Raw genomic sequence first — 112,790 nt, 5'->3', positions numbered from 1 at the left:
TCGTGCGCGTGGAAGAAGGTACCCACGCGCCGCAGCCCGACGCGGTGATCCATGTGCTGCCGCGCCCGGACCGCCTGCATGCGTTCGATGCCACCACGGGCAAACGCATTCCCGGCTGAGCCTGTGCAGCCGGGTGAAGCCGTCCGCACCGCGCAAGGCATTCTGGCCACCGTGCCGGTGCTGGCCTCGCTGCACCTGGCGGAAACCCGGCAGTTCTACGTCGAACGGCTGGGCTTCACCGCGCTGCTGGAGATGGACAACTACCTGATCCTGCAGCGCGACGGGTGCGAACTGCACTTCTGGCACTGCACCGAGCGCTACATTGCAGAAAACACCTCGTGCTACGTGCGTGCAGACACTGACTTGCTGCACGCGGATTTCACGGCACGGGGCCTGCAACTGGCGCCCCCTACCGTCCAGCCCTGGGGCATGAAGGAGATGTTCGTCATCGACCCCCACGGCAATCTGCTGAAATTTGGTGAACCTGCATGAGCGCACCCTCTTCCCCCCTCGCCCCCTGGCCCTACCCCCGCTGGATCGCCCACCGTGGCGCAGGCAAGCTGGCCCCTGAAAACACCCTGGCCGCGTTCCGGCTGGGCGCCCAGTACGGCTACCGCATGTTCGAGTGCGACGCCAAGCTGAGCAGCGATGGCGTGCCTTTTCTGATGCACGACGCCACGCTGGAGCGCACGACCAACGGCCACGGCACCGGCGGTGATCTGCCCTGGGCCGAGCTCGCCCAGTTGGACGCCGGCGGCTGGCACTCTCGCAGCCACGCGGGCGAGCCCCTGCCCACCCTGGAGAACCTGGCGCGCTACTGCATCGCCAACGGTTTTTTGCTGAACATCGAGATCAAGCCCACGCCGGGGCAGGAAGAAGTGACTGGCCGCGTGGTGGGTGAATACGCCGCGCGGCTGTGGCAAGGCCAGGCTGTGCCGCCCCTGTTCTCGTCATTCAAGCCCGAGGCACTGGCCGGTGCCATGGCCACCGCCCCCCAACTGCCCCGCGCGCTGCTCATCGACGCGCTGTGGGACGGGTGTTTGGACAAGGCCCAGGCGCTTGGCTGCGTGGCCATCGTGTGCAACCACGCGCTGTGGGACCAGGCCCTGGTGGCCCAAGTGCACGGCCTGGGCATGCGTACGCTGAGCTACACGGTGAATGACGACTGGGCAGCGCAGCGCCTCATCGCGCTGGGGACTGACGGCATCATCACCGACCGGGTGGATTTTTTCTCGCCTGCCAAGCCATAGGGCACCACTTCACCAAAACACCCCCCATCCCAATCCAGCGGCCACCGTGGGCCGGCCTCACCGGGCCACTGGTGGCGTCCCCCTTCAGGGGGAAGGCGCGTAGCGCCTCAGGGGGTCAATCCATCTTTGCGCCGGACTTCTTGACGGCATCCGCCCAGCGCGGCATCTCGGCAGCCAGGAACTTGGCAAAGTCGTCCGCGCCCAGAAACGCCGGGTCTGCGCCCTGGCTCACCATGCGGTTGCGCACGTCGGGCATCTGCAGCACCTGGCCAAAGGCGTCACTGAGCTTGTTGACCACGTCCTTGGGGGTGCCTGCGGGCGCCAGAAAGCCGTAGAAGCCCACCACCTCAAAGCCCTTGATGCCGCTCTCGATCACCGTGGGCACCTCGGGCAGCGCGGGGTTGCGCTCCTTGCTGGTCACGGCCAGGGCGCGCACCTTGCCTTGCTTGTGGTACGACGCAGCCTGCGGAATGCTCTCGGCCATGAACTGCACCTGCCCGCCCATGAGGTCGGTGAACGCGGGGGCGCTGCCCCGGTAGGGGATGTGCACCATGAACAGGCCCGTGGCCGTCTTGAACATCTCGGGCACCAGGTGGCTGATGCCGCCATTGCCCGCCGAGCCAAAGTTGACCTGGCCGGGCCGCGACTTGGCATAGGCCATGAACTCCTGCAGGTTCTTGGCGGGCACGCTGGGGTTGACCAGCAGGGCCAGCGGCTGCATGGCCGTGCGCGCCACGGGCACAAAGTCCTTCAGGGTCGCGTAGGGCAGGCGGCTGTACAGCGCGGGGTTGATGACCATCACCCCCGTGTTGGCCAGCATGATGGTGTGGCCGTCCGGGGGCGCTCTCATGACCTCCTGCGCGCCCACGGTGCCACCGGCACCGGCCTTGTAATCCATCACCACGGGTTGGCCCAGCACGGTCTGCAGCTTGTCGGACAGCAGGCGCGCATGCTGGTCCAGCGGCCCGCCGGCGGGGAAACCCACCACGATACGAACGGGCTTGGACGGAAACGCCTGCGCATGCACGGCGGCAGCCAAGGTCAGGCCTGCGGCCAGGGTGATGCAGGTACGCAGCAGCTTCATGGGGGTGTCTCCAGCTTTGGTTGTGGGTGTGAGGGATGCTTGCCGCTTCCGTCGACGCGGGCCATGGCGGCCGCGCGGGAAGATGCAAAGAGGCTATCAGACACCGGGGCGCGGCAACGCTCCAGAGCACCTCTCGCAAACCCTCAAAACATGTGACGGCTTGCTGAAAGCTTCAGGTCTTCCAGCCCCGCACCAGCACCCACTGGCAGGTGGCGCAGGCCACGACCAGCGCGGCATAGGTGAGCATCTTGCCGTCGCGCCCCCACAGCACCAGCCCTGCGGCAAGCACCGCCACCCCCACGGCAAACAGAATCACCCCACGCAGCCACACCGACATCGCAGAGGCACTGCGCGAGCCCACCAGACGGCCCGAAAGCACCAACACCAACGCCATGGCGGCAGCGGGTGCAACAAAGTTGAGGAGGTGGTTGGCGATGTCCAGCGGACCCATGGAATTGACCCAAATCAAGGCTTGAACAAGCAAGGCCGCCTGTTCGGGCCAACAATTTTATAATTGCAGCTTATGGCAGTCTGGGCCCTCGGCATCAACCACACCACCGCGCCGCTCGATCTGCGTGGTCGGTTTGCGTTTGCGCTCGACCAGATTGCGCCCACATTGCACGGTTTGCGCCAGTCGCTGGGCAGCAACACCCGGCACCCGGGGGTGGAAACCGCCATCATTTCCACCTGCAACCGCACCGAGATTTACTGCGCCGCCGAGGCGCCGGCCATGGACCACACACTGGGCTGGCTGGCCCAGAGCGGTGGCGTGAGCCCCGCGCTGCTGCGCTCGCACTCCTACACCCTCGAAGACAGCCTTGTCGCACGCCACGCCTTCCGCGTGGCCAGCGGGCTCGATTCCATGGTGCTGGGCGAGGCCCAGATCCTGGGCCAGATGAAAGACGCGGTGCGCGCTGCGGAGACAGCTGGCGCCCTGGGCACTACGCTCAACCAGCTGTTCCAGCGCAGCTTTGCCGTGGCCAAGGAGGTGCGCACCAGCACCGAGATCGGCGCACACAGCATCAGCATGGCAGCCGCCGCCGTGCGGCTGGCCAGCCAGCTGTTTGAAGACCTCTCCAAGATCCGTGTGCTGTTTGTGGGCGCGGGCGAGATGATCGAGCTGTGCGCCACGCACTTCGCGGCCAAGAACCCCAAGGCCATCGCCATTGCCAACCGCACGCTGGAGCGCGGCGAAAAGCTCGCCACCCGCTTTGGCGGTGAGGTGATGCGCCTGGCCGACCTGCCCGAGCGTCTGCACGAATTCGACGCCGTCATCAGTTGCACCGCCAGCAGCCTGCCCATCATCGGCCTGGGCGCTGTGGAGCGCGCTTTGAAGAAGCGCCGCCACCGCCCCATCTTCATGGTGGACTTGGCTGTGCCGCGCGACATCGAGCCCGAGGTGAAAGCCCTGGGCGATGTGTATCTCTACACCGTGGACGACCTGGCCACCGTAGTGCAGACCGCGCAGGCCAACCGTCAGGCCGCCGTGGCGCAGGCCGAGGCCATCATCGATGCCGGTGTGCAGAGCTTCATGCACTGGATGGAGTTGCGCAGCCCCGCGGCTGCCGAGGGCGGCGTGGTGCCGCTGATCCAGCAGCTCAACGCCCAGACGGACGAATGGCGCGCGCTGGAAATCGCCCGCGCCAAGAAGCTGCTGGCCAAGGGCGAGGACGTGGACGCCGTGCTCGAAGCCCTCTCGCGCGGCCTCACGCAAAAGATGCTGCACGGCACCCTGGCCGAGCTGCGCGCGGGCGATGCCGAGATGCGCGCCCAGACGGCCCAGACCGTCTCGCGCCTGTTCCTGCGCTCGCAAAGCAAGCCCCCCCACAACAACGGCCTGTAGCGGCGCTCGCCCGCTCCACAGCCGTTCCGATTTGAGTCAAATCGGCCCCAAGCGCATGATCTATCTGCGCTACCAGCTACCAAATCTGTAGCAAATCCTTTTCCCAGAATTCCATGAAACCCTTTCTCCGAAGCCAGCTGGAGCGCTACGCACAACGCCTGGGCGAACTCGACTTTCTGCTCTCGCGCGAAGACATCATGAGCGACATGGCGCAGTACCGGCGCATCTCCGTCGAACATGCCGAAGTCACGCAGGTCGCAGGCCGCTACGCCCGCTACCAGCAGCGCGAGGCCGACCTCGCGGGCGCGCGCGAGATGCTGGCCGACCCCGACATGGCCGAGATGGCACAGGAAGAAATCACCAGCGCCGAGGCCGAGCTGGTGCAGCTGGAGGATGAACTCCAGCGCCTGCTGCTGCCCAAGGACCCCGACGATGCGCGCAATGCCTTCGTCGAAATCCGCGCGGGCACGGGCGGCGATGAATCCGCCCTGTTCGCCGCCGACCTGACCCGCATGTACACCCGCTATGCCGCCACCCAGGGCTGGAAGGTGGAGATCATGAGCGCCAACGAAAGCGAGCTGGGCGGCTACAAGGAAATCGTGCTGCGCGTGGAGGGAGACCATGTGTACGGCGCGCTCAAGTTCGAATCCGGCGGCCACCGCGTGCAGCGCGTGCCCGCCACCGAAACGCAAGGCCGCATCCACACCAGCGCCTGCACCGTGGCCGTGATGCCCGAGCCCGACGAGCACCAAGCCATCACCCTGAATCCGGCCGACCTGCGCATCGACACCTTCCGCGCCAGCGGCGCGGGAGGTCAGCACATCAACAAGACCGACTCCGCCGTGCGCGTGGTGCACTTGCCCACCGGCATCGTGGCCGAATGCCAGGACGGCCGCAGCCAGCACAGCAACAAGGCGAAGGCGCTGCAGGTGCTGCAGGCCCGCATCCAGGAGAAAGAGCGCAGCGAACGCGCCGCCAAAGAAGCCGCGCTGCGCAAGGGCCTGATCGGCAGCGGCGACCGCAGCGACCGCATCCGCACCTACAACTTCCCGCAGGGGCGCCTGACCGACCACCGCATCAACCTCACGCTGTACAAGCTGCTGGCCGTGATGGAAGGCGACCTGGGCGATGTGCTGCAGGCCCTGCAGCATGCCCGCGAGGCCGAGCAGCTGGAAGAGCTAGAGATGGGCGCCACCGGGTGAGCCGGGCCAGAATTTGAGACAAATTGGCTGCTAGCGCTAGATTCATATGCCTGAACAGCTATCAAAACAATAGTGAACCACACCACCTCTCCCACCCTCGCCCAGGCTTTGGCGCAGGCCCACACCCTGGGCCTGGCGCGTATCGACGCGCAACTGCTGCTGCTGCACGCTGTGGGTCGCCCTGACGCAGGCCGAGCCTGGCTGCTGGCGCACGACACCGAAGCCATGGACGACACCGTGCACGCCCAGTTCATCGCCCTGTGCCAGCGCCGTTTGGCGGGCGAGCCGGTGGCCTACCTCACCGGCCGCAAGGAGTTCTACGGCCTGCCGCTGCAGGTGGACGCGCGCGTGCTGGACCCGCGCCCCGACACCGAAACCCTGGTGGACTGGGCGCTGGAGGTGATCGCCCCGCTGGCATCGCCCCGCGTGGTGGACCTGGGCACCGGCAGCGGTGCCATTGCCCTGGCGCTGCAAAGCCAGCGCACCGACGCCCAGGTGCTGGCGGTGGATGCTAGCGCCGATGCCCTGACCGTGGCGCGGGCCAACGCGGAGCGGCTGGGCTTGCCCGTACGGTTTCAGCCAGCGAACTGGCTGGCTGGGGTGGAGGGAGAGGGCCTGTTTGACGCCATCGTCTCCAACCCCCCCTACATCCCCAGCGCCGACCCACACCTGGCCGCGCTGACGCACGAGCCGCTGCAAGCCCTGGCCAGCGGCGCAGACGGCCTGGAAGACATCCGCACCATCGTGGCCCAGGCGCCCACCCACCTGCGCCCCGGCGGCTGGCTGCTGCTGGAGCATGGCTACGACCAGGCCCAGGCCGTGCAGGCGCTGCTAGCCACCCACGGCTTTGCCCAGGTGCAAAGCCGCAATGACCTCGCTGGCATTGCGCGTTGCACAGGCGGGCAGTGGCCTGCGGCACAGACAGTGAAATAATCCACCCCATCGCGGGCTCCTAGCCCCTCTGCCCGCCAGCCCCTTTACCAGGAGTTTTCCCCATGAGCGACACCCAACAACGCATCGACGCCCTCGTCAAATCCAGCGATATCCTGCTGTTCATGAAGGGCAGCGCCAGCTTCCCCATGTGCGGCTTCTCCGGCCGCGCGATCCAGATCCTGAAGGCCTGCGGCGTGGACCCCAAGAGCGTGGTCACCGTCAACGTGCTGGAAGACGACGAAATCCGCCAGGGCATCAAGGAATACAGCAACTGGCCGACGATCCCCCAGCTGTACGTGAAGGGCGAGTTCATCGGCGGCTCGGACATCATGATGGAGATGTATGAGTCGGGCGAACTCAAGCAGGTGCTGGGCACCGAGGGCTGATCGACGCAGCCGTTGCGCAACCCGCCATCAGGCCGCCTTCGGGCGGCCTTTTTGTTTGCCCGCAACAGAGGCACCAATCAGGGGCTTTTCCGATGGAGCAGCGGGCATGTTGTGTGCTTGAATGATTGCGTGACGTAATCCTCACAGGAGCATGCAATGACCAGCCATAGCCTTGTTCCCCAGTCCCCCGCCCTGCGCCTGCCGGTGGCCCAGATGCGCAACGTGTTCCATCCGGGTGATGTGGAACGCAAGCTGGCCCGGTTGCAAGAGTCGGGCAACCAGCGCGAATACGAAACCCTGCGCACCGTGTACGAACGCATGCTGGAGCGTGGCCCGGAGCGTTTTCAGGTCAAGCCCTCGGGCGTACCCGACATGGCCAGCCTGTACGAGCAGCTGCCCAACTTCACCGAAGTGCTGGACGATGTGAAGCGCCACGTGGCGCTGGCACAGGACAGCAGCGACGGCCTGGAAGTCACGCCCATGCTGCTGCTAGGCCCGCCCGGCATCGGCAAGACGCACTTTGCACGCCACCTGGCCGAGCTGCTGGGCACGGGCATGAACCTGCTGCCGATGAGTTCCATGACCGCTGGCTGGCTGCTGTCGGGCTCGTCCGCACAATGGAAGGGCGCGCGGCCCGGCAAGGTGTTTGAAGCGCTTGTGGAGGGCGAATACGCCAACCCGGTCATCGTGGTGGACGAGATCGACAAGGCCAGCAGCGATGCGCAGTACGACCCGCTGGGTGCGCTGTACAGCTTGCTGGAGTACGACACCGCCCAGAGCTTTACCGACGAGTTTGCCGAGGTGGCCATTGACGCGAGCCAGGTGATCTGGATCACCACAGCCAACGACACGCGCGGCATCCCCGACCCCATCCTGAACCGCATGAACGTGTTCGAGGTGGAGGCGCCCACGCTGGATCAGGCCCGCACCATCGCCCGCAACCTGTACCAGGGCATCCGCGCGGGGCATGACTGGGGCCGCCTGATCGACCCCGAACCGCTGGACGACGTGCTGGACCACCTGGCCCAGATGCCCCCGCGCGAGATGCGGCGGGCGCTGATGACCGGATTTGGCAACGCGCGGCTGGACCGCCGGTCTACCGTGGAGATCACCGATCTGCCCAAGGCGGCCACGGGGCGCAGTCGCATAGGGTTTGTGCAGTAAGTAGCGCGTTCGTCGCCTGCTAGCGCCGCCTCCCCCGTCAAGCCAAGCAAAGGTCTGGCGCGGGGTTGCCCCCCCCAGGCAGCATCAGCAGGCCGGCGCACAAGGTGCGCAGATACACTTGGTGGCCCGTGGCACACACACCGTGCACCGGCTCCACCCCCGTCCCATGACCCTGTCCCAAAGCCTCTTCGTGATCGGGCTGCTGATTGCAGCCAGCGCCTTTTTCTCCATGGCCGAGATTTCGCTCGCGGCCGCTCGCCGCCTGCGTCTGCGCCAGATGGCCGACGAAGGCGACGCGCGCGCGGACCGGGTGCTGCGCATGCAAGAGCAGCCGGGCGATTACTTCACGGTGGTGCAGGTAGGTCAAAACGCCGTGGCCATCCTGGGCGGTATCGTGGGCGAAGGGGCATTGAGCCCGCATTTCAGCGAACTGTTTGCGCTGTGGATGTCAGGCCCCTCGGCCGAGCGGGCGGGGTTCCTTGCGTCTTTCCTCATCATCACCTCGCTGTTCATCCTGTTTGCCGACCTGTTCCCCAAACGCCTGGGCATGGCCGAGCCCGAACGGCTGGTGGTGCGGCTGGCACAGCCCATGGCCTGGTGCATGACGCTGCTGCGGCCGCTGGTATGGTTCTACAGCCGGGGGGCGGATGCACTGTTCCGCCTGTTGGGCTTGTCGTCACTGCGGGACGACCGCATCACATCCGACGACATCCTTGCCATGATGGAGGCCGGTGCCCGCGCCGGGGTGCTGGCAGCGCGCGAGCAACAGGTCATCACCAACGTGTTTGAGCTGGACACGCGCACTGTGTCCAGCGCCATGTCGCCGCGCGACCGGGTGGCGTTCTTCCTGCGCGACGAGCCCGACTCGGTGATCCGCCTGCGCATTGCGGCCGAGCCGTTTTCGACCTACCCGGTCTGCGAGGGCGACATCGACCATGTGGTCGGCTATGTGGATGCCAAGGACCTGTTTCAGCGCGTGCTGAACAACCAGCCGATTTCACTGGCCGACGACAGCTTGGTGCGCAAGGTGCTGATCGTGCCCGACCGGCTCACCTTGTCGGAAGTGCTGGAGCAGTTCCGCCAAGTGCACGAGGACTTTGCGGTCATCGTGAACGAATACAGCCTGGTGGTGGGCGTGGTCACGCTGAACGACGTGATGAGCACCGTGATGGGTGACCTGGTGGGCCCGGTGGATGAGGAGCAGATCGTGCGGCGGGACGAAAACTCCTGGCTCATCGACGGTGTGACGCCCATTGAGGATGTGCTGCACGCACTGTCGCTGGACGAGTTGCCGCACACCGGCGAATACGAAACCCTGGCGGGCTTTCTGATGGTGATGCTGCGCCGCGTTCCGCGCCGCACCGACAGCGTGAGCTGGGGCGGCTACAAGTTTGAGGTGCTGGACGTGGACAGCTACCGCATCGACCAGGTCATGGTGTCCCGGCTGGGCGGGGCCTCTGGCGGCACTGCGGCGAACCCGTCAGCCCCCACAGCAACCACCGCGCAGTGACCGGGGCCCGGCCGGTGTCATACCCCGTCCACTAATTTAAGCGGCGGGCGACTGCGGCCGGTCGGCAAACAGCCACTTGCGCTGGGCTGCAAACACGGCATCCGGGTAGGGCGACCGGCCCCGGCTGCCGTTGTAGCGGCCCAGGGCCATGAACAGATCGCCCTGCTCCCGGTCAATGTAATGCCGCAGGATGACGCAGCCAAAACGCAGGTTGGTCTGCATGTGAAACAGCTTGCCCGGGTCGCCATCGCCAATCACGCGCGTCCAGAACGGCATGACCTGCATGTAACCCCGCGCTCCGACGCTGGACACCGCAAACTTGCGGAATCCGCTTTCCACCTGGATCAGCCCCAGGACCAGGGAGACATCCAGCCCCGCGCGCTTGGATTCGTACCAGACCGTCTGCAGGAAGTCGCGGCGTACCTCCAGGTCCGGCTTGCGCGGGCGCAACCGATCGCTCTGCGTGCCCAGCCACCGCAGGTAGTGCAGGCGCGCTTCGGTGGTGAAAAACTCCGGCTCAGGCGGTGCCTGGTTGGCAATGGCCGAACTCAGTGCGGTACGCACCGAATCCATCAGGGGCTCCTCCAGCTGCCCGCCGGCGTGCGCCACCTGCGGAGCACCCAGCCAGGCAGCGGGCGCTGCCAGTGACGCCAGCGACACCAGGCAGCCGCGGCGCGACAGCCCCCCGGGGCCGCCAGCGGCAGCAACCCACGGAGCGTTCAAGGGGGCGCCGCTCTTGCTCATACGGCCATGCGGCCCTTCACGTGGGCCAGGATGTCGGCCACGGCCACCTTGGTGGCTGCGGTGTCACGGCGGTGCTGGTACTCGACCACACCTTCCTTCAGGCTCTTGTCGCCGATGGTCACGCGGTGGGGCACGCCGATCAGTTCCCAGTCGGCAAACATGGCGCCGGGACGCTCGCCACGGTCGTCCAGGATCACGTCCACGCCTGCGGCCAGCAGGTCGGCATACAGCTGCTCGGCCGTGGCCTTGACGGCCTCGCTGCGGTCCATGCCCACGGGGCAGACCACCACGGTGAACGGCGCAATGGCGTCCGGCCAGATGATGCCGCGCTCATCGTGGTTTTGCTCGATGGCGGCGGCGGGCAGGCGCGTCACGCCGATGCCGTAGCAGCCCATCTCGAAGAAGGCCGGCTTACCGTCGTCGCCCAGGAAGGTGGCGTTCATGCCCTTGCTGTACTTGGTGCCCAGGTAGAACACGTGGCCCACTTCGATGCCGCGCTCGATCGCCAGCTCGCCCTTGCCGTCCGGGGAGCGGTCGCCCGCCACCACGTTGCGCAGATCGGCCACCATGTCGGGCTCGGGCAGGTCACGACCCCAGTTGACGCCGGTGACGTGAAAGTCCACTTCGTTGGCGCCACAGATCCAGTCGGCCATCACAGCAACTTCGCGGTCCACCACGATCTTCAAGGGCTTCTTCAGGCCAATGGGGCCCAGGTAGCCCGGCTTGCAGCCAAAGTGGTCCTCGATTTCGCCCAGCGTCGCAAAACGGAAGCCCGCCAGTCCGGGCACCTTGCCCACCTTGATCTCGTTCATGTCATGGTCGCCACGCAGCAGCAGCAGCCAGACCTGGGTCTTGACGATCTCACCGGCTTCGTTGGTTTCGTCTGTAGCCAGCACCAGCGACTTCACGGTGGTGTTGAGCGGAACACCCAGCAGTTCCGCCACATCGGCGCAGGTGCTCTTGCCCGGGGTCGCCGTCTTGGTCAGCGCCTGCGTGGCAGCGCCGCGTGGTCCGGCGGGAGCCAGCGCTTCGGCCTTTTCCATGTTGGCGGCGTAGTCGCTCTGCGGGCAGTAGACGATGGCGTCTTCCCCCGTAGCGGCAATCACCTGGAATTCTTCCGACAAATCGCCCCCGATGGCGCCGCTGTCAGCGGCCACGGCACGGTAGGTCAGGCCGAAGCGGTCAAAGATCCGCCGGTAGGCCTGCGCCATCACCTGGTAGCTGGCCTTGGCGGCCGCCTGGTCGCGGTCGAAGCTGTAGGCATCCTTCATGATGAACTCGCGGCCGCGCATGAGACCAAAACGGGGGCGGCGCTCGTCGCGGAACTTGGTCTGGATCTGGTAGAAGTTCTTCGGCAGCTGCTTGTAGCTCTTGAGCTCCTGGCGTGCGATGTCAGTGATCACTTCTTCGCTCGTCGGCTGCACCACAAAGTCGCGGCCATGGCGGTCCTGGATGCGCAGCAGCTCAGGACCCATTTTCTCAAAGCGGCCCGTTTCCTGCCAGAGCTCGGCGGGCTGCACCACCGGCATGGTCAGCTCCACGGCGCCCGCGCGGTTCATTTCTTCGCGCACAATGGCTTCCACCTTGCGGATCACGCGCAGGCCCATGGGCATGTAGTTATAGATACCCGCGCCCAGCTTCTTGATCAGCCCGGCCCGCGTCATGAGTTTGTGGCTGACCACTTCTGCGTCGGCCGGGGCTTCCTTGAGGGTGGAGATAAAGAATTGGGAGGCTTTCATCGGGATCGATTTCAGGCGGAACGGGGCCGTCCACTTGCTGCGCGCTAGGCGCCGTGCATAATGGACACAGTTTAAAAATTTGGGGTTTGATTATGCTTGACCGGGACGGCTTTCGGCCGAACGTCGGCATCATCCTGCTCAACCAGAAAAACCAGGTGTTTTGGGGCAAGCGCATACGCACCCACAGCTGGCAGTTCCCGCAGGGTGGCATTGACCGGGGCGAGACCCCCGAGCAGGCCATGTTCCGCGAGCTGCATGAGGAGGTGGGATTATTGCCCAACCACGTTCGCGTGGTGGCCCGCACCCGGGACTGGTTGCGCTATGAGGTGCCTGACCGGTACATCCGCCGTGATGCACGCGGCCACTACAAGGGCCAGAAGCAGATCTGGTACCTGCTGCAATTGATGGGGCACGACTGGGACCTGAACCTGCGCGCCACCAACCACCCGGAGTTTGACGCTTGGCGGTGGAACGACTACTGGGTTCCGCTGGATGTAGTGGTCGAGTTCAAACGTGGCGTTTACGAGATGGCACTGACCGAGCTGGCCCGGTATCTTCCGCGCCACGAACAGCGCAACCGTTATTTGCGCAGTGGCTTGCGCACCAGAGAGGGAGAACACACCGGCGCTGCGAACATGTTTCGCACAGGCTCCATGCTCGTCAACCCGGGAATGGAGCTCCCGCCAGGCGCCAGCTTCGACCCCGATCCGCAAAACAGCATGCCAGGAGAGCTCGACGGTATGCCATCGGTATCAGATACACCGCGCTGACCCAGGAGCGCTCCATGCAAAACGCCTGCAAATGCAGGCGTTTTGTTTTGGTGGGTGGATTGCCCTCAGCCCAGAACCGGCAAGAGCACGGGCTGTTCGATGCGCGCCGTCAGCCTCTAGGCACCCTGCGCCAGCACGAGATTGTCGCGGTGGACCATCTCCGGCTCCGCCATGTAACCGAGCAGTTTCTCAAACTCCGTTGACGGCTTGCGGCACAGCAGGCGCGCTTCGGCAGCCGCATAGTTGGCCAAGCCACGTGCAATCTCGGCTCCTGACCCGTCGCGCACGGCAATCACATCGCCACGCGAGAAGTCGCCCTCCACCGCCGTCATGCCGATGGGCAGCAAACTTTTGCCCTCGTCGCGCACCTTGGCGGCCGCCCCCGCGTCCACCACCACGGAGCCGCGCAGCTGCAGATGGTCGGCCATCCACTGCTTGCGGGCCTGCTTTTTCTGCGTTTGGGCGACCAGGAGGGTGCCCAATGCCTCGCCATTCACGAGACGAACCAGCACATCGGGCTCGCGCCCCCAGGCGATCACGGTCGATGCGCCGGAGCCCGCCGCACGCTTGGCCGCCAGGATCTTGGTGATCATGCCGCCCTTGCCAATGCTGGAGCCGGCGCCGCCCGCCATAGCTTCCAGCGCCAGATCACCTGCCTTGGCCTCGTGCACAAATTGCGCGGATGGATCACAGCGCGGGTCAGCGGTGTACAGCCCCTTCTGGTCCGTGAGGATGATCAGGGCGTCGGCCTCCACGAGGTTGGCCACCAGCGCACCTAGCGTGTCGTTGTCGCCAAACTTGATCTCGTCATTGACCACCGTGTCGTTTTCGTTGATCACCGGCACCACACCCAAACGCAACAGCGTGAGCAAGGTGGAACGTGCATTGAGATAGCGCTCGCGGTCGGCCAGGTCGGCATGGGTGAGCAGCACCTGCGCGCTGCCCATGCCCTGCTCGCGCAGCTTGGTTTCGTACATCTGCGCCAGCCCCATCTGCCCCACCGCTGCAGCCGCCTGCAACTCGTGGACCTCCTGAGGTCGCGTGGTCCAACCCAGACGCTTCATGCCTTCTGCAATGGCGCCACTGGACACCATCACCACCTCGCGCGGGGCGCCCCCGTCGCCGCGTACCAGAGCGGCCAGTTGGCGACTCCACTCGCCGATGGCAGTTTCATCCAGTCCACGCCCTTCATTGGTCACAAGGCTGGAGCCCACCTTCACCACGATGCGGCGGGCATCTCTCAATACGCTGGAAACCATTTTGATGTCTTTGATGCCGATAGCGCTACTGCTTCATGCCCGAGTAGCTATTAAAAATATAGCAAATCTTTGCTCTGGACCTCAAGGTGTCAGCCCGGCGCGTCACCCGCAAAACGAGGATCCACCTCCACCGGCTCGTTCTCCGTGCGCTGCTCGGACTGCACGTGGCGGAAGATGGCGTGGATCAGCGGGTCGCAGCCCTCGCGGGTGAGGGCCGAGATCTCAAACACCGGCCCCTTCCATTTGAAGCGCTTCACAAAGTCCTTCACGCGCGCTTCGCGCTCCTCGGCGGGCACCATGTCCAGCTTGTTCAACACCAGCCAGCGCGGCTTGTTGTAGAGCTGCTGGTCGTATTTCTTGAGCTCGTTCACGATGGCTTTGGCCTGGACCACCGGATCGACTGCATCGTCAAATGGCGCCACGTCAACGATATGCAGCAACAAGCGCGTGCGCTGCAGATGACGCAGGAACTGGTGCCCCAAGCCCGCACCTTCGGATGCGCCCTCGATCAGACCGGGAATGTCAGCCACCACAAAACTCTGCTCAGGTCCCACCCGCACAACGCCCAGATTGGGGTGCAATGTGGTGAACGGGTAGTCCGCAATCTTCGGCCGCGCGTTGGACACCGCCGTGATGAAGGTGGACTTGCCCGCGTTGGGCATGCCCAGCAGGCCCACATCGGCCAGCACCTTCAATTCCAGCTTGAGGTTCTTTTTCTCTCCCGGCCAGCCGGGCGTTTTTTGGCGCGGAGCGCGGTTGATGGCGCTCTTGAAACGCAAGTTGCCAAAGCCGCCGTCTCCGCCCTTGGCAATGGTGATGACCTCGCCCGGCGTCAGCAGCTCGTACAACACCTCACCCGTCTCGGCATCGCTGATGATGGTACCAACCGGCATCTTGAGCGTAATGTCGGCACCTGCAGCACCGAACATGTCGGAGCCCATGCCATGCTCACCGCGTTTGGCCTCATGGCGGCGCGAATAGCGATAGTCCACCAAGGTATTCAGATTGGGGTCAGCCACGGCGAACACATGCCCGCCGCGCCCCCCGTCACCACCATTGGGGCCGCCGAACTCCTTGTATTTTTCGTGCCGGAACGACACGCAGCCATTGCCACCATCACCAGCGGCAATGTCAATAAAGGCTTCATCGACGAACTTCATGGGGTATCCAGTTTACAAAAGGGGCCGCAGCATCCGCTGGCAATCCATTGTGGCGGAATGGCGACGCGTACTCCAGCCACCACACACCAACAACACATCAGTAACGCGTACAGACCAAACAACAAAGCCCCGACAAAGCGGGGCTTCGATGGGTGCCAGAGGAAAAATCCTCAGGCGGGTGTCACATTGACCGTGGACTTGGACAATGCACCCTTGGTACCAAACGACACGTGACCGTCCACCAGGGCAAACAGCGTGTGATCCTTGCCCACGCCGACATTGGTGCCGGGGTGGAAGCGCGTGCCACGCTGGCGCACGATGATCGAACCTGCGCTGATCAATTCACCACCGAACGCCTTGACACCCAGCATCTTTGGCTTGGAGTCGCGCCCGTTTCGCGTAGAGCCGCCGCCTTTTTTCTGTGCCATGACTAGCTCCTTCGATTAAGCAGCAATCGCACCGATTTGCAGCTCAGTGAACTGCTGGCGATGGCCTTGGCGTTTTTGATAGTGCTTGCGACGGCGCATCTTGAAGATGTGCACTTTGTCGTGCTTGCCGTGGGCCACGACAATGGCTTTCACGGTTGCGCCGGACACCAGGGGTGTACCAACCTTCAGCTCAGCGCCGTTGCCGACTGCCAGAACTTGGTCGATCACAATTTCCTGGCCTACGTCCGCAGCAATCTGTTCTACTTTAATTTTTTCGCCGGAAGCAACGCGATACTGCTTGCCGCCGGTTTTTATGACCGCGTACATGTTGACCTCTTGATTTGAGTTCTGCAGACGAATTTCCGCAGAGCCCGCCAGTATAGCGCGTCTCCAGACGTTTGACCAGACCTTATCGCAGCACTCGGCATGGGGGCATCAAATGCCGATGGGCTTACGGTCGGCGCGGCGCACCTTCCTATAATTCCGGCACTTTCTGTGACCATCATCTTGACTGACCATACCGCCCCCGCAGCTTCCCCCCTCGCGCTCGTTGCACAAGACATGCACGAGGTTGACAAGGTCATCGGTCAGCGACTGACATCCAGCGTCCCCCTGGTGGCCCAGATTTCGCAGTACATCATCGCTGCGGGCGGCAAGCGCCTGCGCCCTGCCCTGTTATTAATGGTATGCGGAGCCTTAGGTTACCGCGGCGCCCATCGGCACAGCCTGGCTGCGGTGGTCGAGTTGATTCACACGGCGACATTGCTGCATGACGATGTGGTGGATGCATCCACCTTGCGCCGCGGCCGCCCCACAGCAAACGAAACCTTTGGCAACCCTGCCAGCGTCCTCGTCGGGGACTTTCTGCACACCCGGTCATTCCAGATGATGGTCGAAGCCGGAAGCATGCGCATCATGGAAATCCTCTCCGAAGCCACGAACGTGATTGCCGAAGGCGAAGTGCTCCAGCTCATGAACATGCACGATGCATCGCTGGACGAGGCAGGCTACCTGCGCGTCATCCGATCCAAAACGGCCAAGCTGTTTGAAGCCAGCGCCCGTCTGGGCGCCATCCTTGCCAACAGCCCACCCGACGTGGAAGAAGCATGCGCAACTTACGGACAGGCACTGGGCACCGCGTTCCAGATCATTGACGACGTGCTGGATTACGACGGCAACGCCGCAGAAATGGGCAAAAATCTCGGGGATGACTTGCGCGAAGGCAAATCCACACTGCCACTGATCGCCGCCATGGAGCGGGGGACTTCTAGTCAAGCGGAGGTTGTTCGCCAAGCTATCGAACAAGGCTCGACCGAACAATTGGCAGAGATCGTAAGCATTGTCCGCCAGACCGGCGCCTTGGACGTTACGCGAGCCGCAGCGTTCGCCGAAGCACACCGCGCCATGGCTGCCGCCCGACGATTACCGACCAATGCTTACTCAGAGGGTTTGCTAGAATTGGCATCGCAATTGCTTGAGCGGCGGAATTGAAAAAGGCATTCAATTCATTTGCAAACGCGATTGCAATATACGGGGTGTAGCTTAGCCTGGTAGAGCGCTACGTTCGGGACGTAGAGGCCGGAGGTTCGAATCCTCTCACCCCGACCAAAAAGCACTGCGTGATCACGCTTCCAAGCCTTGGTTTGTGGCGCCGTTGCCAATATGCGCTGCTGTACAGTCCATGGTTGATCGGTAATGATAGGATGGTTTCTTTTCCACACCTAACATATTTCCGGTTACATGGCCGCTGTTGATACTGCCCTCAAAGAAGCTTCCGCAGTCGCTCTGCCGGGGCTTGGCCGTGCCCTGATGTCTGCCGGCAAACTGACCCAGAAGTCAGCGGAAGACATTTACAAAAAATCACAAATCAGCCGAACCAGTTTCATTGCGGAACTTACGGGTTCGGGCGCTGTTTCTGCAGCGGATCTCGCGCATACGGTATCAGCGGTCTTTGGCGCACCCTTGCTCGATCTGGATGCCATTGATCCATTGCGTCTGCCAAAGGAACTGCTAGATAACAAGATATGCCAAGCATATCGCGTAGTGGTTCTCAGCAAACGAAATAATCGACTGATCGTAGCAACGGCCGACCCAACCGATCAAGAAGCTGCAGAGAAAATAAAATTCACTACCCAAATGGGTGTGGATTGGATCATTGCTGAATATGACAAGCTTAACCGCCTGATAGAAGCCACCACAAAATCAGCAAGCGAGGCAATGGATACGCTCGTTAGTGGGGGCGGAGACTTCGCGTTTGATGACTTTGCCGTCGAGGATGCACCCGAGGAGCAGGATACAGGCGCAACAGAAGTTGAAGATGCCCCGATTGTCAAGTTTCTACACAAAATGTTGCTCGATGCATTCAATATGCGTGCATCGGATTTGCATTTCGAGCCTTACGAGCACCAGTACCGCGTTCGGTTTCGCATTGACGGGGAACTGCGTGAGATAGCCTCGCCGCCGATCGCCATCAAAGACAAACTCGCGTCCCGTATAAAGGTAATTTCGCGCTTGGATATTTCGGAAAAGCGCGTTCCCCAAGATGGTCGCATGAAGCTCAAAGTGGGGCCAGATCGAGTGATCGATTTTCGGGTAAGTACCTTGCCTACCCTGTTCGGCGAAAAAATTGTTATTCGCATTTTGGATCCGAGCAGTGCGAAACTCGGTATCGATGCTCTCGGGTATGAGCCCATCGAGAAGGAGCGATTACTTCAGGCCATCAGTCGTCCCTACGGAATGATTTTAGTCACAGGTCCGACAGGCTCCGGCAAAACGGTCTCTCTCTACACCTGTTTGAACCTGTTGAATAAGCCCGGTGTCAATATCGCAACAGCCGAAGATCCTTCTGAAATCAATCTGCCTGGCGTTAACCAAGTCAATGTAAATGAAAAGGCCGGACTGACCTTTGCAGTGGCGTTGAAGTCATTTCTTCGCCAAGATCCCGACATCATCATGGTGGGTGAAATTCGTGATCTAGAGACCGCAGATATTTCTATTAAAGCAGCGCAGACGGGTCATCTTGTGCTTTCTACTCTGCACACAAATGACGCTCCCACCACGCTTACACGGATGCGCAACATGGGTATAGCGCCATTCAATATCGCATCCAGTGTGATTCTGATTACTGCGCAGCGGCTGGCCCGTCGGTTGTGCCCCGTGTGCAAGGTTCCCGCCGACATCCCGCATGAGGCTCTAGTGGACGCTGGATACGAAGAACACGAGATAGATGGTTCTTGGGTTACTTATCGCCCTGTAGGTTGCTCGGCCTGTAACAATGGCTACAAAGGGCGACTCGGCATCTATCAGGTGATGCCTGTTTCCGAAGAGATCCAACGCATCATCCTCCGTGATGGGAGTGCTTTAGAAATCGCGAAGCAGGCTCGTGCGGAGGGTGTTCGGTCGCTGCGTGAATCGGGGCTCTACAAGGCCAAATTAGGCCTCACTTCGCTGGAAGAAGTGCTGGCTGTGACCAACGAATAATATTCGATGACGAGGGTACCATGGCTACCGCAACATCAGCTAAAGATATTAAAGATTTTGTCTTCGAGTGGGAGGGCAAAGACCGCAACGGAAAGGTAGTGCGAGGAGAAATCCGTGCGGTCGGAGAAAATCAGGTGCAAGCGACCCTGCGCCGCCAAGGGGTTTTCCCCACAAAAATAAAAAAACGCCGCATGCGCTCAGGCAAAAAGATCAAGCCTAAGGATATTGCGCTGTTCACACGCCAGTTGGCAACTATGATGAAGGCCGGTGTACCCTTGTTGCAGGCCTTCGATATTGTAGGTCGTGGCAATACCAATGCCAGCGTCACCAAGCTGCTTAACGATATTCGCTCCGATATCGAGACAGGGACATCACTCAACGGAGCCTTCAGAAAGTACCCCATGTACTTTGACAGCCTCTACTGCAATCTGGTAGAGGCGGGCGAGGCAGCGGGTATTTTGGAAGCACTGCTGGATCGGCTAGCCACGTATATGGAGAAAACCGAGGCGATCAAGTCCAAGATCAAGTCGGCTCTCATGTACCCCATTTCTGTGGTGATTGTGGCTTTTGTGGTGGTGACAGTCATCATGATTTTTGTCATTCCCGCGTTCAAAGAGGTCTTTACTTCTTTCGGTGCGGACCTACCCGCTCCCACGTTATTCGTGATGGCCATCAGCGAGGTATTTGTCAAATGGTGGTGGCTGATTTTCGGTGTCATCGGCGGGGGCTTCTTCTTTTTCATGCAGGCATGGCGCCGTAACGAAAAGATGCAGATGTTCATGGACCGGCTTCTGCTGCGTATTCCCGTGTTTGGCCCTTTAATCGACAAATCTTGCGTCGCGCGTTGGACTCGTACGCTATCCACCATGTTCGCCGCTGGGGTACCTCTGGTTGAGGCACTCGATTCGGTGGGGGGAGCTGCAGGCAACTCGGTGTACTCCATGGCCACGGACAAGATTCAACAAGAAGTTTCCACAGGCACTAGCCTCACCGCAGCCATGGGAAATGCCAATATCTTTCCGTCCATGGTGCTACAGATGTGCGCCATCGGTGAAGAGTCCGGCTCCATCGACCACATGCTCGGCAAGGCCGCAGACTTCTATGAAGCCGAAGTGGACGACATGGTCGCAGGCCTCTCCAGCCTGATGGAACCCATCATCATCGTGTTTCTGGGCACGCTCATCGGCGGTATCGTGGTATCGATGTATCTCCCCATCTTCAAGCTCGGTCAGGTTGTGTAATGGTGCTGGAAGCATGGTTGGACGCCGCTATAGGCGGCGTGGTTGGTTTGCTTTTCGGCAGTTTTCTCAATGTGGTGATCTACCGCCTTCCCAAAATGATGGAAAGGCAATGGGCGGCAGAGCTTGCGCAAGCCGAGGCATCCAACCAGGGCAAAGAGCTGCCCGAGGACACCCAACCCACCTTCAACCTCATGACGCCTCGGTCCCGCTGCCCAGCTTGCGGGCATGTGGTTCGGTGGCATGAAAACATTCCGGTTTTGAGTTACCTGTTCTTGCGTGGACGTTGCTCGTCCTGCAAGACGCGCATCAGCCCCCGCTACCCGCTGGTCGAGCTGGCGACGGGGGCGCTGTTCTTCTTCTGTATCCACCGCTGGGGCGCGACTCCCACAGGGTTGGCATGGTGCGGCTTTTCGGCCGCTCTGGTGGCTCTAGCATTCATTGACTGGGACACCACACTCTTGCCAGATGACATTACCCTGCCCTTGCTCTGGGCGGGGTTGCTGGCGTCGGCCCTGCAATGGACGAACGTGCCGTTGTTTGCCTCGGTCATGGGTGCAGCCGCAGGATACCTGTCGCTCTGGATGGTGTACTGGGGATTCAAGCTGGCCACCGGCAAGGAAGGGATGGGCTACGGAGACTTCAAGCTGTTTGCTGCGTTAGGTGCCTGGTTCGGCTGGCAAGCGCTGGTGCCGATCATTCTGATGTCTTCGGTCATTGGCGCCATCATCGGGATAGCCATGAAGATTTTCAGCAGCTTGCGTGAGGGTGGCTACATCCCATTCGGCCCCTTTCTGGTCGGCGCAGGGCTCACCGCGATGGTGTTTGGGCCCAACGCCATTCTGGGTACAGTGCTCGGGCTCTTCGGACTCTGACAGACCTCCATGGCAACCTCCCGACAGCCTTGGCGCGTGGGACTGACAGGCGGCATTGGCAGTGGCAAGAGCACCGTGGGCCAGATGCTGGCAGCCCTTGGCGCTGTCCTGATTGATGCCGACCAGATTTCCCGGGAAGTGACCGGGCCCGGGGGCGCGGCCATGTCAGCCATCCAAAGTACCTTTGGTGACGCGTATGTCGATGCATCGGGCGCGTTGGACCGCGCGCGCATGCGGCAACTGGCCTTCAGCCAACCGGAGGCCCGTAGCCAGCTGGAGGCCATCGTGCACCCTTTGGTGGCCCTGCACAGCGAGCAACGGATTGAGCAGGCCTTGCAGGCTGGCGCCGGATTGATCGTGCACGACATTCCTCTGCTCACAGAGTCCGGGCGATGGGCTCGCCAGCTTGACGCCGTGGTTGTGGTGGACTGCACAGAGCAGACCCAGATCGCGCGGGTCATGCATCGCAGCGGCCTGTCCGCCGAAGCTGTACAGGGCATCATGGCCTCACAAGCCACGCGCTCAGCGCGCAGGGCAGTGGCCGATGTGGTGATTGCCAACGAAGCACACTGCACACTGCAGCAGTTGCAGGCCGAGGTACGGCAAGTGGCCACACTGTTCGGGCTATGATGCGAACGAAACCGTTTGTGCTTTCGCTCCATGCCGTGCGCCACCGGCGTCAGAATACTGCCTGAGCCTCCAGGAACCCGCCAGCGTGATCCTTTACGAATACCCCTTTAACGAGCGTCTCAGAACCTACCTGCGGCTGGAGCAGCTGTTCCGCCGCTTGGGGGAATTGATCCCCCGGCCCCACGCACTGGATCACCACTTCGCCCTGGTCACGATTTTCGAGATCATGGACGTGGCCGCCCGGGCCGATCTGAAGTCGGATGTGCTCAAGGACATTGAAAAGCACAAGCACCAGCTCGACGCCTACCGGGGCAACCCCTCCATTTCGGAAGCGGCGCTCGACGCGGTCATCAGCCAGTTGGACCGGTGCTTCGTGGCGCTCAACACCCAAAGCGGCAAGTCGGGCCACGCGCTGACTGAAAACGACTGGCTGATGAGCATTCGCAGCCGCATCGGCATTCCAGGTGGGACCTGCGGCTTTGACCTGCCCGCCTACTACGCATGGCAGCACCATACTCCCGCAGTGCGCCAGCAGGCGCTGGAAGAGTGGGCTTCCACCCTGGCCCCCCTTGCCGAGTCGATCTATGTGTTGCTCAAGCTCCTGCGCGATTCAGGCGTGCCCCAAAAGGTGGCTGCCGAACGTGGGCAGTTTCAGCAAAACCTGCCCCAGGGCCGCACCTTCCAGCTGCTGCGGCTTCGCATCGACCCGACCCTGAACCTGATCCCGGAAATCAGTGGTAACCGTCTGATTGTCTCGGTACGGCTCATGCGGCTGGAAGCTGACGGGCGTTTGCACGCCTGCAACGAAGACGCAGCATTTGAACTGACCCTGTGCGCATAGGCCGTAGCAAGCCCTAGCCCTAGCCCAAGCCCAGAGACTGCATAGCGTCGAGGCCCGCTGAAGATCAGGCCGGCCGATTTGAGCAAGAGGATCACCCCAAGGATGCCCCACTCCCCAGCCCCCTCCCCGCAGGCGCGCATCGTCACCTGCCCCAGCTGTGGCGGCAATAGCGTGTACAGCCCCGCGAACGTGTACCGCCCTTTTTGCAGTGAGCGCTGCAAACAGATCGACCTCGGCGCGTGGGCCAGCGAAAGCTTTCGCATGCCTACCGAAGCGCCGCCAGACGACGCCCCCCATGGCGACCCGCGCCAGCAGCATTGACCAAGATTACAGGCTCCGTTCAAGAGCCATTTCGTCCAAAACCAGCGGTATCGCTAGTACTGCATGCCTGAGCAGCTACTAATTCAATAGCACATCAGCCCGACATAGGCGGAGATTTCACTCCACCGCAGACTGCAAACCCCGTTCCTCGGCCAGCCATTGCAGCACCGGATAGGCACCCGGCAGCACGGGAGACACCGTGATCGGCATTTGCTGCCAGGCCATGGCCTGGCCTTCGCGCATCTCGAACTCGCCGGTCCATTCCCAGACCTTGCACCAGTGCAGGCGAACCAGCGCATGGGGGTAATCGTGTTCGGTCACTTTCCAGACGCTGGCCGGGCCGATGGTCACGCCCAGCTCCTCGATCAGCTCGCGGCGCAGGGCCTGCTCCACCGTCTCACCCGCCTCCAGCTTGCCGCCCGGAAACTCCCAGTACCCTGCGTAGGGCTTGCCCGGCGGGCGGGTGGACAACAGCATCGCGCCATCAGCGCGCAGCAGGATGCCGACAGCCACTTCGGTGTGTTTGCGTTCGGCAACGGCTGGCGTGCCATGGGGGGCGATATTTTCAGCCACCATGGCGCCCCGCATAGTCGCGCGCAAACTGGTACGCCACGCGGCCGCTGCGCGAGCCCCGCCCCAGCGCCCAGACCAACGCCTCAGGCCGCGCCTCCTCAATGGCCTGCGCGGGCACACCGAACGACGACAGCCACTGCCCCACGATGGTCAGGTACTCCTGCTGGCTGAACGGGTAGAAGCTGACCCACAGGCCGAAACGCTCCGACAGCGAAATCTTCTCTTCCACCACCTCGCCCGGGTGCACCTCACCGTCTTCGGTGTGGGTGTAGGTGAGGTTGTCGGCCATGTACTCCGGCAGCAGGTGGCGCCGGTTACTTGTGGCGTAGATCAGCACGTTGGGCGTGGCCGCGGCCACCGAGCCGTCCAGAATCGACTTGAGCGCCTTGTAGCCTGGCTCGCCGTCCTCAAAACTCAGGTCATCGCAGAAGACGATGAATTTTTCAGGGCGGTCAGACACCACATCCACGATGTCCGGCAGATCGGTCAGGTCGGCCTTGTCCACCTCGATCAGGCGCAGGCCTTCGGCCGCATAGGCGTTTAGGCAGGCTTTGATGAGCGAAGATTTGCCGGTGCCACGCGCACCGGTCAGTAGCACGTTGTTGGCGGGCTTGCCCTGGACAAACTGCTGCGTATTGCGCTCGATCTTTTCTTTTTGCGGATCGATTTCCTTGAGGTCCGCCAGTCGCATCGCGCCCACGTGGCGTACGGGCTCCAGCGTGCCATGCCCGCTGCTGCGCTTGCGGTAGCGCCAGGCAATGGATGTGGACCAATCGGGTGCTCCCAGCGGCTGGGGCAGCACAGACTCGATGCGGGCGATGAGCTGCTCGGCACGCTCGACCAAGCGTTCAAATTTTTCGTTCATTGTGGCGACATGCGCTAGTGGAATATGCCTCAACAGCTATCATAAAGATAGCAAAACCCAGCTCAAGAACGGTAGTCTGCGTTGATGGTCACGTACTCGTGGCTGAAGTCGCAGGTCCACACCGTGTCTGCTGCGGTTCCACGTCCCAGCAGCACCCTCACGGTGATCTCGCTCTGCTTCATCACGCGCTGGCCGTCTTCTTCGCGATAGGCGGGGTTGCGCCCGCCTTGCTGCGCCACATGCACATCGTCCAGGTACAGGTCGATGCCGGTCTGGTCCAGGTCGTCAATGCCGGCGTAGCCCACGGCCGCCAGGATGCGGCCCAGGTTCGGGTCGCTGGCAAAAAAGGCCGTCTTGACCAGTGGCGAATGGGCAATGGCGTAGGCCACCTTGCGGCACTCCTCACCGGTCTTGCCACCCTCAACCCGCACCGTGATGAACTTGGTCGCCCCCTCGCCGTCGCGCACGATGGCCTGCGCCAGCTTTTGTGACACCGAGAGCATCGCCGCCTTCAGGGCCTGGCCGTCCGCGCTGTCCAGCGAGGTCACGGGGGCATGCGCGGCCTTGTTGGTGGCAACGACCACGAACGAGTCATTCGTCGATGTGTCGCCGTCGATGGTGACGCGGTTGAAGGAGCCATCGGCCAGTTCACGCGCCAGTTGCTGCATGACGGCGGGAGCCACGCAAGCGTCCGTGGCCAGGAAGCCCAGCATGGTGGCCATGTTGGGGCGGATCATGCCCGCGCCCTTGCTGATGCCCGTGATGGACACCGTGGCGCCACCGATCTGCACCTGCGCAGAGAACGCCTTGGGCAGTGTGTCGGTGGTCATGATGCCCTCGGCGGCACGCGCCCAATGGCCGGGCTGCGCATCGGCGATGGCGGTGGGCAGTCCCGCTTCGATGCGGTCGTTGGGCAGCGGCTCCATGATCACGCCGGTCGAGAACGGCAGGATCTGCTCGGGCGCCACGCTTAGCTGGCGGGCGAGCGCAATGCAGGTGGAGCGCGCACGCGCCAGGCCGTCTGCCCCCGTACCCGCGTTGGCGTTGCCGGTGTTGATGACCATGGCGCGGATGGGCTGGCCGCTGGCCAGATGCTCGCGGCTGATCTGCACCGGCGCTGCGCAAAAGCGGTTCTGCGTGAACACGCCCGCCACGCTGGCTCCCTCGTCCAGCAGGAACACGGTGAGGTCCTTGCGGTGGGCCTTGCGGACACCGGCTTCGGCAACACCGATGCGCACGCCCGCGATGGGGTGCAGATCGGCAGCAACGGGGGCGACTAGATTGACGGGCATGGGGGTCTTTCTCAAAAAACTGCGGCCGATTATCCGGAAAACCGTGGCGCGCCAATGAAAACACGGGCCGAAGCCCGTGTTGTCTGGATCAGGAAATCAAGCCAGTTTGCCGTGGCACTGCTTGTACTTCTTGCCGCTGCCGCAAGGGCAGGGGTCGTTACGGCCCACGCGCATGCCTTCAGGCACCGCTTGCTGGGCCACGGTCTGTGCATCCACCGTGGTCTCCACCTCGCCGGTTTCGGTGGGTGCGGTGTAGGTCACGTTGGCAATGCTTTCGGCGCGCTGCTCCATGTCCTGCGCAGCCTGGTCGAGTTGCGCCTGCGACTGCACCTGCACGGTCATGAGGATCTTGGTCACCTCGTTCTTGACCTGGTCGATGAGCTGGCGGAACAGCTCGAAGGCCTCGCGCTTGTACTCCTGCTTGGGCTGCTTTTGCGCGTAGCCGCGCAGGTGGATGCCCTGGCGCAGATAGTCGAGTGCACTCAGGTGATCACGCCAGTTGGAGTCAAAGTTCTGCAGCAGCACCACACGCTCGAACTGCGTGAAGTTCTCGCGGCCCACCTGCTCGACCTTGGCATTGAAGGCCGCATGTGCTGCCTGCAAGACCTTGTCCAGGATTTCATCGTCGGTGATCGCATTGGCGCCCTGCACTTCCTGCTGCAGCGCAATCGATACCTGCCATTCTTCTGCAAGCGCCTTCTCTAGTGCGGCCAGATCCCACTGCTCCTCCACCGATTCGGCAGGCACATACTGGCGCACCAGATCGGTCATGCAGTCTTCGCGCATGGCAGCGATCACGTCCGAAAGGTCCGTCGCGTCCAGGATGTCGTTGCGCTGCTGGTAGATCACCTTGCGCTGGTCGTTGGCCACATCGTCGTATTCCAGCAATTGCTTGCGGATGTCGAAGTTGCGGGCCTCCACCTTGCGCTGGGCCGACTCGATGCTGCGGGTCACGATGCCCGCTTCAATGGCTTCGCCATCGGGCATCTTCAAGCGGTCCATGATCGCTTTCACACGGTCGCCCGCGAAGATGCGCATCAGCGAGTCGTCCAGGCTCAGGTAGAAACGCGACGAACCTGGGTCGCCCTGGCGGCCCGAACGGCCACGCAGCTGGTTGTCGATGCGGCGAGACTCATGGCGCTCGGTGGCGATGATGCGCAGGCCACCCAAGGCCTTGACCTTCTCGTGGTCCACCTTCCACTGCTCGCGCAGCGCGGCCACCTTGGCGGCGCGCTCGGACTCGGACAGGGATTCATCGGCCTCGATGGCCGCCACATCCTTCTCGATGTTGCCGCCCAGCACGATGTCGGTACCACGACCAGCCATGTTGGTGGCGATGGTGATCATGCCCTCGCGCCCCGCCTGGGCCACGATATCGGCCTCACGGGCGTGCTGCTTGGCATTGAGCACCTGGTGGGGCAGACCTTCCTTGTTCAGCAGCTGGTCGATGATTTCCGAGTTCTCGATTGATGTGGTGCCCACCAGCACCGGCTGGCCGCGCTCGTGGCATTCGCGAATGTCCTTGATCGCGGCTTCGTACTTCTCACGCGTGGTCTTGTACACGCGGTCCAGCTGGTCGTCGCGCTTGCTGGGGCGGTTGGGCGGGATGACCATGGTTTCCAGGCCATAGATTTCCTGGAACTCATAAGCCTCGGTATCGGCCGTGCCCGTCATGCCGGCGAGTTTGCTGTACAGGCGGAAATAGTTCTGGAAGGTGATGGAGGCCAGCGTCTGGTTCTCGGCCTGGATGTTCACGCCTTCCTTGGCTTCCACAGCCTGGTGCAGACCTTCACTCCAGCGGCGGCCCGACATGAGGCGGCCGGTGAACTCGTCCACGATCACGATCTCGCCGTTTTGCACCACATAGTGCTGATCGCGGTGGTACAGGTGGTTGGCCCGCAGCGCCGCATACAGGTGGTGCATCAGCGTGATGTTGGCCGGGTCATACACCGATGCGCCTTCGGCGATCAGGCCATGCGAGGCCAGAATGCGTTCGGCCGTCTCGTGGCCTTGCTCGGTCAGGAACACCTGGTGGGTTTTTTCGTCCAGCGTGAAATCGCCGGGCTTGGTCACGCCTTCACCCGTGCGGGGGTCGGCTTCGCCCTCTTGGCGCACCAACAGGGGCACCACCTTGTTCATGGCGATGTACATCGCCGTGTGGTCTTCGGCCTGGCCGCTGATGATGAGCGGCGTGCGGGCCTCATCGATCAGGATGGAGTCCACCTCGTCCACGATGGCGAAGTTCAGGCCCTGCTGCACGCGGTCCTGCGCCTCGTAGACCATGTTGTCACGCAGGTAGTCAAAGCCGTATTCGTTGTTGGTGCCGTAGGTGATGTCGGCCCGGTACGCCGCCTGCTTTTCTTCACGGGGCATGTTGGGCAGGTTGATGCCCACCGTGAGGCCCAGGAAGTTGTAAAGGCGCCCCATCCACTGCGCGTCGCGATTGGCGAGGTAGTCATTCACAGTCACCACGTGCACGCCCTTGCCCGAGAGGGCATTGAGGTACACCGGCAGTGTGGCCGTCAGGGTCTTGCCTTCGCCGGTGCGCATTTCGGCGATCTTGCCGAAGTGCAGCGCCATGCCGCCCAGCAGCTGCACATCAAAATGCCGCATCTTCATGATGCGCTTGGAGCCCTCGCGCACCACGGCAAACGCTTCGGGAAGGATGCTGTCCAGCGACTCGCCTTTGGCCACGCGGTCCTTGAACTCCTGCGTCTTGGCCCGGAGCTGCTCGTCCGACAGCTTCTCGTACTCGGGCTCCATCGCATTGATGCGGTTCACCGTCTTGCGGTACTGCTTGAGAAGCCGGTCATTGCGGCTGCCGAATATTTTGGTGAGGAAGTTGGTGGCCATGCGAACAGGACCGCCTGTCCCGCTGCCATCAGCGTGTCAGGCGACCGGAAATTCCTAAGATGAATTGAGTTCAGATGGGTCCTGCGACCGGTATTGCAAGCAATGCAACGGCGGGCAGAGAACGCCGGACCCGCGATTTTACCTGCCCGTTGCAGGGGTAGCCCGCAGCCCCGCCAACGGCGAGGGCTGAACGGCGGCGACCTGCGCCCCGGTGGCTGTACCGCCCGCATTCAGAAACTTCTGAGGATCCTGGAAAACCCCCTGCACCAGCACCTCAAAGTGCAGATGGGGGCCCGTGGAGCGACCGGTGGTGCCAATCTCTGCAATCTTTTGCCCGCGACGCACGATATCGCCTTGTTTGACCAGTACGCGCGAGGCATGGGCGTAGCGTGTCACCAGTTGGTTGCCATGGTCTACCTCGATCATGTTGCCGTAAGCGGGGTGGTATTCCTGGGTCACGACCACGCCCCCGGCGGCCGCCAAGATGGGCGTGCCGGTATCTGCCTGGAAATCCAGCCCCGTGTGCAAGGCCGACTGCCCTGTGATGGGGTCGACGCGCCAGCCAAATCCCGAACCTGCCACGCGCCCCGTGACGGGCGCATGGGTCGGGATCATCTTCTTGCGGATGTGCTGATCAAACAGACGGGACTCCAGCACCGTCATCAGATCCACACGCTGGTTGGTCAGGCGTTCCAGATCGTCCAGCGTGGCCTGCAATTCTTCCATCGACAGATTGCGAGCGCTCACCAAGGCACCGCCGCGCGCATCCTGTTTCGGGATGTCCGCAGGGGCCATGCCTGCCAAGCCCAGCACACGGTCCCCCAGGGACTCCAGCTGCACCATGCGCGCCTGCATTTCACCCACGCGCCGGGCCATGGCGTCCAGGTTGGCGCGCATGAAACGGTCACGCTCCGCAAACTCGTCCTTCACCACCAAACGCACCAGCGAGCCCACAATGGGCCAGCCCTCACGCGCGCCTTTCAGAAACACCCAGTGGTACAGCCCTGCCGCCACCACCATCAAGCAAAGCGATACCGCAAGCCCTGCCAGTACCAGGCGTGTGCCAGACAAATGAATGGCCCGGCTGCGCGCCAGCCTGGCGTCCGTGATAATCAAATGCACTGTCCATACTCCACGCCCGAAGACGCTACGCCATGAATCGCCGCCACTACGCCGTGACCCTGCAGCAGGCCAGTGAGGAATCCCCCACGCTGGCCAGGCTCACAGCGCTGACACGCGACTCCAGTGATCGGCTCAAGGCCATTGAATTGCTGATCCCCGCTGCACTGCGCCCCGCAGTTCAGGCGGGTCCCATCGACGGGGACAGCTGGTGCCTGCTGGTAAAGAGCAACGCTGCGGCGGCAAAAATACGCCAACTGCTGCCTGCTTTGCAGGCGCATCTGCGCAGTCGGGGGTGGGAGGTTAACGCGATTCGCCTGAAAGTTCAAACCTGACGGCAAGCGCCGGGGCCAGGGAATGCGAAAAGAAGAGAGATGGTGCCGGTTGTCGGAATCGAACTGACGACCTACCGCTTACAAGGCGGGTGCTCTACCAACTGAGCTAAACCGGCGAAGGCAGTATTTTATCCTGTAAAAACCGCCCGAAATTTGAAAACCCGTTATTTGATGCGCTTCAGCGAGGGACGCGCGCCACCCTGAGAAGGCGGAGGCCGGGGCGCATCGCCCCCATCGTCCTTGTGACCGTCTTCCACCCCCACCAGTTGCACAACGCGATCTTCCGCGGCTGCGGCCGACGCCTCCTCCGCTGGCGCGGCAGCAGGAGCGCCCGCCGAAGACAGTGCTGCCGGAGCCCCTTCTGCAGAAGACAGCAGATCCACCGGGGGCGGAAACGCCATGCCTTGACCGTTCTCGCGGGCATAGATGGCAATCACACGGCCCACAGGCACCAGGATTTCGCGGGGCTTGCCGCCAAATCGGGCTTTGAATTCGATGAATTCATTGCCCAGCTGCAACGCGCTGGTGGCATCAAAGCTGATGTTCAGAACGATTTCACCGTCCTTCACGTACTCGCGCGGAACCTGCACGGAATCGTCCACACGCACCGCCACATAAGGCGTCAGCCCGTTGTCGGTGCACCATTCGTAGAGTGCACGAATGAGATAGGGGCGCGTGGAGGTCGATTCCTGTGCGGTCATGGATGGCGTTGTTACGGCTGCGATGGAAGAAGTGAAGTCTGCAGGCCGCTGCTTACTTGCGCATGACCTTTTCGGACGGCGTCAGCGCTTCGATGTAGGCCGGGCGCGAGAAGATGCGCTCTGCGTACTTGAGCAGCGGAGCCGCATTCTTGGACAGGTCAATGCCGTAGTAGTCGAGGCGCCACAGCAGCGGTGCAATGGCCACATCCAGCATCGAGAAGTTGTCGCCCAGCATGTATTTGTTCTTGAGGAATACGGGGGCCAGCTGCGTCAGGCGGTCGCGAATGTGCGCGCGGGCCTTTTCCAGCGCCTTTTCATTGCCCTTGGTAGCGCGCGATTCGAGCGTGTTCACGTGCACGAACAGTTCCTTCTCGAAGTTGAGCAGGAACAGGCGCACGCGGGCGCGATCCACCGGGTCACCGGGCATCAGTTGGGGGTGAGGAAAACGCTCATCGATGTACTCATTGATGATGTTCGACTCGTACAGGATCAGGTCGCGCTCGACCAGGATGGGCACCTGGCCGTACGGGTTCATCACGCTGATGTCTTCGGGCTTGTTGTACAGGTCCACATCGCGGATTTCAAAGTCCATGCCCTTTTCAAACAGGACAAAACGGCAGCGGTGGGAGAAGGGACAGGTCGTACCCGAATAAAGCACCATCATGGTGGGAGGCTCCTAAAAATCAAAAGAGTGGGACGCCAAAAGCGCCCACTCTGCAATAAATCCAATGGCACCCCGCAGGGTGCTGGGAATGGATCTGGCGTTTACTTGACGTCCTTCCAGAACGCGGCGTTCAGGCGCCAGGCGATGACGGTGAACACGCCCAGGAAAATCAGTACCCAGACGCCGACGCGCCACCGGATGTTTTGTGCGGGCTCACCCATCCACTGCAGGTAGTTCACCAAGTCGCCAATGTTCTGGTCGAACTGCAGCGGCGTCATCGTGCCGGGAGTGATCTGCTCCCAGCCCTTGAACACCTGGGTCTTGTGGCCATGGCTCTCGTGCTCTTCAAACACGGGACGACGTTCGCCTTGCATTTGCCACAGCACATGGGGCATGCCCACGCTGGGGAAAGCCAGGTTGTTCCAGCCCGTGGCCTTGGTGTCGTCGCGGTAGAAGGTACGCAGGAAGGTGTACAGATAGTCAGCACCCGTACCGCCGTGGCCTGCACGCGAGCGTGCGATCACGGTGAGGTCGGGCGGGTTGGCCCCAAACCATTCCTTGGCCTGCTTGGGGTCGATCGACGCCTTCATGGTCTCGCCCACCTTGTCGGTGGTGAACAGCAGGTTGTCCTTGATCTGCTGCTCCGTCAGGCCAATGTCGCGCAGGCGGTTGAACCGCATGAACGCAGCAGAGTGGCAGCTGAGGCAGTAGTTGACGAATATCTTGGCGCCGTTTTGCAGCGAGGCCAGGTCGTTGGTCTTGTTGGGCGCCTTGTCCCAGGCGATGGTGTCAGCGCCTGCCGCATGGGCAGCACCGGCGACAAGACCCACAGCGGCGATCAACGTGAGGATGATTTTCTTCATTGTTGTTATCTCCAGGCTCAGTGCGCCACAAAGGTCACGCGGTCAGGCACGGGCTTGGTTTCACCGATGCGGCTCCACCAGGGCATCAGCAGGAAGAAGCCGAAGTAGAACAGCGTTCCGACTTGCGACACACGCTCGCCGATCGGCGATGGTGGCTGAACACCCAGGTAGCCCAGAATCAGGAAGATGATCACGAACACGCCGTACAGGTACTTGTGCCAGTCAGGGCGGTAGCGGATCGACTTGACAGGGCTGTGATCCAGCCAGGGCAGGAAGAACAGGATGATCACAGCACCACCCATGACCACCACGCCCCAGAACTTGGCATCGATGGACAGCATCATGGCGATGACCACCACGGCCGCACCGGCGATACCCGCCTTCACGAAGCTGGGCAGCTTGGCCTTGAGCACCCCAAAGCCCGCACCAGCGACCACACACAGAACGAGCACGTACATCATCTCGGTGGTGATGGCACGCAGCATCGAATAGAACGGCGTGAAGTACCAGACCGGAGCAATGTGTGCAGGGGTCTTTAGCGGATCGGCCGGGATGAAGTTGTTGTATTCGAGGAAGTAACCACCGAACTCAGGAGCAAAGAACACCACGGCCGTGAATGCCATCAGGAACATGCTCAACGCGAAGATGTCATGCACCGTGTAGTAGGGGTGGAAGGGCACGCCATCGAGCGGCTTGCCATTGGCGTCCTTGGGAGCCTTGGGGCCCTTGATTTCCACACCATCGGGGTTGTTGGAGCCCACGTCGTGCAGCGCCAGCAAGTGCGCCACCACAAGGCCCAGCAGCACCAGGGGCACGGCAATCACGTGGAAGCTGAAGAAGCGATTCAGCGTCGCATCGCCCACCACATAGTCGCCACGGATCAGCAGAGCCAGATCAGGACCAATGAAGGGGATGGCTGCGAACAGGTTCACGATCACCTGGGCGCCCCAGTAGGACATCTGTCCCCAGGGCAGCAGGTAACCCATGAAGGCTTCGGCCATCAGGCACAGGAAGATCGCGCAGCCGAAGATCCAGACCAGCTCGCGGGGCTTGCGGTAGCTGCCGTAGATGAGGCCACGGAACATGTGCAGGTACACCACCACAAAGAACGCCGAAGCGCCCGTGGAGTGCATGTAACGGATCAGCCAGCCCCAGGGCACATCGCGCATGATGTACTCGACCGACGCGAACGCCAGGTTGGCGTCCGGCTTGTAGTGCATGACCAGGAAGATGCCGGTCACGATCTGGATCACCAGCACGACCAGCGCCAGCGAGCCGAAGATGTACCAGAAGTTGAAGTTCTTCGGAGCGTAGTACTCCGACATGTGCACCTTGTAGGCGTCAAAGGCCGTCGGGAACCGGTTCTCGAACCAGTTGGTGACCTTGGCGCCTGCGGAGGCGTTCGGCGAGATTTCTTTGAATTCGTGGGCCATGTCGTTCTCCGTCAAGCCTTCTTGTCTTCACCGATCAGCAGGCGCGTATCGGACAGGTACATGTGCGGAGGCACCTCAAGGTTGTCGGGTGCTGGCTTGTTCTTGAAGACGCGGCCCGCCATGTCGAACGTGGAGCCGTGGCAAGGGCACAGGAAGCCGCCCTTCCAGTCATCGGGCAGCGAAGGTTGTGCACCGGGCTGGAACTTGTCCGACGGCGAGCAACCCAAGTGCGAGCAAATGCCCACACCCACAAAAATTTCTGGCTTGATCGAACGCGCCTCGTTGCGGGCGTACTCAGGCGTGAGTTCAGAGGGCTTGCGCTCCGACTTGGGATCGGCGAGCTGGCCGTCGAGCTTGGGCAGCTCTGCCAGTTGCTCCGGCGTGCGCTTGATGATCCAGACGGGCTTGCCGCGCCACTCCACAGTGACCTTTTCTCCAGGTTTGAGGGCGGAGATATCCACCTCGACAGCAGCACCAGCGGCCTTGGCACGCTCTGAGGGCTGGAAAGTACTCACGAAAGGAACGGCGGTTGCCACGCCGCCCACCGCACCAGCACATGCTGACGTGATGATCCACGTCCGCTTGCTGGAGTCGATTGGAGTGTCACTCATGGGGATCCTCGATGAACATCGCTAGATTGGGGTCAACCGCGAATTGTAGCGGAGTGAAAATGGTTATTTCCAAGTGGTTTGCTGCCTTGACAGAGGGGCGAACCGGGCGATACTCGCCGATCACCGTTTTACCAGGAGAAACTACATGGGGATGATGCAAGAGTTCAGGGAGTTCGCGGTCAAGGGCAATGTGATTGACCTCGCGGTGGGCGTCATCATTGGCGGCGCCTTTGGCAAGATCGTGGATTCGGTGGTAGCGGACCTGATCATGCCCGTGGTAGGGCTGGTCTTTGGCAAGCTCGATTTCTCCAACCTGTTCATCGTGCTGGGCACCGTGCCCCCGGGCACGGGCACCACGCTCGATGCCCTCAAAAAAGCGGGCGTACCTGTGTTTGCCTATGGCAACTTCCTGACCGTGGCGGTCAACTTTGTGATCCTGGCGTTCATCATCTTCATGATGATCAAGCAGATCAACCGCCTCAAGCGCGAAGCCCCTCCCGCCCCCGCCGCACCGGTGGCGCCCCCCGAAGACATCGTGCTGCTGCGCGAAATCCGCGACAGCCTGAAGAAGTAGCCCCCCCTGGGCACGCGGCCCTTGCGGCCGCATACCACGCCACCGCTGCGCTGTTACGACCAGCCGCCGGTGGCGTTGGCTTTTCTGGACAGCTTGGGGCCCGCTGCGCCCGGGCAGGCACCCACTTTTTCAGCCGTTCGTTTGATTTCGATCAGTTCCGGGCTGTAAAGCCTCGGCGGCCGACATCACCCGCACAGCGTCCGCGCCATGCGCACCGCCTCGATCAGGCTGGAGGCGTCTGCAATGCCCTGCCCCGCAATGTCAAACGCCGTGCCATGGTCGGGGCTGGTGCGCACCAGGGGCAGGCCCAGAGTCACGTTCACGCCCTTTTCCACCCCCAGGTACTTCACCGGGATCAGACCCTGGTCGTGGTACATGGCAATCACCACATCGAACTCGCCCGCGCGCTGCGGCGTGCTGCGCGCGCGCATGAACACCGTGTCAGGCGCAAACGGACCGTGCACGTCCAGCCCCGCGCCACGCGCGGCGGCAATGGCCGGAACGATCACCTCCAGCTCTTCGCGGCCGAACAGCCCGCCCTCGCCCGCATGGGGATTGAGCCCCGCCACACCGATGCGCGGCACGCGGCCCAGGCTGCGCTGCAAGGCCGCGTGGGTGATGTGCAGCGTCTGCAGCACGTTGTCTTGTGTCACGGCCGCAATCGCGTCGCGCAGCGACACATGGATGCTGACGAGCACGGTGCGCAGCTCGTCATTGGCCAGCATCATGCGCACCGGCATCTGGGCCAGCGACACGCCCTGGTGCGCGGCGGCCTCTGCCTGCAACAGCTCCGTGTGCCCCGGAAAGTCCACGCCGGCCGCGGACAACGCCTCCTTGTGCAAGGGTGCCGTCACCAGCGCCGCCACCTCCCCCCGCAACGCGGCACGCGCCGCCCAGATCACGCTGTCCGCCGCAGCGCGGCCCGCGGCGGCGCTGATCTCGCCCCAAGGCTGGGCCCCCGGGATACCGGGCAGTTGCAGCACCGGGATGCAGCGGGGCGGAGCGTCCGCCGCTTCGCCCGGGGTCCCGATCTGGGCCACGGGCACACCGGGCACGCCGGGGCGTGTGATGACGCCCGCAGCGCGGCGCACAGTGGCCAAGTCACCGACGACAAAACAATGGCGCAGCGCATCGGGCGCATCCCGAAAAGCCTTGGCCACGATCTCGGGGCCGATGCCGGCGGGGTCTCCCTGGGTGATGGCGATGGGTTGCATGGGTTTGAAGTCAAAAGTGCCTGTAGCGCTAGTTGATCATGCGCCATTAGCTATTAATAAGTGAGCAAACTGAACCACACAACCCGACGAAGCGACGCCTTGTTGTGCGGTGTCTTGCCATCGTTTAGGCGGGGTTGTCGATCTCGATGAACTGGTGGCTCAGCCCGCACTGTTCTGCCACATGGGCCGCCACAGCGGGGGCGCCGTAGCGCTCCGTGGCATGGTGCCCGGCGGCTATGAAGCCCACGCCCGTCTCGCGCGCCAGATGCGCCTGGGGCTCGGAGATTTCGCCGGTAATGAAAACATCTGCCCCCGCCGCAATGGCCGACTCGAAATACCCCTGCGCGCCGCCCGTGCACCACGCCACGCGGCGCACGGGGCGCCGTGCAGCGGCACCACCGCCCACCTCACCCGGCGACACCAGGGTCACGGGGCGGCCGAGCGCCTGGGCCACATGGTCGGCCACGGCCTGGACATTGTCGAACGCCGCGGGCGCCGCAAAGCCCAGATCCTGCTCGCCAAACCGCGCATCGGCGGCAAAACCCAGCACCCGGCCCAGCTGTGCGTTGTTGCCCAGTTCGGCATGGGCATCGAGCGGCAGGTGGTAGGCAAACAGGTTGATGTCGTGCGCCAGCAGCAGCTGCAGCCGCTGCTTCATCCAGCCCGTGATGCGGCCATCCTGCCCGCGCCAGAACAGGCCGTGGTGCACAAAAATAGCATCGGCCTGCGCGGCAATGGCGGCTTCGATCAGTGCACGGCTGGCAGTGACGCCACTGACCATTCGCCGGATCTCGGCCTTGCCCTCGACCTGCAGGCCGTTGGGGCCGTAGTCCTTGAAGCGCTCGGGTTGCAGCAGGCTGTCAAACGCCTGCAAAAGTTGACTGCGGTGAATGCTCATGCCGCTATTGTGGCGCGCCGTTCGCGCCCCCACATTCGGAGACAATCCTGTGTGAGAGGGAGCGCCCAGGCCGCCACGGCGAACCTGCAGCTCCACCTCCATCGCCCACACCCTGTACTACCACCGGCAAGCACCTTTCATGAAGCGACTCTGGCTGCTGTTTTCCCAGTCCGTGACGGTCCTCGTTGCGGCCTACTTTGTTGTCGCCACGCTCCAGCCTGAATGGCTGGGCCGGGGCACCACGCGCTCCGGGGCGGGTATTGCGCTGCTGGAGGCCCCTGCAACGCCGCCTTCGCAGCCCGCGGCGGGCAGCTTCAGCGGTGCGGCGCGCAAGGCGGCGCCGGCCGTGGTCAGCATCAACACCAGCAAGGAAGTGCGCCACCCGCGCAGCAACGACCCCTGGTTCCAGTTCTTCTTTGGCGACCAGGGCAGCCAGGCGCAGGCGGGCCTGGGCAGCGGCGTGATCGTGAGCCCCGAGGGCTACATCCTGACCAACAACCATGTGGTCGAAGGCGCGGACGAGATCGAGGTGACCCTTACCGACAGCCGCCGCGCCCGTGCGCGCGTGATCGGCACCGACCCCGACACCGACCTGGCCATCCTCAAGATCGAACTGGACAAGCTGCCCGTCATCGTGCTGGGCAACTCCGACGCCCTGGACGTGGGCGACCAGGTGCTGGCCATCGGCAACCCCTTCGGCGTGGGCCAGACCGTGACCAGCGGCATCGTGAGCGCGCTGGGCCGCAGCCAGCTGGGCATCAACACCTTCGAGAACTTCATCCAGACCGACGCGGCCATCAACCCCGGCAATTCGGGCGGTGCACTGGTCGATGTGAACGGCAACCTCATGGGCATCAATACCGCGATCTACTCGCGCTCGGGCGGCAGCATGGGCATCGGCTTTGCCATCCCCGTGTCCACAGCGCGCATGGTGCTCGACGGCATCGTGAAGGACGGCCAGGTCACGCGCGGCTGGATTGGCGTGGAGCCCAACGAGCTGTCGCCCGAACTGGCAGAAACCTTTGGCGTCAAAAAGGCCACCGAGGGCGTGATCATCACCGGCGTGCTGCAGGACGGCCCCGCCGCCCAGGCTGGCATGCGCCCGGGGGATGTGATCGTGAGCGTGGACGGCAAGAGCGTGGGCAATGTGTCGCAGCTGCTGACCGCCGTGGCAGCGCTCAAGCCCGGCCAGGCGGCAGCGTTTGACGTGCAACGGGCCGACAAGCGGGTGGAGCTGAGCATCAACCCGGGCGTGCGCCCCCGGCCCCAGCGCAATGTGAGGCGCTGACGCCTGAACAGGCTCGGACAGGAATCACCAAGGCCGGGTACGAGCCGTCAGCGCAGCGGGGTGTGAACAAGGTCGGCGGCCTCGATGGCCCTGGTGCGAGGTCAGGCGGGAGTGAAGCACAGGCCAGCACGAAGGTATCGGATGGCTCATGTCACGCCAACGCGTGTGCAGCCAACCCGAAGCACTATGAAAATGATAGCTGCAAGCGCATACAACACTAGCGCTTGCGGCTGTTTTTATTGAATATTCGCTTTCACAGCCTGGGCGAAGCCCCAGAGACGTGATCTGCGCATACCTTCGTCGCGGCCCCGCCCGAGGCCAGAGGGTCAGGATGCGGAAGCGGACTCGCTAGGCTCTTCGGGCGCCTGGGTGTGCTTGATGAAGATCTGCGCGGCCCAGATGCCCACTTCGTACAGCAGGCACATCGGCACGGCCAGCGACAGCTGCGACACCACATCGGGCGGCGTCACGACGGCGGCCACCACAAAGGCCAGCACGATGAAATAGCCGCGAAACTCGCGCAGCTTCTGCACGCTCACGATGCCCATGCGCGCCAGCACCACCACGGCAATCGGCACCTCAAAGGCCATGCCGAACGCCAGGAACATGGACAACACAAAACTCAGGTAGGCCTCGATATCGGGCGCGGCCGTGATGCTCTTGGGGGCAAAGCTCTGGATGAATGCAAACACCTGGCCAAACACCAGGTAGTAGCAAAACGCCACACCCACGAAGAACAGCAGCGTGCTGGAAATCACCAGCGGCAGCACCAGCTTCTTCTCGTGCGAATACAGGCCGGGCGCCACAAAAGCCCAGATCTGCCACAGCACAAAGGGCAGCGCCAGCAGGAATGCCGACATCAGCAAGATCTTGAGCGGCACCATGAAGGGCGAGATCACCGAGGTGGCGATCAACGTGGCCCCCTTGGGCAGATGGGCCACCAGGGGGGCGGCCAGAAAGTCGTACAACGCGCCGGGGCCCGGGAAGAAGAACAGGATGGCCGCCGCAATGGCGATGGCGATCATGGCCTTGACCAGGCGGTCGCGCAGCTCCATGAGGTGCTGTACGAACGGCTGCTCGGTGCCGGCAAGTTCGTCTTCTTTGGAGGGGGTTTCGGACATGGTGGGTTTTCGTGGGCGTCAAGGCCGCCCATGCAGCGCAGGGGGCGCGGCAGGCTGCGTCAGTGGAATTTTTGGGGGCGGTAGCGTGCTACGCGGGCTGCGCCAGACTGTGCCTTGGTGCGCACACCACTGCGGGCCTTGTACCACTGGGGCACCGCACCACGCTTGAGGCGCCAGTTCTTGCCGGGGTGCTTGTAGGCAGGCACCACGGCCGCCTGCTCGCGCAGATCAGCGTTGCTGCTCGAATCGATGGCCTCGTTCCAGTCTTTCTCAAACTCGCTGGCGCTGGTCTGGATGGTGTTGTGCACATCGCGCGCGGCGTTCTCCACCGTGTCCTTCATCTTCTTGAGCTCATCGAGCTCCATGGACCGGTTGACCTCCGCCTTCACGTCGGAGACATAGCGCTGCGCCTTGCCCAGCAAGGTGCCGACGGTGCGGGCCACGCGGGGCAGCTTTTCGGGGCCGATGACGATCAACGCCACGGCACCGATCAGCGCCATTTTAGACAGACCAATATCAATCATGGATCAAGCGCCCGTACAAGGCAGGCAAAGGCTGCAGGTCGATGGCACCCGCTCAGCTCTTTTGCTTGGCTTCGACATCGATGGTGGTCTTGTCGGCAGCCTGGCTGTTGGCCACCTGGCCAGCGGGGGGCGTGGCGGCAGCAGGAGCGTCCGAAGCGCCGTCCTTCATGCCGTCCTTGAAGCCCTTGACGGCGCCGCCCAGGTCGGAGCCCATGTTCTTGAGCTTCTTGGTACCGAACACCATCACAACGATCAACAGCACGATCAGCCAGTGCCAGATGGAAAAAGAGCCCATGAAATATCTCCTAACGAATTGCAATCATTTTAGACGGGGGGCGTGACAGGAGTTCAATGCCGGGACATGCCGGCACCTCTGTATCTGCCCCGATCGTCAGCCTGGTTCAGCCTTTGAGCCACGGGCGGGGTCCGCCCATCACGTGGATATGCAGGTGGTGGATTTCCTGCCCACCTTCAAGCCCCGTGTTTACCACGACGCGAAAGCCACCATCCGGGTACGGGTTGCAGCCCTGCTCCAGCGCCAGCTTCGGCGCCAGCGCCATCATGCGCCCCAGCACGCCAGCGTGCTCCGGGGTGACCTGTGCCATGGAAGGGATATGCAGCTTGGGCACCATCAAAAAGTGCACCGGGGCCCACGGGTGGATGTCGTGGAAGGCGAAGATTTCTTCGTCCTCATAGACCTTCTTGGAAGGAATCTGGCCCGCGATGATTTTGCAGAAAAGGCAGTTCGGATCGTGCATGGGAAGGATCGGAGCAAAAGGAATCAGTAGTGCACAGTTGCAAAGCAATCCTGAGAGCACCTAGCGTATGGGCTAGGCATTGTCAGCGATCTTGATGCTGGGGCGCACGCCCACATCCTTGCGGTGTGCGTGCAGCCACTCCTGCCCTGCTGTGCGGCCCAGTGCAAACAGCTTGCGTACAAAGGCCAGGTCCGCACGCAGCTTGCTGTCGGCCCCAAAGGGCGCCAGCACCGAGCCGCCATCGATGCGGTGCATGCGCACGCTTTTGTAACGGCGGGCGTCGAGCTTGCCCTCGGCGAGCAGGCGGCGAACGAACTCGATGGCGCGCAGCTCGGCCAGCAGGCTGGCGTTGAAGGTGACTTCGTTCATGCGCTCCATGATCTCGGAGGCGCTGCTGGGCACGTCCAGATGCTCGACGGGGTTGATCTGCACGAGCAGGATGTCCGAAGTCTCGGTCTGGTAGATCAGCGGGTGCAGCGCGGGGTTGCCGGAATAGCCGCCGTCCCAGTACGCCTCACCCTCGATCTCGACCGCCTTGAACAGCATGGGCAGGCAGGCCGACGCCATCACCGCATCCGCGCTGAGCCGGGGCCCAAAAAAAATCTCGCCCCGGCCGGTGCGCACGTTGGTGGCACACACAAAAACCTTGGGGCCGACGACGCCGGTGCGGGCGGAGCACAGCAGGCTGAAATCCACTTCGCGCTCCAGCAGCTTGCGCAGGGGGTTGATCCCCAGCGGATTGGTCTGGTAGGGCGAGAACCACTGCGACATCATGCCCACGAGCGGATTGGCGGCAGACAACGGCGTTCCCCAGGTCAGGCTGCCCAGCGCGCCCACCCCTTCCCACAGGCGGGTGAGCGATTCGCGGGCCAGGGCGCAGCCAGCAAGATGTGCGTCCTCGGGGTCCTTGTGCTGCAGCGCTGCCTGCGCAAACCCGTGCGCCAGGGCCACCGCGTTCATGGCGCCTGCGCTGGTGCCACTGACACCGTCGAACTGCCACTGGCCGTCCTCCAGCAGCGCATCCAGCACGCCCCAGGTGAGCGCGCCGTGCGAGCCACCGCCCTGCAGCGCCAGGTTCAGACGCGGGCGGGAGCGGGCTGCTTCAGGCATCCACGGCCTGGCTCTTGTTCATGGCGACCATGCCACGCACGATGCGGTAGAGGAACCAGATGGAGATCAGGCCCCAGGCGATCCAGCCGGGCAGGAAGAACAGCAGCCACAGCGGCGCGGTGACGATGTAAAGCACGCCCGCCCAGATCACGGTGCGGATGCGCCACGAGAAATGGTTGGCCTGCCAGGTGCCTTCGGCATCGCCTTTTTTCACCAGGTCGATCACCAGCGCCACGATCAGCAGCGCAGCGCCAGGCTGTGCGCCCGGGATGACCGCCCCCAGCGCCACGATCAGGTGCAGCACATAGCTGACCCAGCCGATGGCCTTGAGGTCTTCGGCCTTCTGGTCGCTGGTCTGCACGTCGATGATGTCGCTCACGGTGTGCCTTCTTCGGCAGCGCGTTCCGCCACCTTGCGCAGGGCCTTTTCCTCGATGCCGCTGGTGCCTTCGCGGCGCTCCAGCTCGGCCACCACGTCGGCGGGCGTGAGGCCGTAATGGGCCAGCGCCACCATGGTGTGGAACCACAGGTCGGCCACTTCATAGACGATCTTGGACTTGTCGGCGCCGTGGTCCACATCCTTCGCGGCCATCACCACCTCGGTGGCTTCTTCACCGATCTTCTTCAGGAAGGCATCGGGCCCCTTGTGCAGCAGGCGCGACACGTAGCTGGTGGCCGGGTCGCCACCGTTGGCGGGCTTGCGGCTTTCGATGACGGCGGCCAGACGCGCCAGGGAATCGTGGGAACTCATGGTCTTGTCGTCCATTGCCATTACTTGTAGATGGATTCGGGGTCTTTCAAGACCGGATCGACCGCGTGCCAGACACCGTCTTTGAGCACGCTGAAAAAGCAGCTGTGGCGGCCCGTGTGGCAGGCGATGCCGGGTTCGTGGCCCTGCTGGGTGACCTTGAGCAGCACCACGTCGTTGTCGCAGTCCAGGCGGATTTCGTGCACGGTCTGCACGTGGCCGGACTCTTCGCCCTTGAACCACAGCTTCTTGCGCGAGCGGCTGAAGTACACGGCGCGGCCCAGCTCAGCGGTCTTCGCCAGGGCCTCGCGGTTCATCCACGCAAACATCAGCACGTCGCCCGTGCCCTGCTCTTGCGCAATCACGGGCACCAGGCCCTGCGCATCCCATTTCACTTCATTGAGCCAGTTCATGGGGGCCATTGTCGGCGATCCGGGTGGCGCGCCCGTGCCCGCCAGGGCGCGCATCCACGTTTTTCAGGTGTTTTTGGCCACAAGCGCAAGCATTACATGCGCCAGCAGCTATCAAATCAGGAGTGAATATTGATCACATCCGCACGGGGATGCCCCGCTCGGCCATGCGCTGCTTGGCCTGGCCCACGGTGTATTCGCCGTAGTGAAAGATGCTGGCGGCCAGCACCGCGTCGGCACCGCCGGTCTGGATGCCGTCGGCCAGGTGGTCGAGGTTGCCCACACCGCCCGAGGCGATCACGGGCACGCTGACCGCATCGCTGACGGCGCGGGTCAGCTCCAGGTCAAAGCCCGCCTTGGTGCCGTCGCGGTCCATGCTGGTCAGCAGGATCTCGCCCGCACCGCGCTGCGCCATCTCCTTCGCCCAGGCGATGGCGTCCAGGCCGGTGTTCTTGCGGCCGCCGTGGCTGTACACGTCCCAGCCTGCACCCACGGGCTGGCCGTTGGCGCCCAGGCGTTGCGCGTCTTCGGCCGAGCGGCGCTTGGCGTCGATGGCCACCACGATGCACTGCGCGCCGTACTTGGCCGACACGGCGTTGATCACCTCAGGGTTGGCAATGGCGGCCGAATTGAAGCTGGTCTTGTCCGCACCGGCATTGAGCAGGCGGCGCACGTCGTCCACGGTGCGCACGCCACCTCCCACGGTGAGCGGAATGAACACCTGGCTGGCCACGGCCTCGATGATGTGCAGGATGAGGTCACGGCCATCGCTGGTGGCGGTGATATCGAGGAAGGTGAGCTCGTCAGCGCCCTGCGCGTTGTAGCGCGCGGCAATTTCGACCGGGTCGCCTGCGTCGCGCAGCTCGACGAAATTGACGCCCTTGACCACACGGCCTCCGGTGACGTCAAGACAAGGAATGATTCGTTTTGCGAGCATGTCAGTGAGCGATTCGTTGATTTGACGCTACCGAGGCCAGCAGACGCCGTGGAACTGGCTTCGCCAGGCCACTGGCGTCGTCCCCTGGGGGAAGCGGCGAAGCCGCTCAGGGGGTGATCGGTTTCAGCCGTTCAGTTCGTCGGCACGGGCTTGTGCTGCCGCAAAGTCCAGGTCGCCGCTGTAGATGGCACGGCCGCAGATCACGCCTTCCACGCCCTCGTCCTCCACCGCGCACAGCTGCTCGATGTCGGCCATGTTGGACAGGCCGCCCGAGGCGATCACGGGAATGGTCAGCGCCTGGGCCAGTTTGACGGTGGCGTCGATGTTGATGCCCGACAGCATGCCGTCGCGGCCGATGTCGGTGTAGATGATGGATTCGACGCCCCAGTCCTCGAACTTCTTGGCCAGGTCCACGACCTCGTGGCCGGTGAGCTTGCTCCAGCCGTCGGTGGCCACCTTGCCGTCCTTGGCGTCGAGCCCCACGATGATGTGGCCGCCGAAGGCGCTGCACGCGTCTTTGAGGAAGCCGGGGTTCTTCACGGCTGCCGTGCCGATGATCACGTAGCGCAGGCCGCCGTCGATGTATTTTTCGATGGTGTCCAAGTCGCGGATGCCGCCGCCCAGCTGCACGGGGATGTCATCGCCCACCTCTTTCAGGATGGACTTGATGGCGCTGTAGTTCTTGGGCACGCCCGCAAACGCACCGTTCAGGTCCACCAGGTGCAGGCGGCGTGCGCCGGCATCCACCCACTTGCGCGCCATGGCGGCGGGGTCTTCACCAAAGGTGGTGGATTGGTCCATATCGCCTTGCTTGAGGCGTACGCAGTGGCCGTCTTTGAGGTCGATGGCGGGGATGAGCAGCATGGTGGTGAAGTTCGGGTGAAAAAGGGCGAGACGCAGCTCGGCCCGAACGGGTGGGGTTAAGGGATCAGGGATTCCAGTGCAGAAAATTGCGGTACAGGGCCAGGCCGTGCTCCGCGCTCTTCTCCGGGTGAAACTGGGTGGCAAAAATATTATCGCGCGCAACCGCCGCAGCAAACAAACCGCCGTAGTCGGCCTGCCCTGCACAATGGGCGGGATTTTGCGGCACAGCGTAGAAACTGTGCACGAAGTAGAAATAGCTGTTGTCCGGTACGCCCGCCCACACCGGGTGCACGCCGCCCCCGTGGTGCGCGTGGGGCATCTGCCGCACCTGGTTCCAGCCCATCTGGGGCACCTTGAAGCGGCTGCCGTCGGGCTGGGTGCGGCCTGCCAGGTCGAACTTGAGCACGTCGCCAGGGATCAGGCCCAGCCCAGGGGTGTCACCCTCGGCGCTGTGGTCCAGCAGCATCTGCATGCCCACGCACACCCCAAACATCGGCTTGCTGGCAGCGGCTTCGAGCACCGATTCCTGCAGGCCGGACTCGCGCAGCTCGCGCATGCAGTCAGGCATGGCGCCCTGCCCTGGCAGCACGATGCGCTGGGCGGAGCGCACGTCTTCGGGGCGCTGGGTGACGACCACGGTCCAGCCCGTGCCCTCGGCGGCGGCCTGCACGGCCTGCGACACGGAGCGCAGGTTGCCCATGCCGTAGTCCACGACCGCCACTGTTTTTGCTTCCATATTCATAGCTACTAGCGCATACAAATCAAGCGCTTGCGCCTGATTTGGGTGAAAAATTCACAGAGAGCCCTTGGTGGAGGGGATGACACCGGCCGAGCGTGGATCGCGCTCCAGCGCCGCACGCAGCGTGCGCCCAAACGCCTTGAAGATGGTCTCGCACTGGTGGTGTGCGTTGACGCCCTTGAGGTTGTCGATGTGCAGCGTCACGCCAGCGTGGTTCACAAAGCCCTGGAAGAATTCGAACACCAGTTGCGTGTCGAGCTGGCCGATGCTCCCGGCCGTGAACTTCACGTCCATGTGCAGCCCGGGGCGGCCCGAAAAATCGACCACCACGCGCGACAGCGCTTCATCCAGCGGCACGTAGGCATGGCCGTAGCGGCGGATGCCCTTCTTGTCGCCCACGGCACGCGCAAAGGCCTGGCCCAGGGTGATGCCCACGTCTTCCACCGTGTGGTGGCCGTCGATGTGCAGGTCGCCTTCGCAGTCGATGTCGAGGTCAATCAGCCCGTGGCGGGCGATCTGGTCGAGCATGTGGTCGAAGAAGCCGATGCCGGTGTGCAGCTTGGCCTGGCCGGTGCCGTCGAGGTTGATGCGCACGCTGATGCGCGTCTCGGCGGTGTTGCGGCTGACCTCGGCGATGCGGTCGGCCATCGGGTCGGCCGATGGGGCGGAGGGTACGAGTGCGGAGGAAGTCATAGGGAGGCTTGGAGTGCGGCCAGCATCTGCGCGTTGTCTTCGGCATTTCCTACCGTCAGGCGCAGGCAGTTGGCCAGCAATGGGTGCATTGTAGAAACGTTCTTGACCAGCACCTTGCGGTTTTTCATGCCCTCGTAGGCCTTGGCGGAATCCGCCACACGCAGGAGGACCATGTTCGCCTCGCTGTCCCAGCACTTTTCGACCCCGGGCATCTGGCGCAGCGCGGCGATGAGTGTGGTGCGCTCGGCACGGATTTCAGCGGCCTGGGCGGCGAAAACCTCGGCATGTTCCAGTGCAAACAGGGCCGCTTCGCAGTTGAGCACGCTCACGTTGTAGGGCGGGCGCACCTTGTCGATCTCGCTCACGAACGCCGAGGGTCCGATGAGGTAGCCCAGGCGCACGCCCGCGAGGCCAAACTTGCTGAGCGTGCGCATGAGCAGCACGTGCGCATTGCGCGCGGGGTCGGCGCGCATGCGGTCGATCCAGGTGCGGCTGGCAAAGGGCTGGTAGGCCTCGTCCATGACGACGATGCCGCCCTGCGCGCCCGCAGCGTCGATGATGCGCTGCACCGCGCCCTCGTCCCACAGCGTGGCCGTGGGGTTGTTGGGGTAGGCGATGTAGGTGATGGCGGGCCGGTGCTGCGCAATGGCGGCCAGCATGGCGGGCTCGTCCAGCTCGAAATCAGGCGTGAGCGGCACGCCGACAAAGTCCAGCCCCTGCAGCTGCGCGGACAGCGGGTACATCACAAAACCGGGCATGGGCGCCAGCATGGTGGCGCGCTGGCCCGTGCCTGGCTGTGCGCAGGCCAGCGCCAGCAGGGTGATGAGTTCGTCCGAGCCGTTGCCCAGCACGATGCCGTAGCCCTCGGGCATGCCCGCGTACTGTGCCAGGGCCACCTTCAGGTCAGCAATGCGGTCGCCGGGGTAGCGGTTGAGTGCCACCGCGCCCAGGCGCTGGCCCAGCGCGGCCTGCAGGTGCGCGGGCAGGCGGAAGGGGTTCTCCATCGCGTCCATCTTGAGCATGCCGGTGGAGGGCTGCACGACATAAGAGTGCATGGCGCGCACGTCGGGGCGGATGCGGGCCAGGGCCTGGAGGGGGGACGACGCGGGAGTAGTCATTCGGTGGTGTCCAGTTCGTTGGGGGTGACAAGGTAAGGGTTGATGGGGCGCACGGCGTCCATCGGCTGGTCGTGCGGCAGCGCCTCGGTCAGCAGGTAGCGGCAGCCCTGCTGGTGGGCGGATGAGAGGATGAGCGCATCCCAGTAGCCCAGGCGGTAGCGGTCCTGCAGGTCCCAGGCGCCGTCCACGGTGTAGGAGTCCAGGTGCGGCGGCAGCCACACGCGCAGGCGGCGCACCTGGGCGCGCACCTGCTGCAGCACGTGGGGACCGTCAAAACGCTGGATGGCCTGGTTGTACAGCTCGTTGAGCACCTGCGAGCTGATGCGGCCGCTGCGCGTCTGCCAGCAAAAGCTGATCCATTCACGCGCCCGCGCCTGGCGCTCGGCATCGCGGTCGTCCACGCTGGCGAGCAGGATTTCGGTATCGACAAAGATGGGGACGGTGGCCATGTGATTTGCCCCGTTCAGCGCAGAAACAGGGTCTCGCGGGGCACGTACGGTCCGCTAGACGCGCCCCAGGATTCAAACCCCAGTGCCTCGCGCATGGCCTGGGCATAGGCGTCTTCCTGGCGCATCTTTTCGGCCAGCCATTCACCGAGCAGGCGGGACACGCTGCTGCCGCGCTTGGCGGCTTCCACGCGCACCCATTCGGCAACGGTGTCGTCCATGGTCACGGTGATGTTCTTCATAGGGCAAAATATTACACGAAGTTCGTGCAACACGAAGTTCGTGCATTTTTCCTACAATTTTTGTTTGAATTTGGCTATCGCATCACCTTGAGCACGAATCGCTTCCGTCAACTGAGCATTTTTTCCAGCACTTACGATTGGCCCTCTCTCATTGCCTAAATCTGCTTGGATTCGATCCTTCGCCGCTTTTTTTGCTCTATGTCTTGTCGCACCTCCTCAGCTGCTTGCGACAGCGCCTGGAGGTTGACTCCCGGCCCCAACGGCACTCGGGCCGCACGACGCTCATTGATCACATCGGGCGGAACGTTCACGCATGCGCCCCAGAACGCATCCATGCGCTCCCACAGCCGGGACATGAAACGGATTCCATCGAATTCACCCGCAGAGTTCAAGCACTCCGCCGCGACCGCGCTCTGCCCTTGAAAGTCGTCTGCAATCACCAGCGTGTACGCCTGCTGAAAACCACCCGCTCCATGAAAGAGCTTGTTGCGCATGCAGTTGCAAAATTTCGCGAAGCCCTCGTGCACCGCGAGCAATGCGGCGGTGGTTTTCTCGTCGATCTGGCGTACTCCGTCCAACGCCTCAATGCACGACATGGTCATCAGGAAGCTGACTTCGATGTATGTCGGCAACGCTTTGCCCGCCAAGTACATCTTCAAGGGCTCGTACCACTTTGCAAAATCCTGCGCACTGACGCTCATGAACCCAAGGAACACGCTCTTTACCAGCACATCACCGCCCCGCGCCATCGGGAAGTGCGCTCTGCAGGGTTCAGCCGCGCCGCCATACAAGCGCAGCGTGTTGCCTTCGATCTCTAGAACCCTGTCCATCACCCCGCCTTGCAACAGACTCCACGCGGCATGCAGGCGCCTTTCCTGGACGAAGAAGTTGCCAACGCTGTTGAACCGCACCATCTTCCCGGCTCTGTCTTGCGCCACGTGGATGCCGTCCGCCAAGCCATCAGCATGCAACGGCGGCATGACCACGTGGAAGGCACCGCTGTCCTGGTACACCACCTGATACGGCATGCGCGGGTTGATCGCGGTGGAGCCATTCAACACTACGCGGTGTTCCGATGGAATCAGGACGATGCGTGCAAACCTGGTATCGTTTAAAAAGTCCTCATCTTTCGTCCATTCCGGCGTCATATCCCACAACACAAGCTCATCCAGTCGGAATTCGATGGGCGCTGACTGCTCGGACGCACACCCCCGCAGCGTGCATGCGCGCAGCGCGAACGGCACTTCCCGCGCGTTCAGCCATCGCGCGTGCATCGCGTGGGCCGTAGGTAGCTCTGCCTCCACGCGCAGCGTCCGCGCATCCAAAGTGAACGACACCTGCGCCGGGGGGACGCCCTCCCATCGGTCCACGGACAGTTCGCCCGTGCCCTCCAACTGGCCCAACCAGGGTTCCACGCTGTCTTCGATCATCTGCGTCTTTCGGCGATAGGGGTAGGGCCGTATCCTGCCGCGTTGACTTGCGTTGCGAATCAAAAAGCCGCCCCGTCGCGAAACAGGGCGGCTCTGGTATGCGCTGCAGCGTAGCCGACGGATAGGAAGCGCTTACGCGCGCCCTATGACTTCAACCGCATCTCGGCAGCCTGCGCGTGGGCCTGCAGGCCCTCGCCGTAGGCCAGCTCGGCGGCGATGGTGCCCAGCACCTGGGCACCGGCCTCGCTCACCTCGATGAGGCTGCTGCGTTTCTGGAAGTCGTACACGCCCAGCGGCGACGAGAAGCGCGCCGTGCCGCTGGTGGGCAGCACGTGGTTGGGGCCTGCGCAGTAGTCGCCCAGGCTCTCGGAGGTGTAGGCCCCCAGGAAGATCGCGCCCGCGTGGCGCAGCAACGGCTCCCAGCGGTGTGGGTCGGTGCTGCTCACTTCCAGGTGTTCCGGTGCGATGCGGTTGCTGATCGCGCAGGCTTCTTCCATGTCCTTGGTGAGGATCAGTGCGCCCCGGCCGGTGAGGCTCTTGGCGATGATCTCGGCGCGCGGCATGGTAGGCAACAGGCGGTCGATCTCGCGCTGCACGGCGTCGAGGTAGGCGGCGTCAGGGCACAGCAGGATGGCCTGCGCCAGCTCATCGTGCTCGGCCTGGCTGAAGAGATCCATCGCCACCCAGTCGGGCGGCGTGGTGCCATCGGCCAGCACCAGGATTTCGCTCGGGCCTGCAATCATGTCGATGCCCACGGTGCCGAACACGCGCTTCTTGGCGCTGGCCACGTAGGCGTTGCCGGGGCCGGTGATCTTGTCCACCTTGGGCACGGTCTCAGTTCCATACGCCAGCGCAGCCACAGCCTGGGCGCCGCCGATGGTGAAGGCGCGCGTGACGCCCGCCACGTAGGCGGCTGCCAGCACCAGCTCGTTGCGCTCGCCCTTCGTTGACGTGCCCTCGCCTGTTCCGCCGGTCGCCACGCTGCCCCGCACGGGCGTAGGGACGACCATGATGATTTCCTGCACGCCCGCCACGTGGGCCGGGATGGCATTCATCAATAGGCTGGACGGATACGCGGCCTTGCCGCCGGGCACGTAGATGCCCACGCGGTCCAGTGGCGTGACCTTCTGGCCCAGCAGGGTGCCGTCTTCGTCGCGGTAACTCCAGCTCTCGCCCGAGGCCTTTTTCTGCGCTTCGTGGTAGCTGCGCACGCGCTTCGCTGCAGCCTGCAGGGCGTCGCTCTGAGCTTGCGGGATGGCGTCGAACGCGGCCTTGAAGTCGGCCTGGGTCAGCTCCAGCGCGGCCATGTCGGGCGCAGAGAGGCCGTCGAAGCGGGCGGTGTACTCCAGCACCGCCGCGTCGCCGCGCTTTTGCACGTCGGCCAGGATGTCAGCCACGCGCTGCTCGATGGCCGCGTCGGTGTCGGCAGACCAGTGCAGACGGGCTGCGAAATCAGCCTCGAAAGTGGCCGCAGTGGTGGACAGACGGGCGGGAGCAGCTACCAAAGTCATAGTGTCAGTCGTAGGGTGAATCAGTTTTTGTCAGCCGGTATGGCCGAGGCAAACGCATCGATGATGCGGCGCAGCGGCGCCTGCTTGAGCTTGAGCGCGGCCTGGTTCACGACCAGGTAGGAGCTGATGTCCATGATGCGCTCCACTTCGATGAGGTTGTTGGCCTTGAGCGTGTTGCCGGTGGAGACCAGGTCCACGATGGCGTCGGCCAGGCCGGTGAGCGGCGCCAGCTCCATGCTGCCGTAGAGCTTGACCATGTCCACGTGCACGCCCTTGCTCGCAAAGAAGTCGCGCGCAATGCCGGTGTACTTGGTGGCGACCTTGAGGCGCGAGCCCTGCTTGACGGCCTGGGCGTAGTCGAAGTCGTTGCGCACGGCCACGCTGACGCGGCACTTGGCAATGCGCAGGTCCAGCGGCTGGTACAGGCCCTGGCCGCCATGCTCGATCAGGGTGTCCTTGCCGGTCACGCCGATGTCGGCACCGCCGTATTCCACATAAGTGGGCACGTCGGTGGCGCGCACCAGCACCACGCGCACGTTGGGCTGGTTGGTGGGCAGGATGAGCTTGCGCGATTTTTCGGGGTCTTCGAGCACCTCGATGCCTGCGGCCGCCAGCAGCGGCAGGGTTTCGTCAAAGATGCGGCCCTTGGAAAGCGCCAGGGTGATCATGTTGCTGCTCATGCTTTTACTCGTTCGATGTCAGCGCCGATGCCGCGCAGTTTGGCTTCCATGCAGTCGTAGCCACGGTCCAGGTGGTAGATGCGGTCCACCACGGTTTCGCCTTCGGCCACGAGGCCTGCGATGACGAGGCTGGCGGACGCACGCAGGTCAGTGGCCATCACGGTGGCGCCGGACAGGCGGGGCACGCCCTCAATCACTGCCACCTTGCCATCCACCTGGATTTTGGCGCCCAGCCGAACCAGCTCGTTGACGTGCATGAAGCGGTTTTCAAAAATCGTCTCGGTCACCGTGGCCGTACCCTGGGCGATGCAGTTGAGCGCCATGAACTGGGCCTGCATGTCGGTGGGGAAACCGGGGTATTCGGTGGTGCGAAAGCCCTGGGCCTTGAGCGTGGCGCCGCCCGCGCTTTGCACGCGGATGCCGCCGTCCACGGCCTGCACGGTGGCACCGGCCTCGCGCAGCTTTTCGATGACGGCGTCGAGGTGGTCGGCACGACCATGGCGCAACACCACATCACCGCCCGTGGCGGCCACGGCGCACAAAAAGGTACCCGCTTCAATGCGGTCGGCCACCACGCGGTGGGTGCAGCCGTGCAGTTTTTCGACGCCCTGGATGCGGATGCGGCTGGTGCCATGGCCTTCGATCTTTGCGCCCATCGCAATCAGCATCTCGGCCAGGTCCGAAATCTCGGGTTCTTGCGCGGCGTTTTCCAGCACCGTTTCACCCTCGGCCAGCGCAGCAGCCATGAGGAAGTTCTCGGTGCCCGTCACCGTGACCATGTCGGTGGTGATGCGCGCACCCTTGAGGCGCTTCCAGCCTGCGGGCAGCTTGGCGATCATGTAGCCGTGTTCGACCACGATCTCGGCCCCCATGGCGGCCAGGCCCTTGATGTGCTGGTCCACCGGGCGCGAGCCAATGGCGCAGCCGCCGGGCAGTGACACCGTGGCCTCGCCAAAGCGCGCCAGCAGCGGGCCCAGCGCCAGCACGGAAGCGCGCATGGTCTTGACCAGTTCGTAGGGTGCCTCGGGTGTGCTCAGCGCGCTGGCGTTGATGCGCACCGTGCCGTCATCGGCCCGCTCCGCCGCCACGCCCATGTTGCGGATCAGCTTGAGCATGGTGCTCACGTCCTGCAGCTGGGGCACGTTGAGCAGCGTCACGGGCTCTGCCGTGAGCAGGGCGGCGCACAACTCCGGCAAGGCGGCGTTCTTGGCGCCGGAGACCAGCACATCGCCTTGCAAGCTACGTCCGCCGCGAATCAGGAGTTTGTCCATCTCAAATCACCAAAATAGGGTCAAAAGTGCCGCTTGCGCTAGTGGAATATGCGCCAGCAGCTATCAAAAAGTGAGTTCTAGTGGGTGTGCAGGCGCTACTGCGCCTGGGCAGCCCATTCGGCCGGTGTGAAGGTCTTCATCGACAGCGCATGCACCTCGTCGGTGTGCATTTTCGCCCCCAGCGTGGCATATACGCGCTGGTGGCGCTGGATGGCGCGCTTGCCCTCGAACTCGGCCGAGACAATGGTCGCGTACCAGTGGCGGCCGTCGCCTTCGAGCGTGATGTGTTCGCAGGCCAGGCCAGCGGTGATGATGTCTTTGAGTTGGTCAGCGGTCATGTCAATTCCGAATCTTGTAGCCCGTGCGCAAGAGGTGCACGGCCAGCGCGCTGACGGCCAGCCAGGCGATGCCCACGATGCCCAGGCTGAGCCAGGGCGGGGTGTCGCTCTGGCCGAAGAAGCCGTAGCGGAAGCCGTCGATCATGTAGAAGAACGGGTTGAGGTGGCTCACGGCCTGCCAGAACGGCGGCAGCGACTGGATCGAATAGAACACGCCCGACAGGAAGGTCATGGGCACGATGATGAAGTTCTGGAACGCGGCCATCTGGTCGAATTTGTCGGCCCAGAGCCCCGCAATCAGCCCCAGCGTGGCCAGCAGCGCCGCGCCCAGCAAGGCAAAGGCCAGAATCCAAAGCGGCGCCGCAAACTCGGGCCGGGCAAACGCCAGCGTGACGATGAACACGCCCAGGCCCACCACCAGCCCGCGCACGATGGACGAGCCCACGTAGGCGCAGAACCAAGCCCAGTGCGACAGCGGCGTGAGCAGCACAAACACCAGGCTGCCCATGATCTTGCTCTGGATGATGCTGGACGAGCTGTTGGCAAAGGCGTTCTGCAGCACGCTCATCATCACGAGGCCCGGCACAAGGAAGGCGGTGTAGCTGATGCGGTCGTAGACCTTCACATGGTCTTCGAGCACATGGCCGAAGATCAAAAGGTACAGCACGGCAGTGAGCACGGGAGCCGCGACGGTCTGGAAGCTGACCTTCCAGAAGCGCAGCACCTCTTTGTAGAACAGAGTCTGCCAGCCGGTCATAGCGCAACGCCCTCCAGTGGGATGTTGGAAGCCGACGTGCCGGACATCACCTGCAGGAACACATCCTCCAGATCGGGCCGGCGAATCTCCATGTCCTGCACCTCGACCCCGGCCACGCGCAACGCAGCCAGGTGGTTTTCGATCTCTGCCGCGTCGTGCGCCGGCAACTGGACGATGCGACCGGTGACCCGCGCCACGGCGGCCAGTGCGGGCGGCAGGGCCGTGTCGGTCTTGAACTGCAGCACGCTGCCCGAGGCGGCCTTGAGCAACTCGCTGGTGCGGTTGAGCGCCACCACCTGCCCCGCCTTGAGCATGGCGATGCGGCCGCAGAGGGCCTCGGCTTCTTCGAGGTAGTGGGTGGTGAGCAGCACGGTGTGCCCCTCTTTGTTCAGGCGGGCGATGAAGTGCCACAGCGTCTGGCGCAGTTCCACATCGACACCGGCCGTGGGTTCATCCAGAACGATGATGGGCGGCTTGTGCACCAGGGCTTGTGCCACCAGCACACGGCGCTTCATGCCGCCCGACAGCTGGCGCATGTTGGCGTTGGCCTTGTCGGCCAGGCCCAGGTTTTCGAGCAGCTCGTCGATCCAGGCGTCGTTGTTCTTCACGCCGAAGTAGCCCGACTGGATGCGCAGCGCCTCGCGCACGTTGAAAAAGGGGTCGAACACCAGCTCTTGCGGCACGATGCCCAGCTTGCGGCGGGCGTCGGCGTACTGGGCCTGCACATCGCTGCCCTGCACCAGTACACGGCCGCTGGTGGCACGCGCCAGGCCTGCGAGGATGCTGATCAGGGTGGTTTTGCCGGCACCATTGGGGCCCAGGAGCCCGAAGAACTCGCCCTCCTCAATGTCCAGGTTGACCTGGTTCAGTGCCTGAAAAGGGCCTTTGGGCGTGGCAAAGGTCTTGGAGATGGCTTGGAAGGAGACTGCGGGCATGAAGCCTTCGATTTTAAGGCCTCAGCCCTCTGCAGGCGGGGCGGCCGCTTCAATGGCCCCTGGCGGGCGCTGTGGGCCCTCAGTTTCATGGCTTGGGTGGGCAAAGCCACCCGGGACCCTGAAAATTATTTCGTATCAAGGTGCGGCGACCAGCAGCGCATCCACCCCATACAACCCAGCCATGCCCGCCAGACCAGCGGGCATGCCTTGCACGGCAAACTGCTTGCCCTCGGACAAGACTTCGCGCCGGCATTCGAGCAGCACAGCGAGGGCCGAGGTATCGAACACCGTCAGCGCATGGGCGTCCACCACCACCGCGCTGTCGCGGTGCACCCGCAGGCCCTGCTTGAGCATGTGCAGGCAGGCGGTAGCTTGGCGGTGGGTGAGTTCGGGAGGCAGCACCAGCATGGCGAGGCGGCCGTCAGCCTTTGGCAGTGCCCGCATTGGTCTTGTTGCGGGTGGCCAGTGTGTCGATCAGGCCTTCAATGCCCTTGGCATTGATCTCCTGCGCGAACTGGCCACGGTAGGTTTCCACCAGCCAGACGCCCAGCACATTCAGGTTGTAAATCTTCCAGCCTGCACCATCGCCAGGAGTCTTTTCGAGGCGATAGTCGAGCTGGATGGGGTCGCCCCGGCCCACGATTTCGGTACGGACCAGCACGTCCTTGTCTTCCGCGGCTGCGCGCAAGGGTTTGACCTGGATGGTCTGGTCGTTGACCTGGGCCAACGCACCGGCATAGGTGCGCACAAGCAGGATCTTGAACTCCTCCTGCAGCCGTTTTTGCTGCTCGGGCGTGGCCTGGCGCCAGCCGGGGCCGACGGCGGCGGCCGTCATGCGGCGGAAGTTGACGTTGGGCATCACCGTTTTATCGACCAACGCAATCACCTTGCTCAGGTCTCCGGCCTGGATGGCCTTGTCGGACTTCACCGTGTTGAGCACATCGGCGGACAGCCGCTTGATCAGCGCATCGGGTGCCTCGTCGGCCGCCAAAGCGGACAGCGGCAGGCTGAACGCGGCACTGGCTGCAATGCAAAGGGCGGCACGGCCCAGGGAACGTCGATTCATCATCTTCTCGGCTTTCATCGGTGCGGGCTTGTGCCCGTCAAATCATTGTGGAGGTGCTGACCCACCAGCATGCGTCGCAGCGGTTGCGGGTTGCAAGCAAGTGCAACAGGGCCAGGCCCAGGGCGGAGCATGGTGCACCGCCCGGCAGGCCATCAGCGGGGAGGCTCTTCCGGCAGTACGCCGTTGCTGGCGCCGCCGTCGTCCTTGCCGTCGGCATTCTGCGCCTCACCGGCATGGCTGCGCACTTGCAGGTACACGTCACGCGTAAAGCTGTACTTGTCCAGAGCAGCGCTGTCGAGCACCGAGCTGGCGCGCAGCAGGTTGGCCCGCGTGTCCACCACGCGCAGGGCATACAACGAATTGCGGGCAGAGACCGGGTCCACGTAGCTCACCACATTGCCCTTCATGTCCACCGGCAGAGCGAACGTGTCGCGGATGGTGGAAGGCCCCAGGATGGGCAGCACCAGATACGGCCCCGTGCCCACGCCCCAGCGCCCCAGGGTCAGGCCAAAGTCCTGCTTGTAGCGGTCAATGCCCAGCTCGCTGGCGATGTCCAGCAAGCCACCCAGGCCCATGAAGGTGTTCACATTGACCCGCATGAAGCTGGACGCAGCGGCTTCGCCGCGCAGCTGCAGCACGTTGTTCACAAAGGACCAGACATCGCCCAGGTTTGCAAAGAAGTTGCTGACCCCTGTGCGCACGGGCGCGGGCGTGACCTCCTTATACGCCGTCGCCACGGGCTTGAGCACCATGGCATCGACCTGTTCATTGAAGTTGGTCATGCTGCGGTTGTAAGACTCCAGCGGGTCGCGGGGGTCAGGGTTGGCCACCGTGGCGCACCCGGTGAGCAGCACGCCCCCCAGCAGCAGCGCCAGGCCTGTCGCCAGGCGGGAAATCGACCACCTGTCACCAGCGATGCTGGCGCGGAATGTAAGAAGTGAATGCATCATTTTTTGCCACCTGTCCCTGCAGGTTTTGCGCCGTCTTCGGCTTTGCTGTAAAGAAATTGTCCGATAAGGTTCTCAAGCACCACTGCCGACTGGGTGGACGTGATCGTGTCGCCCGCCGCCAGGTTTTTTTCGTCGGCACCGGCCTCGATCCCGATGTACTGCTCACCCAGCAGGCCGCTGGTCAGGATCTTGAGGGAGCTGTCCTTGGGGAAGGCGTAGCGGTCTTCCATGGCCAGCGTGACACGCGCCTGGAAGGTCTTGTCGTCAAAAGTGATGGACTCCACGCGCCCCACCACCACTCCGGCGCTGCGCACTGCTGCCTGGGGCTTGAGGCCACCGATGTTGTCGAACTTGGCAGTGATGCGGTAGCCCGAATGGAATTGCAGGCTCAGCAGATTGGCCGACTGCAGCGCCAGAAACACCAGTGCCACCGCGCCCAGCATCACGAAGAGCCCTACCCACAGATCGTTTTTGGAACGTTGCATACCTTTGATTCCTAGAACTGCCAGCACCGCCAGCGTCAGATACTGAACATCAGCGCAGTGAGCACGAAGTCCAGTGCCAGCACCGCCAAAGACGCCATGACCACGGTGCGCGTGGTGGCGCGCGACACCCCTTCGGGGGTGGGTTTGGCGGCGTAGCCCTGCAGCAGCGCCACAAAAGTTACCGTGAAGCCAAAGACCACACTTTTGAGCACGCCGTTGCCCAGGTCCTTCCAGACATCCACCCCGCCCTGCATCTGGCTCCAGAACGCGCCGGGGTCGATGCCGATCATGAGCACCCCGACGATCCAGCCGCCGATGATGCCCACCGCACTGAACACCGCCGCCAGCAGCGGCATGGTGATCACACCGGCCCAGAATCGTGGAGCCAGGATGCGCTGCACCGGGTCCACCGCCATCATCTCCATGGCGCTGAGCTGCTCACCCGCGCGCATCAGGCCGATTTCGGCCGTGAGCGACGTGCCCGCGCGTCCCGCAAACAACAGCGCCGTGACCACAGGCCCCAGCTCGCGCACCAGGCTCAAGGCCACCAGCAGGCCCAGCGCCTCGGACGAGCCGTACCGCTGCAGCGTGTAGTAGCCCTGCAAGCCCAGCACAAACCCGACGAACAGGCCCGACACGGCGATGATGGCCAACGAATAGTTGCCCAGAAAATGCACTTGGTCGCGCACCAGCGCGGGCCGCAGAAACGTGGCACCCAGCAACCGTACCAGCCGTCCGAACAGGCATGCGCCCATGCCGATATCGGCCAGCTTGTGGCGCACCGCAAAGCCAACGTCGGAGGGCTTGTACCAGCTCACAGCGCACGCCCTCCCACTGGTCCAAAATCTTCCGCCACGGCAGGGCCGGGGTAATGGAACGGCACAGGCCCTGCAGGCAGGGCATTCACAAACTGGTGCACCAGCGGATCGCGGCTGGCAAGCACCTCTTCGGGCGTGCCTTGGGCTGCCACCACGCCTTCCCCCAGGATGATCACGTGGTCCGCCAGGCGGAAGGTCTCTTCCAGGTCATGCGACACGACGATGCTGGTGAGCCCCATGGCGTCGTTGAGCTGGCGAATCAGCTGCGCCGCCGTGCCCAGTGAAATCGGGTCCAGGCCCGCAAAGGGCTCGTCGTACATGACCAGCTCCGGGTCCAGCACGATCGCACGGGCCAGCGCCACACGGCGCGCCATGCCGCCCGAGATCTGGCTGGGCATCAGGTCACGGGCTCCACGCAGACCCACCGCGTGCAGCTTCATCAGCACGACATCGCGAATCAGGTCTTCGGACAAATCGGTGTGCTCACGCAGCGGAAACGCCACGTTCTCGAACACGCTGACGTCGGTAAACAGCGCCCCGAACTGGAACAGCATGCCCATGCGCCGGCGCGCGGCGTACAAAGCCTGCACGTCCATGCGCCCGACGTCCTGGCCGTTGACCAGCACCTGGCCGCTCTGGGCCTTGTGCTGCCCTCCGATCAAGCGCAGCACGGTGGTTTTGCCCCCCCCCGATGCCCCCATCAGCGCCGTGACCTTGCCGCGCGGAACCGCCAGCGTCACGTCGCGCAGGATCACGCGGTCACCGTACGAAAAGGTGACGTTGCGCAACTCGGCAAGAAAGGAGGACTCAGCCATGCAATAAGGAGTGATCGGAATTCGGGCCTGCCAAAACACCACCCGCCCCCGAAAAACGGAGCGCAGATGGTAGCTGAAGACACAAACATACATTCACGTATGTTTGTAAAGAAAAGCACAACAGGCAGAGCCCCACCCCGTGGGACCGAGGCAAGCCCGGATTGACAGACCCCCTGATTGTGCCAACAAAGCCTCCAGAAGGCTGACGCCCGGTCATTGCCACAGCTTGAAGCCAAGCCCCACCAATACAAACGGCGCCCGAAGGCGCCGTGACCGTGAGGGCGCGCAATGCGCAGGATCAGCGTGGCAGGTCCGAGTAACCCATGAGGAACTCGTCCACTGCGCGCGCAGCCTGGCGGCCTTCGCGGATGGCCCAGACCACCAGAGACTGGCCGCGACGGATGTCGCCGGCCGCAAAGACCTTGGGCACGTTGGTGGCGTAGCCACCGTCAAAGTCCGTCGTGGCGCGGGCATTGCCGCGGGCGTCCTTCTCCACGCCAAACGCGTCCAGCACTGGGGCCACCGGGCTCACGAAGCCCATGGCCAGCAGCACCAGGTCGGCCTGGTAGTGCTTCTCGGTGCCGGGGATTTCGACCAGCTTGCCGTCCTTGAACTCGACCTGCACGGTGGTCAGGCCCTTGACCTTGCCCTTTTCGCCGACGAACTCCTTGGTGGAGATCGCAAACTCACGCACGCAGCCTTCTTCGTGGCTGGAGCTGGTGCGCAGCTTCAGTGGCCAGTAAGGCCAGGTGAGGGGGCGGTTTTCCACTTCGGGGGGCTGGGGCATCACCTCGAACTGGGTGACGCTGGCCGCACCATGGCGGTTGCTGGTGCCCACGCAGTCGCTGCCGGTGTCGCCGCCACCGATCACAATGACATGCTTACCCGTCGCCGTGATCTGACCCTTGAGCTTGTCGCCCGCGTTGACCTTGTTCTGCTGGGGCAGGAACTCCATGGCGAAGTGAATGCCATCGAGCTCGCGGCCGGGCACGGGCAGGTCGCGCGATTGCTCGGCGCCACCGGTCAGCAGCACGGCGTCGAACTCCTTGTTCAGCTGCTCGGGCGTAATGGTTTCCTTGGCCCAGTTGGTGACCTTGGAGTCCTTGCCCAGACCGTCCTTGGCAGCGCCCACGAACACGCTGGTGCGGATGACTACGCCTTCGGCTTCGAGCTGCTTCACGCGGCGGTCAATGTGCGACTTCTCCATCTTGAAGTCGGGGATGCCGTAGCGCAGCAGGCCGCCCACGCGGTCGTTCTTTTCAAACAGCGTGACGCTGTGGCCTGCGCGGGCCAGTTGCTGGGCAGCGGCCAGGCCTGCGGGGCCAGAGCCCACCACGGCAACCTTCTTGCCCGTTTGGTGCTTGGCGGGACGGGGCTTCACCCAGCCCTCTTCCCAGGCGCGGTCGATGATCGCGTGCTCGATGGACTTGATGCCCACGGCGTCGTCGTTCACATTCAGCACGCAGGCCGCCTCGCAAGGCGCGGGGCAGATGCGGCCGGTGAACTCGGGGAAGTTGTTGGTGCTATGCAGCACCTCGATCGCGCTCTTCCAGTCCGCGTGGTACACGAGGTCGTTGAAGTCCGGAATGATGTTGTTCACCGGGCACCCGTTGTTGCAGAACGGCGTGCCGCAGTCCATGCAGCGCGCGCCTTGCACCTTGGCCTGGCTCTCGTCGAGGCCGATGACAAATTCCTTGTAATGCTTCAGGCGCTCGGGCACGGGCTTGTAGCCCTCTTCGATGCGCTCGTATTCCATGAAGCCGGTAGTTTTTCCCATGACGATGTCCTTGTCTATGAATGCTGTGCGAAGGGGGATGGCGCCGCCTTACTTGGCGGGAGCCACTTCTTTTTTGGTAGCAGCTACCGCTGGTGTAGCGGACTCCTCCAGCACTTTTCGTTCATAAATTTCAGCCAAAGCACGCTTGTACTCAGTCGGGAAGACCTTGACGAACTTGCTGCGCGAAGCGGCCCAGTTGTCCAGCAGTTCGCGGGCTCGCTTGCTGCCTGTCCAGCGGTTGTGGTCTTCCAGCAGCTTCTTGAGCTGGGCCTCGTCCGTCTGGCCGTTATGCCAGATCGAGCGGGGCACCGTGGCTTCCTGCTCGGTGGCGGGCAGGATGCGCTCCAGCGTCACCATCGACAGGTTGCAGCGCGTGTCGAACTGGCCATCTTCGTCATAGACGTAAGCCACGCCGCCGCTCATACCGGCCGCGAAGTTCCGGCCTGTCTTGCCGAGCACGACGACGGTACCGCCGGTCATGTACTCGCAGCCATGGTCGCCTGTGCCTTCAACAACAGCCGTGGCACCCGACAGACGCACGGCAAAGCGCTCGCCAGCCACGCCGCTGAAGAAGGCCTCACCGGTGGTGGCACCGTACATCACGGTGTTGCCCACGATGGTGTTGCGCACCGCCTCGCCCCGGAAGTCGATGCTGGGGCGCACGATCACGCGGCCGCCCGACAGGCCCTTGCCGGTGTAGTCGTTGGCATCGCCAATCAGGTACAGCGTGATGCCGCGCGTCAGGAATGCACCGAACGACTGGCCGCCCGTGCCTTCCAGCTGGATGCGGATGGTGTCGTCTGGCAGGCCCTCGGGGTGCACACGGGTGACCGCGCCGGACAGCATCGCGCCGACCGAACGGTTTACGTTGCGCGCCACTTCAATGAACTGCACGCGCTCGCCCTTTTCGATGGCGGGCTTGCTGCGCTCGATGAGCTTGCGGTCCAGCGTGTGCTCGATGTTGTGGTCCTGCACGTCCACGTGGAAGCGGGGCACGTCGGCGGGCACGTTGGGCTGAGCGAACAGGCGGCTGAAGTCCAGGCCGCGTGCCTTCCAGTGTTCCAGGCCCTGGCGCATGTCGAGCAGGTCGGTGCGGCCGATCAGGTCGTCGAACTTGCGGATGCCCAACTGGGCCATGATCTGGCGCACTTCTTCCGCGATGAAGAAGAAGTAGTTGACCACGTGCTCAGGCTTGCCCGAGAACTTCTTGCGCAGCTCGGGGTCTTGCGTGGCCACGCCCACGGGGCAAGTGTTCAGGTGGCACTTGCGCATCATGATGCAGCCCTCGACCACCAGCGGAGCGGTGGCGAAGCCGAATTCGTCCGCGCCCAGCAGCGCGCCGATGGCGACGTCACGGCCCGTCTTCATCTGGCCGTCGGCCTGCACGCGGATGCGGCCGCGCAGGCGGTTCAGCACCAGGGTCTGCTGGGTTTCAGCCAGGCCGATTTCCCACGGGCCGCCCGCGTGCTTGATGGACGACCAAGGCGATGCGCCCGTGCCGCCGTCATGGCCGGCGATCACGACGTGGTCGCTCTTGCACTTGGCCACGCCTGCGGCGATGGTGCCCACGCCCACTTCGGACACCAGCTTGACGCTGATACCGGCATGGGGTGCCACGTTCTTCAGGTCGTGGATCAGCTGGGCCAAGTCCTCGATGGAGTAGATGTCGTGGTGTGGTGGGGGCGAAATCAGGCCCACACCCGGCACGCTGTGGCGCAGCTTGCCGATGTAGTTGGAGACCTTGCCGCCGGGCAGCTGACCACCTTCGCCGGGCTTGGCGCCCTGGGCCATCTTGATCTGGATCTGATCGGCCGACGAGAGGTATTCCGCCGTCACACCAAAGCGGCCGGAAGCCACTTGCTTGATACGGCTGCGCAGCGAGTCGCCGTCTTGCAAAGGCAGATCGACCTCCACGTTCTCGGCACCGATCACGCTCTTGAGGCTGTCGCCCTTCTTGATCGGGATGCCCTTGAGTTCGTTGCGGTAACGCGCGGCGTCTTCACCACCTTCGCCTGTGTTGCTCTTGCCGCCGATGCGGTTCATGGCCACGGCCAGAGTGGCGTGCGCCTCGGTGGAGATGGAGCCGAGCGACATGGCGCCCGTAGCAAAGCGCTTGACGATTTCCTTGGCAGGCTCGACTTCGTCGATCGAGATCGCCTTGGACGGGTCGATCTTGAATTCGAACAGGCCGCGCAGCGTCATGTGGCGCTTGCTCTGATCGTTGATGATCTGGGCGTATTCCTTGTACGTGTTCCAGTTGTTGGCACGCGTGCTGTGCTGCAGCTTGGCAATGGCGTCAGGGGTCCACATGTGGTCTTCACCACGGGCGCGCCAGGCGTATTCGCCTCCGGCATCCAGCATGGTTTCGAGCACGGGGTCATCACCAAATGCGGCCTTGTGCATGCGGATGGCTTCTTCAGCGATCTCGAACACGCCGATGCCTTCCACGCGGCTGGCGGTGCCGGTGAAGTACTTGGCCACGGTCTCGGTGTTCAGGCCGATGGCCTCGAACAACTGGGCGCCGCAGTAGCTCATGTAGGTGCTCACGCCCATCTTGGACATGATCTTGGACAGGCCCTTGCCGATGGCCTTGACATAGTTGTAGATGGCCTTGTCGGCCGACAGATCGCCGCCCAGGTCCTTGTGCATCTCGGCCAACGTTTCCATGGCCAGGTAGGGGTGTACAGCCTCGGCGCCATAGCCGGCCAGCACGGCGAAGTGGTGCACTTCGCGTGCAGTGCCGGTTTCGACCACCAGGCCTGCCGTGGTGCGCAGACCTGCGCCCACCAGGTGTTGGTGGATGGCCGACAGCGCGAGCAGCGCGGGGATAGCGACTTGCGTGGCGCTCACGGCGCGGTCGCTGATGATGAGGATGTTGGCACCGCCCTTGATGGCGTCCACAGCCTGCGCGCACAGCGAGGCCAGCTTGGCTTCCACGCCCTCACGGCCCCAGCTCAGCGGGTAGGTGATGTCGATGGTCGCACTCTTGAACTTGCCTTGCGTGTACTTCTCGATGTCGCGCAGCTTGGCCATGTCGGCGAAGTCAAGCACAGGCTGGCTCACTTCGAGCCGCATCGGCGGGTTGACCTGGTTGATGTCCAGCAGGTTGGGCTTGGGGCCGATGAAGCTGTTGAGCGACATCACGATGGCCTCGCGGATCGGGTCGATCGGCGGGTTGGTCACCTGGGCGAACAGCTGCTTGAAGTAGTTGTACAGCGGCTTGTTCTTGCCCGAGAGCACGGCCAGCGGGCTGTCGTTGCCCATCGAGCCAATGCCTTCTTCGCCGTTCTTGGCCATGGGCGCCATCAGGAACTTGATGTCTTCCTGGGTGTAGCCAAAGGCCTGCTGGCGGTCCAGCAGGGGCAGATCAGCGGCATGGGGAGCTGCAGCCTGGGCACCAGCCTCGATGCTGTCGAGCTTGATGCGCAGGTTTTCGATCCACTGCTTGTAGGGCTTGGTGTTGACGATGTTGGCTTTCAACTCGTCGTCGTCGATCATGCGGCCCTGTTCCAAGTCGATCAGGAACATCTTGCCGGGCTGCAGGCGCCACTTACGCACGATCTTGTTCTCGGGCACGGGCAGCACGCCCGATTCGGAACCCATGATGACCAGATCGTCGTCGGTGATGCAGTAGCGCGAGGGGCGCAGGCCGTTGCGGTCCAGCGTGGCGCCGATCTGGCGGCCGTCGGTGAACACGATAGAGGCCGGGCCGTCCCAAGGCTCCAGCATGGCGGCGTGGTACTCATAGAAGGCGCGACGGCGCTCGTCCATGGTGGTGTGCTGCTCCCAGGGCTCTGGGATCATCATCATCACGGCCTGGCTGATGGGGTAGCCGGCCATGGTCAGCAGTTCTAGGCAGTTGTCGAACGTAGCAGTGTCGGACTGGTCGGCAAAGCTGATCGGGTAGAGCTTTTGCAGGTCGGCCGCCAGCACGGGCGATGCCATCACGCCTTCGCGGGCCTTCATCCAGTTGTAGTTGCCCTTGACGGTGTTGATTTCACCGTTGTGCGCCACATAGCGGTAGGGGTGGGCCAGCGGCCACTCGGGGAAGGTGTTGGTGGAGAAACGCTGGTGCACGAGGCCGATGGCCGAGACGCAGCGCTCGTCCGACAGATCCTTGTAGTACACGCCCACCTGGTCGGCCAGCAGCAGGCCCTTGTAGACCACGGTGCGGCTGGACATGGACGGAACGTAGTATTCCTTGCTGTGCTTGAGTTTGAGGGCCTGGATGTTGGCACTGGCCGTCTTGCGGATCACGTACAGCTTGCGCTCCAGCGCGTCCTGCACGATCACGTCGTTGCCGCGACCGATGAAGACTTGGCGCAGGATGGGCTCCTTCTTGCGCACAGTGGGGGACATGGGCATGTCCACGTTCACCGGCACATCACGCCAGCCCAGCAGCACCTGGCCTTCGGCCTTGATGGCGCGCTCCATCTCCTGCTCACAAGCCAAGCGAGAAGCGTGCTCCTTGGGCAGGAAGATCATGCCCACGCCGTACTCACCGGCCGCTGGCAAGGTCACGCCTTGCTTGGCCATTTCTTCCCGGTACAGCGCGTCAGGGATCTGGATCAGGATGCCAGCGCCGTCGCCCATCAGCGGGTCGGCACCCACCGCGCCACGGTGGTCGATGTTTTCCAGAATCTTCAGGGCCTGCGTCACGATGTCGTGGCGCTTGATGCCCTTGATGTGGGCCACAAACCCGAGGCCGCAGGCGTCGTGTTCGTTACCCGATGAATACAAACCGTGTTGTTGCAGATGCTGGATCTCGGCAGCCGTGGTCATGGCGCACTCCTCATATTTTTCGCAGGGGAGCCGAGATTAGTGCATTGCAGCATATTTTGGCAAGCAAATTAAATGGGGTCGGATTCTTATTTATAGAAAGCCATTCACGGCAGGGCAATTATTGGGGACATATCAAAATGATAGCATTCAAGGTATATTAGACCGGCACATCAACCTTCTTTATCCATTTTTTTGACACTTCGCGGCCTGCCAGGCGCCCCCCGGGTCACACGGCGCGGCGTTTGCTGCTGAAGCCCCTCCAGGAACTCCGCATCACCCAATGCCCACCCGCTGAGTGCCGAATCGGTCAGTGATGTTTGCATCGCCGCCCCCAAACCAGCCTGAACCAGCGCTGCGTACGCCGCCTCCCGCGCAAACGGGGTATTGCCCAAAGCCCAGTACAGCGCATGTGGTGCCAACCACCGGTCGTTTCGCAAGCCCACCCAATGCGCATGGCTGGACCAGGCGTAGTCCGCAGGTTGCTGCACCAACCCGGCCCGCACAGGGTTGAGATCCAGATACACCATGCATGCCAGCAAATACCGTTCCGGCTGCAATACGGTGGACCGGTATCGTCCCTCCCAGAGGGTGCCCGTACGGGCGTGTCGGCGGTTGAAATACTGCACATACCGCCGGCCCACCGCCTGCATCATCCGGGGCAGGCCGTCTTGCGTCGTCGGAGTAACGAGCAAGTGGAAATGGTTGTCCATCAGCACATAGGCATGAACCGCCACTGTCTCTTTGGCTGCGCCGTCTTTCAACAGCGTCAGCAGTGCCTCGAAATCTTCAGCGCCGTGGAAGATGGGTTGGCGGTTGTTACCCCTCAGGATGACGTGGTGCAGATGACCTGGCAGGGTCAGTCGTGGCAGGCGAGCCATGGTTTTGAGTCAGAGATAGGATGCCCGCGATCATAGACCTGTCCCTTATTTGAATGGGATGTGGCAACACACAGCATCCACACTTGCCCAAGGAAAGCACCCGCCTGCTGCAGAACCGGGCTGGCTCGCTGTGTGGGCGCTGTCAGATGGAGGCTGGGTTGCTTTCCAGACCTGTCACCGCATCCACGCCAAAGCGTGCTCCCATGGCTTGCTCCAAACCAAATTCGGCAAGGAGCGCCCGCAACCGCTCGGCCGCACTGCGCTTTTTCTGGCCGGTGTAACGCGCAATGATGAGTTCATTTTTCATGCTGTGCTCCCAGCCTACCAACTCGGTCACAGTGACCTGGTAGCCGCTGGCCTCCAGGTACAGGCAGCGCAGCACATTGGTCACTTGGCTGCCCAGTTCGCGGGTATGCAGCGGGTGGCGCCACAGCTCCGCCAGGGGAGTACGCGCCAGCTGCAAGGCCTTACCTTGGCGCAGGCAGGCCGCCATTTCGGCTTGGCAGCAAGGCACCAGAACCATAGCCCGGGCCTTCTTTTGCAACCCAAATGCGATGGCGTCGTCAGTAGCGGTGTCGCAAGCGTGCAATGCGGTGACCACATCAATCTGGTCGGGCAACTCCCGGGCATCGGCGGATTCAGCCACCGAGAGGTTGAGGAACGACATGCGCTCAAACCCCAGCCGCTGCGCCAGCACACGCGATTTTTCGACAAGTTCTGCGCGGGTTTCCACACCAAAGATGCGGCCTAGCCCGGCGGACTTGAAATACAGGTCGTACAGGATGAACCCAAGGTAGGACTTGCCCGCCCCGTGGTCGGCCAGCGTGGCACCCGGCCCCGACTGGCCAAAGTCCTTGAGCAGGGGTTCGATGAAGTTGAAGAGGTGGTACACCTGCTTGAGCTTGCGGCGCGAGTCCTGGTTGAGGCGCCCTTCCCGCGTCAAGATGTGCAGTTCCTTGAGTAACTCGATCGACTGCCCTGGGCGCAGCTCGGACAGTTCGTCGGCCACGCCAGCGCTCTGACTGGTCGCCCGGGAGGCTTTGCGCGTCATGGGCGCTCCTCAACCGGGGTTATTGGCACGACTGCCCGTGTGGCGCCGACACCCAGCGCGTCCCAGCCTTCACTACCCAAGTCCTGCAGTACCTGGATGTTGCGCTCGTAGATGGTCTCAGCATCCGGGAACGCTTCCACGGCACGGTCGATGCTGGCCTCGCGCAGCAGATGCAGCGTGGGATAAGGGGCCCGGTTGGTGGCGTTGGTCACATCAGCGGCCGTGGTGCCAGCAAACTGAAAGTGCGGATGAAAGCTGGCAATCTGTAGAACGCCTTCAAGATCCAGATCCTGGAGCAGGTCGTCCGCGTCGGCAAGGAAGTCGTTGAAATCCAGAAAGTCCTCCAGGCAGCCCAGCAGGATCAGCAGCGTGGTGTCGCGCTCATCGGCGTCGCACTGCGCAAGCGCCGTGAGTTCGCTACGCAAAATTTCGCGCACCGCCGCATGGTCCGCCGCGTGCGAAACCACATAGTGAATCTGCCGTTTGACATGCACGCCTTTGGCAAACGGGCACAAGTTAAGTCCGATTACGGCGCGCTCAAGCCAGCGCACTGTATCGCCGATGACAAGCGCGTCGGTCATGGGCGGCGTGGCTGCAATCGCAGCACGCGAGGAGGAGTCTGGTGTCATGGAGTGGGCGCGACAAGCGGTGGTTGCGCGCAAAAAGGGCTGCTCGATTCTATCGGGGCCCACCATCCTGGCGGGTGGCCTCGTGTCTGCACGCGCAAGGACGCAGGCAAACAGCCAGCCTTTCAGGCGCGCACTCGCTGCTTAAGCGCTCCGATCCGACCCCACACACTCTGAGCCGTCGGTTGCCAATGCCTCACGCCAGCCATGCTGCCCCTACGACCTCAGTCAAACAGCCGCCGCCCGGTCAGGCGCTGGTGCTCGCTTGTTGCGAATCGGTCCGTCATGCCTGCAATGAAGTCGGCCACCGCGCGGGCACGCAGAGGCCCATTGTCTGCAAGGGCCTGCTGCGCAAAGGCCTCCTTCATTTCGGCAGGCGACGCCGAATAGGCGGCAAACAAGTCGCGCACCACCTCCTGCGCGCGTGCAGTGGTTTCCATCACGCGCGGATGCCGGTAAAGATTCTCGAAAAGAAAGCGCTTGAGGTCCAGCGAACCTGCACGCATGGCCTCACTGAACCTCACCAGCGGCGGCAGCTGCCGCACCGTATCCACATCCGGCGGCGCATGGTGGACCAGCGCGGTAACGGTGGCGTCAATCACGTCATACACCTGGGCACTCAGCATCCGGCGGATCGCTTCGAAAAGCAGCCGGCGCTTGCGCGGCGTCTGTGCCAGCTCGGGGTACTCGGCCTGCACAGCGGCGCGGTAGCGGTCGAACAACGGCACTTCCCGCAACTGCGCCAGGGTGATCAGCCCCGAACGGACCCCGTCATCAATGTCATGGGCGTTGTAGGCAATTTCGTCGGCCAGATTGCACAACTGCGCTTCCAGGCTGGGCTGCTGACGCAGGATGAACCGCGCTCCCACCCCGTCCGGCTCCAGGGCCTCGAGCGCCTGCGCGTGTACCCGGGAGCAGTGCTTAAGCACCCCCTCCCGCGTCTCGAACGTCAGGTTCAGGCCGTCATATTGGGGATAGCGCTCCTCCAGCTGGTCGACCACCCGCAGGCTCTGGAGGTTGTGCTCAAAGCCGCCGTATGCAGCCATGCAGCCGTGCAAGGCATCCTGCCCCGCATGCCCAAATGGCGTATGCCCCAGGTCATGGGCCAGCGAGATGGCCTCCACCAGATCTTCGTTGATGGAGAGCGAGCGGGCAATGGATCGGCCCAGCTGGGCCACCTCGAGAGAATGCGTCAGCCGCGTACGGAAAAGATCTCCTTCGTGGTTGAGGAATACCTGGGTCTTGTACACCAGCCGGCGGAACGCCGTCGAATGCACAATCCTGTCGCGGTCACGCTGGTAGTCAGTACGGGTTGGAGCAGGTATTTCCGGAAAACGCCGCCCCCGCGTCCGCGCAGGATCACAGGCGTAAGGCGCAAGAACCGACTTATGCATAAAAATGGCCGAAGGTGCTAGTCCAGCGGTCATATCTAGCTATAAAATAAGTAGCAACCAAAGCGCCCTCAGGCGCAGCAGGCATCAATCACTTCGCGCACCAACGTATCCGGGGCGGGCCGCGTGACCGCCTTGCCCGGCCCATCGATCAGCACAAAGCGGATCTCCCCGGCCTCGGACTTCTTGTCCACCCGCATCAGCTCCAGATACCGCCCCGCATTGTCGGCCGCATCCAGGACAGGGCCCTTGACAGGCAAACCCGCCCGCTCGATCAACGTCCGCAAGCGCTCCACAAACGCAGGCTCCACCAAGCCCAGGCGGCAAGACAGCTCGGCCGCCATCACCATGCCCGCCGCCACGCCTTCACCGTGCAGCCAGACTCCGTAGCCTATCCCCGCCTCAATCGCGTGGCCGAAGGTGTGGCCAAAGTTGAGAATGGCCCGCAGCCCGGACTCCTTCTCGTCCTGCCCCACCACCCAGGCCTTGATCTCGCAACTGCGGCGCACCGCATGCGCCAGCGCATCGCGATCATGGGCCAGCAGAGGCTCCATGTTCCCCTCCAGCCACTCCATGAAAGCCATGTCTGCAATCGGACCATACTTGATCACCTCTGCCAGGCCAGAACTGAACTCGCGCGGGGGCAACGTATCCAGCACCTCAAGATCGCACACCACCAGCCTGGGCTGGTAGAACGCACCAATCATGTTCTTGCCCAGCGGATGGTTGATGGCCGTCTTCCCGCCCACCGATGAATCCACCTGCGCGAGCAGCGTGGTGGGAACCTGGACAAACTGCACGCCGCGCATATAGCTTGCCGCGGCAAACCCGGTCATGTCACCCACTACGCCGCCACCCAGGGCAAACAGAACTGTTTTGCGGTCACAGCCGTTGGAAAGCAACGCATCGAAGATGAGATTGAGCGTTTCCCACGTTTTGTACTCTTCGCCGTCGGGGAGCACGACCACGTGCAACCTGTCGTATTTTTGCTCGAGTGCTGAGCGGAGTGCGTCTGTATAGAGCGGTCCCACCGCGCTGTTGGTGACGATCATTGCAGCATGGGACTTGGGCAACGAATCAAAAGCCGAGTTCCCTCTCAACAAACTGGCGTCGATCAAAATAGGATAAGACCGCTCATCCAGCGATATCTGAACGCTCTCCAAAATAAACCCTTTCAAAACAAACAGATCTCCGCATAAATGAAATTTATGCAGCAGTAAATTTTTCTCAGATAACAGTTACAAGAATTTTCAAATCGGTTACTTACCCACACTTGACTTCACGCTGTAACCCACTCATCGCTTAACACCTCTTCAAATTTTTGCAATTTCAAGCACACCAACGACAAAAAATGAAAAATACACCCAACCAGATTAATTCACACAATGAATAAAATAACAGGGTGCCCCTCCGAAAGAGGCACCCTGCATTTGAACGGTCAGGTTTTAGTTGCTAGTAGAACAGGCGAGTTCAGAGGTGGTCACCCCATACGGAGAGATCAAAAATGATCCATTATCCTCATCACCCTCAATAAAGCCAGTGAAGAACGTACGCTCCACAGTACCTTCTGAGCCTGCGACGGTCGTGGTCACCTTCACGCGGTATTCCAACCAGGTCGCCACATTTTGGGGATACTCAATCTGGATAGTCGCGCGCCCATTAGTGCCAGTTACCCGAGATCCCACATAGGAAACGACGATATCGGCCTTGCGAGGGGTGAGGGCACCATCACCATTTTTGTCTTCACCCGCATCAAGGAGACCATTTCTGTTCGAATCTTCATTCGGACAGAAGACTTGAGGCTCTTCAGCAAATTTGCCTTTGCCATAAGCGACCAAATCTACACTGGCCGAGATACTTGCTTCCGAAACGGCCAGTCCCGCTGCATCGGCCACAGCAACATCAAACTTCTTGATGTACGTAAGGTTATTCGCACCCTTGGACATTTCGTTGTTGGAGCCCAAGGTGATCGACAACGGAACTGTCGCGACCGTCAAAGTTGCCGTGCGGGAGTAAGGGCAAGCGCCATTGGCAATTTCGGCATCCGTGTTGCCGTAGCACGCGCGAATCACTACGCCATTGGTTGGGCTGGAACGTGTTCCAGATACATAATCAGCGTTTGCGATGCCATTCACGTCGGTGTAGACCGTACCAGTCCCGGACGTAATTAGCTCTCCCGCGCCAAGGCCAGGCCCCACGATTTCGAAACGGACTCGTACATTGCGGATTGCTTGATTGGAAGCATTTTGAAAGAGTGCCTTGATGCCCGCTCTACTGGTTGTAGAACCTGCACTATTGGGGGCAATCGTATTTGGAGTAATAGAAAGACTGGCAGCGCTAATAGTACCCACGGCATCGGGCACACCGCCCGTCGCGCCGACCACCTGAACATCTCTCTTTTCAGTGACACCAGAAGAAGTGACCTCCAGAGTGTAATTGCCGGGCTGAGTCGGGGCAGCTACCAATTCAGCTGTTGCCACGCCACTCGCATCTGTCTTTACCGTACCTGAGAAACCCAGTGTTCCTGCAAGTGCCACGTCCATATTTGCGATACCGGCCCCGTTCACGTTAGTGACTTTGACCGACACTGACACTTTGGCACCAGGTGCTGGAACACCCGGAACGGTCGAGACCGTAATCTGGCTGCCAGTCACCGAAATCACGCCCGACTTCGATTTTCCATCAGAGGTCACTACAAAGTTGATTGTGCGGTTGCGCCTGTCACTACCAGTAGCGAACGAACCAGTCACTTGCCCGGTAGCGTCCGTCGTGGTGCTCACAGGGGTGTAGATTCCGCTGTCTACAGACACCGTTACGGCAGCGCCGGTCACGGGGTTGTTGCTGGCATCCAAGGCAGTCACGGTCAACAATGCACTATCTGCGCCGGAGTTGGTCAGAACGCTTTTGTCAATCTGATAGTCGATTGCCGCCACCGACTTACCTGGTACTACAACACCAGAAGAGCCTGGCGTTGTGCCCGAGCTCCCTCCTCCGCCGCCGCAGGCTACCAACGAAAGCAGCACAGCGACCGCAGCGATTTTCCCTATGAGTTTCATTATTTATACCTCTGTCATTAACGAATTGGCCCACGCTCTGTAATCACCTTTGGCGTGATGAAAACCAGCATTTCGCGCTTTGACGACTCTTTTGTCCTATTTTTGAACAAATTACCAACCACCGGCACATCACCCAGCACAGGAATTTTGTTTTCTTGGTTCGTCTCTTCCATTTCGAAAATTCCGCCGATCACCACGGTTCCACCATTTTCGATGAGAATCTGGGTTTTAATGTGTTTGGTGTCGATAGCCACACCTTGAGTTGTGGTCTCTCCCCGACTGTCCTTATTGACATCCAAGTCAAGAATAATGCTACCCTCAGGCGTGATTTGGGGAGTGACTTCCAATTTCAATACCGCCTTCTTAAATGCCAGGGTTGTGGCTCCGTTCGGCGCAGTAACCGAATAAGGATACTCCGTACCCTGCTCAATCAAAGCTTTAGTCTGATCGGCAGTAATTATTCGCGGACTCGATACAATCCTACCTTTACCATCGGCCTCCATAGCCGAAAGCTCTAGAGTCAAAAATCGGTTTGCAGCAGAATTAAAAATAGAAAGTGCAAAACTTCCAACAGTATTGACATTAGACAGGCTTGCCGGCAAATTCACGAAGTTGCCATCGGTGGCGGTTGAGCCACCCGCGCCGCTGGATGCCACTGCGTTGTTATAGCTAGTGCCGAACGCCACACGATTATTGCCGCCAATGCCGTAACCACCATCACCACCGCGATTCGCACGCAAATCAGTACCACCCAAGCGCACTCCCAATGAACGCCCAAAGGTGTCTCGTGCCTCGACAATACGGGCTTCAATCAAAACTTGTCGCACCGCCACGTCAAGGCTTGCCAATAGTTGCCGCACCTCTTCAATCTTGCCGGGAGTATCCGTTACAAATAACTGATTCGTACGTGGTTCAGATATTGCACTTCCCCGCTCAGATAAAAACCGCGTGCCCCCCCCCCGCCAGAACCGCCACCACTTAGTGTGAGTTGATTAACGATGTCCGCTGCCTTTGCATAATTGAGTTGGAAAGCCTGCGTTTTAAGCGGCTCCAACTTTTGAATCGCCTGTGCCGCCTCGAAATCCTTCTTCGTGCGTGCATCTATTTCATCTTTGGGAGCAATCCAAAGAACCGACCCGGTCTTGCGCATACCAAGGCCTTTTGCATCCATTATTATTTGTAGCGCCTGGTCCCACGGCACATCTTTAAGTCGCAGCGTCAAGGCGCCCGTCACAGTATCAGATGTAACAATATTGAAATTTGTAAAATCAGCGATTACCTGCAATAATGATCTTACTTCGATGTTCTGAAAATTCAAGGAAAGCTTTTCACCAGAATATCCCACCCCCTGCGTCAGCTTATTGACATCTATCTTTTTTTGGCGAATTTCAATAACAAACTGATTATCGCTTTGATATGCACTGTGTTCCCAATCACCATTCGACTCAATTAACATCCGAACCCGCTCACCTGCTTGACTTGTAGTTACCGATTGAATCGGAGTACCAAAATCCGTAACATCCAAACGACGGCGCAATCCTTCAGGTAATGATGAGCGCATGAACTCAACAACAACACCTTTCGCTTGCTGCTGCAAATCAACACCGATCTGATTAGTAGCCAAGCCGACGATCACCCTACCTGCACCATCGGGTCCACGGCGAAAATCGATATCTTTAAGTGGCAAAGTGTTTGAATTGCGGCTTTCGGAGAAAGCCACAGGGGCGCCCGACGACGAAGAAACATTCGTTACATTCTCCAGCGTCAATAAAACTGAATTATCTTGAATTCTAGTTTTATAGGCCGCAGGCGATTTCAAATTCAACACAATGCGTGATCGCTCTCCAGCCTGGACGATGTTTACCGATTTCAAATTACCGAGATTTACCTCATAGACTGATTTACCAGAAGAATTTTCAACCCCTTGAAAGTCAAGCGCAATACGAGCTGGCGACTGGATTGAAAAGCTGGCAGGGATCTCCGCGAGTGGATTCGTAAAATCAATTTTTAACGTTTCCACACCTTCCTGCACGCTAGCAGTAACCAAACTGATCGCTTGCCCCGCAAAAGCGCCAAAGGATGCAACAAACATTGAAACGCCTACAACAGCGCTCCGGCAATGATTTAATAAGTCGCCACGATTTTGTTTCATTTTTTGCCCTCTTGCAGATCAAGCGATGCTGAACGCTCTACCCAATCCCCAGTTGCATCTTGCGCAATTTCGCGCAATTGGATCGCATTTTCAGTAATTTGAACAATTCTTCCGTAATTTTGACCTAAATAATTTCCAACTTTCACTTGATAAATTAAATTATCAACCCTGATCAGTGCGGTCGGAGCGCCTGCCTTATTCAAGCTACCGACCATTGCGATCGCGTCTAGCGGAAAAGCCTCCAAGGGTTCTTTGCGGCGGTTCATTTCAGGAGCGATCAACGCAGCATTGGAGGCTACTTGATTTGAATCGCGTTTCAATGTCTGCGTTAACTTAAATTGATTAAATGGATCAATTACACCATCTTGAGTGTAAGATTCTGGAAAAAACTTTTTGGGCTCCGTTAAGGGCTGAACGTTGGGTTTCGTATTAGCCCTTTGCTCTGCCATCCAAACCCTCAACTCCTCCTCTCCCGATGAATCACAACCGGAAAAAACTAGCACACATAAGGCGAGGATTATCCAAAAATTAATCTTCATTATTTCCCCCCCCCAGCCTTTTTCTGCGCCTGTATTTCATCAGGATCCAGATATCTAAAGGTTCTCGCGGTTGCATCCATTATTAGCACATCCCGAGGACCTGGAGTAATTGCCATATTGCTTAACGTAACGATACGCGACAGATGCGCAATATCAGAAGCAAATGCACCAATATCGTGATATTTACCAGTTACTCGTATAGATATGGGCAACTCGGCGTAATAATCCTTCACAACAACCTGCCCAGGGCGAAAAAGTTCAAACTGCAAACTCCGCCCCAACCCCGATTGGTTGATATCAGAAAGCAGTGCCGCCATCTCTGCTTTACTAGGCAATTGCTTTTCAAGCTGCATAACGTATTGCTGAATTTGCTCGCGTTGCTTCTTTAAAGCATCCAAACTGATGGCTTTTACAAGCTTCTTCTGATAATCAGTACGCAACGCTAGTTCTTTACTGCGCTCTGCTTCCAGCTGAACTTCGTAGTCCTGCAAAAAGGCAAACCATGCAACGATGGCAATCGCAACAGCGATAAAGATGCAAAGAAGAACCTTCGGCAAGACAGGCCAGCCCGATGGATCTTTTGCATCCAAATTTTTAAATTGTCGCTGAACAGCTTCCAGATGCTCAGTTATGCCGATTGGTTTGTCTTTTATCTTCGCCATATCATTTACCTTTTGGAGGCGAGGCTGTACCGTTTGCCGCCTCTATGGCTTTTTGAGCATCGCTAGCTCGGACCAGCTGGAATCTCAAGTTGAATGAAGAAACCCGCCGCTGATCCCTTTGACTCAAAGCCAAGGTACTTGCCGTAATCTCCGCCAGCTCCGGCTTAGCAAGCCATGGAGTATTGTTGGCCAAATTGCGCAGCAACTCAGAGACGCGCTCATTAGATTGAGCTAGCCCTTGCATAGTAATCGTCTGCCCAACCTGCTTGATTGCCGTGACGTATACACCTTCAGGCAATTGCTTAACCATTTCAGTAAGCAAGTGAACAGGCAAGTTACGATCTGACTGGAGGTCCTCTACTGCCTTCTGACGAGCACGTAAGGAGGCAATCTCGTCCTCTATAGATGCAATCTCTTTAATTTGTCCTTCCAGCACCTTGATCTCTTGCTGGAGAAAAGCATTTTGATTTTGCTGATCCGCGATCATGATTTGAAACCACCAGTAGATAGCTCCAGCAATAGCGAGACCCAACAAAAACGACGCAAACATCGTCGCTTGGAATGCCTCCTTGCGACGCTTACGCGCCTCCTCACGATGAGGTAATAGATTGATGAGAATCACTGCAGAAACCTCCGCATAGCAAGACCGCAAGAGGTCAGGTAGGACGGCGCTTCACGCACCATTTTTTTCAGTCGCACGGAACTTCCGATTTCCATGCCATCAAAAGGATTGACAGCACTACATGCAAAACCGGTTTGCTGAGTGACTGCCTCTGTAAGACCTGGCAGTGGGGCCGAGCCTCCGGCCAGCATGATGTGGTCGACACGGTTGTGCGGCGTGCTGGTGAAGAAGAACTGCAGGGCGCGACCAATCTCTTGGGCCATGCTGTCAACAAAAGGACGAAGGACCGCTGATTGATAGTCTTCTGGCAAATCACCACTGCGCTTTTTGCTCTCGGCTTCTTCCACCGAGAAACCATATTGACGAACAATCAACTGAGTAAGCTGGGCGCCGCCAAAGGCTTGGTCACGGTCATACAGAACCTCTTCGTTCCGGATCACCTGCATGCTGGTCGTCAGAGCTCCCACCTCGAAAAGGGCCACCATCGCATCCACGCCTTTATTAGGCAGCGCTTCAATGAGGCGCCCAGCAGCCAGTCGTGATGCATGGGATTCAATATCGACCACCACGGGCTTCAAGCCAGCGGCCTCCGCCAAACCCTGCCGGTCTTGGACTTTTTCACGCCGGGACGCGGCAATCAGAACGTCAACATCCCCTGGGGCGTTTTTGCTGGGACCGATAACGCAAAAATCCAAGCTCACCTCGTCGAGCGAAAACGGGATGTACTGGTTGGCCTCGGATTCCACCTGAACCTCAAGCTCCTGCTCGGTCATACCGCCTGGCAGCGTGATCTTCTTGGTGATCACTGCGGAAGGGGGCAGCGCGAGCGCCACGTTTTTGGTTCGAGTGCCGCTCTTCTTGACCAAGCGACGCAATGCGTCCGCCACTTCGTCAAACTTTTCGATGTTGCCATCGGTGATCCAGCCCCGCTCCAGTGGCTCGATCGCGCAACGCTCTAGGACCAGACTACCTGCCTTATCGCGCCCCAACTCCACCAGCTTGACACTGGAAGAGCTGATGTCGATTCCCAGCAGCGGAGCAGACTGGCGATTGAACAAAGACCCCATTGAGATCAAGATTGGTCCCCTGTAGCTTGCCAAAATGAGGCAACAAAACTTAACACTTCACATGAATGCTATCAGTAAGATAGTTCTCCAGCAAAGATTTTTCCCCCTGTAACGTCCAAAGAGCGTTGCCAAAAGCAGACGAAATTTCTAGGCACTGCAATACCGCTCGGCCACCACGGGAAACCTTTCGGCGGCACCTTGCCAAGTACGAAATTGGATTTCGAGCCCCAGCGGTGGACATTTTTATAATGGGCGGTCTTACCCCATCGGAGCGATATGCCGCCCTCCCCTTCGAAGTCCTCCGACAAGTCGGACTCCTCTCCCGTTCGCACCCGCCCCAGTTGGCTTCGCTGGTTGGTTCGCATCACCCTCTGGATCACGGGACTAATGACAGCGGCAGCCGTAGGCCTGGCGCTCACCATCGCTGTGGCTCTGTCGGTGGCCTACCCCAACCTGCCGGACATCTCTGACTTGGCGGACTACCGCCCCAAATTGCCACTGCGGGTGTACTCAGCGGAAGGGGCGCTGCTGGGCGAGTTTGGCGAAGAGCGTCGCAACCTCACACCTATCGGCGAGATTCCGCAGGTCATGAAAGACGCCGTTTTGGCGATTGAAGATGCCCGGTTCTTCCAGCACGGCGGGGTGGACTACAAAGGCGTTCTGCGTGCGGGTCTCGCCAATCTGGGCCGGGTAAAAAGCCAAGGCGCTTCTACGATCACCATGCAGGTGGCACGCAATGTTTATCTGTCCTCGGAAAAAACATTTACTCGCAAAATTTACGAAATCTTACTAACCTTCAAATTGGAGCATTTACTGACCAAAGATCAGATTCTTGAGATTTACATGAATCAGATTTTCCTCGGCAATCGTGCTTACGGTTTTGCGGCTGCCTCCGAAGCTTATTTTGGTAAACCGCTCAAATCCGTTTCGATCGCAGAAGCTGCGATGCTTGCCGGTTTGCCCAAGGCTCCATCTGCCTACAACCCCATCAGCAATCCGAAACGTGCCCGCGCTCGTCAGCAGTACATCATCGAGCGGATGGAAGAAAACGGCTTCATCACTGCACAACAAGCAGAGCAAGCCAAGAAAGAAGAACTGAAAATCCGCACGGGGCCCGACAACACCCGCATCCACGCTGAATACGTGGCGGAAATGGCCCGCCAGCTGATCTTTGCCCAGTATGGCAACGAGGCCTACACACGCGGTCTCAATGTGTACACCACCCTCAATGCTGCAGAACAAGAGGCGGCCTATGTCGCCTTGCGGCGTGGGATCATGGACTACGAACGGCGCCAGCAGTACCGGGGGCCCGAAAAGTTTGTGGCGCTGCCTGCCAGCGCCCAGGAGGTGGAAGACGCCATTGATGACGCACTGGCCAACCACCCGGACAACGGCGACGTGCTCTCCGCGGTGGTGCTGGAGGCATCCGCCAAACGCATCCTGGCCGCCCGTGCCAACGGGGATTCGGTCGAGATCACAGGCGATGGACTGAAGCCTGCTCAATCAGGTCTCAGCGACAAGGCCCCTCCCAATATCAAGATACGGCGTGGGGCTGTGATCCGTGTGGTCAAGACACCCAAGGGCGCCTGGGAAATTACACAGCTGCCCGAAGTGGAAGGCGCTTTTGTGGCTCTGGACCCGCGTAACGGCTCCATTCGTGCACTGGTGGGTGGCTTCGACTTCGACAAAAACAAGTTCAACCACGCGGCGCAGGCCTGGCGCCAGCCGGGCTCCAGCTTCAAGCCCTTCATTTACTCGGCGGCGCTCGAAAAAGGCTTCACCCCCGCCACTGTGATCAACGACGCCCCGCTGTTCTTCGATGCGGGTGTCACCGGCGGCCAACCCTGGGAGCCCAAGAACTACGACGGCAAGTACGACGGCCCCATGAGCATGCGCACCGGCTTGGCGAAGTCCAAGAACATGATCTCCATCCGGATCCTGCAGGCCGTAGGCCCCAAGACGGCACAGGAATGGGTGGGACGGTTTGGATTCGACCCCGAGAAACACCCCGCCTACCTGACCATGGCGCTGGGTGCAGGCTCAGTGACGCCTCTGCAAATGGCCTCTGCGTATTCGGTGTTCGCCAACGGCGGGTACCGCATCAACCCTTGGCTGATCGCCAAGGTCACCGACCACAAGGGCCGGGTGATTTCAGAGATCACACCTCCCGCGTTGAGTGAACAGCCACGTGCCATTGATGCGCGCAACGCCTTTGTCATGAGCAGCCTGTTGCAGGAAGTGACCCGCACCGGTACTGCAGCACGCGCTCAGGCGACCCTGAAGCGACCCGATCTTTATGGCAAAACCGGCACCACCAATGATTCGGTGGACGCGTGGTTTGCCGGGTTCCAGCCGACCATCGCAGCCGTGACCTGGATTGGCTATGACACGCCGCGCAATCTGGGCAGCAGGGAAACCGGGGGCGGGCTGAGCCTGCCGGTGTGGATCAGCTTCATGGAGCGCGCGCTCAAGGGTGTGCCGGTGATGGAGCCCACGGTGCCGCCCGGTGTCGTGAATGTGGGCGGCGAGTGGTTCTACGAGGAATACGCGCGCAACGCGGGTGTTTCGAGCGTGGGTGTGGAAGACCGATCCGTATCTCCGGCGGTAGCCCCCCAGGCGCCTCCTCCTTCTGAAGAGCGCAGTCGCATCCTGGACTTGTTCCGTAACTGATCGCCCTGACGCCCCTAGGCCACCCCTCAGGCTGGCGGGGCGGAAACCGTCACGCAGAAAACTGCAGCAACATCCCGGACTGTTGTGATGCGTCACGCGTGAGGCACGCAAAAAACTCCCCTGCGCCTTTGGTGTCCTGCCAGTGGCTGCCATCAAAACGGTAGTGGTAGCCACCCGATCGGGCCGCCATCCACACCTCGTGCAGCGGCTTTTGCAGATTGATCACGATCTGGCTGCGATTGGGAAAGGTCAAGGTCACCATGCCCCCCGAGCGCTGGCTGTCCACATCGGCATCCGAGGTGTCGTTGATGCGATCACAACTGCGCTCGACGGCAAGCAGCAGTTGTTCGGCATGGTCCATGAATTCGAGGTCGGTCATTACAATTTGCGCATGTTGAAAGCTCCCCAAATTCTAGTCAGGACGCTTGTCCTTGCTGCCAGTGCGGCAGCCCTCTTCGGTTGTGGCCAGCGGGGGCCGTTGTATCTGCCGACCGACCCTGCTGCGAGCCAGCGTGCCACGCTGCCGCAAACACTCACGCCGGGCAACGACACCAACACTGCGCCGTCGCCTGCGGCCAGCGCCTCGCAGCCACGCTGAAACATTCGGCCGCCTGCACAGGATGGCCAGGCAATGCGGTTTCGCTTGATTTCCATCAAGCACAAAGCTTAGGGGTACTCGTACAGTCTGCGCTTTATTGCACCGCAGGATGGCCATGGCCCTGGAACTCTACCGCGACAAAAATCATGCTTGCCTGATGTTCACCGATCTCATTGAGGAAGATGGACAGGCCGTGCAGGCCAATCAGTTCCTGATCGTGGACGACGACACCGGCGCCATCATCGACCCGGGCGGCAACCTCGCGTTCAACGAGCTGTTCATGGGAATGACCAAGCATTTCCCGCCCCACAAGCTGTCGTACCTGATCGCCTCGCACGCAGACCCGGACATCATTGCCTCGCTGGACCGCTGGATGACCAGCACCAAGGCCAACCTGGTGATCTCGCGTGTGTGGGAGCGCTTTGCGCCGCACTTCACCAAGGTGGGCAAGACCGAAAACCGCGTGATCGGTGTGCCAGACGGTGGCGGCCACCTGCCACTGGGACGCCATGAACTGGTGCTGCTGCCTGCGCACTTCATGCACTCCGAGGGCAACTTCCACTTCTACGACCCGGTCAGTCGCATCCTGTTCACAGGCGACCTGGGCGTATCGATGATGTCGGGGGCCGAGGCCCGTGTGCCGGTGACTGACCTCAAGGCGCACATTCCGCGCATGGAGGGGTTCCACCGCCGCTACATGGTGTCCAACAAGATCCTGCGCTTGTGGGCACGCATGGCCCGGCAGCTCGACATTGCCATGATCGTGCCGCAGCATGGTGCCCCGATCATGGGCAAGGAAGCCATTAGCGACTTCTTTGAATGGATCGAGAACCTGATGTGCGGCATCGACCTGTTCGATGATCGCGCCTACCAGATTCCCACCGCGTACATCGACCCTGTGACCCGGCAGATGCGCCCTGCGCTGCGGGCAGTCAATGGGTAAATGTTGATCAAATCGACTGCAAGCGCTACAACTACAAGCCCAAGAAGCTATAAATTTAATAGCATTTAACGTCCCGGAGATCCAGCGGCTGTCCGTCTTGCCGCTGAACCGGCCGGTGCAGCCGACCGCTTTTGCAGTCGGTGCCAAAGTCGCCAGCCCAGCAGCGCGCCGAGGATGGCGGCATAGATGGTCACTTCACCAAAATTGTTCTTGCCCGCACGCATCCAGAAGAAATGCAGCACCGCCAGCCCGGCCACGGCATAGACAGTGCGGTGCAGCGCCTGCCAGCGCTTGCCGCCCAAGGCCTTGATCGCGCGATTGAACGACGTCGCAGCCAACAGGGCCAGCAACACCAGGGCCAATGTGCCCACCAGGATGAAGGGCCGCTTGGCGATGTCGTGCAGGATGTCCGGGATGTCAAAACCCATGTCGAACCAGCTGTAGCTCAGCAGGTGCAGCACGCCGTAAAAGAACACGAACAACCCCAGCATGCGCCGAAACCGCGCCAGTTGCGGGGTGGCGGTGATAACGCGCAGTGGAGTGATCGCCAGCACCAGGCAAAGCGCCCGCAGCGTCCAGTCACCAGTGGCGCGGATCAACGCCTCTGCAGGGTTGGCGCCCAGCTGGTTCGCCACCGTGGCATAGACCAGCCATGCCAACGGCAACAGGCACAACACAAACACCACCGGTTTGGCGGCGGGGTGGAGCAATAGTTTTAGCATTGCGATTCAAGAACCCCCGTGGCCTCGCACACCGCCCAGGACGGTAGCGAGGCCCAGGCGGTCAGTAGAACTTCTTGAGGTCCATGCCCGCGTAGAGCTGGCCGACCTGGGCTTCGTAGCCGTTGAACATCAACGTCTTGCGTTTCTTGGCAAACAAGCCGTCTTCACCAATGCGCCGCTCGGTCGCCTGGCTCCAGCGGGGGTGGTCCACATTGGGGTTCACGTTGGAATAGAACCCGTACTCCTGCTGGGCCGCCTTGTTCCACGCGGTGCCTGGTTCCTTTTCGACAAAGCGGATCTTCACGATGCTCTTGGCGCTCTTGAAGCCGTACTTCCATGGAACCACCAGACGCACCGGGGCGCCGTTCTGGTTGGGCAGCACTTCGCCGTACATGCCGAAGGCCAGCAAGGTCAGCGGGTGCATGGCCTCGTCCATGCGCAAGCCTTCCACATAAGGCCAGTCCAGCACGCGCGAGCCCACGAAGGGCATGGTGGCCTTGTCGGCCAGGGTCACGAACTCGACGTACTTGGCGCTGCCCTGAGGCTCCACCCGCTTGATCAGCTCGGCCAGCGAGTACCCCACCCACGGGATGACCATGGACCAGCCTTCGACGCAGCGCAGTCTGTAAATACGTTCTTCCTGCGCGCTGAGTTTGATCAGGTCTTCAATGCCGTACTTGCCGGGCTTCTTGACCAGGCCCTCAACTTCCACCGTCCACGGGCTGGTCTTAAGGGTGTGCGCATTGCGGGCGGGGTCGGCCTTGTCGGTGCCAAATTCGTAGAAGTTGTTGTAAGTGCTCGCGTCCTTGTAGTCGGTGAGCTTCTCCATGGAGACCGCCCCCGCTACTGCCGACTTGGCCCCCGCCAAAGGCGCCAATTTGCCGGGCCGCGTGACTGCTACCTGCTGCGCCAGGGCCTCCCGGCCCGCCCATGCGGCCATGGCGGCACCGGCAGCGCCGCCCGCCATCAGCTTGAGCATCTGGCGGCGGTCTTCATAGACCGAGCGGGGGGTGATTTCGGAGGAGTACGGGTGGTTGAAACCCGAATCGCGTGAGGGGATCAGCATGGTGGCTCCGGTCATGGTGGGTGAAACAGCTGCAGCGGTAGAGCAGAACAACTGTTAGTTCGTTCCCTGGACCGCTCAGGTTACACCGAAGACGCAATAGTTGCTGTGCACCTGCGAATGCCCGACATGCCCGCCGCGCCCGTTGACGATCTGGCAGGGATCGTCAACAGCGCTCGCCCTCTCAGAGCGTGCCGTAGCTGTGCAGGCCGCTCAGGAACATGTTGACGCCCAGGAACGCGAAGGTCGTCACTGCCAGCCCCACCAGCGCCCACCAGGCGGACACCGTGCCGCGCAAGCCCTTCATGAGCCGCATGTGCAGCCACGCCGCGTAGTTGAGCCAGACGATCAGCGCCCAGGTCTCCTTGGGGTCCCAGCTCCAGTAGCCGCCCCAGGCCTCGGCGGCCCACAGGGCGCCCAGCACCGTGGCGATGGTGAAGAAGGCAAAGCCCACGGCGATGGACTTGTACATCACATCGTCCAGGATCGCGAACGAGGGCAGGCGCGCCGCGATGCGCTTGCGGCCCAGCAGGATGCCCGCCACGATGAAGGCCGAAACGCCGAAGTAGACCATCCAGTAGCTGCCGCCGTTTTCCGTCGCGCCCTGGCGGAACACGATGGGCTCGAAACACAGCACCACGCCCAGCAGCCACAGTGGCGCCAGCTTGTACCAACGGGTTTCGGTGGCCTGCTGCTTGATGAGGTAGGCAAACGCCACCATGGCCGACAGCGCGAACGTGCCATAGCCGATGAAATTGGCAGGCACGTGCAGCTTCATCCACCAGCTCTTGAGCGCGGGGACCAGCGGCTGGATCTCATGCGCCTCGCGCACCACGGTGTACCAGAGCAAGAAGCCCACGGCAGCACTGACCACCAACATCACAAAACCACCCAGCGCGCGCGTGTCGTACTGCTGCTCGTAGTACAGATAGAACGCGGCCGTCATCCAGCAAAACAGAACGAACACTTCGTACAGGTTGCTGACCGGGATGTGGCCGATGTCCGGGCCAATCAGGTAGCTTTCGTACCAGCGCACCAGCGTGCCGATGAGCGCCATCGCCACCGCCACCCAGGCAATGCGCGAGCCCAGCATGCTCATCGTCTTGCCTTCACCGCGCGCAAACATGCCCACCCAGTAAAACGCCGTGCTGATGAAAAACAGCATGCTCATCCACAGGATGGCCGACTGGCTGGACAGAAAATACTTGAGGCCGAACACCGTGTCCGCCCGCGCCAGGCTGCCCGCCCCGTCTTGCTGGTACAGGCCAATGGCCATGAGTGCCACGGCCGCCACCACGAGCATCAGCACGCGCAGCGGGCGCCAGAACCAGCCCAGCCAGATGGTGCACGGGATGGCTCCCAGCAAAATGCCCTTTTCATAGACATCCATGAAGGCGCCGTAGCGCTGCAGCGCATACAGCCCGCCCACGGCCACGATGGCGGCAAACAGCCAGTCCAGCCAGTTGCGGCGCGAGAAGAACCCCTCGTTCAGGGTGATCGTGGTAGCGGTCGAGGTAGAAGTCGCGGTGTTCATGCGGTGCCTTCGCGGGGCGACGCCCCGATCAGTTTTTGTGCGAGCTGGACAAACTCCTGGTCGCCGTCCATGGTCTTGCGGTTGGTGGACAGGGCCATGGTGGCGTGGGTGCGGCCATCCTGCGGGGCCACCCAGACCCACACGCGCCGCTCGCGCACGTAGAGCATGGCAAAAACGCCCAGGATCAGCAAGGCACAGCCCAGATAGACAACATTCTTGCCAGGGGCTCGCGCCACCTGGAACACGCTGGCCTGGACCTGGGTGAAGTCCTTGAGTTCAAACGCCAGGGGCGCAGGGTAAATCTGCGCATCGCTGAGCGAGAGCACGGCCTGGGTCATGAAACCCCGGGTCTGATCGTCCTGCGGCAGCGGCGGCAGGCCCTCACGCTGGCGGGTCAACTGGGCCAACTCGAACAGCGTGCCATTCAGGATGCGCACCAGCACCTCGCCCGCGCGCGCGCGCTCCGCCTCGGGCACATTGGCCTCCATGAAGTCCGAGATGGCCTGCAGCCCGCCGGTGGGCTTGCCATCGACCACACCACGCCCTGCGAACAACGCCAGTGCGCGCACGGCAGACTGCTGCAGTTGCTCAGCCAGGTCGGGGCGCGAGGCATCCATGGCCTGCGACACATAGCGGCGCACCGCCTGCTCCCGGGCCTGAGGGTCGGCCAGGGCGGCCTTCATGCGCATGAATCCGTCCATGCTGCCCTTGTCATCCGCCGGTACCCGCAGGTAGCGGAAGGGCTCTGCCGGGGACTCGCGCACCCCCAGCAGGAACACCGGCACGCCGTCGCCGGTGTCCACTGGCAGCATGTAGTTGTGGAACTCGCGTGCTTGGCCGGCCGCATCACGCAGCTTGTAGCTCACGCTGGGGCCGACGTTACGCAGTTCTTTTTTGGTGACGGTCTTGTTGGCGGCGCCCAGGCGCGATTCCACCGATTCGCGCAGGTCCACCTTACGCACGTCGGCACCGCTGCCGCCCGGGCCAGCACCACCAAAATTCTCCACATTGATGGTGCGCAGCGCCGTGAACTCCAGCGTCAGCGTATCGCTGCCGGGGCCGCCACCCTTGTTGGTGAGCTGCGTGGAGTTGCCCACTACACCCTCGACATCAAAAGGCCTGGCCCCCGCCACCATGGGTACTGCGCGCAGCTTGAGGTGCGATCCGCCGTCGTCAAAGCTCGACTGGTAGATCTCGATGCCCTTGTAGCTGGCCGGGTGGTTTACCTCCACACGGGCGGGCGTTTTCTCACCCGTGGCCTTGTCGTGGATGATGATTTCGCTGGCGAACAGCTTGGGCATACCCGTGGAGTAGTGCTCCACGATGAACTTCTTGAGCTCGATCGCAAACGGCAGGTCCTGCAGCAGCACGCCGTCGGACTGGCTCAGGATGGCCGTGCTCGACTGCGTGCCCTCGGCCACCAGCAGGTTGCCCCGGAAGGTGGGATTGCGCTCGGACAGGCGGTGCTCAGGCTTCACATCGGCGATCAGCCCGCCCCCGGTGTAGACCGACTTGCCGCCCAGCAGCATCTGCGCCCGCACGATGAGGTCGCCATCCAGAAGGCCCCCCACACACACCAGCACGATGGCGCTGTGCGCTGCGATGTAGCCGATCTTGTTGGCCGCCCCCGCCTTGGCCGCCACCATCCAGCCGGTGCCTGGGCCGGCGGCGGTGTCGCGCTGCTGCAGGCGCACCTTCCACCCGCCCCCCGCCAGCAGCGTGCCAATGCGGCGTGCCTCGGCCTCGGCAGAGTCGCTGAGCGCAGCCTCAGCCTTGTGGTGAAACGCCTTCAGGCTTTGCTCGCGGATGTTCTCTTTGTAGACCTTGAGGTCGGTGAGGATCTTGGGCGTGTTGCGGGCAATGCACAGCGAAGTGCTGATGACCAGAAACGCCAGGATCAGCAGGAACCACCAGGCGCTGTACACCGCGTTGAGCTGGATGGCGCCAAACAACTCGGCCCAGAACGGTCCGAACTGGTTGACGTAGTTGGCCGAAGGTTCGTGCTGCTTGAGCACCGTGCCGATGACCGAGGCGATGCAGATCACCGTCAGCAGCGAAATGGCGAACCGCATCGAAGACAGCAGCTCGACCCCGGCGCGCAGGGCCTGGGAGCCGGACTTCATGCGAAGGCCCTGGGTGTTGTCGGACATGGGTGGGTGCGGTGTCTGCGAAGCGCGAAAGAAAAAGGGCGGGACCATCGCTGCGATGGACCCGCCCTTTTTGGGGTTGTTATTGGCGGTAGGTTCCGTGCCGCCCGGTCAATCAGGCCGGGCCATGACAAATATCAAGCAATCAATCAACGCAGGCCGGCGATGTAGTCCGCCACGGCCTTGATTTCCTTGTCATTGAGCTTGGCGGCGACCTGGGTCATCTGGATGCTGTTGGCGCGCGAGCCGTCGCGGAACATGTTCAGCTGTGACACTGTGTAGTCGGCGTGCTGGCCCGAGAGGCGGGGGTACTGCGCAGGGATACCAGCGCCATTGGGGCTGTGGCAGCCAGCGCACGCGGCGATCTGGCGGTCGGCAATGCCGCCGCGGTAGATACGTTCACCCATGGCCACCAGGTCCTTGTCCTTGGCAAAGCCGGCCTTGGCGGGCTTGGACGTGAGCCAGTAGGCGATGTTGCGCATGTCGTCGTCCGACAGGGCCGTGGCGAAGCCCTTCATGATGGCGTTGTTGCGCTTGCCGGACTTGAATTCCTGCAGCTGCTTGACCAGGTATTCGGGGTGTTGCTGCGACAGCTTGGGGTTGGCCGCGATGGCCGAGTTGCCGTCTGCGCCGTGGCAGGCCGCACACACCGCAGTGAAGCTGGCCTCGCCCTTGACGAGATCCGGCTTGGCCGCTTTGGGTGCATCACCCGCTGCAAAGGCCGAAAAAACAGGTGCTGCCAGTGCGGCAGCCGTCAGCAATGAGGCGAGCAACTTCATATCGAGGGTGTGTGTTTATGTGCGCAAAACCTCGCGATTCTACAATGATGGTTCTTTCTCTCCCAACTCCCCATGACGACACCCCCCTCTGCGCCAGTTGCTGGCTCTCTCCCGCCCGCACCTGACGCCAAAATCGCCATGGGCTGGATGCACACCGCCAGGTTCCTCACCACGGCGGCGCAGCTGCACCACCTGCCGCCCATCGACGTGCCCGAAATCGCTTTCGTGGGCCGTTCCAACGCGGGCAAATCCACCTGCATCAACACCCTCACCCAGCAAAAGCAGCTGGCGTTTGCCTCCAAGAAGCCGGGGCGCACCCAGCACATCAATTTGTTCTCGCTGGGCAAACAGGGGGTGATGGACGCGGTGCTGGCCGACTTGCCCGGCTACGGCTACGCCGCCGTGTCGCGCTCGGACAAGGTGCGCTGGCAACAGGTAATGGTGAACTACCTGGTCAGCCGCCCCGGCCTCACGGGCATCGTGCTGCTGTGCGACCCCCGCCTGGGCCTGACCGAGCTGGACGAGGCGTTGCTCGAAGTGGTGCGCCCCCGCGTGGAAGAAGGACTCAAGTTCCTCATCGTGCTGACCAAGGCCGACAAGCTCACGCGCGCCGAACAGGCTAAGGTGCTGTCGATTACGCGACTGCACGCCGGGGGTGGCGAGGTGAAGATGTTCTCGGCCCTCAAAAAGCAAGGGGTGGATGAAGTGGCCCAGTTGCTGTGGCAGTGGGCGCATCCGGTGAAGCCCCTCGCCGAAGAGCCCCCTGCGGCTGCGGACAGCAGCAGCCCCGCCGAGCCTTCGCCCACCAGCGAATCCGAGACCAACTAGCCGCAAGCGCAATTGCATCATGCGCTGGCAGCTACAGAATGCATAGCACCATGATCCAAGATTGCCCTGTTGACCTCCCCCACGGAATCACCCTGCACTGCCGCGTGAGCGGCATCCCCGGGCGCCCGGTGCTGCTGTTCCTGCACGGGTTCCCCGAGGGAGCCTTCATCTGGGACGAACTCCTGCTGCACTTTGCCCGCCCCGAAAACGGCGGCTACCGCTGCGTGGCGCCCTACCTGCGCGGGTTTGGCCCGTCCAGCAGCCCGCAGGCGGTGGACGCGTACCGCGCCAAGCACTTGGTGCAGGACTTGGTGGCACTGATCGCCCACGAATGCCCCGGCAGCGCGCTGGAGTGCCTGATTGCGCATGACTGGGGCGGCGCCGTGGCGTGGAACCTGGCCAACCAGCAGCCCCAGCTGATGAAGCGCCTGGCCATCATCAACTCACCCCACCCCGGCGCGTTTGTGCGCGAGCTATCGCACAACGCAGCCCAGCAGGCGGGCAGCCAGTACATGCATTTCCTGTGCAGGCCTGATGCCGAGGCCCTGCTGGCCGAAGACGACTTCCGCCGCCTGTTCGCCTTTTTCAACGCTCCGGACGGCAGCGCCCCCGCATGGCTGACCGACGAGGTGCGCGCCCAGTACCGGGCCTTGTGGCAGCAAGGCCTGCAGGGTGCCTGCAACTATTACCGCGCCAGCCCCATCCGCCCGCCGCGCGAGGGCGACCCCGGCGCCCAGGCCATCACCCTGCCCGAGTCGATGTTGACGGTGGACGTGCCCACGCTGGTGCTCTGGGGCATGGACGACCCGGCCCTGCTGCCTGGCCTGCTCGACGGCCTGCCCGGCTGGATTCCCCGGCTGCAGGTGCAGCCGGTGGAGCATGCATCGCACTGGGTTGTGCACGAGCACACCGAGCGCGTGGCCTTGGAGCTGCAGCGTTTTTTGCTATCCAAACAATAGCTATCAGCGCATGATGCACTAGCGCATCAGGCTGTTTTTGCTGATATTTCAGCGGGAATACACCGAGGGCTCGCCATCCGGGCGGGTCTTGAAGCGCTTGTGCACCCAGTAGTACTGCTCGGGCATGGTGTCGATCACGGCCTGCAGTTCGCGGTTCATGCGGGCCGTGTCGGCCTCGGCATCGTCGGTGGGGTAGTTGGCCCAGGCGGGCGAGACCTCGGCCACGTACCCGGTGGGCGTCATGCGCGAATACACGCCCACCACCTTGGCGCGGCCCAGCCGTGCAAACCGCGACAGCGACGGAATGGTGGCCGCCGTCACACCATAGAACGGCACAAACACCGAGTCATTGCGGCCGTAGTCCATGTCGGGTAGCAGGTACAGCAGTCCGCCCTTGCGCAGGCTGGCGATGATGGGCTTGACGCCGTCCGAACGGTTAAGCATGCGCACATCGCCAAAACGCTGGCGCCCCGCCATGAACCAGGCATCCACCGCCGGATCGGGATGGGTGGCAAAGATGGAGGTGAACGCACGGCTGCTGCGCAGCGGCAAGGCCAGCCCCCCCGCATCCATGCCGTAGAAATGCGGCGCAAACAGAATCGTGGGCGTGTCGCCCTCCAGCTCGTGCACCGCGCCCGTCAGGCGCACACGCTGCTCCACCAACGAACGCGGCGCGGCCCACAGCCAGCTGCGGTCCAGCCAGGTCTGGCAAAACGCGACAAAACTGGCCCGCGCCACAGCGCGGCGGCGCGCTTCGGTCCAGTCAGGGAAGCACAGGGCCAGATTGCGCAGTGCCACCTTGCGGCGGGGCGCCACCAGCACAAACGCCACTTGGCCCAGCAGCCAGCCCATGCCGCGCAACACCGGCAGCGGCAGCAGCGCCAGCACCCGCATGAACCCCACGCCCAAACGCCCTGTGAGGCCCTTCATGCGGCGCCCCCTGCGGCATGCTCCGCCGCAGCAGCCTCGCCACGCGGCTGCTTGTAGCGGCCATAGCCCCACAGGTATTGCTCGGGGCATTGGCGGATGAGATGTTCCATGGCCTGATTGATCTGCAGCACGGCCTGGTCCATGTCGGCGGACAGCGGCGCGGAAAGTGGCTCGAAATGCGTGACGTAGCCACGCCCCCAGGACAGACGCTCGCAACGCGCCAGCACCACGGTCGCGCCGGTCTGTTGGGCCAGGCGCACGGCCAGGGTCATGGTGTAAGCGTCGCGCCCAAAAAAAGGTGCCCACTGGCCCTGCCCCTCGGGCGGCACCTGGTCAGGCAGCAGGCCCACGGCCTCGCCCCGGCGCAGGGCCTTGATCATCTGGCGCACACCCGCCAGCGTGGTGGGCACGGCCAGCATGCCGGGGCGGTTGCGTGCGGTCTCCATCACCTTGGCCAGCCAGGCCTGGCGTGCCGGGCGGTACAACACGGTGATGGGGCCACGCTGTGCGCTCCAGCGGCGCGCTGCGGCCTGGGCCGAAAGCTCAAAACAGCCCTGGTGCGGTGTCAGAAACACGATGCCGCGGCCGGCTGCGTACGCCTGCTCCACACAGGCTTCGCCAGTGAGTGCGCAGGGCATCGTCGCGCCCATCCACAGGCGTGGCAGTTCGGCCACCATGCGGCCCGCATGGGCCACGGCAGCGCGCACATCGCCAAACGCATAGCCCGCCAGTGCCGAGTTAGCGAGAAACCGGCGCCGGTAGGTGGGAGACGCCACAAACGCCACCCAGCCCATGGCGGCGCCCATGACGTGCAGCAACCACAGCGGAAATACGGAAAAGAATCGGAAGACGACTGGCATTAAAATAACGGGGTCGCTGAGTTAAATGAGCAACTTGCAGGGCGACGTTAAAAAAATCTGCTAAAGCGTTCGCCAGATCTCCTTCGGGGTGAGGGCAACGCCCCAAATGCCGGAACACAGGAGTTTATTCAAATGGCGAACGACTTTCTCTTTACCTCGGAATCCGTCTCCGAAGGCCACCCCGACAAGGTGGCCGATCAGATCTCGGACGCGATTCTCGACGCGATCTTCAAACAAGACCCCCGCAGCCGCGTCGCCGCTGAAACGCTGACCAACACCGGCCTCGTGGTGCTGGCGGGCGAAATCACCACCAACGCGCATGTGGACTACATCCAGGTGGCGCGCGACACCATCAAGCGCATCGGCTACGACAACACCGACTACGGCATCGACTACAAGGGCTGCGCCGTGCTGGTCGCCTACGACAAGCAGAGCAACGACATCGCCCAGGGCGTGGACCACGCCAGCGACGACCACCTGAACACCGGCGCTGGCGACCAGGGCCTGATGTTCGGCTACGCCTGCGATGAAACGCCCGAGCTGATGCCCGCGCCCATCTACTACGCGCACCGCCTCGTCGAGCGCCAGGCCCAGTTGCGCAAGGACGGTCGCCTGCCCTTCCTGCGCCCTGATGCCAAGTCGCAAGTGACGATGCGCTATGTGGACGGCAAGCCCCACAGCATCGACACCGTGGTGCTCTCCACCCAGCACCACCCTGACCAGAGCGAGACGCAAACCAAGATGAAGGCCTCGTTCACCGAAGCCATCATCGAAGAGATCATCAAGCCCGTGCTGCCCAAGGAATGGATCCAGGACACGCGCTACCTGATCAACCCCACCGGCCGCTTCGTCATCGGCGGCCCACAAGGCGACTGCGGCCTGACTGGTCGCAAGATCATTGTGGACACCTACGGCGGCGCCTGCCCCCACGGTGGCGGCGCGTTCAGCGGCAAGGACCCAACGAAGGTGGACCGCTCGGCCGCCTACGCTGCCCGCTACGTGGCCAAGAACATCGTGGCCGCCGGCCTCGCCCGTCAGTGCCAGATCCAGGTGGCCTACGCGATTGGCGTGGCCGAGCCGATGAACATCACGGTCTACACCGAAGGCACGGGCGTCATCCCCGACGACCAGATCGCCAAGCTGGTGCGCGCACACTTCGACCTGCGCCCCAAGGGCATCATTCAGATGCTGGACCTGCTGCGCCCGATCTACGAAAAGACCGCCGCCTACGGCCACTTCGGCCGCGAGGAACCCGAGTTCAGCTGGGAGAAGACGGACAAGGCTGCTGCGCTGCGCGCAGCAGCGGGCCTGTAAAGGTCCCGAGCGAAGCGAGCTTGTCCGGCTTTCGGCGCAGGCTCATATCGCGCAGCGATGTGAAAGGCCGCAAGGCCCGTGCCGCAGCCAACGCACGGGCAAGGCTGTAAAGCCCGCAGCGCGAGTCGCGCGGTATCGGTCTTCGTGCCCTGTTCATATCGCGCCAGCGATGTGAGCGCAGACCCAAACACCGTCAGAGCCGCCCCGCCTCCCAAGCCGCAACGCCCCGCGTTGCGGCTTTTCTTTTGGCGCTTCACCGCAGCCGCCAGCGGCACTCTCCTACACCCGCCGCCCGCCTGCGCTGACGGCGCACCCTAGCGCCAACCAGTATCGTTCCTGCACACCTTCCGCAGCCCCGCGCTGCCTCAACATCCACTGCAAGGAGCGACCACCATGCTGAAGTACGCCATCATTTTTGCCCTGATTTCCCTCGTGGCCGGGGCCCTGGGTTTCAGCGGGGTTGCCGCAGGCGCGGCAGGCATTGCCAAGGTCCTGTTTGTGCTGTTCCTGGTGATTGCCGTGGTGTTTGTGGTGCTGGCCGCCATCGGTGTGGGCGCCGCGCGCAAGGTGCTCAACTAAGGCCACGCGCCGTCCTCCACACCACTGCACAGCCCACCATGACTGATACCACCAACATCTTCGAAGCACTGCGCGAAAGCCACGAGCGCCAGCGCGCGCTGTACGGCGCACTGACCAACACCAGCGGCGACACGCCCGAGCGGCGTGACCTGTTCGATCGGCTCAAGAAGGAGCTCGCCGCCCACGCCCAGGCGGAGGACCGCCACTTCTACATCCCGCTGATGGCGCACGACGCAGGCATTGATCTGTCGCGCCACGCCATTTCCGAGCACCACCAGATCGATGAGCTGGTGGAGTCGCTCGAAGACACCGAGCCCTCCAGCCCTGCATGGCTACCCCTGGCCAAGAAGCTGGCCGAGAAGGTAGAGCACCACCTGAAAGAAGAAGAACACCGCTTCTTCCAGATGGCGGGCAAACTGCTGACGGAAAAGCAGAAAACCGCGCTGGCGGCTGACTACCGGGCGGATTACGAAGAAGCCCTGGCCGCGACGGCCTGACGCCTAACTAACGTCCAGCGCCCGCAAATCAGGCAGCGTCTTCGGCCTGCACCACGCAGTTGCGACCGCTGGACTTGGCTTTGTAAAGCGCCGTATCCGCACGCTTGATCAGGGCGTGGCTGTCTTCCTTGTGGTCCCAGGTGGCCACACCAAAGCTGGCGCTCACATGGCCCACGGCGTCAAACGGCACACCCGCGATACGGGCCCGCACCGCCTCGGCCATGGCCATGGCGGCATCCACCGGGGTTTCCTTGAGCAGGATGATGAACTCCTCGCCCCCGAAGCGCGCGGCGCAGTCGGACGAGCGCAGCAGTTCGCGCACGCGCAGCGCCGTGTTCTTCAGCACTACATCGCCCGAGTCATGCCCGAAGGTGTCGTTGATGCGCTTGAAAAAGTCGATGTCGAACATGACGACCGACAGCTGGCTCTTCTTGACCCGCGTCTCGGCCATGTCGGCCTCCAGCCGTTCGAAGAACCGGCGGCGGTTGACCAGGTCGGTCAGGAAGTCCTTGGTGGCCAGGTCTTCCAGCTTGCTGTTCAGCCGCGCCATGGGCTCGATCACCAGCGACGACAGCGAGAGGTTCAGGCCGACAAACAACAGCACAAAGCTGCCCACCAGCGCTGCCATCACGGTGTTGAAGGTCTGGCGCGCTTTCTCCAGCGGGAAGTACATCGGCACCTTCACCACCTGGATGCCCACGGTTTCGTTCATGCCCCAGCCAAAACCGTTCTTGTCGCCATAGACCTTGAGCATGGTGGGGGGCGCCACGGCGGGCGTGCTGTGGCAGGCCATGCACTGGGGCTGCTTGATGGTGATGGGGCGGGCCACGTACATCGCACGGTGCATGCCCTCGCCCACCTCGCCCGTCACTTCTTTCTTGAGGTCAGCGCGGCCTTCGCGGAAGTCGCTGATGATGCGCTCTTCCCATTCGTTGGCGCGGTCTCGCAGGTTGGTGGGGTTGAGCACCGCTTCCTTGTACTCATAGCCCGGAAACCGGTTCTGCAGCCGGCGCAGCGTCTCGGTGGCGGCATAAGCAGGCACGGTCTGCGGCAGGAATTTCTCGGCCAGCGTCACGTCCAGGTGCGGCTTGACCAGCTCGGTGGTGTAGTCGCGGATGGCCATGGCAGCGTGCATCATGATCTGCGAGTTGTGCTGTACCTCCTCGATGGCCGATTGCTGCAGGAAGCGGTGCACATACGCGCCCGCGCCCAGCACCGCCAGCAGCAGCACGCCCGCCAGCACCAGGTTGAATTTGAGCCGCAAAGACATGGTTCTCCCTCAGGTCCGGCGCAGGGCTGGTATTTCAATGAGGCAGTCCTGGCGCCGGAGCACCCGACCGCGCGCGACCACCGTTCGTGGAACACAAAGTTTGCGTTTGTGCCAGATTTGGGCGCGGCGGTCCAATGTTTTGTGCGCGAGGAGGCCGCGCTACAACCCCCGTGCACTGAGCGACAGCTGCCGCCGATAGGCCGAGCGCACCCGGTACAGCTGCGCGGGCCGGTGGGCGCCGCCCGTCTGCAGCGCGCCGGGCACGGGCTCCAGCATGGCCAGCTCGTCCACCTTGCGGCGAAAACTCACCTTGTTCACCGGCTCGCCCAGCACCGCTTCGTACACCGCCTGCAGCTGCGGCAGCGTGAAGGGCTCGGCGCACAGGTGCACGGGCAGCGACGAATACTGGCTTTTACTGCGCACGCGCAACACAGCGGTATCGATGATCTGGCGGTGGTCGAAAGGCAATGGCGGCAGCGCATCCACCGCCACCAGATCCACCCGCCCCGCAGCCTGCGCCAGCACGGTGGCTGGCACCAGGGCGCAATAGGTCACCGCCACCGACCAGCCGCGCGGGTCGCGCACCGCACCGGTGAAGGTGGCCAATTGCTCCAGGTACGGGCTTTCGAGCCCGGCCTTGTCACGCAGCACCCGCGCGGCGCTGGCCTGGGCGTCCACATCGTCCTGCGCATGGATGTAGCCGCCGGGCAGCGCCAGCGCCTGGGCAAAGGGCTCGCGCTCGCGCCGCACCAGGGCCACCTTCAGCGTGGATTGCTCCAGGGTCAGCAGCACCACGTCTACGGTGCAGATCACGGCGGGAATGCTCTCGGTGGTCACGGGGCTTTAGTTCATTGCAACTTTGAACGAACAAGGCTACCACCAAGCCAGTCCACAGGAAAGCAGCTCGATTCAGCCATTACCGTTCTCATCTGAAACATTGGCTTGCAAATTACTTAGTTGCAAAACTAATCTAACAAACCTAAACTGCAGTCACAGCGAAGGAGAAAGACCATGGCCACGTGTACCACCCAGCTTCTGGTGATCGACCCCCAAAACGATTTCTGCGACCTGCCCGCCAGCGACCGCCCCGCAGGCAGCGCGCCCAGCCTGCCCGTGGCGGGGGCCCACGCCGACATGCAGCGCCTGGCGGACTTCATCCGGGCACGGGGCGGCCAGATCGACGCCATCACCGTCACGCTCGATTCGCACCAGCGTTTTGACATCGCCCACCCGGGCTTCTGGCAGACCGGCGCGGGGACCGATGTGGCGCCCTTCACCCCCATCACCGCCGCCCAGGTGCGTGCAGGCGACTTCGCGCCGCGCGATGTGGCCGCCCTGCCCCGCACGCTGGCCTACCTGGACGCACTCGAAGCCCAGGGCCGCTACACGCTCATGGTCTGGCCCGTGCACTGCGAGGTGGGCAGCTGGGGCCACGGCATCCACGCCGATGTGCTGGCCGCCTGTGGCGACTGGCAGCTGCAGCGCCAGCGCGCGGTGCGCAATGTGTTCAAGGGCACCAACCCCTGGACGGAGCACTACAGCGCCATCGAGGCCGAGGTGCCCGATGCGGACGACACCAGCACAGCGCTCAACACCGTCCTGCTGCAGTCGCTGGGCCAGGCCGATGTGCTGTTGATTGCGGGCGAGGCCAGCAGCCACTGCGTGCGCTCGACCACCGAGCACATCGTGCAGCACCTGCCCCGCCTGGTGCCCGGCTGGCAGGCCAGCCGCATCGTGCTGCTGACGGACGGCATGAGCCCCGTGGCGGGATTTGAAGCGCAGCAACAGGCGTTTCTGGACGGGATGCGCAAGGCCGGGGCGCAGCTGGCATCCATGAGCGAAATCAGCCTGTAGCGCTTTTACTTCTTACCCCGGCAGCTATTCATTCAGGAGCAAATCATGGCCCCCGTCATCACCAGCCTGCTCGACACCGACCTCTACAAGTTCACCATGTGGCAGGCGCTGCTGCACCGGCATCCACAGACGCAGAGCGAATACCGCTTCGTCTGCCGCAACCAGCCGATTTACCCGCTGGCCGAGCTGTTGCCCGAGGTGAACGCCGCGCTGGACCACCTGTGCACCCTGCGCTTCAGCGAAGACGAGCTGGCCTACCTGGGCGGCCTGCGGTTCATCAAGAGTGATTTCATCGACTTTCTGCGCATCTTCCAGTTCCAGCGCAGCTTCATCCGCGCCTGGGCGCAGGGCGATCAGCTGCACATCGTGGCCCACGGCCCGCAGGTGCATGTGATGGGCTTTGAGATCTTTGTGCTGGCCATCGTGAACGAGCTGTACTTCCGCCGCTTCGATGCCCCTGCCGCCCTGGCCAGCGGCCGCGAGCGGCTGGCGACCAAGGTGCAGCAGCTGCAGGACCTGGCGCAGCAGGCCACGCTGCGCCACCCCTTCGAGCTGTTCGACTTTGGCCTGCGACGCCGCAACAGCGGCGCCTGGCAGCGCGAGGTGGTGCAGACCTTTGCCACGCAGGCACCGCAGTGGTTCAAGGGCACCAGCAACGTGCTGCTGGCGCGCGACCTGAACCTGGTGCCCATCGGCACCATGGCGCACGAGTACCTGCAAAGCTACCAGGCACTGGGCGTGCGCCTGCGCGACTTTCAAAAGGCGGCGCTCGAAGACTGGGTGCAGGAGTACCGGGGTGACCTGGGCATTGCGCTGACCGACACCGTGGGCATGGACGCCTTCCTGGCCGACTTTGACTTGTACTTCGCCAAGCTGTTCGACGGCCTGCGGCACGACTCGGGCGACCCGGTGGCCTGGGGCGAGAAGGCGCTGGCGCACTACGCCAAACTGCGCATCGACGCGCACACCAAGCGGCTGGTGTTCTCCGACGGCCTCACACTGACCAAGGCGCTGGCGCTGTACCGCCACTTTGGCGACCGCACGCAGCTGGGCTTTGGCATTGGCACCCACCTCACCAACGACATGGGGGATGCACCGGAGATGAAGCCGCTCAACATCGTGATGAAGCTGGTGCGCGCCAACGGGCAGCCGGTGGCCAAGCTGTCGGACACACCGGGCAAGACGCTGTGTGACGATGAAACCTACCTCGCTTACTTGCGCCAAGTCTTCAACGTGAAGGACTGACACCATGCTCCGCATCACCATCGCCCAGCTCAACCTCACCGTCGGCGACATCGAAGGTAACGTGGCCCGCATGGTGGCTGCCGCCCAGCAGGCCTCCCGCGAGCAGTCCGACCTCATCGTGTTCAGCGAACTCGCGCTGTGCGGCTACTACCCCGGTGACATGCTGGACGAGCCGCCCTTCCTGCAACGAGTGCAAGACGGCCTGGCGGCGTTGCAGAAGGCATCGGCCGAGCTGCCCGCGCTGCACTGGGTGGTGGGCGCGCCCACGCCCGCCACAGGCCCGGGCAAGCGCCTGCACAACAGCCTGCTGGTGCTGCAGGGCGGCACCGTGCGCCTGCAATACGCCAAGCAGCTGCTGCCCACCTACAACATCTTTGACGAACGCCGCCACTTCGAGCCCGGCCCGGACGTGGCCAAGGTGCTGCGCATTGGCGGCACACAGGTGGGCCTGCTGGTGTGCGAGGACGGCTGGAACGACCACGGCGCCGACTACGCCACCAACCCCTTCGAGCGCCTGCGCGACGCTGCGCCCGATCTGGTCATTAGCATCAACGCCAGCCCCAGCCACGTGGGCAAGCGCGAGCAGCGCCACCAGATCTTTGGTGGCTCATCACGCCGCCACGGCCTGCCCATCCTGTACGTGAACCAGGTCGGCGGACACGACCAGGTGGTGTACGACGGCGCGTCGTTCGCGGCCGAGCCCGAGGCAGGCATCGTGTTCGAGGCGCCGCGTTTTGTGGAGGACCTGCGCACGCTGCGGTTTGACAACTGCCACTTCCTCACCGCCGACGGCCAGGCGCCAGCGCGCGTGCCCGCCGAGGGCCTCCCCACCATGGAGTTCTACCGCCAGCAGATCCTGCTGGGCCTCAAGGACTACGCACGGCGCTGCGGCTTCAAGCAGGTGGTGGTGGGCAGCTCGGGCGGCATCGACAGCGCACTCACGCTGGCACTGGCGGCGCAAGCACTCGGACCCGAGAACGTGGTGGGCGTGACCATGCCCTCGCGCTACTCCAGCAGCGGCTCGGTCGATGACTCGGTGGCGCTGTGCCAGAACCTGGGCGTGCAGTTGCACACCCACCCGATTGCCGAGCTGGTAGCAGGCTACGCAAAGCAGTTCGAGGGCAGCTTCGGCCAGCCGCTCTCTGGCCTGCCGCTCGAAAACCTACAGGCCCGCATCCGTGGCACGGTGCTGATGGAATACTCCAACGCCTTCGGCCACCTGCTGCTGACCACGGGCAACAAGAGCGAAATCTCGGTGGGCTACTGCACGCTGTATGGCGACACCAACGGCGGCCTGGGGTTGATTGGCGACCTCTACAAGACCGAGGTGTTTGCCCTCTCGCGCCATGTCAACGAACAAGCGGGGCGCGAGCTGATCCCGCAAGTCATCATCGACAAGGAGCCGTCGGCCGAACTGGCCCCAGGCCAGCGCGACGTGGACAGCCTGCCGCCCTACCCCGTGCTGGACGAAGTGCTCAAGCTGCTCATCGAAGGCGAGCGCCTGTCGGCCCCCGAATTGGCCGCCGCACAGGCGTTCGTGGCGCAGCTGCAGACCGACGGCGCAGGCCGCGCCCTGGTGCAGCGGGTGCGCATGATGGTGGCGCGCAACGAGTACAAACGCCGCCAGGCCCCGCCCATCCTGCGTGTGCGGCCACGCGCATTTGGCAGCGGTCGGCAGATGCCCATCGCCGCAAGGTATGTGTGACAACCCCCTGAGCCGCTTCGCGGCTTCCCCCTTCTCTCACGCTGCGCCTGGGAAGGGGGACGACGCCAGCGCGGCGGGGCGGCCCTTGCGCGGCGCCCCCTGGCGAGGGCCGCGCCGGTACCCAGCGGCGCGGCCCATTCCCCAAAGGGAATCACTACTAAAATCGTAGCTATAAGCGCATGATGGACGAGCGCAAGAGGCCAAAAACCTCAAAATTCTGGAGACCCATGTACGACACCGCCCTCCTCATCGGCCGCTTTGAACCTGTGCACAGCGGCCACCTCGCCCTGCTGCACGAGGCCCTGCGCATGGCGCCCCAGGTCATTGTGGTGGTGGGCTCGGCCTGGCAGGCCCGCTCGCCCAAGAACCCCTTCACCTGGGCAGAGCGCGAGGCCATGCTGCGTGATGCACTGCCCCCGTCCGACCGCAACCGTGTGCGCGTGCTGCCCGTGCGCGACTACTACAACGAAGCCGTGTGGGTGCAGGCCGTGCACCGCAGCGTGGCGCGGCACACGCAGCCCGGCGACCGCATCGCGCTGGTGGGCCATTTCAAGGACGCGACCAGCAGCTACCTTCGCGCCTTCCCTAGCTGGGCGCTGATCGACCTGCCCCGCCAGGGCAGCATGGACGCCACCACCATCCGCGACGCTTACTTTGGCGCCACGGCCGACACGGTGGACCAAGCCCTGGCGCCACTGGCCGCGCAAATCCCGGCGAGCACGCTGGCCCAGCTGCAGGCTTTTGTGCATACGCCGCACTACGCCGCGTTGCAGGAGGAATGGCGCATGCTGCGCGGCTACCGCCAGGCCTGGTCTGCTGCGCCCTACCCGCCCGTGTTCGTAACGGTGGACGCCGTACTGCGCTGCCAGGACCAGGTGCTGCTCATCCGCCGCGCCCACGCGCCCGGCAAGGGCCAGCTGGCCGTGCCCGGCGGCTTCATCGAGCAGCGCGAAACCGTGTGGCAGTCCTGCCTGCGCGAGCTGGTGGAAGAAACCAACTGCCACCTGCCCGAGGCCACCATGCGCGCCGCGCTGCAGTCGGTGGCCGTGTTCGACCACCCCGACCGCAGCCAGCGCGGCCGCACCATTACGCATGCGCATTACTTCGACCTGGGCGATGCGCCCTTCCCGGTGGTGCAGGCCGACGACGATGCCGCGCTGGTGCAGTGGACGCGCATCGACCAGCTGGCAGGCATGGAAGAGGAATTCTTTGAAGACCACTTCCACATGCTGGACCACTTTCTGGGTCTGACGAGGCTGGACTGAACCGCTCCACCCGTTTGGTAGAAAAACGGGTGCAAGCGCTACAGAATCATGCCCAAGCAGCTATATTTTCTATAGCACTAGGTCCCTGCGCGCTCCAGCATGGCGTGCAGCAGCACATTGCACCCCGCCTCGATGTGCTCGGGTTTCGCATCCTCGATCTCGTTGTGGCTGATGCCGTCCTTGCAGGGGATGAAGATCATGCCGCTGGGCGCGAGCTTGGCCATGTAGACGGCATCGTGCCCTGCACCCGAGACGGCGGGCATGTGGCTGTAGCCCAGCTTGGCAGCGGCGCGGCCCACGGCCTCCACGCACTCGGGCTGGAAGAGCTGCGCGGGGTAGCTGGACACCATCTCGATGTGCACCTGCACGCCGTGCTCCTTGGCCACCTGGTCGGCAAAGGCCTTGACCTCGGCAGCCATGGCGTCCACCAGTGCGTCCGTGCTGTTACGCAGGTCGATGCTGAACTTCACCCGGCCCGGAATCACGTTGCGGCTGTTGGGGAACACCTGCACCATGCCCACGGTGCCCCGGCCATGCGGCGGGTGGCGGTGGGCTGCCGCCACCACGTCCTGCATGATGCGCGTGGCGGCCAGCAGGGCGTCCTTGCGCAGGGCCATGGGTGTGGGGCCGGCGTGGGCCTCCATACCGGTCACAGTGCAGTCAAACCAGCGGATGCCCAGCACGCCGCTGACCACGCCGATGGTTTTGTCGTTGTCTTCCAGCACGGGGCCTTGTTCGATGTGGGTCTCGAAGTACGCGCCGATGGGGTGGTCGCCCGGCTCCTGGTCGCCGATGTAGCCGATGCGCTCCAGCTCGCCCTTCACGGTCTTGCCTTCGGTGTCGGTCGCGGCATAGGCATGCTCCAGCGTGAAGGCCTTGGCGAACACGCCGGAGCCCATCATCACCGGCACAAAGCGGCTGCCTTCTTCGTTGGTCCAGAACGCCACCTCAATGGGCGCCTCGGTCTCGATGCCGTGGTCATTGAGCGTGCGCACCACCTCGATGCCCGCCAGCACGCCGTAGTTGCCGTCGAACTTGCCGCCCGTAGGCTGGGTGTCGATGTGGCTACCGGTCATGATGGGCGGCAGGCTGTTGTTGCGGCCGGGGCGGCGCATGAAGCCGTTGCCGATCTTGTCGATGGTCACCGTCATGCCCGCCTCGCGCGCCCAGCGGGTGACGAGGTCACGGCCCTGCTTGTCCAGGTCGGTGAGGGTGAGGCGGCACACGCCGCCCTTGGGGGTGGCGCCGATCTGGGCCAGCTCCATGAGCGAATCCCACAGGCGCTGGCCGTTGATGCGCAGGTTTTCGATGTTGGGTTTGACTTTGGTATCCATGGTGTTCTCCAGATGCATTGCAGCGGTCAGCGCGCCACCGCCGTGGGTGCCAGGTCCTGCGCACGCTTTTGCACGGCCTGGAAGTTGGCGCCAAAAGCCGGGCGCTTGATGTAGCGGCCCTTGCCCTGCTCGGCCCGCAGATCGCCGTTGGCAAACACCACGCGGCCCTGGCTCACGGTGTGGCTGGGGATGCCGCGCACGGTGCGGCCTTCAAAGATGTTGAAGTCGCCCTTGCTGAACTGGGTCTTGGCCGAGAAGGTCTTGGTGCCTTGCGGGTCCCACAGCACCAGGTCGGCATCGGCACCTGCGCCGATGTAGCCCTTGCGGGGATAGATGTTGAACAGCTTGGCAGCATTGGCCGAGGTGATGGCCACGAACTCGGAGGGCGTGAGGCGCCCGGTGTTCACGCCGCCATCCCACAGCGCGGCCATGCGCTCTTCCACGCCGCCGGTGCCGTTGGGGATTTTGGCGAAGTTCTCTTTGCCCATGGCCTTTTGCGCGGCGCAGAAGGTGCAGTGGTCCGTCGCCGTAGTGTGCAGCTGGCCCGACTGCAGGCCGCGCCACAGCGCCTCCTGGTGGCCCTTGGGGCGGAAGGGCGGGCTCATCACATAGGCGGCTGCCTTGGCAAAGTCGGGGTCGCGGTACACGCCGTCGTCCACCAGCAGATGGCCCGCCAGCACCTCGCCGTACACGCGCTGGCCGCGTGCGCGGGCGCGGGCAATGGCGTCGGCCGACTCCATGCAGCTCACATGCACCACGTAGATGGGCACGCCCAGCACATCGGCAATGGCGATGGCGCGGTTGGCGGCCTCGGCCTCGACCATGGGGGGGCGCGACAGCGGGTGGCCCTCGGGGCCGGTGATGCCCATCTTGGCGACCTCCTGCTGCAGCAGGTAGACCAGCTCGCCGTTCTCGGCATGCACCGTGGGCATGGCCCCGAGTTCGAGTGCGCGCTTGAAGCTGTTCACCAGGGTTTCGTCGTCGCACATGATGGCGTTCTTGTAGGCCATGAAGTGCTTGAAGCTGTTCACGCCCTCTTCCTGCACCAGCGTGCCCATGTCGGCGCGCACCTGCTCGCTCCACCAGGTGACGGCGACGTGGAAGGAATAGTCGGCCGCAGATTTTTCGGCCCAGCCGCGCCATTTGCGGTAGGCGTCCATCAACGGCTCCTGCGGGTCGGGGATCACGAAGTCGATGATGCTCGTGGTGCCGCCCGCCAGCGCGGCGGCGGTGCCGGTGAAGAAGTCGTCCATGGTGACGGTGCCCATGAACGGCAATTGCATGTGCGTGTGCGGGTCAATGCCGCCGGGCAGCACGTACTGGCCGCTGGCGTCCAGCGTCTCTGCGCCCGCAGGGGCCTGGGCCGCGGCATCCTCCCCCACGGCCACGATGCGGCCATCGACGCACAACACATCGGCGCGCTGTTCACGGTCGGCGTTGACCACGGTGCCACCGCGGATCACAAGGGCTTGGCTCATGGGAGGTCTCCTTCAGGGATACGGATCAATTCAAAAAAACGGACCCTGCACCGGCACCAGGCCCAGGCAGGGTCCGGGGCATCACTTCTTCTTGGCCGTCAGGTAGTAGTAGGTGCCGGCCACTGCCAGGCTGAAGAACCAGCCCGAGTCGAACAACGACAGCCAGATGGCAGGCATGCCCGCCTTGTCCACCACTCCCGACACTGCCAGGTAGCCGGGCAGGCAGGGCAGCACGCCCAGTGCAAACGCGATCAGGGCTTGCAGGTTCCAGCCGTTGCTGTACTCATATTCACCGCCACGGCGGTACAGGTCGTCCACCTTCAGTTCGCTCTTGCGCACCAGGTAGTAGTCCACCAGCAGGATGCCCGCAATGGCGCCCAGCAGCGTGCCGTAGCCGCCCAGCCAGGTGAACAGGTAGCCGCCCGATGTGGCCAGCAGCTTCCAGGGCATGAACAGCAGGCCGATGCCCGCAGCGATCAGGCCGCCCATGCGGAAGCTGATCTTGGACGGCGCACACTGGCTGAAGTCATACGACGGCGACACCAGGTTGGCGGCCACGTTGGTCGTGAGGTTGGCGAGCAAGATCACCAGCAGACCCAGGCCTGCGGCCACGCTGCCCATCTGCGTGAGCAGACCATCAGGGAACAGCTGGGCCTTGCCGTACAGGATGGCCGAGGCCGAGAAACCGATCACGCCCACCATGGAGAACAGCGCCATGGGAATGGGCAGGCCGATGGCCTGGCCCACCACCTGGTCCTTCTGCGATTTGGCAAAGCGGGTGAAGTCCGGAATGTTGAGCGCCAGCGTGGCCCAGAAGCCGACCAGACCCGTGAGCGCCGCCCAGGTCTTGGGGCCGCCTTCGACCACCTTGGCGGGCAGGTTGAAGAGCTGGCCCGAGGGCACCTTCATCATCAGCACCACAACCAGTGCGATGGACGCAATGATCATCAGCGGCGCCGCAATCACCTCCAGCATTCGGATCGATTCAGGCCCCTTCCAGATGAACCAGATGTGCACCGCCCAGAACGCCAGGAAGCACATGAACTGCGAGGTGCTGATGGTCTGCCCGTCAGCGGGGCCCGCGAGCCCCATCCCCAGGATGTTGAGGAACCCATGCAGCGCCAGCGCGCCAAAGTAGCAGTTGATGGAGAACCAGCCACATGCCACCAGCCCGCGCAGCACGGCGGGCAGGTTGGCGCCTTTCACGCCAAACGATGCACGCGCCAGCACCGGGAACGGCACGCCGTACCGGGGCCCCACGCGCCCGATGAGCACCATGGGCACCAGCACGATGCAGTTGGCCAGGAACACCAGCCACACCGCCATCTGCCAGGTGAAGCCCTGGTCCAGCATGGAGCTGGCCATGGTGTAGGTGGGCACACACACGACCATGCCCACCCAGAGTGCGGCAAAGTCCTTCCACGTCCAGTGTCGCTGCGCGGCGGTGGTGGGGAGCAGATCTTCATTGGCGAGCGTGTTGGATGCATCGCCGGGCATCAGCCCCGCCACATGGGCCGCGCTGCCGGTACTGTTGGTCATGCCTGTACTCCTGTCAAAGACGTCGTTGGGGTTGCACACAACCCGCTGTCTGTTCCAGCGCCCTCACGCTGGCAGATGGCGGGCAAAGGGAAGCGAGCGATGCTAGAGATCACGCAAGAACTGCACCAGATGCAGTGCAGCATGCGTTGCAAATCGGCACCACAACGGGTGCTGCCGCAACGCCTTGCAGGGCCTGTGGCAAACGCACGCAGGGGCACATATCAAGCGGCTGCAGACACGCGCTGCGGGTTGTTGGGGTGCGTGGTCCAGTTGGCGTATTCGCCCGTCACCTTTTTGCCCGTGCGCACATCGACTTCGCCCGGCTCCAGCGCGCGCATGGTGATGCACTCGGGCACGGGGCAGATCGACACGCACAGGTTGCAGCCCACGCATTCGGCCTCGTTGATCTCGAATTTGCGCACGCCGCCTTCTTTGGTGAAGGTGATGGCCTGGTGCGAGGTGTCTTCGCACACCACATGGCAGCGGCCGCACTGGATGCAGGCATCCTGGTTGATGACGGCTTTTTCGATGTGGTTGAGGTTGAGGTTCTTCCAGTCCTTCACCGTGGGCACGGCCTGGCCCTTGAAGTCGTCGAGCGTGGCGTAGCCGTGCTCGTCCATAAAGTTGGACAGCCCATCACACATGTCCTGCACGATCTTGAAGCCGTAGACCATGGCCGCAGTGCACACCTGCACCGTGCCGCAGCCCAGCGCGATGTACTCGGCCGCATCGCGCCAGGTGGTGATGCCGCCAATGCCGCTGATGGGCAGACCGGCGGTCTGTGCGTCGCGCGCAATCTCGGCCACCATGTTCAGCGCAATGGGCTTGACGGCCGGGCCGCAGTAGCCGCCATGCGAGCCCCAGCCATCGGTGCTCGGGCTCATCACCATGCGGTCCAGGTCCACACCCATGATGGAGTTGATGGTGTTGATGAGCGACACAGCATCGGCCCCGCCCGCCTTGGCCGCACGCGCGGGGTGGCGCACATCGGTGATGTTGGGCGTGAGCTTCACGATCACGGGCAGCTTGCTGTAGTGCTTGCACCAGGCCGTGACCATCTGGATGTATTCAGGCACCTGGCCCACGGCCGCGCCCATGCCGCGCTCGCTCATGCCGTGCGGGCAGCCGAAGTTGAGTTCGATGCCGTCGGCGCCGGTGTCTTCCACCAGCGGCAGGATGTTCTTCCAGCTCTCTTCCACGCAGGGCACCATCAACGAGACGATCATGGCCCGGTCCGGCCAGTTGCGTTTGACGCGCTTGATCTCTTCGAGGTTGGTGTGCAGCGGCCGGTCGGTGATCAGCTCGATGTTGTTCAGGCCGATCACGCGGCGGTCTTGCGACATGAGTGTGGAGTAGCGCGGGCCGTTGACGTTGACCACTGGTGGGTCTTCGCCCAGCGTCTTCCACACCACGCCGCCCCAGCCCGCCTCGAAGGCGCGGGTGACGTTGATCTCTTTGTCGGTGGGTGGTGCGGACGCGAGCCAGAAGGGGTTGGGACTTTGGATGCCCAGAAAATTGCTGCGAATGTCTGCCATGGGGTGCTCCCGTGAAAACTGGGGTGAAGGGGATCAGGCCACTTCAGGCCATCAGTGCGGCGTGGATGGAGACAGCGGCCACCTTGCCGTGCTCCACCGCCTCCACCGTGAGGTCGCGGCCGCCCACGCGGCAGTCGCCACCGGCCCACACACGTGGCAGGCTGGTCTGGCCTTCGGCATCGGTGGCGATGCGCCCGCCCTCCAGCGCAATGCGGCTGCCCACGGGCTCGGCCACAAAGGTCTGGCCGATGGCCTTGAGCACCATGTCGGCTTCGAGCGTGAAGGTCTCGCCGGTTTCCACCAGCTTGCCGCCGCTCAGTGCCGTAGCCGCGAAGCGCACACCCTTCACCGCGCCGTTTTCGCTCAGCACCTCTTTCGGTGCGGCCCAGTGGCGAATGGTCACGCCGTTCGTCTGCGCCCATTGCTGCTCCACGGCCGATGCCGACATGGCCTCAGCACCCCGGCGGTAGACGATGGTCACTTCTTCGGCGCCCAGCTTGCGCGACTGCACGGCGGCGTCCACCGCCGTCATGCCGCCGCCGATCACCACCACGCGGCGGCCCACGGGCAGGGTGGAGAGGTCGGTGCTCTGGCGCAACTCGGCGATGAAGTCCACCGCATTGCGCAAGCCGGTGGCCGTGGGCTCGGCCACGCCCAGCGCGTTCACACCCTGCAGGCCCAGGCCCAAGAACACGGCGTCGTAGGCGCCCAGCAGGCTGTCGAGCGTGATGTCACGGCCCAGTTGCTGGCCGGTACGTACTTCGATGCCGCCGATGGACAGCAGCCACTCCACTTCCTTCTGCGCGAAGTTGTTCGTGGTCTTGTAGCTGGCCAGGCCATATTCATTGAGGCCGCCGAGCTTGGGGCGCGCCTCGAACAGCACGACGTCATGCCCGCGCACGGCCAGGCCATGCGCACAGGCCAGGCCCGCAGGCCCGGCGCCCACCACGGCCACGCGCTTGCCGGTGGCGGCTGCACGCTGGAACAGCGGAGCACCGGGCTGGGCAAAGAAGGCGTCAGTCGCATAGCGCTGCAGCGAGCCGATCTCCACGGGCTTGTCTTCGTTGGTGTTGCGCACGCAGGCCTGCTCGCACAGCACCTCGGTGGGGCACACGCGGGCGCACATGCCGCCGAGCGGGTTGGCCTCCAGGATGGCACGGGCCGCGCCCCGGTTGTTGTCCTGCGCAATGCGGTGGATGAACGAGGGAATGTCGATGCCCGTGGGGCAGGCCGTGGCGCAGGGCGCGTCGTGGCAGTAGTAGCAGCGTTCGGCCTCGATCAGCGCCTGCGCCCGGGTGAGCGGCGGGTGGGCGTCGCCGAAGTTGACGGCGTAGTCGGCCAGGTTGAGGCGTGCGGCATGAATGCCGCAGGCACGGCTTGCGGGTGTGTCCATCAGGTTTCCTCCGAGAGGGTGAGGGTGGGGGTCTGGGCGCCCTGGGGGCGTGCAAGCGCACGCCGCGCAGCGTTGGAGCGCCAGCCAGTGGCGCCAACCAATGCGGCACCAGCGTGAAGGCTGGTACCCGCAAACTTCGGAGGTTTCATCGTGGTCCTCGCTGTGGATTGCAGGTGCCCGCTGCTTTGTTGCGGCGGTGCCCTGCGTTGTGGGTCAATTTACCAACCCGTAAAAATTTATCAATTGGTAAAATCCCTACAGCAAACCGCGTGCCAGCCTCCAGCCAGCCAATTGCCAGTTTTCAGGCCCCGGCTTGTTCCACAATGGTGCAATGACTGCAGCCCGCCCGTCCCCTGCCAACCCCGCCCCCCGCCCCCGCAAGGTGGCCCGCCCGCCTACTCTTGACGAGGCCGCGCCCCGCGCACCTACAGCATCGCGCTTGCTCAAGGAGCAGGGCATCCTCACCGAGGCGGAGAACCAGTTTGCGCAATTCGGTTTTGAGGGCGCCTCGCTGGAGAGCATTGCCGCCGCCATCGGCATCAGCCGCCACAACCTGCTGTATTACTTCCCGAGCAAGGAAGCGCTGTACCAGCGGGTGCTGGACGATGTGCTCACCCAGTGGCTGGCGGGCATGGAAGACCTGTCACACAGCGACGACCCGCAGCAAGCGCTGCGGCGTTACATCCGCGCCAAGCTGCACTACTCGCGCACCCGCCCTCAGGGTGCCAAGGTGTTCACCAAAGAGGTGATTGCGGGTGCACCACGGTATGGCACGGCCATCACCGAACGGGTGGCGCCGCTGCTCAAGACCGAGGTGCGCACCTTCGAGCGCTGGGCGCGCGAGGGACGCATTGCCAAGGTCAACTTCACGCACCTCATGTTCATCATCTGGTCGGTCACCCAGGCGTATGCGGAGCAGGAGGCCCAGTTCGCCCTGCTGCTGGGCAAGCCCGCCCTGACCGAGCGCGACTACGAAAAGGCCGAAGAGCTGATCGTGCGCATGGTGCTGAGCGCGCTGGCGCCCGATGCGGTGGTGTAAGCAGGCACGGCACACCAGACGCTATATAAACAATAGCTGCTGACGCAATCAAGCTATGCGCCTGGGGCCGATTTCTTCATCTATGGGCGTCAAACGCCCAAGGCTTTCAGCCGCCGGTACAGCGATCGCTCGCTGATGCCCAGCTGCCGCGCCAGCGCCGCGCGACTGCCCTGGTGGGTTGCCAGAGCCTGTTGCAGGGCCTGGTCGTCCAGCAACCTTCGTTGACGTGACGACCCGGCCAACGCCGCCGATGCACGCGGCTCCCCGGCCCCCTCCTCCACTGCCCCCGCGAGCGGCGGCAGGCCGCAGGCAAGCGCTTGCTGCACATGCTCCGCGCCGATGGTGTCGCCATCACACAGCAAGGCTGTGCGCTCCAGCAGGTTGCGCAGTTCCCGCACATTGCCGGGGTAAGGCTGCGCCTCCAGCAAGGCCAGCGCAGCGCCAGACAGCTGCAGTGTCCGGGGCGGGGGCGCCACACGCACCAGCAGCGCGCGTGCCAGCAGGGCGGTATCGCCCTGGCGTTCGCGCAGCGGTGGCAGGTGGATGGGAAAAGTGCTCAGGCGGTAGTACAGGTCTTCACGAAAGCGCCCTGCGGCCACCATGTGCTGCAGGTTCCGGTGCGTGGCCGATACCACGCGCAGGTCGGCATGCCGCAGCTCGGTGCTGCCCACGCGGCGGTAGGTGCCGGTCTCCAGCAGGCGCAGCAGCTTGACCTGCAGCGGCAGGGGGATGTCGCCCACCTCGTCCAGAAACAGCGTGCCGCCGTCGGCCGCCTCCACCAGCCCCGGCCGGGCCTGGGCCGCGCCGGTGAACGCCCCTTTCTCATGCCCGAACAGCTCGGACTCAAACAGCGCCTCGGGCAGGCTGGAGCAGTCCACAGGCACCAGCGCACGCCGGGCGCGCAGGCTGCCCTGGTGCACAGCATGGGCCACCAGCTCCTTGCCCGTGCCCGACTCGCCCAGCAACAACACCGCAGCCCGCGAGGGTGCCACCCGCGCCACCAGCCCCAGCATCTTCTGGAACGCGGGCGAACGCCCGATGAGCCCCTGCGCGGACGGCACCGGCTGCGCCGCCACCGTCAAAGGCACCATCTTTTCGACAAAGAACCCCGTGTTGCCGTCTTCACCCACCAGCGGCGCCAGCTCGATCTGTACATATTCCTCGCCCTGGGCGGTGTGGTGCACATGCAGCACCCGTTCGCGTTGCCCCGAGGCGCGCGCCTGCGCGAGTGGGCAGGACTCGCCCGCCTGGTCACACGGCACGCTGGCATGGTGGGACACGGCATGGCAGGTGCGCCCCACCACGCTGCCCTCTGCACCACCTTCCATACCGCCCGCTGCACCGAACTGGCGGCGATAGGCGCTATTCGCAGCCAAGATGCGATAGCGGTCGTCCAGCAGGATGTGTGGATCGGGCAGGCCCTCCAGAAAGGACACCAGTTCGGCGGGCGGCGTGGGAAGACGGGGCATGGCAAAAAAACCTCGGTACAGGCAAAGGCCCTGACGGTGCACCGGTTTCGCCGACGGGCCTTTGATCTATGCCATGGGGACTGCAATGGATGGCAGTTGGCAGCCGATTTGGCAGACTGGGTGGCAGTGAATCCGACCGCCGCCGGGCCTGCGGCGCACCCGCCCACCCGACATCGCGCGCGCAACCCATTGAATTCACGGGGTTTTCATGCAGTGCGTGCCATGGCAGGCCGGTCTTGCGGGTGATGGCACGTCGTTTGCGGTAAAGCATTGCCGCCCGCAGCGTTGCGGGCGGTTGCCGTCACCCCGTCGAGCCCCCTCCCGGCGCCACGGCCAGTCCTACCTCTCTCTGAAAGCACCCCATGGTCCCCCTCCCCGCTACACCCAATGGCTCCCTTTCTGGCACCCAGGGCGATCCCTCCGCAGAGCGTCGGCAGCTGGTGCTGCTGACAGCGGCCACGGGCTGCGTGGCGGCGGCAGGGGTCGCCGTGCCCCTGGTGTCCAGCCTGGCCCCCAGCGAACGCGCACGGGCCATGGGCGCCGGTGTGGAGGTGGATATCAGCGACCTGGCGCCCGGTGGCGTGAAGACGGTGGAATGGCGAGGCAAGCCCGTGTGGGTCATGCGACGTACACCCGAAATGCTGGCCGCCCTGCCCCAGCAAGACGCCGCGCTGGCCGACCCGGCCTCGCGCAAGGACCAGCAACCCGAGTACGCCCGCAACCCGCAACGCTCCATCCGCCCTGAGGTGTTTGTCACGGTGGGTATCTGCACGCACCTCGGCTGCTCCCCCATCGCCGTGCCTGCAGGCACCAGCAACACCAGCGTGGGAGACCAATGGCAGGGTGGTTTCTTTTGCCCCTGCCACGGCTCCACCTTCGACCTGGCAGGCCGCGTCTTCAAGAACAAGCCCGCGCCCACCAACCTGGAGGTGCCGCCGCACCGCTACGTGTCTGACACCCGGTTGCTCATCGGGGACGACGCAGCCTGATCGATGGCAGCCGCCTGGGGCGGCGCATTGCCGGTGCCACTTCGCGTCAGACCTGCTTCTGCTGCCACAGCACATCCAGCACATGCTGGGTGGCGCGCTCTACCGGGCCCGCGCGGTGGGCAATGCCCAGGGGGCGCCACAGCCGGGGCTGCACCGGCAGCATGCGGATGCGCGGGTCCAGCGGCGTGGCGGTAGAGGCCTCGTGCGGCAGCAGCGTGGCTCCGTAGCCCGCAGCCACCAGGCTCTTGATGGCATCGTTGTAGTTGAGCTGGATGCGTGCCTTGGGCTGCTCGCCCGCCAGGGCCAGCCATTCGCTCGTCAGGCGCGACAGGCTGGTGCCGTCGTCATTCAGGATCAACGGCTGCCCCGCCAGCCACTGGGGTGTGACCCTGCGGGGCGCCGCCCAGGCGGAGGGGACAAACGCCATCACCGGGTCGCGCCGCCAGGGCATCACCGTCACCCCGCGCACCGAGGCCATGGGCAAGGCCACCAGGCCCACGTCCAGCGTGCCCAGCGCCAGCCGCGACACGGTCTCCTGTGACGTGAGCACCACCACCTGCACATCGATGCCGGGGTGGTGCCGGCCCAGCACCTCCAGCGCCTGGGGCAGCAGGTGCGCGATGGCGCCGGTGGACGCGCCCAGCCGCACCCGCCCCTCCAGCCCCTGCACCTGGCGCCGCACCAGGTCCATGGCCTCGTCGGCGTCGGCCAGCAGGCGCCGCGCCCGCTCCACCAGCACCTCGC

Annotated in this window: 112 protein-coding genes, 2 tRNA genes and 1 pseudogene (2 of these 115 running past the window's edge); 35 read left to right on the top strand and 80 right to left on the bottom strand. The window is 62.8% G+C overall.

Features of this window, described 5'->3' with window-relative positions; genetic code table 11:
* The 3 genes in view from C380_RS04640 to ugpQ are tightly spaced (each overlapping or abutting the next) and all read left to right on the top strand, a layout consistent with a single transcriptional unit that may run on beyond the window.
* Positions 1–119, top strand: partial view of a sn-glycerol-3-phosphate import ATP-binding protein UgpC gene (locus C380_RS04640; RefSeq protein ID WP_015012734.1) — the 3' end only. Its footprint begins 892 nt before the window's first position; 119 of the gene's 1,011 nt are visible here — the last part of the coding sequence; the start codon falls outside the window, past its left edge; its stop codon occupies positions 117–119.
* Positions 79–492, top strand: a complete 414-nt coding sequence (locus tag C380_RS04635) for a VOC family protein (RefSeq protein WP_238544070.1) — start codon at positions 79–81, stop codon at positions 490–492. The genes C380_RS04640 and C380_RS04635 overlap by 41 nt, the downstream gene beginning before the upstream one ends.
* Positions 489–1,250, top strand: coding sequence for a glycerophosphodiester phosphodiesterase (gene ugpQ / locus C380_RS04630; RefSeq protein WP_015012732.1), 762 nt, complete (start codon positions 489–491; stop codon positions 1,248–1,250). The genes C380_RS04635 and ugpQ overlap by 4 nt, the downstream gene beginning before the upstream one ends.
* 115 nt (positions 1,251–1,365) lie before the next feature.
* Here ugpQ and C380_RS04625 read toward each other — a convergent pair whose 3' ends face one another.
* Positions 1,366–2,334: a tripartite tricarboxylate transporter substrate binding protein gene (locus C380_RS04625; protein WP_015012731.1), complete on the bottom strand. Its 969-nt coding sequence runs from the start codon at positions 2,332–2,334 to the stop codon at positions 1,366–1,368.
* 172 nt (positions 2,335–2,506) lie between these two features.
* The gene (locus tag C380_RS04620) at positions 2,507–2,785 is read right to left on the bottom strand and encodes a hypothetical protein (protein WP_015012730.1); all 279 of its coding nucleotides are present in this window, start codon (positions 2,783–2,785) and stop codon (positions 2,507–2,509) included.
* Positions 2,786–2,857: 72 nt separating this feature from the next.
* On the opposite strand from C380_RS04620, the gene hemA reads away from it, so the two are divergent.
* The 6 genes from hemA to C380_RS04590 all read left to right on the top strand — a co-directional run bounded on the left by hemA (position 2,858) and on the right by C380_RS04590 (position 9,372).
* Positions 2,858–4,177, top strand: coding sequence for a glutamyl-tRNA reductase (hemA, locus tag C380_RS04615; RefSeq protein WP_015012729.1), 1,320 nt, complete (start codon positions 2,858–2,860; stop codon positions 4,175–4,177).
* 113 nt (positions 4,178–4,290) lie between these two features.
* Complete coding sequence (prfA, locus tag C380_RS04610; protein ID WP_015012728.1) at positions 4,291–5,379, top strand: peptide chain release factor 1; 1,089 nt, start codon at positions 4,291–4,293, stop codon at positions 5,377–5,379.
* Between the two features lie 72 nt (positions 5,380–5,451).
* Positions 5,452–6,312: a peptide chain release factor N(5)-glutamine methyltransferase gene (prmC, locus tag C380_RS04605; protein WP_015012727.1), complete on the top strand. Its 861-nt coding sequence runs from the start codon at positions 5,452–5,454 to the stop codon at positions 6,310–6,312.
* A 62-nt stretch (positions 6,313–6,374) separates the two neighbouring features.
* A complete protein-coding gene (gene grxD, locus C380_RS04600) occupies positions 6,375–6,698 on the top strand; it encodes a Grx4 family monothiol glutaredoxin (RefSeq protein ID WP_015012726.1) in 324 nt (107 codons plus the stop codon).
* 156 nt (positions 6,699–6,854) lie between these two features.
* Positions 6,855–7,862, top strand: coding sequence for an AAA family ATPase (locus C380_RS04595; RefSeq protein WP_015012725.1), 1,008 nt, complete (start codon positions 6,855–6,857; stop codon positions 7,860–7,862).
* A gap of 166 nt (positions 7,863–8,028) precedes the next feature.
* On the top strand, positions 8,029–9,372 hold the full coding sequence (locus C380_RS04590) for a hemolysin family protein (RefSeq protein ID WP_015012724.1): 1,344 nt from the start codon (positions 8,029–8,031) through the stop codon (positions 9,370–9,372).
* Between the two features lie 36 nt (positions 9,373–9,408).
* Here C380_RS04590 and C380_RS04585 read toward each other — a convergent pair whose 3' ends face one another.
* Together C380_RS04585 and C380_RS04580 are read right to left on the bottom strand one after the other, a co-directional pair.
* Positions 9,409–10,116 (bottom strand): lytic transglycosylase domain-containing protein, encoded by a 708-nt coding sequence (locus C380_RS04585; protein WP_015012723.1) that lies wholly within the window; start codon positions 10,114–10,116, stop codon positions 9,409–9,411.
* Complete coding sequence (locus C380_RS04580) at positions 10,113–11,855, bottom strand: proline--tRNA ligase (protein ID WP_015012722.1); 1,743 nt, start codon at positions 11,853–11,855, stop codon at positions 10,113–10,115. Before C380_RS04580 ends, C380_RS04585 begins: the two co-directional genes overlap by 4 nt.
* Before the next feature lie 92 nt (positions 11,856–11,947).
* Between C380_RS04580 and C380_RS04575 the strand changes: the two genes are divergently transcribed.
* Positions 11,948–12,625, top strand: a complete 678-nt coding sequence (locus C380_RS04575; protein WP_015012721.1) for an RNA pyrophosphohydrolase — start codon at positions 11,948–11,950, stop codon at positions 12,623–12,625.
* 116 nt (positions 12,626–12,741) lie between these two features.
* Here the strand turns inward: C380_RS04575 and proB are convergent, their stop codons facing one another.
* The 4 genes from proB to rplU all read right to left on the bottom strand — a co-directional run bounded on the left by proB (position 12,742) and on the right by rplU (position 15,799).
* Positions 12,742–13,884, bottom strand: a complete 1,143-nt coding sequence (gene proB, locus C380_RS04570; protein WP_015012720.1) for a glutamate 5-kinase — start codon at positions 13,882–13,884, stop codon at positions 12,742–12,744.
* Positions 13,885–13,973: 89 nt separating this feature from the next.
* Positions 13,974–15,044: an Obg family GTPase CgtA gene (cgtA, locus tag C380_RS04565; RefSeq protein WP_015012719.1), complete on the bottom strand. Its 1,071-nt coding sequence runs from the start codon at positions 15,042–15,044 to the stop codon at positions 13,974–13,976.
* A 170-nt stretch (positions 15,045–15,214) separates the two neighbouring features.
* Entirely contained in the window at positions 15,215–15,472 is a 258-nt protein-coding gene (gene rpmA / locus C380_RS04560; RefSeq protein ID WP_005794180.1) for a 50S ribosomal protein L27, read from the bottom strand.
* Between the two features lie 15 nt (positions 15,473–15,487).
* Complete coding sequence (rplU, locus tag C380_RS04555) at positions 15,488–15,799, bottom strand: 50S ribosomal protein L21 (RefSeq protein WP_015012718.1); 312 nt, start codon at positions 15,797–15,799, stop codon at positions 15,488–15,490.
* Positions 15,800–16,033: 234 nt separating this feature from the next.
* Here rplU and C380_RS04550 point away from each other — a divergent pair, with 234 nt between their 5' ends.
* From C380_RS04550 to C380_RS04515, 8 genes are all read left to right on the top strand, one after another.
* A complete protein-coding gene (locus C380_RS04550) occupies positions 16,034–16,963 on the top strand; it encodes a polyprenyl synthetase family protein (protein WP_015012717.1) in 930 nt (309 codons plus the stop codon).
* A gap of 40 nt (positions 16,964–17,003) precedes the next feature.
* Positions 17,004–17,080, top strand: a tRNA-Pro gene (locus tag C380_RS04545).
* Positions 17,081–17,212: 132 nt separating this feature from the next.
* Positions 17,213–18,952: a type IV-A pilus assembly ATPase PilB gene (gene pilB, locus C380_RS04540; protein WP_015012716.1), complete on the top strand. Its 1,740-nt coding sequence runs from the start codon at positions 17,213–17,215 to the stop codon at positions 18,950–18,952.
* A 20-nt stretch (positions 18,953–18,972) separates the two neighbouring features.
* Entirely contained in the window at positions 18,973–20,193 is a 1,221-nt protein-coding gene (locus C380_RS04535) for a type II secretion system F family protein (RefSeq protein ID WP_015012715.1), read from the top strand.
* On the top strand, positions 20,193–21,065 hold the full coding sequence (locus tag C380_RS04530; protein WP_015012714.1) for an A24 family peptidase: 873 nt from the start codon (positions 20,193–20,195) through the stop codon (positions 21,063–21,065). The genes C380_RS04535 and C380_RS04530 overlap by 1 nt, the downstream gene beginning before the upstream one ends.
* A 9-nt stretch (positions 21,066–21,074) precedes the next feature.
* Positions 21,075–21,695 carry a dephospho-CoA kinase gene (gene coaE / locus C380_RS04525; RefSeq protein ID WP_015012713.1) on the top strand — a complete coding sequence of 207 codons (621 nt, stop codon included), beginning with the start codon at positions 21,075–21,077 and terminating at the stop codon, positions 21,693–21,695.
* An 85-nt stretch (positions 21,696–21,780) separates the two neighbouring features.
* Positions 21,781–22,536, top strand: a complete 756-nt coding sequence (gene zapD, locus C380_RS04520) for a cell division protein ZapD (RefSeq protein ID WP_015012712.1) — start codon at positions 21,781–21,783, stop codon at positions 22,534–22,536.
* 102 nt (positions 22,537–22,638) lie between these two features.
* A complete protein-coding gene (locus tag C380_RS04515) occupies positions 22,639–22,857 on the top strand; it encodes a DNA gyrase inhibitor YacG (RefSeq protein WP_015012711.1) in 219 nt (72 codons plus the stop codon).
* A 117-nt stretch (positions 22,858–22,974) separates the two neighbouring features.
* On the opposite strand, the gene C380_RS04510 is transcribed toward C380_RS04515, so the two are convergent.
* The 5 genes from C380_RS04510 to C380_RS04490 form a co-directional block, all read right to left on the bottom strand.
* On the bottom strand, positions 22,975–23,445 hold the full coding sequence (locus tag C380_RS04510) for an NUDIX domain-containing protein (protein WP_015012710.1): 471 nt from the start codon (positions 23,443–23,445) through the stop codon (positions 22,975–22,977).
* Positions 23,423–24,295: an ATP-binding protein gene (locus C380_RS04505; RefSeq protein ID WP_015012709.1), complete on the bottom strand. Its 873-nt coding sequence runs from the start codon at positions 24,293–24,295 to the stop codon at positions 23,423–23,425. Before C380_RS04505 ends, C380_RS04510 begins: the two co-directional genes overlap by 23 nt.
* 62 nt (positions 24,296–24,357) lie before the next feature.
* Positions 24,358–25,587 (bottom strand): bifunctional glutamate N-acetyltransferase/amino-acid acetyltransferase ArgJ, encoded by a 1,230-nt coding sequence (gene argJ, locus C380_RS04500; RefSeq protein ID WP_015012708.1) that lies wholly within the window; start codon positions 25,585–25,587, stop codon positions 24,358–24,360.
* A 96-nt stretch (positions 25,588–25,683) separates the two neighbouring features.
* Positions 25,684–28,440 (bottom strand): preprotein translocase subunit SecA, encoded by a 2,757-nt coding sequence (secA, locus tag C380_RS04495; RefSeq protein WP_015012707.1) that lies wholly within the window; start codon positions 28,438–28,440, stop codon positions 25,684–25,686.
* 138 nt (positions 28,441–28,578) lie between these two features.
* Entirely contained in the window at positions 28,579–29,562 is a 984-nt protein-coding gene (locus C380_RS04490) for a M23 family metallopeptidase (protein WP_015012706.1), read from the bottom strand.
* Between the two features lie 32 nt (positions 29,563–29,594).
* Between C380_RS04490 and C380_RS04485 the strand changes: the two genes are divergently transcribed.
* Positions 29,595–29,894, top strand: coding sequence for a hypothetical protein (locus C380_RS04485; protein WP_015012705.1), 300 nt, complete (start codon positions 29,595–29,597; stop codon positions 29,892–29,894).
* Positions 29,895–29,934: 40 nt separating this feature from the next.
* On the opposite strand, the gene C380_RS04480 is transcribed toward C380_RS04485, so the two are convergent.
* From C380_RS04480 to petA (C380_RS04455), 6 genes are all read right to left on the bottom strand, one after another.
* Positions 29,935–30,010: transfer RNA gene (locus C380_RS04480), tRNA-Thr, on the bottom strand.
* Positions 30,011–30,058: 48 nt separating this feature from the next.
* Positions 30,059–30,595, bottom strand: coding sequence for a ClpXP protease specificity-enhancing factor (locus tag C380_RS04475; RefSeq protein WP_015012704.1), 537 nt, complete (start codon positions 30,593–30,595; stop codon positions 30,059–30,061).
* Positions 30,596–30,647: 52 nt separating this feature from the next.
* Positions 30,648–31,259 carry a glutathione S-transferase N-terminal domain-containing protein gene (locus C380_RS04470; protein ID WP_005794209.1) on the bottom strand — a complete coding sequence of 204 codons (612 nt, stop codon included), beginning with the start codon at positions 31,257–31,259 and terminating at the stop codon, positions 30,648–30,650.
* A 101-nt stretch (positions 31,260–31,360) separates the two neighbouring features.
* On the bottom strand, positions 31,361–32,122 hold the full coding sequence (locus C380_RS04465) for a cytochrome c1 (RefSeq protein ID WP_015012703.1): 762 nt from the start codon (positions 32,120–32,122) through the stop codon (positions 31,361–31,363).
* A gap of 17 nt (positions 32,123–32,139) precedes the next feature.
* The gene (locus tag C380_RS04460) at positions 32,140–33,555 is read right to left on the bottom strand and encodes a cytochrome bc complex cytochrome b subunit (protein WP_015012702.1); all 1,416 of its coding nucleotides are present in this window, start codon (positions 33,553–33,555) and stop codon (positions 32,140–32,142) included.
* An 11-nt stretch (positions 33,556–33,566) separates the two neighbouring features.
* Positions 33,567–34,166, bottom strand: a complete 600-nt coding sequence (gene petA / locus C380_RS04455; protein ID WP_015012701.1) for a ubiquinol-cytochrome c reductase iron-sulfur subunit — start codon at positions 34,164–34,166, stop codon at positions 33,567–33,569.
* A gap of 145 nt (positions 34,167–34,311) precedes the next feature.
* Between petA (C380_RS04455) and mscL the strand changes: the two genes are divergently transcribed.
* On the top strand, positions 34,312–34,740 hold the full coding sequence (gene mscL / locus C380_RS04450; protein ID WP_015012700.1) for a large conductance mechanosensitive channel protein MscL: 429 nt from the start codon (positions 34,312–34,314) through the stop codon (positions 34,738–34,740).
* A gap of 185 nt (positions 34,741–34,925) precedes the next feature.
* Here mscL and pdxA read toward each other — a convergent pair whose 3' ends face one another.
* Positions 34,926–35,954, bottom strand: coding sequence for a 4-hydroxythreonine-4-phosphate dehydrogenase PdxA (pdxA, locus tag C380_RS04445; RefSeq protein WP_015012699.1), 1,029 nt, complete (start codon positions 35,952–35,954; stop codon positions 34,926–34,928).
* A 124-nt stretch (positions 35,955–36,078) separates the two neighbouring features.
* A complete protein-coding gene (locus C380_RS04440) occupies positions 36,079–36,852 on the bottom strand; it encodes a Nif3-like dinuclear metal center hexameric protein (protein WP_043565137.1) in 774 nt (257 codons plus the stop codon).
* 139 nt (positions 36,853–36,991) lie between these two features.
* Between C380_RS04440 and C380_RS04435 the strand changes: the two genes are divergently transcribed.
* On the top strand, positions 36,992–38,140 hold the full coding sequence (locus tag C380_RS04435) for a trypsin-like peptidase domain-containing protein (RefSeq protein WP_015012697.1): 1,149 nt from the start codon (positions 36,992–36,994) through the stop codon (positions 38,138–38,140).
* A gap of 326 nt (positions 38,141–38,466) precedes the next feature.
* Here C380_RS04435 and tatC read toward each other — a convergent pair whose 3' ends face one another.
* The 41 genes and pseudogenes from tatC to C380_RS04240 all read right to left on the bottom strand — a co-directional run bounded on the left by tatC (position 38,467) and on the right by C380_RS04240 (position 77,517).
* Positions 38,467–39,261: a twin-arginine translocase subunit TatC gene (gene tatC, locus C380_RS04430; protein ID WP_015012696.1), complete on the bottom strand. Its 795-nt coding sequence runs from the start codon at positions 39,259–39,261 to the stop codon at positions 38,467–38,469.
* 59 nt (positions 39,262–39,320) lie between these two features.
* Positions 39,321–39,785, bottom strand: coding sequence for a Sec-independent protein translocase protein TatB (gene tatB / locus C380_RS04425; RefSeq protein ID WP_015012695.1), 465 nt, complete (start codon positions 39,783–39,785; stop codon positions 39,321–39,323).
* Positions 39,786–39,837: 52 nt separating this feature from the next.
* Positions 39,838–40,080: a Sec-independent protein translocase subunit TatA gene (gene tatA, locus C380_RS04420; protein ID WP_015012694.1), complete on the bottom strand. Its 243-nt coding sequence runs from the start codon at positions 40,078–40,080 to the stop codon at positions 39,838–39,840.
* 106 nt (positions 40,081–40,186) lie between these two features.
* Positions 40,187–40,543 carry a histidine triad nucleotide-binding protein gene (locus tag C380_RS04415; protein ID WP_015012693.1) on the bottom strand — a complete coding sequence of 119 codons (357 nt, stop codon included), beginning with the start codon at positions 40,541–40,543 and terminating at the stop codon, positions 40,187–40,189.
* Positions 40,544–40,615: 72 nt separating this feature from the next.
* Positions 40,616–41,653, bottom strand: coding sequence for a patatin-like phospholipase family protein (locus C380_RS04410; RefSeq protein WP_015012692.1), 1,038 nt, complete (start codon positions 41,651–41,653; stop codon positions 40,616–40,618).
* A complete protein-coding gene (locus C380_RS04405; protein ID WP_015012691.1) occupies positions 41,646–42,032 on the bottom strand; it encodes a membrane protein in 387 nt (128 codons plus the stop codon). The genes C380_RS04410 and C380_RS04405 overlap by 8 nt, the downstream gene beginning before the upstream one ends.
* On the bottom strand, positions 42,029–42,403 hold the full coding sequence (locus C380_RS04400) for a phosphoribosyl-ATP diphosphatase (protein WP_043566048.1): 375 nt from the start codon (positions 42,401–42,403) through the stop codon (positions 42,029–42,031). Before C380_RS04400 ends, C380_RS04405 begins: the two co-directional genes overlap by 4 nt.
* A gap of 20 nt (positions 42,404–42,423) precedes the next feature.
* Positions 42,424–42,822, bottom strand: coding sequence for a phosphoribosyl-AMP cyclohydrolase (hisI, locus tag C380_RS04395; RefSeq protein WP_083871647.1), 399 nt, complete (start codon positions 42,820–42,822; stop codon positions 42,424–42,426).
* A 124-nt stretch (positions 42,823–42,946) separates the two neighbouring features.
* Positions 42,947–43,747 carry an imidazole glycerol phosphate synthase subunit HisF gene (gene hisF, locus C380_RS04390; protein WP_015012688.1) on the bottom strand — a complete coding sequence of 267 codons (801 nt, stop codon included), beginning with the start codon at positions 43,745–43,747 and terminating at the stop codon, positions 42,947–42,949.
* Positions 43,748–43,870: 123 nt separating this feature from the next.
* Positions 43,871–44,611 carry a 1-(5-phosphoribosyl)-5-[(5-phosphoribosylamino)methylideneamino]imidazole-4-carboxamide isomerase gene (hisA, locus tag C380_RS04385; protein ID WP_015012687.1) on the bottom strand — a complete coding sequence of 247 codons (741 nt, stop codon included), beginning with the start codon at positions 44,609–44,611 and terminating at the stop codon, positions 43,871–43,873.
* A gap of 64 nt (positions 44,612–44,675) precedes the next feature.
* Complete coding sequence (gene hisH / locus C380_RS04380; RefSeq protein ID WP_043565135.1) at positions 44,676–45,353, bottom strand: imidazole glycerol phosphate synthase subunit HisH; 678 nt, start codon at positions 45,351–45,353, stop codon at positions 44,676–44,678.
* Positions 45,354–45,404: 51 nt separating this feature from the next.
* On the bottom strand, positions 45,405–46,043 hold the full coding sequence (hisB, locus tag C380_RS04375) for an imidazoleglycerol-phosphate dehydratase HisB (RefSeq protein WP_015012685.1): 639 nt from the start codon (positions 46,041–46,043) through the stop codon (positions 45,405–45,407).
* Positions 46,040–47,161 carry a histidinol-phosphate transaminase gene (hisC, locus tag C380_RS04370; RefSeq protein WP_015012684.1) on the bottom strand — a complete coding sequence of 374 codons (1,122 nt, stop codon included), beginning with the start codon at positions 47,159–47,161 and terminating at the stop codon, positions 46,040–46,042. The genes hisB and hisC overlap by 4 nt, the downstream gene beginning before the upstream one ends.
* Complete coding sequence (locus C380_RS04365) at positions 47,158–47,610, bottom strand: PIN domain-containing protein (RefSeq protein ID WP_015012683.1); 453 nt, start codon at positions 47,608–47,610, stop codon at positions 47,158–47,160. Before C380_RS04365 ends, hisC begins: the two co-directional genes overlap by 4 nt.
* 14 nt (positions 47,611–47,624) lie before the next feature.
* Positions 47,625–47,849: a hypothetical protein gene (locus tag C380_RS04360; RefSeq protein ID WP_015012682.1), complete on the bottom strand. Its 225-nt coding sequence runs from the start codon at positions 47,847–47,849 to the stop codon at positions 47,625–47,627.
* Between the two features lie 155 nt (positions 47,850–48,004).
* Positions 48,005–49,279: a hypothetical protein gene (locus tag C380_RS04355; RefSeq protein ID WP_015012681.1), complete on the bottom strand. Its 1,275-nt coding sequence runs from the start codon at positions 49,277–49,279 to the stop codon at positions 48,005–48,007.
* A gap of 143 nt (positions 49,280–49,422) precedes the next feature.
* The gene (gene hisD, locus C380_RS04350) at positions 49,423–50,790 is read right to left on the bottom strand and encodes a histidinol dehydrogenase (RefSeq protein ID WP_015012680.1); all 1,368 of its coding nucleotides are present in this window, start codon (positions 50,788–50,790) and stop codon (positions 49,423–49,425) included.
* Between the two features lie 20 nt (positions 50,791–50,810).
* On the bottom strand, positions 50,811–51,470 hold the full coding sequence (hisG, locus tag C380_RS04345) for an ATP phosphoribosyltransferase (RefSeq protein ID WP_015012679.1): 660 nt from the start codon (positions 51,468–51,470) through the stop codon (positions 50,811–50,813).
* Entirely contained in the window at positions 51,467–52,741 is a 1,275-nt protein-coding gene (murA, locus tag C380_RS04340; protein WP_015012678.1) for a UDP-N-acetylglucosamine 1-carboxyvinyltransferase, read from the bottom strand. The genes hisG and murA overlap by 4 nt, the downstream gene beginning before the upstream one ends.
* A 95-nt stretch (positions 52,742–52,836) precedes the next feature.
* A complete protein-coding gene (locus C380_RS04335) occupies positions 52,837–53,079 on the bottom strand; it encodes a BolA family protein (RefSeq protein ID WP_015012677.1) in 243 nt (80 codons plus the stop codon).
* Position 53,080: 1 nt separating this feature from the next.
* The gene (locus C380_RS04330) at positions 53,081–53,836 is read right to left on the bottom strand and encodes an ABC transporter permease (RefSeq protein WP_015012676.1); all 756 of its coding nucleotides are present in this window, start codon (positions 53,834–53,836) and stop codon (positions 53,081–53,083) included.
* Positions 53,833–54,771, bottom strand: a complete 939-nt coding sequence (locus C380_RS04325) for an ABC transporter ATP-binding protein (protein WP_015012675.1) — start codon at positions 54,769–54,771, stop codon at positions 53,833–53,835. The genes C380_RS04330 and C380_RS04325 overlap by 4 nt, the downstream gene beginning before the upstream one ends.
* Positions 54,772–54,906: 135 nt before the next feature.
* Complete coding sequence (locus tag C380_RS04320) at positions 54,907–55,179, bottom strand: STAS domain-containing protein (protein ID WP_043566042.1); 273 nt, start codon at positions 55,177–55,179, stop codon at positions 54,907–54,909.
* A 13-nt stretch (positions 55,180–55,192) separates the two neighbouring features.
* Positions 55,193–55,840: a phospholipid-binding protein MlaC gene (locus C380_RS04315; protein ID WP_043566040.1), complete on the bottom strand. Its 648-nt coding sequence runs from the start codon at positions 55,838–55,840 to the stop codon at positions 55,193–55,195.
* Positions 55,841–55,989: 149 nt separating this feature from the next.
* On the bottom strand, positions 55,990–56,787 hold the full coding sequence (locus C380_RS04310) for a VacJ family lipoprotein (protein WP_015012672.1): 798 nt from the start codon (positions 56,785–56,787) through the stop codon (positions 55,990–55,992).
* A complete protein-coding gene (gene mlaD / locus C380_RS04305; protein WP_015012671.1) occupies positions 56,784–57,272 on the bottom strand; it encodes an outer membrane lipid asymmetry maintenance protein MlaD in 489 nt (162 codons plus the stop codon). Before mlaD ends, C380_RS04310 begins: the two co-directional genes overlap by 4 nt.
* Before the next feature lie 35 nt (positions 57,273–57,307).
* Positions 57,308–58,090 carry a lipid asymmetry maintenance ABC transporter permease subunit MlaE gene (gene mlaE, locus C380_RS04300; protein WP_015012670.1) on the bottom strand — a complete coding sequence of 261 codons (783 nt, stop codon included), beginning with the start codon at positions 58,088–58,090 and terminating at the stop codon, positions 57,308–57,310.
* On the bottom strand, positions 58,087–58,905 hold the full coding sequence (locus C380_RS04295; protein ID WP_043565133.1) for an ABC transporter ATP-binding protein: 819 nt from the start codon (positions 58,903–58,905) through the stop codon (positions 58,087–58,089). Before C380_RS04295 ends, mlaE begins: the two co-directional genes overlap by 4 nt.
* 298 nt (positions 58,906–59,203) lie before the next feature.
* On the bottom strand, positions 59,204–60,682 hold the full coding sequence (locus C380_RS04290; RefSeq protein ID WP_015012668.1) for a glutamate synthase subunit beta: 1,479 nt from the start codon (positions 60,680–60,682) through the stop codon (positions 59,204–59,206).
* 48 nt (positions 60,683–60,730) lie between these two features.
* Positions 60,731–65,464, bottom strand: coding sequence for a glutamate synthase-related protein (locus C380_RS04285; protein ID WP_015012667.1), 4,734 nt, complete (start codon positions 65,462–65,464; stop codon positions 60,731–60,733).
* A 170-nt stretch (positions 65,465–65,634) separates the two neighbouring features.
* Positions 65,635–66,342 carry a transposase gene (locus tag C380_RS04280; RefSeq protein WP_015012666.1) on the bottom strand — a complete coding sequence of 236 codons (708 nt, stop codon included), beginning with the start codon at positions 66,340–66,342 and terminating at the stop codon, positions 65,635–65,637.
* A 142-nt stretch (positions 66,343–66,484) separates the two neighbouring features.
* Complete coding sequence (locus tag C380_RS04275) at positions 66,485–67,393, bottom strand: SAM-dependent methyltransferase (RefSeq protein WP_015012665.1); 909 nt, start codon at positions 67,391–67,393, stop codon at positions 66,485–66,487.
* A complete protein-coding gene (locus tag C380_RS04270; RefSeq protein WP_015012664.1) occupies positions 67,390–67,974 on the bottom strand; it encodes a DUF1415 domain-containing protein in 585 nt (194 codons plus the stop codon). The genes C380_RS04275 and C380_RS04270 overlap by 4 nt, the downstream gene beginning before the upstream one ends.
* Positions 67,975–68,243: 269 nt before the next feature.
* Complete coding sequence (locus tag C380_RS04265) at positions 68,244–69,413, bottom strand: deoxyguanosinetriphosphate triphosphohydrolase (protein WP_043565131.1); 1,170 nt, start codon at positions 69,411–69,413, stop codon at positions 68,244–68,246.
* A 68-nt stretch (positions 69,414–69,481) separates the two neighbouring features.
* Entirely contained in the window at positions 69,482–70,573 is a 1,092-nt protein-coding gene (gene aroB, locus C380_RS04260) for a 3-dehydroquinate synthase (protein WP_015012662.1), read from the bottom strand.
* Positions 70,574–70,855: 282 nt separating this feature from the next.
* The gene (locus C380_RS24245) at positions 70,856–72,466 is read right to left on the bottom strand and encodes an Ig-like domain-containing protein (RefSeq protein WP_083871578.1); all 1,611 of its coding nucleotides are present in this window, start codon (positions 72,464–72,466) and stop codon (positions 70,856–70,858) included.
* A 17-nt stretch (positions 72,467–72,483) separates the two neighbouring features.
* Positions 72,484–74,618 (bottom strand): annotated as a pseudogene (pilQ, locus tag C380_RS04255) (type IV pilus secretin PilQ).
* Entirely contained in the window at positions 74,615–75,157 is a 543-nt protein-coding gene (locus C380_RS24240; protein WP_015012661.1) for a pilus assembly protein PilP, read from the bottom strand. The pseudogene pilQ and the gene C380_RS24240 overlap by 4 nt, the downstream one beginning before the upstream one ends.
* A complete protein-coding gene (locus tag C380_RS04250) occupies positions 75,157–75,819 on the bottom strand; it encodes a type 4a pilus biogenesis protein PilO (RefSeq protein WP_015012660.1) in 663 nt (220 codons plus the stop codon). Before C380_RS04250 ends, C380_RS24240 begins: the two co-directional genes overlap by 1 nt.
* A gap of 1 nt (position 75,820) precedes the next feature.
* On the bottom strand, positions 75,821–76,441 hold the full coding sequence (locus C380_RS04245; protein WP_015012659.1) for a PilN domain-containing protein: 621 nt from the start codon (positions 76,439–76,441) through the stop codon (positions 75,821–75,823).
* On the bottom strand, positions 76,438–77,517 hold the full coding sequence (locus C380_RS04240; RefSeq protein ID WP_015012658.1) for a pilus assembly protein PilM: 1,080 nt from the start codon (positions 77,515–77,517) through the stop codon (positions 76,438–76,440). Before C380_RS04240 ends, C380_RS04245 begins: the two co-directional genes overlap by 4 nt.
* Before the next feature lie 267 nt (positions 77,518–77,784).
* On the opposite strand from C380_RS04240, the gene C380_RS04235 reads away from it, so the two are divergent.
* Positions 77,785–80,178 carry a penicillin-binding protein 1A gene (locus C380_RS04235; protein ID WP_015012657.1) on the top strand — a complete coding sequence of 798 codons (2,394 nt, stop codon included), beginning with the start codon at positions 77,785–77,787 and terminating at the stop codon, positions 80,176–80,178.
* Between the two features lie 49 nt (positions 80,179–80,227).
* Here C380_RS04235 and cyaY read toward each other — a convergent pair whose 3' ends face one another.
* A complete protein-coding gene (cyaY, locus tag C380_RS04230; RefSeq protein ID WP_015012656.1) occupies positions 80,228–80,557 on the bottom strand; it encodes an iron donor protein CyaY in 330 nt (109 codons plus the stop codon).
* Positions 80,558–80,569: 12 nt separating this feature from the next.
* Here cyaY and C380_RS24235 point away from each other — a divergent pair, with 12 nt between their 5' ends.
* Together C380_RS24235 and C380_RS04225 are read left to right on the top strand one after the other, a co-directional pair.
* Positions 80,570–80,776 carry a lipoprotein gene (locus C380_RS24235; protein ID WP_015012655.1) on the top strand — a complete coding sequence of 69 codons (207 nt, stop codon included), beginning with the start codon at positions 80,570–80,572 and terminating at the stop codon, positions 80,774–80,776.
* A 115-nt stretch (positions 80,777–80,891) separates the two neighbouring features.
* Positions 80,892–81,719, top strand: coding sequence for an MBL fold metallo-hydrolase (locus C380_RS04225; protein ID WP_015012654.1), 828 nt, complete (start codon positions 80,892–80,894; stop codon positions 81,717–81,719).
* A gap of 65 nt (positions 81,720–81,784) precedes the next feature.
* Here C380_RS04225 and C380_RS04220 read toward each other — a convergent pair whose 3' ends face one another.
* The 5 genes from C380_RS04220 to C380_RS04200 all read right to left on the bottom strand — a co-directional run bounded on the left by C380_RS04220 (position 81,785) and on the right by C380_RS04200 (position 87,964).
* Entirely contained in the window at positions 81,785–82,441 is a 657-nt protein-coding gene (locus C380_RS04220; protein WP_015012653.1) for a sulfite oxidase heme-binding subunit YedZ, read from the bottom strand.
* Positions 82,442–82,502: 61 nt separating this feature from the next.
* A complete protein-coding gene (gene msrP / locus C380_RS04215; RefSeq protein WP_015012652.1) occupies positions 82,503–83,507 on the bottom strand; it encodes a protein-methionine-sulfoxide reductase catalytic subunit MsrP in 1,005 nt (334 codons plus the stop codon).
* Between the two features lie 181 nt (positions 83,508–83,688).
* On the bottom strand, positions 83,689–85,038 hold the full coding sequence (gene ccsB, locus C380_RS04210) for a c-type cytochrome biogenesis protein CcsB (protein ID WP_015012651.1): 1,350 nt from the start codon (positions 85,036–85,038) through the stop codon (positions 83,689–83,691).
* On the bottom strand, positions 85,035–87,188 hold the full coding sequence (locus tag C380_RS04205; protein WP_015012650.1) for a cytochrome c biogenesis protein ResB: 2,154 nt from the start codon (positions 87,186–87,188) through the stop codon (positions 85,035–85,037). Before C380_RS04205 ends, ccsB begins: the two co-directional genes overlap by 4 nt.
* A gap of 146 nt (positions 87,189–87,334) precedes the next feature.
* A complete protein-coding gene (locus tag C380_RS04200; protein ID WP_015012649.1) occupies positions 87,335–87,964 on the bottom strand; it encodes a cytochrome c in 630 nt (209 codons plus the stop codon).
* Between the two features lie 72 nt (positions 87,965–88,036).
* On the opposite strand from C380_RS04200, the gene yihA reads away from it, so the two are divergent.
* Complete coding sequence (gene yihA, locus C380_RS04195) at positions 88,037–88,792, top strand: ribosome biogenesis GTP-binding protein YihA/YsxC (protein WP_043565129.1); 756 nt, start codon at positions 88,037–88,039, stop codon at positions 88,790–88,792.
* 50 nt (positions 88,793–88,842) lie between these two features.
* A complete protein-coding gene (locus C380_RS04190) occupies positions 88,843–89,751 on the top strand; it encodes an alpha/beta fold hydrolase (protein ID WP_015012647.1) in 909 nt (302 codons plus the stop codon).
* Positions 89,752–89,799: 48 nt separating this feature from the next.
* Here C380_RS04190 and C380_RS04185 read toward each other — a convergent pair whose 3' ends face one another.
* Both C380_RS04185 and C380_RS04180 read right to left on the bottom strand, forming a co-directional pair.
* Positions 89,800–90,681 carry a lysophospholipid acyltransferase family protein gene (locus C380_RS04185; protein WP_015012646.1) on the bottom strand — a complete coding sequence of 294 codons (882 nt, stop codon included), beginning with the start codon at positions 90,679–90,681 and terminating at the stop codon, positions 89,800–89,802.
* Positions 90,678–91,541, bottom strand: coding sequence for a lysophospholipid acyltransferase family protein (locus tag C380_RS04180; protein ID WP_015012645.1), 864 nt, complete (start codon positions 91,539–91,541; stop codon positions 90,678–90,680). The genes C380_RS04185 and C380_RS04180 overlap by 4 nt, the downstream gene beginning before the upstream one ends.
* Before the next feature lie 132 nt (positions 91,542–91,673).
* On the opposite strand from C380_RS04180, the gene metK reads away from it, so the two are divergent.
* The 3 genes from metK (at position 91,674) to C380_RS04165 (ending at position 93,931) form a co-directional block, all read left to right on the top strand.
* A complete protein-coding gene (gene metK, locus C380_RS04175; protein ID WP_015012644.1) occupies positions 91,674–92,855 on the top strand; it encodes a methionine adenosyltransferase in 1,182 nt (393 codons plus the stop codon).
* A gap of 393 nt (positions 92,856–93,248) precedes the next feature.
* A complete protein-coding gene (locus tag C380_RS04170; RefSeq protein WP_015012643.1) occupies positions 93,249–93,434 on the top strand; it encodes a DUF1328 domain-containing protein in 186 nt (61 codons plus the stop codon).
* 38 nt (positions 93,435–93,472) lie between these two features.
* Positions 93,473–93,931 carry a hemerythrin domain-containing protein gene (locus tag C380_RS04165; RefSeq protein ID WP_015012642.1) on the top strand — a complete coding sequence of 153 codons (459 nt, stop codon included), beginning with the start codon at positions 93,473–93,475 and terminating at the stop codon, positions 93,929–93,931.
* Between the two features lie 28 nt (positions 93,932–93,959).
* Here the strand turns inward: C380_RS04165 and C380_RS04160 are convergent, their stop codons facing one another.
* Both C380_RS04160 and C380_RS04155 read right to left on the bottom strand, forming a co-directional pair.
* Positions 93,960–95,201 (bottom strand): diguanylate cyclase, encoded by a 1,242-nt coding sequence (locus tag C380_RS04160; protein WP_015012641.1) that lies wholly within the window; start codon positions 95,199–95,201, stop codon positions 93,960–93,962.
* 159 nt (positions 95,202–95,360) lie between these two features.
* Positions 95,361–96,038 carry an NUDIX hydrolase gene (locus tag C380_RS04155; RefSeq protein WP_015012640.1) on the bottom strand — a complete coding sequence of 226 codons (678 nt, stop codon included), beginning with the start codon at positions 96,036–96,038 and terminating at the stop codon, positions 95,361–95,363.
* 174 nt (positions 96,039–96,212) lie between these two features.
* Between C380_RS04155 and C380_RS04150 the strand changes: the two genes are divergently transcribed.
* From C380_RS04150 to C380_RS04135, 4 genes are all read left to right on the top strand, one after another.
* Entirely contained in the window at positions 96,213–97,055 is an 843-nt protein-coding gene (locus C380_RS04150) for an isochorismatase family protein (RefSeq protein WP_015012639.1), read from the top strand.
* A 45-nt stretch (positions 97,056–97,100) separates the two neighbouring features.
* Positions 97,101–98,300 carry a nicotinate phosphoribosyltransferase gene (gene pncB / locus C380_RS04145; RefSeq protein WP_015012638.1) on the top strand — a complete coding sequence of 400 codons (1,200 nt, stop codon included), beginning with the start codon at positions 97,101–97,103 and terminating at the stop codon, positions 98,298–98,300.
* Positions 98,301–98,304: 4 nt separating this feature from the next.
* Positions 98,305–100,005, top strand: a complete 1,701-nt coding sequence (locus tag C380_RS04140) for an NAD+ synthase (RefSeq protein WP_015012637.1) — start codon at positions 98,305–98,307, stop codon at positions 100,003–100,005.
* Positions 100,006–100,232: 227 nt separating this feature from the next.
* Entirely contained in the window at positions 100,233–101,270 is a 1,038-nt protein-coding gene (locus tag C380_RS04135; RefSeq protein WP_015012636.1) for a bifunctional nicotinamide-nucleotide adenylyltransferase/Nudix hydroxylase, read from the top strand.
* 77 nt (positions 101,271–101,347) lie between these two features.
* Here C380_RS04135 and C380_RS04130 read toward each other — a convergent pair whose 3' ends face one another.
* The 6 genes from C380_RS04130 to C380_RS25225 all read right to left on the bottom strand — a co-directional run bounded on the left by C380_RS04130 (position 101,348) and on the right by C380_RS25225 (position 108,698).
* Complete coding sequence (locus C380_RS04130) at positions 101,348–102,604, bottom strand: Zn-dependent hydrolase (protein ID WP_015012635.1); 1,257 nt, start codon at positions 102,602–102,604, stop codon at positions 101,348–101,350.
* A gap of 26 nt (positions 102,605–102,630) precedes the next feature.
* Positions 102,631–104,082, bottom strand: a complete 1,452-nt coding sequence (gene hydA, locus C380_RS04125; protein ID WP_015012634.1) for a dihydropyrimidinase — start codon at positions 104,080–104,082, stop codon at positions 102,631–102,633.
* A gap of 81 nt (positions 104,083–104,163) precedes the next feature.
* Entirely contained in the window at positions 104,164–105,621 is a 1,458-nt protein-coding gene (locus C380_RS04120; protein ID WP_015012633.1) for an NCS1 family nucleobase:cation symporter-1, read from the bottom strand.
* 221 nt (positions 105,622–105,842) lie between these two features.
* Complete coding sequence (gene preA, locus C380_RS04115; RefSeq protein ID WP_015012632.1) at positions 105,843–107,156, bottom strand: NAD-dependent dihydropyrimidine dehydrogenase subunit PreA; 1,314 nt, start codon at positions 107,154–107,156, stop codon at positions 105,843–105,845.
* A gap of 43 nt (positions 107,157–107,199) precedes the next feature.
* Positions 107,200–108,549: an NAD(P)-dependent oxidoreductase gene (locus C380_RS04110; protein ID WP_015012631.1), complete on the bottom strand. Its 1,350-nt coding sequence runs from the start codon at positions 108,547–108,549 to the stop codon at positions 107,200–107,202.
* On the bottom strand, positions 108,549–108,698 hold the full coding sequence (locus C380_RS25225) for a hypothetical protein (RefSeq protein WP_168162345.1): 150 nt from the start codon (positions 108,696–108,698) through the stop codon (positions 108,549–108,551). The genes C380_RS04110 and C380_RS25225 overlap by 1 nt, the downstream gene beginning before the upstream one ends.
* Positions 108,699–108,880: 182 nt before the next feature.
* On the opposite strand from C380_RS25225, the gene C380_RS04105 reads away from it, so the two are divergent.
* Positions 108,881–109,588, top strand: a complete 708-nt coding sequence (locus C380_RS04105; protein WP_015012630.1) for a TetR/AcrR family transcriptional regulator — start codon at positions 108,881–108,883, stop codon at positions 109,586–109,588.
* A gap of 89 nt (positions 109,589–109,677) precedes the next feature.
* Here the strand turns inward: C380_RS04105 and C380_RS04100 are convergent, their stop codons facing one another.
* On the bottom strand, positions 109,678–111,057 hold the full coding sequence (locus C380_RS04100; RefSeq protein ID WP_015012629.1) for a sigma-54-dependent Fis family transcriptional regulator: 1,380 nt from the start codon (positions 111,055–111,057) through the stop codon (positions 109,678–109,680).
* A gap of 362 nt (positions 111,058–111,419) precedes the next feature.
* On the opposite strand from C380_RS04100, the gene petA (C380_RS04090) reads away from it, so the two are divergent.
* Positions 111,420–112,046, top strand: coding sequence for a ubiquinol-cytochrome c reductase iron-sulfur subunit (petA, locus tag C380_RS04090; protein WP_015012628.1), 627 nt, complete (start codon positions 111,420–111,422; stop codon positions 112,044–112,046).
* A gap of 46 nt (positions 112,047–112,092) precedes the next feature.
* Here petA (C380_RS04090) and C380_RS04085 read toward each other — a convergent pair whose 3' ends face one another.
* Positions 112,093–112,790, bottom strand: partial view of a LysR family transcriptional regulator gene (locus C380_RS04085; protein ID WP_015012627.1) — the 3' portion only. The gene runs 190 nt beyond the window's last position; only the last 698 of its 888 coding nucleotides appear in the window; its start codon lies off the right edge, out of view; it ends in the stop codon at positions 112,093–112,095.

The sequence above is a fragment of the Acidovorax sp. KKS102 genome (assembly GCF_000302535.1).
Lineage (GTDB): Bacteria > Pseudomonadota > Gammaproteobacteria > Burkholderiales > Burkholderiaceae_C > Acidovorax.
Note: the sequence above shows the minus strand (reverse complement) of the source record. Positions and strands in the feature narration are given on the sequence as shown.

Bases quoted from the DNA above. Each gene is read 5' to 3' on its own strand.
- C380_RS04635 (WP_238544070.1), top strand. From the start codon at position 79: ATGCGTTCGATGCCACCACGGGCAAACGCATTCCCGGCTGAGCCTGTG.
- ugpQ (WP_015012732.1), top strand. From the start codon at position 489: ATGAGCGCACCCTCTTCCCCCCTCGCCCCCTGGCCCTACCCCCGCTGG.
- C380_RS04625 (WP_015012731.1), bottom strand. From the start codon at position 2,334: ATGAAGCTGCTGCGTACCTGCATCACCCTGGCCGCAGGCCTGACCTTG.
- C380_RS04620 (WP_015012730.1), bottom strand. From the start codon at position 2,785: ATGGGTCCGCTGGACATCGCCAACCACCTCCTCAACTTTGTTGCACCC.
- hemA (WP_015012729.1), top strand. From the start codon at position 2,858: ATGGCAGTCTGGGCCCTCGGCATCAACCACACCACCGCGCCGCTCGAT.
- prfA (WP_015012728.1), top strand. From the start codon at position 4,291: ATGAAACCCTTTCTCCGAAGCCAGCTGGAGCGCTACGCACAACGCCTG.
- grxD (WP_015012726.1), top strand. From the start codon at position 6,375: ATGAGCGACACCCAACAACGCATCGACGCCCTCGTCAAATCCAGCGAT.
- C380_RS04595 (WP_015012725.1), top strand. From the start codon at position 6,855: ATGACCAGCCATAGCCTTGTTCCCCAGTCCCCCGCCCTGCGCCTGCCG.
- C380_RS04590 (WP_015012724.1), top strand. From the start codon at position 8,029: ATGACCCTGTCCCAAAGCCTCTTCGTGATCGGGCTGCTGATTGCAGCC.
- C380_RS04585 (WP_015012723.1), bottom strand. From the start codon at position 10,116: ATGAGCAAGAGCGGCGCCCCCTTGAACGCTCCGTGGGTTGCTGCCGCT.
- C380_RS04580 (WP_015012722.1), bottom strand. From the start codon at position 11,855: ATGAAAGCCTCCCAATTCTTTATCTCCACCCTCAAGGAAGCCCCGGCC.
- C380_RS04575 (WP_015012721.1), top strand. From the start codon at position 11,948: ATGCTTGACCGGGACGGCTTTCGGCCGAACGTCGGCATCATCCTGCTC.
- proB (WP_015012720.1), bottom strand. From the start codon at position 13,884: ATGGTTTCCAGCGTATTGAGAGATGCCCGCCGCATCGTGGTGAAGGTG.
- cgtA (WP_015012719.1), bottom strand. From the start codon at position 15,044: ATGAAGTTCGTCGATGAAGCCTTTATTGACATTGCCGCTGGTGATGGT.
- rpmA (WP_005794180.1), bottom strand. From the start codon at position 15,472: ATGGCACAGAAAAAAGGCGGCGGCTCTACGCGAAACGGGCGCGACTCC.
- rplU (WP_015012718.1), bottom strand. From the start codon at position 15,799: ATGTACGCGGTCATAAAAACCGGCGGCAAGCAGTATCGCGTTGCTTCC.
- C380_RS04550 (WP_015012717.1), top strand. From the start codon at position 16,034: ATGCACGAGGTTGACAAGGTCATCGGTCAGCGACTGACATCCAGCGTC.
- pilB (WP_015012716.1), top strand. From the start codon at position 17,213: ATGGCCGCTGTTGATACTGCCCTCAAAGAAGCTTCCGCAGTCGCTCTG.
- C380_RS04535 (WP_015012715.1), top strand. From the start codon at position 18,973: ATGGCTACCGCAACATCAGCTAAAGATATTAAAGATTTTGTCTTCGAG.
- C380_RS04530 (WP_015012714.1), top strand. From the start codon at position 20,193: ATGGTGCTGGAAGCATGGTTGGACGCCGCTATAGGCGGCGTGGTTGGT.
- coaE (WP_015012713.1), top strand. From the start codon at position 21,075: ATGGCAACCTCCCGACAGCCTTGGCGCGTGGGACTGACAGGCGGCATT.
- C380_RS04515 (WP_015012711.1), top strand. From the start codon at position 22,639: ATGCCCCACTCCCCAGCCCCCTCCCCGCAGGCGCGCATCGTCACCTGC.
- C380_RS04510 (WP_015012710.1), bottom strand. From the start codon at position 23,445: ATGCGGGGCGCCATGGTGGCTGAAAATATCGCCCCCCATGGCACGCCA.
- C380_RS04505 (WP_015012709.1), bottom strand. From the start codon at position 24,295: ATGAACGAAAAATTTGAACGCTTGGTCGAGCGTGCCGAGCAGCTCATC.
- argJ (WP_015012708.1), bottom strand. From the start codon at position 25,587: ATGCCCGTCAATCTAGTCGCCCCCGTTGCTGCCGATCTGCACCCCATC.
- secA (WP_015012707.1), bottom strand. From the start codon at position 28,440: ATGGCCACCAACTTCCTCACCAAAATATTCGGCAGCCGCAATGACCGG.
- C380_RS04485 (WP_015012705.1), top strand. From the start codon at position 29,595: ATGAATCGCCGCCACTACGCCGTGACCCTGCAGCAGGCCAGTGAGGAA.
- C380_RS04475 (WP_015012704.1), bottom strand. From the start codon at position 30,595: ATGACCGCACAGGAATCGACCTCCACGCGCCCCTATCTCATTCGTGCA.
- C380_RS04470 (WP_005794209.1), bottom strand. From the start codon at position 31,259: ATGATGGTGCTTTATTCGGGTACGACCTGTCCCTTCTCCCACCGCTGC.
- C380_RS04465 (WP_015012703.1), bottom strand. From the start codon at position 32,122: ATGAAGAAAATCATCCTCACGTTGATCGCCGCTGTGGGTCTTGTCGCC.
- C380_RS04460 (WP_015012702.1), bottom strand. From the start codon at position 33,555: ATGGCCCACGAATTCAAAGAAATCTCGCCGAACGCCTCCGCAGGCGCC.
- petA (WP_015012701.1), bottom strand. From the start codon at position 34,166: ATGAGTGACACTCCAATCGACTCCAGCAAGCGGACGTGGATCATCACG.
- mscL (WP_015012700.1), top strand. From the start codon at position 34,312: ATGGGGATGATGCAAGAGTTCAGGGAGTTCGCGGTCAAGGGCAATGTG.
- pdxA (WP_015012699.1), bottom strand. From the start codon at position 35,954: ATGCAACCCATCGCCATCACCCAGGGAGACCCCGCCGGCATCGGCCCC.
- C380_RS04440 (WP_043565137.1), bottom strand. From the start codon at position 36,852: ATGAGCATTCACCGCAGTCAACTTTTGCAGGCGTTTGACAGCCTGCTG.
- C380_RS04435 (WP_015012697.1), top strand. From the start codon at position 36,992: ATGAAGCGACTCTGGCTGCTGTTTTCCCAGTCCGTGACGGTCCTCGTT.
- tatC (WP_015012696.1), bottom strand. From the start codon at position 39,261: ATGTCCGAAACCCCCTCCAAAGAAGACGAACTTGCCGGCACCGAGCAG.
- tatB (WP_015012695.1), bottom strand. From the start codon at position 39,785: ATGATTGATATTGGTCTGTCTAAAATGGCGCTGATCGGTGCCGTGGCG.
- tatA (WP_015012694.1), bottom strand. From the start codon at position 40,080: ATGGGCTCTTTTTCCATCTGGCACTGGCTGATCGTGCTGTTGATCGTT.
- C380_RS04415 (WP_015012693.1), bottom strand. From the start codon at position 40,543: ATGCACGATCCGAACTGCCTTTTCTGCAAAATCATCGCGGGCCAGATT.
- C380_RS04410 (WP_015012692.1), bottom strand. From the start codon at position 41,653: ATGCCTGAAGCAGCCCGCTCCCGCCCGCGTCTGAACCTGGCGCTGCAG.
- C380_RS04400 (WP_043566048.1), bottom strand. From the start codon at position 42,403: ATGAGTTCCCACGATTCCCTGGCGCGTCTGGCCGCCGTCATCGAAAGC.
- hisI (WP_083871647.1), bottom strand. From the start codon at position 42,822: ATGGCCCCCATGAACTGGCTCAATGAAGTGAAATGGGATGCGCAGGGC.
- hisF (WP_015012688.1), bottom strand. From the start codon at position 43,747: ATGCTCGCAAAACGAATCATTCCTTGTCTTGACGTCACCGGAGGCCGT.
- hisA (WP_015012687.1), bottom strand. From the start codon at position 44,611: ATGCTGCTCATCCCCGCCATCGACCTCAAAGACGGCCACTGCGTACGC.
- hisH (WP_043565135.1), bottom strand. From the start codon at position 45,353: ATGAATATGGAAGCAAAAACAGTGGCGGTCGTGGACTACGGCATGGGC.
- hisB (WP_015012685.1), bottom strand. From the start codon at position 46,043: ATGACTTCCTCCGCACTCGTACCCTCCGCCCCATCGGCCGACCCGATG.
- hisC (WP_015012684.1), bottom strand. From the start codon at position 47,161: ATGACTACTCCCGCGTCGTCCCCCCTCCAGGCCCTGGCCCGCATCCGC.
- C380_RS04365 (WP_015012683.1), bottom strand. From the start codon at position 47,610: ATGGCCACCGTCCCCATCTTTGTCGATACCGAAATCCTGCTCGCCAGC.
- C380_RS04360 (WP_015012682.1), bottom strand. From the start codon at position 47,849: ATGAAGAACATCACCGTGACCATGGACGACACCGTTGCCGAATGGGTG.
- C380_RS04355 (WP_015012681.1), bottom strand. From the start codon at position 49,279: ATGATCGAAGACAGCGTGGAACCCTGGTTGGGCCAGTTGGAGGGCACG.
- hisD (WP_015012680.1), bottom strand. From the start codon at position 50,790: ATGACTTTGGTAGCTGCTCCCGCCCGTCTGTCCACCACTGCGGCCACT.
- hisG (WP_015012679.1), bottom strand. From the start codon at position 51,470: ATGAGCAGCAACATGATCACCCTGGCGCTTTCCAAGGGCCGCATCTTT.
- murA (WP_015012678.1), bottom strand. From the start codon at position 52,741: ATGGACAAACTCCTGATTCGCGGCGGACGTAGCTTGCAAGGCGATGTG.
- C380_RS04335 (WP_015012677.1), bottom strand. From the start codon at position 53,079: ATGACCGCTGACCAACTCAAAGACATCATCACCGCTGGCCTGGCCTGC.
- C380_RS04330 (WP_015012676.1), bottom strand. From the start codon at position 53,836: ATGACCGGCTGGCAGACTCTGTTCTACAAAGAGGTGCTGCGCTTCTGG.
- C380_RS04325 (WP_015012675.1), bottom strand. From the start codon at position 54,771: ATGCCCGCAGTCTCCTTCCAAGCCATCTCCAAGACCTTTGCCACGCCC.
- C380_RS04320 (WP_043566042.1), bottom strand. From the start codon at position 55,179: ATGCTGGTGCTGCCTCCCGAACTCACCCACCGCCAAGCTACCGCCTGC.
- C380_RS04315 (WP_043566040.1), bottom strand. From the start codon at position 55,840: ATGATGAATCGACGTTCCCTGGGCCGTGCCGCCCTTTGCATTGCAGCC.
- C380_RS04310 (WP_015012672.1), bottom strand. From the start codon at position 56,787: ATGATGCATTCACTTCTTACATTCCGCGCCAGCATCGCTGGTGACAGG.
- mlaD (WP_015012671.1), bottom strand. From the start codon at position 57,272: ATGCAACGTTCCAAAAACGATCTGTGGGTAGGGCTCTTCGTGATGCTG.
- C380_RS04295 (WP_043565133.1), bottom strand. From the start codon at position 58,905: ATGGCTGAGTCCTCCTTTCTTGCCGAGTTGCGCAACGTCACCTTTTCG.
- C380_RS04290 (WP_015012668.1), bottom strand. From the start codon at position 60,682: ATGGGAAAAACTACCGGCTTCATGGAATACGAGCGCATCGAAGAGGGC.
- C380_RS04285 (WP_015012667.1), bottom strand. From the start codon at position 65,464: ATGACCACGGCTGCCGAGATCCAGCATCTGCAACAACACGGTTTGTAT.
- C380_RS04280 (WP_015012666.1), bottom strand. From the start codon at position 66,342: ATGGCTCGCCTGCCACGACTGACCCTGCCAGGTCATCTGCACCACGTC.
- C380_RS04275 (WP_015012665.1), bottom strand. From the start codon at position 67,393: ATGACGCGCAAAGCCTCCCGGGCGACCAGTCAGAGCGCTGGCGTGGCC.
- C380_RS04270 (WP_015012664.1), bottom strand. From the start codon at position 67,974: ATGACCGACGCGCTTGTCATCGGCGATACAGTGCGCTGGCTTGAGCGC.
- C380_RS04265 (WP_043565131.1), bottom strand. From the start codon at position 69,413: ATGCATAAGTCGGTTCTTGCGCCTTACGCCTGTGATCCTGCGCGGACG.
- C380_RS24245 (WP_083871578.1), bottom strand. From the start codon at position 72,466: ATGAAACTCATAGGGAAAATCGCTGCGGTCGCTGTGCTGCTTTCGTTG.
- C380_RS24240 (WP_015012661.1), bottom strand. From the start codon at position 75,157: ATGAAGATTAATTTTTGGATAATCCTCGCCTTATGTGTGCTAGTTTTT.
- C380_RS04250 (WP_015012660.1), bottom strand. From the start codon at position 75,819: ATGGCGAAGATAAAAGACAAACCAATCGGCATAACTGAGCATCTGGAA.
- C380_RS04235 (WP_015012657.1), top strand. From the start codon at position 77,785: ATGCCGCCCTCCCCTTCGAAGTCCTCCGACAAGTCGGACTCCTCTCCC.
- cyaY (WP_015012656.1), bottom strand. From the start codon at position 80,557: ATGACCGACCTCGAATTCATGGACCATGCCGAACAACTGCTGCTTGCC.
- C380_RS24235 (WP_015012655.1), top strand. From the start codon at position 80,570: ATGTTGAAAGCTCCCCAAATTCTAGTCAGGACGCTTGTCCTTGCTGCC.
- C380_RS04225 (WP_015012654.1), top strand. From the start codon at position 80,892: ATGGCCCTGGAACTCTACCGCGACAAAAATCATGCTTGCCTGATGTTC.
- C380_RS04220 (WP_015012653.1), bottom strand. From the start codon at position 82,441: ATGCTAAAACTATTGCTCCACCCCGCCGCCAAACCGGTGGTGTTTGTG.
- msrP (WP_015012652.1), bottom strand. From the start codon at position 83,507: ATGCTGATCCCCTCACGCGATTCGGGTTTCAACCACCCGTACTCCTCC.
- ccsB (WP_015012651.1), bottom strand. From the start codon at position 85,038: ATGAACACCGCGACTTCTACCTCGACCGCTACCACGATCACCCTGAAC.
- C380_RS04205 (WP_015012650.1), bottom strand. From the start codon at position 87,188: ATGTCCGACAACACCCAGGGCCTTCGCATGAAGTCCGGCTCCCAGGCC.
- C380_RS04200 (WP_015012649.1), bottom strand. From the start codon at position 87,964: ATGAAGTTGCTCGCCTCATTGCTGACGGCTGCCGCACTGGCAGCACCT.
- yihA (WP_043565129.1), top strand. From the start codon at position 88,037: ATGACGACACCCCCCTCTGCGCCAGTTGCTGGCTCTCTCCCGCCCGCA.
- C380_RS04190 (WP_015012647.1), top strand. From the start codon at position 88,843: ATGATCCAAGATTGCCCTGTTGACCTCCCCCACGGAATCACCCTGCAC.
- C380_RS04185 (WP_015012646.1), bottom strand. From the start codon at position 90,681: ATGAAGGGCCTCACAGGGCGTTTGGGCGTGGGGTTCATGCGGGTGCTG.
- C380_RS04180 (WP_015012645.1), bottom strand. From the start codon at position 91,541: ATGCCAGTCGTCTTCCGATTCTTTTCCGTATTTCCGCTGTGGTTGCTG.
- metK (WP_015012644.1), top strand. From the start codon at position 91,674: ATGGCGAACGACTTTCTCTTTACCTCGGAATCCGTCTCCGAAGGCCAC.
- C380_RS04170 (WP_015012643.1), top strand. From the start codon at position 93,249: ATGCTGAAGTACGCCATCATTTTTGCCCTGATTTCCCTCGTGGCCGGG.
- C380_RS04165 (WP_015012642.1), top strand. From the start codon at position 93,473: ATGACTGATACCACCAACATCTTCGAAGCACTGCGCGAAAGCCACGAG.
- C380_RS04160 (WP_015012641.1), bottom strand. From the start codon at position 95,201: ATGTCTTTGCGGCTCAAATTCAACCTGGTGCTGGCGGGCGTGCTGCTG.
- C380_RS04150 (WP_015012639.1), top strand. From the start codon at position 96,213: ATGGCCACGTGTACCACCCAGCTTCTGGTGATCGACCCCCAAAACGAT.
- pncB (WP_015012638.1), top strand. From the start codon at position 97,101: ATGGCCCCCGTCATCACCAGCCTGCTCGACACCGACCTCTACAAGTTC.
- C380_RS04140 (WP_015012637.1), top strand. From the start codon at position 98,305: ATGCTCCGCATCACCATCGCCCAGCTCAACCTCACCGTCGGCGACATC.
- C380_RS04135 (WP_015012636.1), top strand. From the start codon at position 100,233: ATGTACGACACCGCCCTCCTCATCGGCCGCTTTGAACCTGTGCACAGC.
- C380_RS04130 (WP_015012635.1), bottom strand. From the start codon at position 102,604: ATGGATACCAAAGTCAAACCCAACATCGAAAACCTGCGCATCAACGGC.
- hydA (WP_015012634.1), bottom strand. From the start codon at position 104,082: ATGAGCCAAGCCCTTGTGATCCGCGGTGGCACCGTGGTCAACGCCGAC.
- C380_RS04120 (WP_015012633.1), bottom strand. From the start codon at position 105,621: ATGACCAACAGTACCGGCAGCGCGGCCCATGTGGCGGGGCTGATGCCC.
- preA (WP_015012632.1), bottom strand. From the start codon at position 107,156: ATGGCAGACATTCGCAGCAATTTTCTGGGCATCCAAAGTCCCAACCCC.
- C380_RS04110 (WP_015012631.1), bottom strand. From the start codon at position 108,549: ATGGACACACCCGCAAGCCGTGCCTGCGGCATTCATGCCGCACGCCTC.
- C380_RS25225 (WP_168162345.1), bottom strand. From the start codon at position 108,698: ATGAAACCTCCGAAGTTTGCGGGTACCAGCCTTCACGCTGGTGCCGCA.
- C380_RS04105 (WP_015012630.1), top strand. From the start codon at position 108,881: ATGACTGCAGCCCGCCCGTCCCCTGCCAACCCCGCCCCCCGCCCCCGC.
- C380_RS04100 (WP_015012629.1), bottom strand. From the start codon at position 111,057: ATGCCCCGTCTTCCCACGCCGCCCGCCGAACTGGTGTCCTTTCTGGAG.
- petA (WP_015012628.1), top strand. From the start codon at position 111,420: ATGGTCCCCCTCCCCGCTACACCCAATGGCTCCCTTTCTGGCACCCAG.